The sequence below is a fragment of the Fodinibius sp. GM21 genome (genome assembly GCF_058386955.1).
This window is the reverse complement of record NZ_JBYEIQ010000002.1, coordinates 1-115,343: the sequence shown is the minus strand read 5'-3', so window position 1 is coordinate 115,343 and position 115,343 is coordinate 1. Positions and strand designations below refer to the sequence as shown.

Sequence of the window (115,343 nt, the reverse complement as noted above, 5' to 3'; positions counted from 1 at the left end):
GCTTTGCCAAACGCCACTCACTTAAATAGCACTATGCCTATCAACATTTGAAGTGTTAAGTGATGAATAAAACTGAGGCCTAAATATCATTCCTCCCGCTTTTTTCTCATTACAGCCTCCTTGTCTACCCTAATAGATAAATTTTTTAAACGGTCCCTCACGCAATCACTTTTAAATTTAAAAGTATTCGAGTAAGAAAACGTATCCCTAATTCGTCAAAAGGTTAGATGAGGATTTTTTGGAGATATTAGTAACCCACATCTCAACCTTAGTAAATATTCAGCGGTATGCATAATTATCTGAAAATATGGATCACATCATTAGTTTTGGGTATGATACTGCCGGGAGTAAGCCTTTCTCAGACCTGTAGCTGCGCAGGGGCTCCGCTAATTAGTTCACAAAGCGTAAGCACTACCTCGCAAGGCAACTTGTTATTGGGTATAACCTACGAGCACAATCAAATTTCCGAATTGTATCGAGCAAATAACAAGTTAACTAATCAAACAGTTAAGAGAAGTACCCAGTCAACTCTTATTGAATTAAATTATGGCATTACAGATCGCTTAACGGTCTCAGGAACGGCAACCTATGTACGAAAACGCCGGTTGGGACTACAAAGCAATGACGAACTTATTACAACCGGAATTGGCGACGGACTCGTGTTATTGAAATATGTTCTTCATCAAAATACAATCAAAGAGCAGTATCAGCTGGCCATTGGCGGTGGGGCTAAAATACCTTTTGGAAGAAGTTCACTGACCAATGACGGAATCGCGCTTAACCTTGATATGCAGCCGGGTACCGGAGCATGGGATGGGGTTGCCTGGTCATACTTTTCCAAAACCTTTGCCCCCGCTTCGACTATTAATCTATTTCTTTTCAGCACCTATCGAGCTACAGGCAGTACGGAGCGGTTTTCAACCAATGACAACTACGAATTTGGGAATGAACTGTTGGTTAACATTGGTGTAACTGATAAAATTACTTCGAACCTGTCTTATATCGGCGTCATAAATTACCGATCTACCAGTTCAGATGAACGAAACAATAACAAGCTACCCAATACTGGTGGCAAATGGATTAATTTAGAACCTGCACTGAAGTATCAACTTACCGACGGCTTATCCATTAAAGCTTCCGGGAAGATACCTGTCTATCAATATCTCAATGGTTTGCAACCGACAACCAGTTACACCGCATCACTGTCACTGTTTTATAACTTTGGCCAAAAAGTAATCTTTTAACAATAAGGTACCATCATTATGTATTTCATTAGGATACTGAGCATTACACTTATACTGTCAGGGTTTCTAGGATGCAGTTCGGTGACAAGCAACTCTGAATCTTCTTCATCAGACGATCCGGCTGATCAATCAGAATGGCTTCTTCCTGACGATGAAGTCATCAATGGCGGAGTGTCCAAAGATGGAATCCCCTCGGTGGATGAACCAAAATTTAAACCTACTTCAGAGATCGATTACGTTCAGGATGAGCGACTCATTGTAGGAGTTCGAATCGGTAATACCATAAAAGGATATCCCCACCAAGTGTTGGACTTCCATGAAATAATAAATGATCAAATTGGTAACCAGCCTATTTGTGTAACCTATTGTCCCTTAACGGGCAGCGGAATCGCCTGGGATCGTACTATTGATGGTGAAGCTGTTGAGTTTGGGGTATCGGGACTATTATTCAGAAATAACTTAATCCCTTATGACCGTAAAACCGATACCCACTATTCGCAGATGCTAATGCAGGGAGTCAGGGGAGAAAGATCCGGAACAGCGTTGGAGACATTTCAGGTAATTGAAACTACCTGGTCTACCTGGAAACAGATGTTTCCCAACGCACAGGTGCTCTCCAGAGATACCGGCTTTGGCAACTTAGGATATCAGGGATACCTGTACGGGGAAGATTACCTGGATGAAGATTCTCCACCTTTATTCCCGATTAGTGCGGAGGAAAAAGCTCTTGGCGGAAGGGGGTACAAAGAACGTGTCTTTGGTATCATTGACTCTAATGATGGCATATTGGACACCCAGAATTTCGTTATTGACAATTTTGGAACCGGAATAAACCTTCAACAAACAAGCACCCGGCATGCTGATTATATCGTTGTGGGAAGTGCTTCCCTAAACTTCGCGGTAGCCTTTAAAAGAGCATTATCCGATGGGACAAAGCCAGATTTCCAGCCTGTCCAAAATGCTCTTCCTGTTATTCTTACTGATGACGAAGGTAACCGATGGGATGTTTTTGGATATGCTGTTGAAGGTCCTCGAAAAGGAGAGCAGCTAACTCCAGCTGTTGCATTTACAAGTTACTGGTTTGCTTGGGGAGAGTTTTTTCTTTGGGGTAGGTTCTGATAGGTTATTAGCATAGTAAAAAGAAAGTTGCGGATGGCATTTCCAGCCACCCGCTTTAATAGGGATATCGTACTTTCTGGTATTAATTTATCTCCAAAGCTTCGACTTTTCTATTTAACGCATTTCCTTTAAATGCATATAGCAGCGATACAGCTATAATTAGTACCTGAAATTCCATTCCACGGCCCCCATTATTGCCCATATTAATTGAGTTCCAGCCATATTGGGCATGTACCATCACAATAGCCCCAATCATGATCACTGTAAATATTGATCCAGCAACACGAGTGGTCCATTCGGGACCGAAACCGCCCCAAAGCATTAGTAAAGCACCGCCAATTTCAGCAACCCCAAGTATTAGTACCATTGCAAAAGGCATCCCCATCATTGCGGATACATCTCCAGTCATCGCTACTTTGGGGAACCCGTGATAAATAAAAATTGCTGCCAATGATAAGCGTGGTAACCAGTGAGCTATTCCCGATAGTTTATTTAATTGATCCATAGTTTCTCTATTTTATTTCATAATTAAATGTTCAGTCATTTGATGGAATCAAAACTAATCATCTTACTTTTTTAGTCTGCCTCTATTACGCCAGTACCGGTTGGTCGTAGATCCTTGCCACAATCAATAAACCTCCTGCAACTCGTTCCACATGTAACAGGGTTTTCCGCAGATACACCTGAAGCAAACTATTGGCAAAGGTATAGACTAAAAATGTTGCCTCATCACTCTGCAAGGGCTTTTTTCTATTTTTAAAAGGTAAGAGTTCGACTTTCATAGTCATCAATAGGTATTACCAATCCCAAAAAGAACTTTTGATGTATGAATAAAGTAGCTATCGTTGTTTTGGCCGGTACAGAATCTCAAGAATCGTTAGGACGGGTTGTTAATGCTCTCGAACTTGCTAAAGAACTGCAGGAAAACAATGACGAGGTGAAAATCATCTTTGACGGTGCAGGAACTGAGTGGATTCCTAAGTTAGAAGACAAGGACCACGACGCCCATCCGCTTTATAATGCTGTGAAAGGAAATATTTACGGAGCCTGCCGATTTTGCGCAAAAGCATTTGGCGTACTTAAAGAGGTCAAGGCATCAGATATTGACCTCTTGGATGAATTCGATCAGCATCCCAGCCTGCGAAACTTTATCGTCAAAGGATACCAGGTTATAAATTTTTAGCTGCCGCGGTACTTGCCCCGATATGAAGAGGCCTATTTTATTTTTTTGATACCATTAATCTTCATTTATTGGTTTTCACAAGATTAACATACCTGGGAATAAACAATGATACTTTCTTTACTGCTGTGGACGGCGGTAGCTATTGTCGCAACCGGAATTCTGTGGAAGGGAAGCGGTTGGCTGGAACATGCCAGCGAAGGGTTATCAACTTATTACGAACTACCCGACATTGTACAGGGAGCACTGATCGTCGCTATTGGATCCAGCTTCCCCGAACTGGCTACCGTCGTACTTTCCACTATCCTGCATGGAGAGTTTGACTTAGGGGTTGCAGCTATTGTAGGTTCTGCTATTTTCAACATTCTCATTATCCCCGCCGCTGCCGGATTAGTTTCTAAAGATCCGCTGGAATCAAACCGGGACCTTGTGTATAAAGAGGCTCAGTTTTACATTATATCCGTAGCCGTATTGATCATCACTTTTTCCTTTGCCGCTATTTTTAATCCCATTGGCGCTACAGAAGGGATCATCTTGGGAGAAATGGACCGATCGCTGGCCTTGCTACCGCTACTCCTCTACGGTTTCTACATCTTTATACAGTATCAAGATACGATGGACTACGTTTCGGAGCGCGATTCGAGCAATATCAACCCGATAAAAGAGTGGGGGATGCTCATTGTTAGCTTGGCGGTTATTTTAATCGGGGTAGAACTGTTGGTTCGCTCGGCTATCGAATTCGGGGATCTACTGGGCACACCTTCGTTTCTATGGGGACTATCGGTCGTTGCCGCCGGTACCAGCATCCCCGATGCTTTTGTGAGCATAAAGAAAGCCCAAAAAGGAGACCCTATAACATCAACGGCAAATGTGCTGGGCAGCAATATTTTCGACCTGCTTGTCTGCATTCCCGCAGGTGTTCTTATTGCCGGCGCTACGGTTATTAACTTTTCTGTTGCCGCTCCGCTGATGGGCGCTCTTACGCTGGGGACCCTCCTCTTGTTTAGTTTCTTGCGCACTGATATGACATTAGACAGATGGGAGTCAGCCAGCCTTATTTTCTGCTACCTGTTATTTTTGCTGTGGATGGGACTCGAAAATTTTGGTATGATAGACTCTATCCCTTCACTGCCGTAAATAATCACCAACTTTGCTTGTCACAAAGTATAGTTGATAAACAGTGTTCCTGATGTTGTTCCACTCTCGGTATGGGTGGTATTATTCCGCATATCAACCTCCACCGTTCCCGACTGATCAGTAAGCACTAAATTACCTTCAATTTGAGAATCATTTACAATCTCCCACTCCAACGTTAAGTCCTCTCCGCTGGCGACCTGGTATTTTAATGTCCACACTACCTGCTGGTCGATATTGCTGCGAAAATCTCTGTACAGATTAAGATCATCAATTTCGAAATAAGCGTGCAGGGCGTCCCCAGGTGGGGCCGGCGGCGCATCCTGATCTACTCCACTATCATAACCATCACTGCCCCGGCTTGACTGTCCAAACCTAAGATCAACCGAATCTCCGGTGCTGATGGCAAACATCTGCACCGTATATACCGACCGCAGATCATCGAAGTTAGCCGTGATCTCCGTATCTTCGGTGATCGTAACAGTTACCGGGTTTTCTTGGGTATCGACGTCTCCGGTCCACTCTCGAAAAGTAAATCCCTCATTTGCCATAGCCTCAATTGTTACGTCTGTCTCTTCTTCAAACGTTCCACTGCTGGGATCTACCGAACCGCCATCAGAAGGGGTTTTTAGTACTGTCAAACTATACTCAACGGGTTCCGGGTCATTCCCCCCATTATTATCCCCACCACCATTGTCAGGTCCTGTTCCTCCACCGGAACCACAACTCCACAAAATGAGAGAAACTATTAATAGGAAACATAGTTTCTTAAAAAATTTCATTTTAGGCTCTCTATGTATATTTAACGTCATTTTTAAAGGTAAAAAATCTTACTGCCCAAGCACATCTATCAATCTTAAGGCTTTTTTAAGAAAACATTTTAATTCTTAAATAAAAATTGATTGTATTAAAATACCAAGACAACCTTTTATAACTTGTTTACTTTACTGTAGTTAGGTCTAACTTTTAATTAGAAAAGTTGAATAGTGCATTTGTACTTCAAATTGTTTTAATTGAAAGTACAACTTCATAAAAAAGCAGGGGGCTGACATGAAGAAACTACTCTTATCTTTTGTATTGTGCTTCGTCTTTTTCGCATCTTCATTTGGACAAACAGGGGGGGATCTTTACAAAAAGATTGACTACCTGAAAGTTAACCAAACCCAACTCGATCGGTTTTTGAAGGTAGTTGACAGGGATCTTACATCGGGATTTTCCTCTCTTCTTGAAAACGATGATGTCAAAGGATGGTATCTATACAAGGTAAAGTTTCCGGGAGGAGAAAAAAGCAATTATAATTTTGTGAGTATCACTGTCTCTTCATCCATAAATAATTTGGGTGATTACTTTTCTGACAGCAATGCACCCGGTTTTGTCCCTACGACTACAACCAAAGGGAGTACGAAACAACTTTCCAAACTTGCCACCCTTATTAAGTCCGAAATATGGAGAGTTAGAAATAGTGCTTTTGCCGATACAGGCTCAACGCCAAGCCGATATATATCGATGGACTACATGAAGGTGGCACCGGGCAAAGACCCCGACTATTTAATGCTGGAGGATGAAATAGCCAAGCCCATCCACTTGGAACGTATTGAACAGGATCGCATGGCCGGCTGGGAAGTATATTCCCTCATTTTGCCATCGGGGATGAATTATGGCTACAATTTTGCGACCGGCAATCATTTTAAGGAGCTGGAACATTTCGAGTTTGGCTTGAACGAAGAAATTATCCAACAAACCATGGGTCAAAATAGCAACGTCCCCGAGCTTTTTAAAACGATTTATAACACCCGGGATCTCATTAAGGTTGAACTCTGGGAACTTGTTGACCATCTTCAATAACCATTCAAAAAATAATCTACTGTAAATATCGGCCGCATCCTCTGTAGGTTTCACCGTCTACAGTTACTGTTACGGTTTGCGGGAAATCAAAGCCGCTCATACTATCCGTACAGGGAGTATCTGCTATCACCAGTTTTAGTGATTGCTGCGCATTTTTTACCCGATACACCGTTCGCCTGCCGTGGTCGCCTGTATCCGGGGCCGGGGACTCGACGATTAAAGTGTCCCTGCCATAGTTTCCCACGTACGTAAGCAGACTATCTCTTTTAAGCTCTAAAAACCAGCCAGGTTCCTGTCCCAAGGCCCTAAGGTCTACTCCTCGGAGTTTCGCTGCTGCCCACGAACGCTCTTGGGGTACAGATTGACAAGTTGTAAATGATCCTTTTGGTTTTTGAAAGATGGCCTCATCACCCTTGCTCCAGTATAGATAAGAACCTCCTTCGTAGCGAGCACCCGACCCGGCTTCTACGGGCAATACTTTGAGCGTCGTATCAGACAAAAAAAGCCAGGTACTGTCCTTGGTTACGTGAGCAGTGAACGTAAGAGTATCACCACAGTTATATACAAAAACATCATCCGTATCTACAGACTCAAAACTGGGTATTGTAGAATGTTTTATTGCACTACTTTGATCATGTGATACCTTCTCAGCACGCTGACCGCAACCCAAAACTAACATGAACAGGCTTAAGAATATGGTCAGACAGATATATTTGTATCGACGTAAAAGATCCATTTTTAGAAACGAACATATAAAAGGGAGAGTACCTCAAGATACTCTCCCTCTCTAAAGTTTTTCTTTCGAACTAATTTCTAACTTTTATCCATGGAGTATTTACCGGGTCCAAGCAAGAAAATAACAATAAAAGATAGTAAATATAGTACCGGAAGTTCCATATCGCCAAACCAGTCACCACCGGGCAGATGTACAAAGAATACAGCCACTGCCATATTGATGGTTAATATCAACGAAGCCAGACGAGTCCAGAATCCAGCTATAATTAAAAGCGAACAAATTGCTTCGGCAAAGGCAGCCAGAATCAATGATGCTGTTGGCCCAATCCCTATGGGATCCAAAAATTGAAATTCGCCTCCAAAAACACTCATTAATTTCCCCCAACCGTGACCGTATAACATAAAGAAAGCAACAAAAATACGGAAAATGGCTGCAGATGTTCCAGCATCTACGAATTCACCTAACTTAGAAGAACGTAATCGATCTAACATAATACCCCTTTTTTATTATTAATTGTTCTTTCTTATTAAACGATTTAATATTGAATTATGCTAATAAATTAATCCTAAACCACATATAATTATAAAAAAAGTAATGGCGTTCCCCGACTATTATTTAGGATAACAGTATCTGATCTCAGCTTAGGCAAAGGCCATACTTGTTCTCAACAAATTTTTATTGCTCATACCCATATTCAAATTGCTCGCTCATTCGAAAAATTAAATGCAGCATAAGCCATTAACGTAGCAAAACCTATAGTCGCAATTGCTATGAATATAATTGATTCCATTGCCATTCCTTTATCAATGGCCCAACCCATTAAAAATGGACACAGCGCTGTACTCAAAACCATAAGCGAAGAAAAAAGTGATCGCACGGTACCAATAATATCGGTACCATAAAGCTCAGCCCATAGCGCTGACTTTATATTGCTCCCCATCCCCATCGTTACACCTATAAGTAACATGTAGGCAAAGGCAGACCAGCTTCCGGGATGATAATAGGCAAATACCAATCCGGCCCCAAAGGGAAGCACATAATAGGGGATAAGTGTTTTTGCACTAAAATAATCAATCAACGGACCTATGGAGATGGAGCTTACCACTCGGCTGGCAGCAAAGGCTACAAAAGCCGAAGCGATTAATGTTGCCGACCATCCCAGCTGCTCAGCGATTGATACCTGATACAAAAACAGTCCTGTTGCCCAAAAGGGCGGTAATAGAACTACAGGTGTTACCAGCCAGATACGGTAATCCTGGGCTAACATACGGTATATTTGCCAGCTGTTATCAGTAGCTTGAGAGTCTTCGCCCGTATCATCAACATTTCTATACTTGCGACTACTGAGAATAAAACGAACAAGCGGTATAAAGACCAGGGCAATTACTAACACAATAATTCCCCAGGTCATGCGCCAGCTAAAAATACCCAGCAGTCCTGCAATAGCCAATGGCAAAATGCCTTCCCCAATAGGATATCCCAGACTGGAAATACTTAGGGCTTTCCCCCGCTGATGTACAAAATAGCGTGCCATGGCGGTCTGAGCAGTATGGCTACTAAGCCCTTGCCCCGATAAACGAAGCAGTACCAATCCCACAAATAATAATGCCACATGCCAGGATAAGGCTACCGTAATACTTGCCACCAGCAATCCGGCTGCCACCATCTGGCTGTACATTCGAAGCGGCAGGTCATCTATCCACTTTCCCAGGTAGGGCAATAAACCTGCACTTGTGAGTGTAGCAACGGAATAAAAACTGCCGAAAGTAGCGTTGGAAAGGGAAAAATCCTTCAAAAAGTAGGGGACAAACAGGGAGATCAGAAATGTTTGTCCAAAGCTGGACATAAATGTAAAAGAGAGCCCAAACGACAATATGCGTTTTTCTCTGAGGGCAAAACTAAGATAGTTCACTAAGGTGATACCAATTGGGTGTTGTCTGAAATGAAGCCCCAAAAATACGGTTAATCCATCAGAACATAAACTTATTAGTATTCAAACCAGCATGCTTGAACTTCATCGAATCTCTTATAAATTACGGGGTCATATTCTTAGATTTCGTCATTAACTCAACGGTATCATATGTACGAGAACAAGGAAACCCATAGCTGCAACCCGCCCGGCACGCATCTCGAGCAGGTCACTCATCCCGGTGGCATCGACCGTTCTATCGAAAAAGCCATTATCATGGAGCACCGCTTTGCCTTCTTTTTTTGGATGAAATGGCGAAATTCCCTCAGTAAAAACGAGCATCTTAAACAATCCGCACCAACGCTCATTACCATCGACTGGCATCGTGATCTGGCTCCGGTCCCTGACGATCAGAAAAAAAGATTAACACAGTTGGACCAAAGCAATCACTTTGATGTGGCTAATTACGTCTGGGCACAATTTGACCAAACCAATGACGGCCATATTTTATGTGCTTCCTGGCTCAACATAATTGGAGATATTGTACTGCTTCAAAACACAACGGACTATCAACAGAGCACCGTTAAAGACAGGAATGGAAATGATCACGGCATTTTTGAGTTCCGTGATCTTGATCGGTTCCAGGAATTTCTGCTCGAGCGAAGCGACCAAAATATATTCTTTGATATCGACCTCGACTATTTTATCCACGGCAAGGGTAAACAACATTACTCTGAAGACTTCAATCGCTACTCCGATAAAGAAATCAAACAAGTCGTCGATATATCAAAGCCGGTTTTTCAGCATATTCTACCAAATATTGATGGTGTTACCATTGCCCTTGAACCGGGTTACTGCGGCGGAATTGTAAATTCTTGCCAAATTATGGATCAGTTTCACTCCCAGCTTTTTACCGAAAATAACGAGTGGAAGCATCTATAGGAGGGGTAGATAATAATATTCAATTATTTCCATCCCGGTGACAATACAGTTTACATCCATCGTTTTTAGATTGTCGCATCATGGACCAACGGACCGTCAAACACATCAAGCGAATTTATTACAGCTCCATAAAAGAAATGTTTTTTGACCCATTTTCGAGAAAATACTGACAACTTATATTCCACAGTGTGCCCCCAATAACTCACTAATTGGTATAAACTGCGCTCTGAGTTTCGAACGATTAACGTAAAATGGCGGGATGAACAATATTCCCTGAAAGAATACCTGAAGCATAGGGCTATCGTTACCGAAATTGCCAAAAAGGAAATCAAAAAATAGAGATCGATCCACAGTCATTAAAACCTCACGACCGCTAATACAATAATTCCATCCCAACCGAATACTTTTTGTATGTTTTGGTGGCTTACAAAAAGGGAATAAACACAATTACTTTGGTAGAAAGCAATAACTTTTACGCAAATCTTCCGGTTATTGAAAATTTTTTTGATGCTTCAAATCAAGAAAATTTCCACCCCCTTCCCGATGATTGGTACGTAGCCGTAACCGACATTGTAAACTCCACCGACGCTATTAGCAATGATCGTTATGAGGCTGTAAATATCTTGGGCGCATCACCCATAGTGGGGATCTTGAACGTAGCTGATCGTGAAAGGATCCCATTTACATTTGGCGGAGACGGTGCTTCGTTTTGCCTGCCGCCCAACTTGCTAAGGGATACCCGGCGTGTTTTAGGAGGATGCAAAACCATAGGAAAATTGGAGTACGATCTCGATTTACGGGCGGCAATTATTCCCCTTTCATATATTCGTGACCAAGGATATGACATACAGGTTGCCCGATATCGGGTATCTGAATTCTATAGGCAAGCAATTTTTTCGGGCGGCGGCTTAAATTTCGCAGAAGAACTATTAAAAAAGCCGGATTCTGATACTTTTCGGGTCCCTGCCTTAGAAGATCCCCAAACAGTAGATTTTAGTGGGCTGGAATGCCGCTGGCAAAAGGTGAAGCAACCTCAAAACGAAGTCATCACCATGATGGTAAAATGCAATCCAACTATAGGTCAGCCTCAAGAAATTTACGAGCAAGTATTTCAAAAGATGCGCGCGACCTTTGGTTTTGATGATAAAACCAATCCCATAAACATACCCGGTCTTTCCATGACGTTATCTTTCTCCAAACTTATGGAAGAAGCCCGATTTCGAACACACGATCAGAGCTGGCTAAAACGCATCGGTTACATCCTTAAAGTTCAGCTTCAAACCATTATCGGCAAAGTATTAATGGCGCTAAATTATGAAACGGCGGCCACCGATTGGTCGCTCTATAAATCAGATCTGGCCTTAAATTCTGATCACCGCAAATTTGACGATATGCTGCGGGTAGTAATCAGCGGCAGAAAATCTCAACGTCAGAAGTTCGAAGCGTTTTTGAATGAGCAATTTAATGAGGGGAAGTTGGCTTACGGTATGCACTTAACCGATGCAGCCATGATAACCTGCATGGTTTTTCAATATCATCGCGATCACATCCATTTTGTGGATGGCAGTGGCGGGGGATACGTATCCGCAGCCCAGCAATTAAAAAAACGGCTCCAGAGTCTTCAATGACTTTTTTGCAGTTTATGTTTGCCAAAAAATACTATCTGATACTGGCCCTTTTGTCAAAATTTCAAGCTAAATGGCACTGGCACAGCGTTTGTACCCATAACAATGAGAATGTGATGAATATCCATCACACTCATGAGTAATTAGAACTGCTAAATGAAATACGTTAGGAGGTATTTGCTATGCTGATGAGACAAAACAAATTCCCAACATTATTCAGCGATCGAGGACGAAGTCGCAGTACGAGTCCGCTTCGATTCTCTGATATGCTCGATGAAATGATGGAAGATGCATTCTCGTGGAGCAAAGGAACATTTGTACCCGAACTCAACGTCTATGAAACAGACAAAGAGTTCGAGATAACAGCTGCTCTACCGGGAATGAGCAAAAACGATATAAACATCGGGTTTGAAAACAATACGATAACCATAAGTGGTGAGCGCAAACTAACAGAAGAAGAAGGTACCAAGTATCATCGTATTGAAAGCCGCTTTGGCAAGTTTGAACGCTCGCTGCCACTACCCAATGTTATTGATGAAGAAAACATCAGTGCCACTTATGACAACGGGGTACTGACAATTACGGTACCCAAATTGAAAGAGAAAGCCGGTAAAAAGATTGAAGTGAATTAATAGGAACCGGCTGACTTATTAAATTAAAAGCCGCGGGTCCCCGCGGCTTTTTTATTGATTTTATTTTAGTTTGGAATTAGGAGGTTTCCTTTTTGGATTCATCCTCCCTTCTCTTCTTAACTTGGTCGATTACGATCGGAATAATAAAGAACAGTGATGCAATCGCACTGATAATTATCGTTGTTAAATCTATATTCATTGTTCAAAACTGTTTTAAAAGTAAGATTCTGATATACCGACTCCATTACTTTCTCAAATTTCGGTTATATCAATTTATGATGGCGAAGGCTATCAAAATATTCTGAGTTTGATAGCCTGCTGTACATTAAAACAGCTATAGAAAGGCGTGGAAGGGAAAAATAAATTTTAAAAGGAGAGGAGATCGATCTACAAAATGATAAATCTGCAGATAAACGGTTGTCCAATTTTCTGCAGCTAATGCAATAAATTTATAACCTGCCAACTTTTCTCGCTCCTCTGCCGAGAGCAAGGGAGCAGGAATATTGGATACACTTAATCCACTTTCTAACGGATGGAAAACATTAAACAGGTTCGGCTGTGCAAGGGGATGTGTGGATTGCTCATTTTCTTCTTTCGCGGGTGAAACAGCAGCCCTTTCCTCCATCAGAGGCTGGGCCTGTACCAACGAGTGGCTAAACAATGCAACGGCAAAAACGACCAACCATATGTTATACAACTTCCTCATCAGTGAGGTAATATACGAATAACATACCCCTGTTGCTGTACTAAGATTGTGAGGATTAAAGTTCATTTCCTTTCTCCGTTTTTTTAGAGCTCTTCAATATATTGATACGGCACATAGCTCGTTAACCAGATACTTCCCTCACTTTCGGATTGATAAAAATCATACCCCTTGTGACTCATCTGTCCTGCAAACACCAAAAGGATCTTTGGTTCTCCATGTCGCCCACCTACATTAAGAGCTTCATCAACAGTAGTGGATAGATGAACAAAATTTCGACTTCGGGCTTGAATACCATCCGCAAAAATCGATGCCACATTATCCCGAGCCGTTCCGTGATATAATTTTTCGGGCGGGGCTTTCGGTTTTAACTGCAAATCCACATCAATGGAATGACCATAGCCTGCTCGGATGTATTTACCATCACTGCTCAAAATAAATCGCTGCTTCGAACTGTTTTCAAGGATTTGTTGAATAGCATCCCGGTCTAAATTTCTTCCTTCATCTTGAGACTTTTTAATCAGCTCAGATACCTCGGCCCAGCCATTATCATCCACCTCCAAGCCAATATCCTCGGGATGATGGCGCAATATATAGCTCATAAATTTACTAAGTGCTGTTACATCCATCTGTAAATCTGTATTAAATATTTGGCAAACCCCGTGTTAGTCTTTCATTTTAAGTTATTAATAGATATATAACATTTCTCTTTGTTGGTACTAACACAAATTTGCAGATGATTATGGAGCAAGATGTTAAAGAGTTTTCACTTAGGACAAAATCCAAATGGGGGATGATCTTTTTGTTTTCACTGGTTGGCGGACCCATGCTGTATGCTGCATATCTCAACTATAATGTGGGCGAAACGCTATTTGCTGGCCTGATGGTAACCCTATTTCTGCTTTGGGCTGTGGTTATTGTAGTTGCAATCGGTTTTAAAATAAAATTAACGGATACCTCTCTTCACCGGCAGGGTTTAATTTCACCAAGCATTATTGATTTTACAGATATAAAAGCTATCCACTTCGGATCTACATGGTCTAATTTTTATGTTGAGTCGGAGGATAAAAAGATCTTTTTTGGAAAGGATTTTAATAATTATGAAAATATTTTGAAGGGCATTGTGAACGAGGTACGTGAAGTCAAAGACCTTGAAGAAGTTGATCTGCTGGGTGATCCCGAAAATATTGAAGAATATGTTGGCAATTAGTCCTCACCGTATACCAGCAATATAATCTGATTATTTACAAGTCTATTCTTTTCTAAAGGATTGGCAAATAAAAATCCCCTCCTGCAAAAACAGAAGGGGATTTGAATATTACTGACTGAATCTAACTCAGTTTTCAACAGCCGTTTTTTCGACTTCAATCTCCACATCAGGACGCTCTTGCTGCTGTCCTTTCAAATATTGATTAAACCATCGCATCATGCGCAGGTTATAGTCATAACGCGCCGTCGAATTGCGGTTACCGTGTCCTTCTCCGGGATACAATACCAAACGGACAGGAGTATCGGTACGTGTTTTAATATGACGATACAACTCGTAAGACTGACCCGGGTTAACCCGCGTATCTTCTTTTCCATGCATAATCAACAGGGGCGTATCTGCTTGTCCGGCATAATAAATGGGACTCCGCTCCAGATATTTTTGGTAATTCTCCCAAATACGCTTGCGGGTATGAACCAGATAAAGCTCTTCAGGAATATCGCTGGTTCCCCATTTTGATATGTTATCACTTATACCAACAAACATAACTCCGGCAGCAAAACGATCGGTATACTTCGTGGCCATCCATCCGGTAGCATATCCACCATAAGAACCACCGGTGACCCCCACTTTGTTATCGTCTGCCAATCCTTCTTCTACCAGCTCATCAACGCCTGCAACAATATCGTCAAATTCTGCTCCGGCCAAATCGCCCTGACTGCTCTTGGCAAAAGTTTCTCCACGGCCGGTACTTCCTCTATAGTTCGGATAAAAAACAAAATAGCCCTGTGCGGCACCAACTTGACCGGCATCAGAATAGTTTGTTACCCAGCCATGATTGTAATGCGCTTCAGGTCCGCCGTGCACGGTAGTAATCACAGGATATTGCTTGCCTTCTTCATAATCAACGGGATACACCAAAATACCCTGCAGCTCAGTGCCGTCATCCGCAGTCCAGGTGATCACTTTTTGTTTACCCAGTTTCTTCTTCGCCAGCCAAGCGTTGGTGTTTGTCACTCGTTTAACGTTATTATCCGCTAATTGGTACAATTCTCCGGGATGGCTCGCAGAACTCGCTGCAAAAACAGTAGCTCCATTGGAAGCTCGATCAAAAAAGGAAAGGTTGTTCTCACCTTTACCTATAATCGTATTCATATTCGATCCATCGGCATTGATACTGCCGTATGTTGACCATACACCTTCGCTACTTAGATAGTGCAGCTTATTATTTCCTGTCCATTTAAACTGCTCGAACATTCCCTTGTACTGTGGCTTCAACTGTGTAGGCTCACCACCATCAGCCGAAACAATAAACAATCTTCCCGCTATCGTATCATGGATATCGGCGCCGGCAAGCATTGCCAGTTTACTCCCGTCGGGACTCCAGCCAATCTGTCCGAGTTTTCCATTATGATCAACTTCGGCCAATACCTCTTTGCCCATGTGATCAACCACTTTTACCTGCTGCTTCATGTAATAGTCATCAACCAGTGGAGTAGGAGCAACACCTATAGCAATCTTTTCACCATCAGGACTCCACCGCATTTGATAAATCGATCCTTCTACCTGTACCTGGTGTGGACCGTGGTCGGGCTGTTCGACATTAGCCACATAACCACGTCGCTGCTTAAGGTTTTCTTCATACACTTCGGGATGATAGGGCAATGACGACCGTTCAAAAGTAATGGTATCTTGTGCCATAAAAGCGATATGATTTCCATCAGAAGCCCACTCGTAATCACCGATAGCCGTCTCAAAGGAATAAATTTTCTGGGCTTCTCCTCCATTCATCGATATTTCGTACAGGCTCGTCGTTTCATCGGATGACCGTTTTCCCAAAAACGTAATGGAATTATGATTGGGACGAAAAGCAATATCGCTAACGCTCATCGTGGTTACATAAGGAATGGAATTACCCGTGCCCAGGTCGGCAAGATACAAGTGATAACTTGCCGGCTTATTTTCCTTTTCGGGATCAGCTTGCTTCTGCAGGGTATAAATTGCTTTTTCTCCGGATGGAGCAATCGCAATCTCATTCACCTGTTGCATCTTGGCAACATCTTTTGGGGTTAACCCCTGATCTGATTGTGCTGCCAATGGCTGTACAGCTACAAAACAGATCATAAATACAAACAATAATGGTTTTTGTAGTGATGATGGTATCATACTTATTCTCTGATTTTTGTTGATTGTTTTGAAGATTTCATACACCTGTTTACTCACTTTTTTACAACATAGAAATTGCGCTTCATTGTTTCTTCAATAAACTCCTGTTGGTTTTATTTTATTCTCCCAAGTCTCGTTCCATATCAAAAGCCAATGAAAAACGGCTGCCAAAATCACCTGAATTTACTTCCAGTTTTCCATCCAGCTGAGCAGTCAATGTGTTAATGATCGTCATTCCTAGCGAAGGTTGTTGTTCAATATTAAAATTTTCCGGCAATCCAACACCGTTATCCTCTACACTTAATGTTATTTGCTCCTCATCTTCTCGGATAGAAATAAAAATTTTACCTTCATCGCTGCCTTCAAATGCATGCTTATAACAATTTGTAATCATCTCGTTAAGCAGCAATCCGCAGGGAATGGCCTGACCTACGGTTAACCGAATCGATTCCATGTCCGTATTCACACGGATGTCTTTTTTAAAATCGGTCATCGAATTTTCGATCATGTTGAGCAGGTCATTTATGTATTTATCAATGGCAATTTCTGAAAATGTTTCTGAGCTGTAAAGCTTTTCATGCACCATTGCGATCGACTGTATCCGCGACTGGCTTTCCTTAAGTTTGGCCAGCAGATTTTCATCCTCGGTATTAAATACCTGCATCTGCAGTAAGCCCGAGATAATTGCCAAATTGTTTTTTACCCGGTGATGAACCTCTGCCAGCAACGTTTCTTTCTCCTTCAGAGATTTTTGTATCGCCTGCTCGTATTTTTTATGATCCGTATTGTCACGTACATAGGTAATAAGCCGCTTTTGCCCGCCCATTTCATAAAATGCGGTATGAATTTCGGTTGGGATCTTCGTCCCGTCCTTCTTTTGGTAGATCCGTTCCCAGGCTTCATCACCGGTGGTAGCTATACCGGCAAAGGTCTCGGGCTGTTTGCTGTGAAATTCTTCGGGAGTCAGATCCAGTACATGCATTCCAATCAGCTCTTCCCGGGTATATCCAAAAAGCTCACATGCCCGCTTATTACACCGTAAAATGGTTCCATCAACATGTATTTCGAAAATGGCATCGAAGGCCATTTCGGTAAACGTACGATGTCTTTTTTCACTTTCCGCGAGTTTCTTTTCAGCAATTTTTCGCTGCGTGATATCTCGGTTTATGCCCACCCAAAACTCATAATCCCCATCATCAGTAGGAAAGGGGGCCATATCCAACTCAACCCAGTAAGGAGTGCCATCCTTTTTGTAATTGATAAACTCTTCCCGTAACGATTCCCCTCTCTTAATCTTTTTATTGATTCGGGTCAGTGCCTCTTCCGATGTTTGGGGACCATGTAAGAAAGTAGGCGTTTTATTAATAATCTCCTCCGACCGATAACCGGTAAACTGCTCAAAAGATTTATTTACAAAAACAATACTCGAGTTCAGAGGGTCATCTTTTGGAACCTTGGTAATGATCACCATATCATTCAAATTATCAAGCGCCAGCTGCTGCAGCGTTTCACGCTCCTCCAGATCTAGGTGCTGTACTTCTTGGTCTTTATCTGCTTTAATAAGTACTCCTGCAAATTCCTCCTTTCCTCCTTCATCGGTAACCAATTCCACCTCATCGCGCAACCAAAGATAATGTCCGGATTTATGCTTAAATCGGTATTTAAGAAGGTGAGAATGACCCGGAGTAGCATCTTCTAACATTGAAACTACTGATTGGCGATCTTCCGGATGAATTCGACTGAGCCAGCTAAAATCCTCCCCCTTTATTTCTGATCGGGAATACCCCAATAGGCGACTAATATTTGGGCTTATATCTACATAGGAATAGTTCTCACCGCTCTCCCGATGGTAATATACAATTGAACTTTGTTCCAACAGCTTTTCAGGTCGATGCTTGACCTCACCACTGCCTTTTTCTTCATTTCTCATCAAGCCTGGTGCTCTATTTACATTCATTGGCCAATAATGTTAAAATATGAAAACTATTGTAGAAAAGCGGATGATGTTTGTATCCCTGTAATCGGTTTTTGTTATTGCTTTTGATGATCCCCGAAATATCAATACCATATACTACCTAAACAATACGCTCCGAGTTCATTTGGTATGGCAAATGTCAAAATAAATATGTGGTCCGGGCCGCGAAATATATCCACGGCCATCATGTACTCCTTTGCACAACGCAGCGACACCCAGGTGGTGGATGAACCTTTCTATGCACACTACCTGCTGCAAAGCGGGGCCGAACACCCCGGGCGTGCAAAAGTACTCGAAAGCCAGCCCAAAGATCCTTCTGTAGTGATGCAAAACCTGATGGCAACCGCCACCAATGCGGACGTCCTGTTTATCAAAAACATGGCACATCACATGATTGAAATGGATGACATGCTGGATCGACTTTTCAAAGAGTTTATCCCTGTTTTTTTAATTCGTGAACCCGCAGACATGCTTCTTTCTCTTGATAAGTCATTGCCCGATCCCTCGCTGCTTGATACCGGATATCAGCAGTTACTCGACCTTTTTGAAACAGCTGAAAACCACAACCTTCCTCTCACCGTGCTCGATTCTAAAGAACTCTTAGAGGATCCTGAGTTTGTTTTATTAGCACTCTGCGAGCAGGTTGGCATTCCATTTGAGGAATCCATGCTTTCCTGGCAACCGGGTCCTATCCCTGAGGATGGCATTTGGGCAAAACATTGGTATCACAAGGTCCACCAATCTACGGGATTTAATCTGTACAACCCTAAATCTGAAAACCTGCCTGATCGCCTGAACCCTCTTTATGAGCGCTGTAAGTCGATTTACGACAGATTGTTTGCACATGCAATTAAAAGATAATCGTAACAATAATCCGACAGTATAAAATTATGATCACACATCCTACCATTCCAGATCCACGAAATAAAGATATACAAGTTTGGATTGACGGTGAACTCTACGATCGCGAGGAGGCCAATATTTCGGTGTTTGACAGCTTAGTACAAGGTGGCGATGGTGTTTGGGAAGGACTACGTGTCTACAATGGCAAAATTTTTGCGCTCGACGAACACCTCGAGCGATTGCAAAATTCAGCTCATGCTATGGCTTTCGATAGCGTACCATCGAATAAGGAAATCAAAGAGGCAATATTTGCCACGCTCGAAGCTAACGACATGCGCAATGAAACACATATTCGACTGACTCTTTCGCGCGGAAAAAAAGTAACTTCCTACATGGATCCCCAGGTTAATCAATTCGGACCAACGCTCATTGTCCTGGCCGAGTGGAAGCCGCCGATTCATGACGACAAAGAAGGCCTCCAACTGGTTACTTCCTCAATACGAAGAAATCCCCCGCAGTGTATCGACTCCAAAATCCATCACAACAACCTGATCAACAATATTCTAGCCAAAATAGAGGCAAATGTTGCCGGCGTCGATGGCGCTGTCATGATGGACATCGAAGGCTATGTATCTGAGGTGAATGCGACAAACATCTTCTTTGTCAATAACGGGAGGGTACTCACTCCTTTTGCAGATAGCTGCCTCCCGGGCATTACACGCAGTATTGTCATTGACCTATGTGAAGAGAATGATATTCCTGTTGCCGAAAAACGGATTAGTATGGCCGAAATGTACTCCGCCGACGAGTGCTTTACCACCGGCACTATGGGCGAACTGGTTCCAGCCGTAGAAATAGATCAGCGCGTAATCGGTAATGGCACTAAGGGGCCCGTAACCGACCGGCTACAAAAACTACACCGTCAGCGTGCCCAAACAACCGGAGAACCGCTTCCTTTTTAATAGAAATGTACTAGACAAGTATTGGCAACATCACCCAACATATCATTTACAAATGTAACTTTCGGTTTTGAAAATGAGCGGATTGTTACTGACTTCTCATTTAAGGCAGCATCCGGCCAACATACCTTGCTAAAAGGAGAATCAGGTTCCGGTAAAAGTACGCTCCTAAAACTTCTTTTGGGGTTTTATAAACCGCAAAGTGGCACCATTTTAGTTGATCACAAAAACAATGACGTCCAAAAAGTGCGTACGCAAACAGCCTGGCTACCTCAGGATTTGAATTTAGGGTCCGGAACGGTTTCTGAGGTCATGGCAAAACCGTTCGAATTTGCAGCCAACCAACCCACCGAACTCGAAAACACTGAACAACATCGAGTTCGAACGTTGGAAATGTTGGGATTGACTCAAGACATTCTCGACAAACAGCTTCGTGATCTTTCCACGGGCCAGCGCCAACGTGTGGGGCTAGCACTCTGCCATCTGCTTGACAAACCACTCCTTTTACTGGATGAGCCGACTTCGGCACTGGATGAAGCATCCAAACAAAAAGCCGCAGAATTACTGCTTAACAGCCGGCATACCGTAATTTCGACTTCACACGATCCATTCTGGGTTGCCAAAGCAGATAACATCATAGAACTCTCATAATGGAAATCATTGATCTTACATGGACACAGCTGGGGATTGGCTTTATTATCATGCTGATTCCAGCCTATATTTTGTGGAAATATCGAACCGGCCTGAACAAAAAGCTGTTGACAGCTTCCGTACGAATGGTTCTACAATTACTTTTTGTAGGATATTACTTACAGTATTTGTTTGAATATGATAATCCTTGGATTAATGCTGCCTGGATTTTTGTGATGGTAGCCGTTGCAGACTTTGCCACCATTGACCGCAGTGACCTTAAGCGAAAATGGTCGGTAATTTTGCCCATTTTTGGAGCTACTTTCTTTGGCATCATCGTTATCGACCTCTTTTTTCTGGAGGTGGTAATTCAACTCCCAAAACTATTGGCGGCACAATACACTATTCCCATAACCGGAATGGTATTGGGTAACTGCTTAAGAAGTAACGTCATTGGAATTAATGCTTTTTATTACAGCTTGAATGAGCATCAGGAACGCTACCAATTTTATCTTTCGTGCGGAGCAACACGATCTGAGGCGGTACATTCATTTTTTAGTGATGCACTCCAAAAATCAGCTAATCCCACACTAGCTTCAATGGCTACGATCGGCCTTGTCTCTCTACCCGGCATGATGACTGGTCAAATTTTGAGTGGCAGCTCACCGCTCATTGCCATCAAATATCAAATAATGATTATGGTTGCCATCTTTTCGGGGACTATACTATCGGTGTACTTAGGAATTCTTTTTACCAATAAGTTTGTTTTTAAAGATACCGATATGCTCGATGAGACTATCTTAAAGAATTAATGCGTCTTATCACCGGCTATTATCGTTCTGTCACATGTTTTTTTAAATCAGTGCCGAGTTTTATAGGTTGATTTATGTAATCTCAAAAGACGATAAGATTATGAAGTTTTCAAAACCACTTATCATCCTTCTTACTGCTGTTTTTTTTGCGACGGTATTGGGCTGTTCTACTTCCAGTACAACAAATAAGGATAATACTAAAAACATGAATCCAGAAAATAATTGGACCCTCAAAGATCATCTCCAGCGAAGTTCCAAAGTAAGAATTACAGGTAGCCCGGGTAGTGAGCGCGTTATCATCCGTGGGGTAAGTACTACCAACAGCCCCACAAGCCAGCCATTGTTTGTCATAGACGGACAAAAAGTTGGCCAAAGCTTTGCCAATGTCACTGAAATGCTATATCCCGGTGAAATAAATTATATCGAAGTTCTTCCTCCATCACGAACAGCACGATTTGGCATGGAGGGACATTTTGGGGTTATCCTTATCCACACAGAGTAATGAATAATATCGATAACATATTAATTTTTATTTACTTAATTGCTGACAATTAGCTATACTGATAAGTACCTAATATTCTTAATCAAATCCCACCGTTATGAAACGATTAAACTTAGGTATGTCGATAGGATTATGTGTGCTATTGCTCGGTACCTTAGGATGTGCTACTACCAGCCAACAGTCTAACCAGATACAATCCCAGGAATATACCAACTATTGGACGCTTGAAGATTTTCTGCGTCGTGCCAGCAGCGTACAGCTCAATGGCAGTGGTGACAATATCCATGTCATCATACGTGGTCATAAATCAATTAATAACCCCACGGCACAGCCACTATTCGTCGTGGACGGCCAAAAAGCAGGGCGAAGCTACTCCCGGGTTTCAAGTATGTTTTCTCGCGGTGATATCGTCTCTATCAGAGTTCTTCCTCCGGGTTCCTCTGCTCAATACGGTATGCAGGGACATTATGGAGTAATAGAAATAGAGTCAAAATTTTCGGCTAATCAAAACTCGTAGTGCAAAACGGTAGCACAATGCCAACTTTTTAAAATGCTACCGTACCTATTGTATCAGTTTTGGGTAGTACGTAGAGCTTGTTCTTTAAGTACTCGTCCAACACTTAAAAATGAAATACCTTGTTGCTGCGTGGTACTGATGTTAACCGCTTCTATAACCGGAGGGTAAACGGGTTCTTGTGAGTGCCAGCGTACTAGGAAGTTAGCCCCAACACCGCCACGCAAATCTGCTTCTTCAATAACATACGAGGTTGAAGCCAGCTGGCTTATTTGCTCGGTCGAATCCACATACTGTTGAATTAGGTTACCTTTCGAATCATAATAAGGCTACTTCAGTAATAATGAAGTGACGATAGGGATCTGCATTCCGGATATTTAGTGTGGTCGCCAGGTTAAATGTTTTCTGGCGGTTTTTGTTGATAGATGTGCGAATAAACAGGCACATACACCAGCTGCCCCACACTGCTATTCTCTCGTTTAAAATCGTCGGGTTCCTGCTGTGACAGAACACCATCCCCTTCATTTTGCTCAACAACCAAATTTGATTGCTAATCTTGAGAAGGGGTTCCCTGTTCATAAACACATCCTCCCAGCGCAACCCCAAAAACCAATATTAGTAAAATATACCGCATTATATATCCGGATCTAGGTCAGCCTTATAATGATTCTATCAATAATATAATCATTGCTTTTAAAGTGCTAATCTATAGAAGATATAAATATAATTTATTGACCTTCAGTTTTGCTTCAAATTCATTTGTTATGTTTATGCTGCTATGAAACTACTTATCATCGAAGACAACGAAGACCTGCTGCAAAACATCCAAACGTATCTTAAGCGTGAAGGATACATCTGCGAAACTGCGAAATCGTATTCTGCCGCTTTCGACAAGGTAATGTCTTATACCTACGACGTGGTCCTTATTGACATCATGATTCCCGGCGGATCGGGCCTGCAGGTCTTGCGGGAATTAAAATCTGTAAATCCGGAAACGGGAACTATCATCATATCAGCAAAAAACGCTCTGGATGACAAGGTGGAAGGCCTCGAGCTGGGTGCCGATGATTACATCACCAAACCTTTCCAACTGCCCGAGCTTCATGCACGAATTAAAGCCGTAAATCGCAGGCAACAACGCGACGGCAAGGAAATTATTACTGTAAATGAGATCGCCATTAACACCAAAACCATGGAAGTTACGGTCGATGGAGATCCCGTAAATCTTACGCCTAAGGAATACGAACTGATGCTCTATTTCTCATCGAATAAAAACCACGTGCTCTCCAAACAGACTATTGCCGAGCACTTGTGGGGTGATTATGTCGACCATCTCGAGAATCTTGATTTTGTGTATCAACACATCAAGAACCTGCGCAAAAAACTGGAAAAGGCCGGAGCTGATGATTATATCGAAAGCGTCTACGGAATAGGATACAAATTTAAAGTCCACTAATTCCATGAAGCTGATAACAAAATTTGTTCTTATTTACCTCGTGGTAACTATTATTGTGTTGGGCATCGGGGGATTCGTGTCTTATCATGTTATCAAGGGCGAACTCGACAACGAACTGAAGTGGCGCTTTTTGGACCGCGTTGAACGGGTAACGTACCTGCTGGAACAAGGAGAAAACTTTGAAAGTACGGTGCAAGATGACGATGACACCAATTTGAAAATAGTTGCCCTCCCGAATCGGGTAGAACCAAGTGTAGAAATTCGCGATACCCTGGTATGGCACGACCGACTGCAACAAATGGAAAACAATCTAAAGCTTGTTGCCTATCGCAATGTTGAGGGCAGTACTTACCGCATAACAACATATGGGGCACTGGTAGAATCCGATGACATCACCGAAGCCGTAATACAAATTTTGCTCTGGATTTTGGGCCTCCAAGTCATCGGTGCTGTTGGCGTCGGATTCATTGTTTCCAACAGGCTATTTAAACCATTCCGAAAAACACTTGAGCGCATCAAAAACTTTAGCCTGCAAGATAAAGAGCCTATAAACGCTGAAGAAACATCTGTGGCTGAATTCGATGATTTAAATAAATTCGTGGAGCAGATGACCAGCAAGGCGATATCCGACTATAAAAACCTTAAAGAATTTGCTGAAAATGCTTCTCACGAGCTTCAAACTCCGCTGTCCATCATCAAGGGTAAGCTGGAACTGCTTACCGAGACCGATCTTTCGCCCGAGCAATATCAGTTTGTGGAAGACAGTCAGAGATCCGTAAAAAAATTATCACGGCTCAGCGAATCATTAGCCCTTCTCACGAAAATTGAAAACCATGAGTTTACCGGCACCGAAGAGGTTAATCTATCAGCGTTGATAAGAGAAAGCACTCAATCTTTTGATGAATTTATTGCCCTTAATGGTCTAACCGTTGAAACCGATGTCAAAGATGATGTTTTAGTACAGATGCATCCTGTTCTGGCCGATATATTATGGACTAATCTTTTCCAAAATGCTATAAAACATAATATTGAAGAAGGAAATATTGCCATTTCGTTGAATAGCCAACGCCTACGCATCTCCAATACCGGGGACCCCCTCTCCTCCACACCCGAAGAACTGTTCCGACGTTTCAAAAAAGATAATGTTGATTCCAACTCTATTGGGCTGGGTTTAGCAATAATTAAACGAATTGTTGATCAATACCATTATACCATCTCGTATACATACAAAGACGAGTGGCATACGATCCAAATTGATTTCTAAAACTGAAGAATCTTCAAATTTACTTCAGTATTCGTTTAATGTTTGAATAGAATCACCTGTTATCTTTTGAACACACCAATTGAGCAACAACATTTTAACAACTATCCAATGATGAAAAAGTTACTCTCAACTCTTTCCCTGCTGTTACTTTTTTCGATATCCGCTTTAGCTCAAACTAAAGGTTCTGTAACAGGCACTGTTATAGATCAGGACGATCAACCTTTGTCCAGTGCCTCAGTGGCTATTTATGATTCAACCCAATCCAATATTATTACCGGTGCTTCTACTAATGCCGAGGGATCTTTTTCTATTGATGTTTCTCCCGGCCAATATATGTTGAAGATCACTTTTCTCTCTTTCCAACCCCATACGCAAGAGATTCAAATTTCGGAAGGTCAAACGAATGACCTTGGCACCATTGCCATGACGCCCACCTCCGAAGATCTTGGGGAGCTTTTTGTGCGCGCCGAAAGATCAGAAATGCAAATGAATTTTGATAAACGAACCTTTCAGGTAGGACAGGATATTACCAGTTTGGGAGGATCAGCCGTAGATGTATTGAATAATGTGCCTTCGGTTTCTACCGATATCGATGGCAATATTAGCTTGCGGGGTAACGAGTCGGTACGGGTTCTCATCAACGGCAAACCCTCGAGCATGGCCAACAGCAGCAATGTGGATGCCCTCAACAGTATTCCCGCCAACATGATTAAATCAGTTGAAATTATCACCAATCCCTCGGCCCGTTACGCTGCTGAAGGATCGGGCGGCATCATCAATATTATCCTAAAGAAAGATCAACGCCGAGGACTCAATGGTAACTTTGAGGTGGGTACCGGTTTGCCGGAAGAGTATGAAAGTTCAGTCAACTTGAATTATCGTGTAGGGGATATTAACTGGTTCTTCAATGGCGGCCTTGATTATAGCAGCGAACCCGAAGGCGGAAGCTCCTTCCAACGTTTTGCCGGCCCTGACACCACCTATATGTACCGCGAACAGACCGACTCGCAGGAATCGGAACTTGACGGTGATCTGCAATTTGGGGCTGATTTTTATCTTACAGAAACACAGGTGCTAACCGCAAGTGCCTATTTAAGTGCCGAAAGAGAAGAAAATAATGAAGACATTACTTATACCGACCTGGAATACAGTCCCGGTGCGTTTACCGGCAATGTACTGGAAGAGACATTCCGTGAAAATAGGGAAGAGACTAATGAACGTGATATTGACATAAATCTGGATTATGAAAACAAAATTGACGGTGATGACCACAAGCTTGTTGCCGATGCCAGCTTTGATATCAGCCGAGAAGAAGCCACCAATAATATTGAAGAAACCGTTCGCCAGGGTAATGCCGATCCGCTGATGCAACGAGCCATCGATGAGGAACAAGAAATGGATCTACGATTCAACGCCGAATATGAACGCCCATTATTCGGTGGCGGTAAACTTGAAACAGGTCTGCGCAGTGATACCGAATGGATGGATAATAGTTATCGTGCCGAAACGCTGGTCAACGGTAACTGGATAAGTGAAGAGAATTATACCGATAACTTTCTCTATACTGAAAATGTCAATGCTGCTTTCGCTACCCTAAACTACGAATGGTCTTCATTATCGGCCCAAATTGGGCTTCGTCTTGAAAACACGAATATCCGTACAGAAGTTAAAAGTGATAATACGGTAGTCACTCAAAATTACGTAAACCTTTTTCCAAGCGTATTCTTAAGTTATTCTTTCAACGAGCAGCAATCAGTTCAGGTGAGTTATAGTCGCCGATTGCAACGTCCTTGGTCACGAGCCCTTATTCCATTTAATGATTTTGACGATCAACGAAGCCAATATACCGGTAATCCCAATTTGACGCCCGAATTCAGTAACTCTTATGAGTTTGGATACCTGCATTACTGGAAATCCGGATCACTTCTTACGAGTTTTTATCATCGTTATCGCACTGATGTTATTGAGCGCATTACTGAAGCCCAACAAGGCGTTACCCGTATATTTCCGATCAACCTCGCCACCGAAAAAGCATGGGGGGTTGAATTTTCAGCTGACCAGGAAATTGCCGATCGATTGAATCTGACAGCTAACGCCAACCTCTTTCAGTCAAACTCTGAAGGCACCTACCAAGATCAGGTTTTCAGCAGCGAATCCGAAAACTTCCGCGCACGCATGCGACTGCGCTGGGAAATTGTTGATGGCTTAAACTATCAGGCCTCCATGCGCTATCGGGGTCCCAGCAATACTACACAGGGGCGTCGGGAAGGTATGACGATGATGGACACCGGTCTTTCTAAAGACATCATGGATGGCAAAGCTAAAATCAACTTAAATATTAGAGACCTACTGGACTCCCAGAACTTCAACTATACTGCTAATACCGACGGGAATCCCAATACCGATTTCTTTACACAGCGCGAGTTTAGCTGGTCATCGCGTTCAGCCACCATTAGCTTCCAGTATTTCTTTGGCGAACGGAATAACGAACAGCGGCGTCGCAATCAAGGCGAAAATGGAAACGGGCCCGAAGGTGGCATGGGAGAGATGTAAGTTAGCTAATTTTGATTCAAATTGAGCTCTACAGTGATTATCTTTGCGCAAATAAAATAAAAAGGAAGCTATGAGCTCTGTTATTGAATCATATAAACTTGGCAATATCGCCGTTGAAATAAGCGAAACTGATAACCCCAATAAATTAAAAGTGGATTGTAATGACGGTAATTATCACTCCGAGTTTACCGTCCGCAAGTATGAATACAAAAACTACAAGCGCCACATGAATCAGCGCATCAAAAATGCTTATGATGAGCAGTACAACGAAGAGAAATAAATAATAGCCGTATCCACATAGGAAAACCCTCAGGATATCCAACATCCTGAGGGGTTTTTATTTGAAATATCATCTCAATCAAAAAGATATTCCCCGGTACTCTGCATGTGCATCAGCCGCTCTACCCGGTCTTCAGTGTCGGGGTGTGTTGAAAACAAACTCATAAAGCTGCCGCCGCTAAAGGGATTCACCGGAAACATATGCGAAGTTGAACGCATGGCCGTATCCGAAACATTCATTGGAATCTGCTCAGCTGCTTTTTCGATGCGTTGCAAGGCTGATGCAAGCTTAGCGGGCTGGCCGCATATTTCTGCACCTACCCGATCAGCTTCATATTCTCGCGTTCTGCTAATGGCAGCCTGAAGCATTGTCGCAGCAATAGGGGCTGTGATCAACACAATAAGCGCCACCAGCGGATTTGATCCGCGATCACTTCCGCCAATCGGGATGAAATATGCAAACTGCGCCAACATCGTAAGAGCACTCACAACCGTAGTCACGATAGTTTGTGTGAGTATATCACGATTTTGAATATGGGCCAGCTCATGGGCTATTACCGCTCGAAGTTCATCCACATTAAGCGCCTGCATGATTCCCTCTGTAACTGCGACTGCTGCATTTTCGGGATTACGTCCCGTTGCAAAAGCATTTGGTTGTTTTTGCGGGATGATATACACTGACGGCATTGGCAGGTCGGCCTTGCGAGCCAGTTCCTCTATCATTCCATATAATCGAGGATGAGAACTCCGATCCACAGACTGGGCATCGTACATCCGTAACACCATCTTATCGGATTTCCAGTAACTGAAAAAGTTCATCACCATTGCAAAAACAAATGCAATAACAAGACCTGTAGAGCCACCTAAAACCTGTCCTACCAACATGAACAGCACGGCAGCCAATGTCATCAGAAAAACCGTTCGTAAACTATTTCTATTCATATTTTTGTTAATAATTAGCTGTTATTTTTTCTATCTGTTAAACGTATAATGTGTCACTTTGTTTTAGTTTCATAAACAAATTTTAAACTACAAAGTGTTCAAAAATTATAGTAGGAAGGTTACCCCTCTGTTTGCACCTTGGAATGGTAAGTATCGCTCCCATTGTTGTATAATGCTGTATTTGTGCGAACAAATATAGAACCAAATCTACAGAGGTGATCACTATGCCACTTACGATGCAACGTATATCTGCAACAGACCTTCACGATCGCATGACGAGCGAGAATCGTCCTGTTTTGATTAATGCGTTGTCGGAAGAAGCCTTTGAGGCCAAGCGCATTCCGGGTTCCATCAACATTACGGAACATAACCTCGAATGCGCAACAAATGTAATTCCTGACAAGGATCAGGATATTGTCGTCTACTGCACCAATGCGGATTGTGATGCCTCTCCCAAACTTGCAGAAAAGCTCACGGAAATGGGCTACAATAACGTTTGGGACTTCGAAGAGGGGTTGGCCGGATGGCGTAGCGAAGGCTATCGCCTCACAGGCACCGATGTAAGTTAACATATATCACTTTTTGATTTTGGGAGTCGCGGCCATTCAGTTGGCCGCGGCTTTTATTATTTTAGGATCACTTGATAATTGTAATTGTGTGACGACCATCCCATTCATGGAACAAGAAATCAAAGAACTCGAACGACAGGCTCAAAAGCTCGAAACCAACTCTCAAGACCGGCATTCCCTATTGAGTAAAGCTCAAAATTACGGGGAGGGGTTTTTGTCCACGCTTGACGATCAGCCTGCTTACGTGGATTCAGAATCCATGGGCAAGGGTGTTTATGAGCTACCTTTTGATGAACAACCCAAAGAATTTGACCAGCTCTTGGAAGTTTTAAAATCTGAAGTGGACAGACCGGGACTCAATCCCGCCTCAGGCAAGCATGCCGGTTACATCCCCGGAGGAGGGCTCTATCCCTCGGCCATCGCCGACTACCTGGCAGCCGTTACCAATCGCTACACAGGTGTTTTCTTTTCTTCACCGGGCGCCGTCCGCATCGAAAATATGTGTATCCGCTGGATGAATGATCTCATCGGCTACCCAGAAGGGTCGGCCGGTAATTTAACATCAGGCGGGTCGATTGCGAATTTGATTGGACTAGTCACAGCTCGCGACGATTCGGGTATAAAAGCCAAGAATTTTAACCGCGCCGTAATTTATACTACTCAGCAAGTCCATCACTGTGTCGTCAAGGCTATCAAGTTTGCCGGACTGCAAGAAGCGACGCTCCGAACCATTCCTATGGATGACCGCTACCGCATGAAGGCTGATGCCCTTGAACAACAAATTCAATCAGACAAAGAAGAGGGACTTCTCCCACTAACGATCTTTGCTTCTGCGGGTACTACCGATCTTGGTGCTGTCGATCCGCTCGATAAAATTGGTGATATCGCCGATCATCACGATCTATGGTTCCACGTAGACGCGGCTTACGGAGGCTTCTTCTTGCTTACTGAACACGGAAAAGAAGTAATGAAAGGTATTGAAAAATCAAATTCTGCTACCATTGATCCACATAAGGGATTGTTTTTGCCGTATGGATCAGGAGCACTGCTCGTCAGAGACGGTCAAAAGTTATACAGTTCGCAGCACATGTCTGCTAATTATCTTCAGGACACATACAAAGCCACCGAAGAAGCATCTCCCGCCGATCTTTCACCGGAACTCTCTAAACATTTTCGAGGACTTCGGATGTGGCTTCCGCTCCAGCTTTTCGGCATTCAACCATTCCGCGCAGCACTGGAAGAAAAATTGCTGCTCACCCGCTACTTTTATGAGGAGATTCAGCAAATTAACGGTATCGAAGTGGGCCCGGAACCGGAACTTTCCGTTGCTTTTTTTCGATATGTCCCCGATTCGGGCAATGCCAACACATTCAACAAAAAACTGGTCGAGGAAATCCACCATGATGGGCGTGTTTTCCTATCCTCAACGCACATTAACGGGACCGTATTCCTTCGACTGGCAGTACTTAATTTTCGGACACACCTTAAAGAGGTAAACCTTATTTTAACGGTGTTAAAAGAAAAGATTCAAAATCTGGTTTAATTATAACCGTTTTCAAAATCAGCTATGCCACGATTTATGAGGCTTCAAACCAGACTTTTCTCAGAAACTTTCAGCACGCCCACATTCAAGGGGCTTGTTCAAGATGAGTTGATTTCCGGTTCAGAAACAGACCATTGATGTTCTTCTGGAATATTCAGTTGATCCAACAAATCGTCGTAACGGTCGCCTTGTTTTATCTCATCCCACAAAGGATCCGAAAATATAAAATATAGTTCTCCAACTTTATCTTCGGCTGCTCGCTGCAAGTGAAAGAAAACTTCGTCGTATTTTTCCATCCCCAGATAGGCCATAGCAATATCAAGTGAGGATGCCATGTACGAATCATCAGCATCACCAATCTGCAGTGCATCTATAAAGTGATCGGCCACATCATCCATACCGAGTCGAGCGGTTATATAAACTAAGTGGGGAATATTCTTTTGCTCCCGTGATACCAAGTTTTGCAATACTTCAAATTCGTTGTGCGCTTTTTTTAGCTTTTCCATGGCAACCAGCGTCCATCCCTTACCTTCCAAAGCCGCCAGGAACGAGGAATCCAGCTCCAGCGTATAGTTGTATTGTTCAAGTGCATTCGAAAACTTATTCAAGTTGTAGTAGGCCCTGGCCAGCTCAGCGTTGTAAAGAAGATTTGTCGGCTCTAACTCCAGCGTCCGCTCCATCCAAGGAAGGGCGGTTTCGTTTTCACCCATCATATTTAAAAAGCGAAAATAATTATAGCACACCTCCGGATTATTAGCGTCAATCTCGTACGCTCTGTCTAACAGTCGTTTTGCCTTTTCAGAATCTTGTCGCAAGAGTAGTTCTATTGTAGCCTTTAGTGCTAACGCGGTTGCAAATCGATCATCTAAAGTTAATACGGCATCTATATTTTCTTCGGCTTTTTTATAGGCTCGACGGGGCTGCATCTGCCCATATATACCCAGGAAAATATAGCATTGCGCCAGACCTATTCTCGACTTCAGATCTGTAACATCTTTCTCAATTGCCTGATTAAAACATTTCATTGCCTTGCGAACCGAAGTAAGCGAATGATTTTGTAACTCAAAGTTCCCCTCCAAATAGTGTTCATAAGCCCCTTTTACATTGCGGGATTTGAGGGGGTCAGGATCCTGCACCGGTCTTGCATCCTCTTCTTCAAACCCTTTTTGGACTTTTTGTAATATCTCTTCCGAAATGCCATCCTGTATTGCAAAGATATCCTTCAAATGGCGCTCATACGTTTCTGACCATAAATGGAATCCCCCTCCGGTTTCAATGAACTGGGCTGTAACACGAATTTTATCTTCATTTTTTCTCACACTTCCCTCAAGGATGTGACTAACCATGAGGTCTTCACCAATGGTTCGTATATCAATATTTCGTCCTTTATAGGAAAAGGCCGACGTTCTGGAGGTAACATCAATGCCCTTCATCTTGGTTAAGCCATTAATAATTTCTTCGGTCAGTCCGTCGCCAAAATACTCGAACCCCCGTTCATCACTCATATTAACAAAAGGCAGCACAGCTATTCGGTCTTTAACCCGGCCACTTTTAGCCTTAATGTCTCGAGCTGTTGGTTCATTGATGCCCTCATTAGTAACGGCAAAAATTGAAATGGGATGTTTTACATTTTTCAGCTCAAAGGTGCCAAGCTCCTTTGTTTGTATATCACGGTGATTTCTAATTTCATCCTGAACCTTCTCAGAAATCAAGATACCGCCGGATATTGCAAGTGACTCCAGACGGGAAGCAATATTTACGGCATCACCATAGACATCTTCAGCATTATAAGCGATATCGCCTACATGCAGGCCAATACGAAGAGGCAGATATGGATTGGCTAAATCGTTTTGAATTTTAATGCCACACATGACAGCATTATAAGCACTGTTAAAAACAGTAAGTGCCCCATCGCCGTAGTAGTGAAGTACCTTTCCCTCAAATGCTGTAGCCCTGTTATTCAGCACCTCCCGGTGCCGTTGCTTTTGTTTATTAGCATTATCTTCGTCTTCCTGCATCATAGCTGTATAACCGACGATATCGGTAAACATTACAGCTGCAAGTAAACGAGTGGTATTTGCGCCCATAATAGCCGTATTAAATTGCAATCTGAGGTATCAGGTCGAACCTTTGCCTACAGGGCCTTTCGAAAGGTAAAAATACATAATGCTTTGTATAAATGTCGGTTAGAGTGTATTAATTTTTTAACGGATAACATAGTATATCAGGCCGTCAACCAATTTAGAATAGTATCCAAAATTACTCCCTTTCTTTTCTGTGAAAATCCTTGTTCAGATGCAGCATTCTCTATACCAAAAAGCGACTGATGTATCGGTCCCGCCACAACAGGATAATAACAAAGCGAAAAAATATTCATAAGTAAATCCTGGACGCTCACAGAGGCTATTTCATAATTTGAGGCCGCATCCATTAGCTCCTCTTCAAACTTTGCGACCTGCAGCGCTACCTGATCCTCAAAAATAGGCTGCAGCCAATCCGGTTTTCTGCTGATTTCCGTAATCACAAACGCCAAAACCCGAGGACTTTGATCTGCTTTTTGCAAACTGTTTTCGATTAGCAACTCTATTTTTTTAAACAACGGCACATCTTTCGAAAGTACATCATTCAAATCTTCAAAGATTATATGCACCGATTGTTTGTATACATGCTCGAATAATTCTTGTTTCGTGTTAAAATAATAATGGATCATTGCCTTAGTTACTCCAATATGATCAGCAATATGATGCAAGCGCGCTCCTTCGAATCCATGGGTTAAAAATTCATCTCGGGCCGCACTAATAATTTCCTGGCGGGTATTTTTCGACTGTTTGCTCATAGAACTAAATAGTTAGTTAGCATGTTTTCTCAAAGCTAACTGTTACTTTGGGGAAGAGCAAGCATATTAATTGAGTGGTTAGATCTATTTAATCTCAAAAGTAAAACAGCACTATACCTGTCATATTAATTTGGTCTAACAACGAATTTGTTTGAATCTTGGTTACTTATTTATCAACATAATTATAAATTATCTGCCGATATTGTTTCCCACATCCTTTTTGATAACATTATAGTATGAAACAGCTGATCATTATTACATTTCTTGCTTTTTTCACGGGCGGCACTTCAGTTCAACCCGACACGACTGTAGCCGACTCTGTTCGACAGACATCCTCCCCGCCGGTGGTAACTATGATTTCGGTAGAGGGATCCATTTCCCCAACAACGACCAATTACATCAATCGGGGAATAAAAACAGCCAACGAAGAGGGGGCCGAAGCCCTTATCATCCAGCTGGATACCCCGGGCGGGCTGCTGGAATCCACTAAAAATATCGTCCAGTCGTTTCTCAAATCCGATGATTTGCCCATTATTGTTTATGTTGCTCCCGAAGGAGCTCGTGCTGCCAGCGCCGGAACGTTTATCACCATGGCGGCCCATATTGCAGCGATGGCGCCTACTACTACCATAGGAGCTGCATCACCTGTACAGATGGGCGGGGGGCAATCCGATACCGTAATGCAGAAAAAGATTTTTAATTATTCCGAGAGCTTTATTGAGAGCATCGCTAATCGGCGCGACCGCAATGCGGAATGGGCCAGGTCGGCAGTGCGTGATGGGGAATCAATTACAGCTGAAGAGGCCCTCGAGTTAAACGTGATTGATCTGATAGCCTCTAACACGGACGAGCTCCTGCAAAATATTGATGGACGTACGTTCAATGGCGATACGTTGGCAACCAATAATGCCACCATCAAAGAGGTACCAACAAATTTTGCCGAACAATTCCTCGGCTTTATCATGCGTCCCGAAGTTATGCTTATTCTAACAATGATTGCCATATATGGTATTATCGGTGAGGTAACAAATCCGGGCGCTATTGTACCCGGTGTAGCCGGAGTCATTGCGCTTGTGCTAGTGCTATATGCTTCAGCTGCAATGCCTATCAATATTGCCGGCTTTGCGCTTATAGGACTGGCCATAGTCTTGTTTATCGCTGAAGCCTTTACCCCAACCTTTGGATTACTCATAGCAGGGGGGTCTGTATCTTTCTTCCTGGGAGCACTCATGCTTTTCCAGAATTTACCAGAATCGATGGAGCTTTCGTGGGCCTGGCTTGTCCCAGCAACCATGTTGACAGCGCTATTTTTTATCTGGATTGTAACCGAAGGAATTAGAGCACAATTTACGGATAGTAAAACCGGCAAAAGCTCAATGATAGGCAAGCGAGCCGAAGTCGTTGATAAAATTGACAACAGTCACGGAAAAGTTTTTGTGAACGGAGAATTCTGGGATGCAGTTAGCGATGAACATACCATTGAAAAAGGAGAATTTTGTGAAATTACCGAGATCCAAGGACTTAAAATGAAAGTAAAACCATTATCAAAGTCATCAGATACAAATAACGGATAGCGAATTTTAACAGCTATTACTAATCCCTAAAAAAGAAGCTTATGGAAAGTTCGAATCAACTTTTTGATATGTTAACGTGGATCATCACTATTGCTGTTTTAGCAGCAATACTGTTACCGCAGGTTTTTAAAATCCTGCGAGAGTATGAACGTGCTGTTGTCTTTCGGCTTGGGAAGTTTCATAAGACCAAAGGTCCGGGTCTTATCATGCTTATTCCCTTCATCGATAAAATTGAGCGCGTTGACCTTCGGGTGTTAACAATTAACGTAGACAGACAGGAAGTTATCACAAAAGATAACGTCACGGTACACGTTGATGCTATTACTTTTTTCCGCGTTATCGACGCCGAAGCGGCCACCATACAGGTCGAGAAATATATCCATGCCACATCGATGCTGGCACAAACAACCTTGCGCAGTATTGTAGGACAGGTAGAGCTTGACGAATTGCTGGCCGAGCGCGATAAAGTAAATAAGAACATTCAGGAGATTATTGACCGTCAGACCGATCCATGGGGAGTTAAGGTTGTTTCTGTAGAAGTCCGCGATGTAGTATTGCCCGAAAATATGAAGCGTGCTATGGCACGTCAGGCTGAAACTGAGCGCGATCGTCGTGCAAAAGTGATTAATGCCGAAGGCGAATTCCAGGCGGCCGAGCGATTAGTCGAAGCGGCTACCATGATGAAAGAAGCCCCAATGGCACTGCAACTGCGATTCCTGCAAACAATGAGCGACATCAGCGAAGAGAATGCTACGTTTGCCTTTATGCCGCTGCCAATGGAGATGCTTGAAGTATTCAAAGATATGTCGGGCGTAGATCTTCCTCCACAAATAAGCGATGATTCAAACGAATCGGATGAGGAATCATAATTACAAGTGGTTCTTTTGATTTTTATCAACCGGCGCGGGTCTGGCCCGCGCCGGTTTTTTATGAATGGATAATACCGAATCAGTGTTCTCGTTTTGTTAATACATGCGTTAAGTAACCTATTATCAATTTAATTTTACCCAATGCGAACGCTATCCCTCTTATTTTTGATTGCCTTGCTTCCGCTGGCCAACTGTCAGGGACAACAGCAAAAGGCAGACCATACATCAACTGTTGAGTCATCAGAATCCGTCAAACCCCACAACCCCTATTATTCCCGTACTGATACGGCCAAACTGACCCTTCCCGACTCTGTTTGGAAAAAAGTTCTAAAACCCAAAGTCTACCACATCGCACGCGAAAAGGGAACTGAGCGAGAATATTCCGGCAAGTATTGGGATTATGATGGCAAAGGCACTTATTATTGTGCAGTATGTGGCAACAAGCTTTTTGAATCGGAAGCAAAATATATGAGCCATTGTGGCTGGCCCAGCTTTTTTGAACCGGTGGGCCTAAACAGCGTAAAGTTTAAGCCGGATAACTCCTACGGCATGGAGCGAACCGAAGTGCTTTGCGGACGATGCAATTCCCATCTTGGTCATATCTTTAATGACGGACCACCACCAACTGGTAAGCGTTACTGTATGAACTCTCTTGTATTGGATTTTGTACCGACCGACAGCACAAAAACGAACTGAGTTTTCAGTTTCCCAAAACACGGTTATACAATCGGTCCCACATTTCAGCCCGCATGTCAAAGCTGGGTTCGAATTGTTTAAAGCCCGTCACCCTTGTCGAATCGCTATTAAACATCAGCTTGTAGTTCCAAACATAAGGAGCTTCTGCATCAGACAACCATAAATCTGATCGTCCAAATCGTAGATCATGGACAATCAACTCTTCATCCTTTCTCTCAACAGCATAGTATCCGCGTGAAAACCAAATGAGTCGCTCAACTGGAAGCTGATTATGATACGGCTGTAATAACTTCTTGTTTTGAGGAACCGCTTGAAAACTGATTTCATCTTCTTCATCAAAGATAGAATACAATCCGGCATAAAGCGTATCATTAGCTTCGGCATAGCCTGTCCACAAAAAGATATTTAACGGGGATGGGGTCGTCATATACTGCTCCAGATTAATCTGCTGCTGCGCGAAGTTCTTTTCAAACACATCATTGACCTGATATTTGATTCCAAAACCCAGCAACAGGTATAGAGAACTGATCCCGATACCTAACCCGTTCGCCCACCTCCGATTTTCTGAACTCCGGTTCAAAAAAAGTGCCGTTAAGAGTCCAAAAAGCAACGGCAACGTGTAAAAGGGATCAATAATAAAAATGGAGTTAAAGCTGAGTGAGTAATTGCTAAATGGTTGAAAAACCTGGGTCCCATAGCTCGTACAGACATCAATGAAAATATGGGTTAGAAAAACCCAGAATACGAGCCACGACCAGTCTCTCCATGTCGCATCATTTTTTTGATACCGCTGCAACAACCATCCAAAAAGGGGAGCAGCCACTATACAGAAAAAAATTGAATGCGTAATCCCGCGATGGATAGCCAGTGCCTGTACTTCTGACACAAAAGGAGAAGCAAGCACATCGAGATCGGGCATCACGCCGAATGCCGCACCCCACAATGCCGCCTTGTTTCCTATTTTCTTTCCCAGCAGGGCTTCCCCTACCGCTGCCCCAAGCGTAATTTGTGTAACAGTATCCATTTAGCTTTTAATCGTTCTTGTCGTGATGTAATACAAACTCCTTCATCAAATACTTTGGAACGGATGGCGACATTTAAAAGTTCAACTTTGCTACAGATTTATGTCGTTTATTAACGGTATATAAAGTATAACATCCTATTACATTTTATAATGAACATTTCGGTTAATTTTTCCATTGTATCAATACGATCTTTAAATCTGAATATTATTTGATGTCCATGAAGTTTTCTCTATCCCCATTAAAAGTGATCTATTTATCATTATTGCTGCTTGCTTCGAGCCTGGTTATTTCCTGTTCGAATGATGGCAACGAAAATGGCTCGACTGAAAACAATTCCTCTTCTTCAACCCCATCCGTTGAAGCTGTAAAGTCTCGTTTTGGTACCCTTCCCCTTTCAGAACGATTGAGCGGAACCGTATATGCCAAAAACCAAGTCTCATTATATCCCGAGATTTCCGGGAAAATTGCTGCCGTCCACGTTCAAAATGGCGATTTTGTCGAAAAGGGAGCACCGATCGTTTCCCTCCAGGACAACCAGTATCGCGAACAGGTACAACAAGCTCGTGCTAATTTGCGAATCAATAAAGCCCGGCTAAAGCAAGCCCGCGCCCGTTACAACGAACTCGAAGCACAATACAAACGGACAAAGCAACTAAGCGATCAGCAATTATCAAGCGAGCTTGAAATGGAAACCCTGCAGGCTCAGATGTCATCTGCTGAAGCCGATGTCGATTTAGCTGAAGCCCAGCTAGAACAGGCGCAGTCCAGTCTTCAAGAACAACAGGACTTACTTTCAAAAACAGTTATAAAAGCACCTATATCAGGAACGGTAGGCCAGCGCAATGCTGAAACCGGCATGCAGGTTAACAGCAGCACAGAACTTTTTACAATTGGGGATCTCGACAACTTGCGGGTGGAAGTCGTCTTGACCGACCAGATGCTCGACAATATCGAGGTGGGACAGACGGTGCACATTTATACCACCTCCAATGCCAGCGAAAATGATTTTATAGAAGCGGAACTGTCGCGGATTTCCCCATTTTTAAATAATGTAACCCGCAGCACCGAAGGGGAAATTGATGTGCAAAATACCGATAGCAAATTACGCCCGGGAATGTTCGTGCCGGTCGACATTTTATATGGTCAAAGTGAACGTGCCACCTTAGTACCTACCAGCGCAATTTACACCGATCCCAATTCGGGAGAAGAAGGCGTGTTTGTAGCAACTTCTCTGGGATCAGAGATACAACCTGCTGAGCAGATTAATCCCCAAAATCCTCCACCACTTAGCGAACCCACCGAGATTCAATTTCAACCAGTAGATGTTATTGCTGAAGGACGAATGGAAGTGGGGGTTGAAGGTATTGAACCCGGCAGCTGGGTGGTAACTGTGGGACAGGATTTACTTTCGAACGGACGCCAACAAGCCCGAGTCCGCACCAGTTCCTGGGAACGCATTTTAGCACTACAGGGATTGCAGCGCCAAGACCTGTTGCAGCGGGTACTGGATCGACAGACTGATATCAACGATTCTTCGAGTCAATAATTTCTACACCTCATTATCTAACGCCATGAAGATTACCAAAACTGCCGTCGAACGCCCCATCGCTACCACGATGCTTTTCCTGATCATTATCGTTCTGGGGGTTATGTCATTCCGCTTTTTACCGGTAGATTTGTTGCCGCCGGTTGAATATCCCCAGCTTACCGTGGCTACGGAATATCCCAATGTCGGTCCCGAGGAAATTGAAACCATCATTACCCAGCGCATCGAAAATACCATTGCAGGCGTACCGGGTGTAGAGCGCGTTCGTTCAAGCTCTTCTGAAGGACGAAGCAGGGTAACCCTCGAGTTCGCCCAAGGCACAGATATTGATGTCGCTGCCAATGACATTCGTGCGGCCCTCGACCGGGTGCGCGATGAGCTTCCCCCGGAGGCCGAACCGCCTCGCATCTGGAAGTTCGACCCCAACAATTTTCCGATTGTAATTGTCGGGGCCAACTCGGATATGAACCTGCAGGAACTTACCCAGATACTTGATCGCGAAGTCACCAAACGCTTTGAGCAAATTCCAGGCGTGGGCTCAATCGACATTTGGGGCGGCGTATACCGGGAAGTGCATGTAGAAATTAAGCGTGATCGGCTGATTGCAAGCGGACTTTCATCAGCGGAAGTACAACAGGCTATTGCCAGTGAAAATATTAATCTGCCGGGCGGAAACGTGAATTCCGGTATTCAGCAACTGTACGTTCGCACTCTCGGCGAATACGAGAATATCGATCAAATTGCTAACACTATTATTCGGATGGTAGATGGCAAACCTATCCGTGTTAAGGATGTTGCAGAAGTACGTTGGGGATATCAAGATCTTAACCGGCTTGTTACCATCGATAAAAAACCGATGGTACGCTTTGGAATCCGTAAGCAGACGGGCGCCAACACCGTTTCGGTAGCAGAAGATATCCGGCAGGAAATTGAAAAGGTGAATAACGAACGCAGAGATATGAACCTGTTCGTTACCACCGATCAAAGTGAGTTTATTCAGAATTCAATTAATAATGTTCAAAGTTCGGCCATTTGGGGCGCCTTGCTGGCCATCGTTGTACTCTATCTGTTTTTACGTAATGGTTCCTCAACATTTATCATCTCGTTAGCCATCCCTATATCAATTATTGCTACTTTTGGGCTACTTTACTTCAACGGCTTAACACTTAACCAAATGAGCTTTGGCGGACTTGCCCTGGGGGTGGGCCTTATTGTTGATAATGCCATTGTGGTACTCGAAAATATCATCAGGCTCAGGGAGGAGCGCGGCGAAGATTTGAAAACAAGCTCGCTGGTAGGTACCCGTGAGGTTGGCGGGGCCATCGTTGCCTCTACGATTACAACATCGGTTATATTTTTGCCGGTGGTATTTATGCAAACCATATCGGGCAGCATTTTTCAAGAGCTGGCACTGGTTGTTGTTTTCGCCCTGTTCTGCTCATTGTTTGTGGCCCTGACCCTGGTTCCCATGCTCTGTAGCAAGTTTTTAACGGTCCAGCCTGATAACTCAGAACATGCCGCCAAAAAGAGCTGGTTCCAGCGGACATTCGCCGCCCTAGAACAGCGATACACCCACTTTATTGATTATACCCTACGACACAAACCGGTCGTTTATACCATTACCGGAGTATTAGTACTTGGAGCGGTGCTACTTGTTCCTTTGATCCCTGTGGAGCTGGCTCCCCAATCCGATGCCGACGAAATTGATGTGGACTTTATGATGGCCGAGGGTACCAATATTGCTGTACAAAACGAGTACCTCAAAGAACTCGAGACCGTTGTCCGCGCCAATTTACCTATGGATGATGTTGAACACATTACAACGGATGTTCGTGACGGACGTGCTGAAGTTGAAATCGCTATGGTTGACGCTTCTGAGCGCTCTATGAGCACCTCCAAGATAGCAGACCAGATTCGGAAAAAAGTCACGGGTACTGTACCCGGTGGTGACATCCGCGTAAGTGCACAATCAGGTCTGTGGATTTTACGGCGTATTTTCGGCTCCGGCGGTGGTGAAGCGGTCGAACTACAACTGCGCGGATATGATTTAGAACAAGCCAAAACGCTTTCCGAAGAAATTAAAAAGCGAATGGAAGAAATTCCCGAAGTTACCGGCGTTCGGACAGATCGTCGCGAGGGAAGACCGGAACAGAATCTGATTTTCGACCGTGATAAAATAGCAGATCTCGGTCTCACCGTTAGTGGCGTGGCCCGGGTAATTCAAACGAATGTGGGTGGCAGCCGGGCCGGTACCTTCAGGGAAGGCGGTGACGAGTTTCCTATCCGAGTTCGCCTGCAGCCCAAAGATCGCCTTAGCACTAAAGACCTGGAGAATATTTCAATTCGTACAGCTGATGGACAAGTACTGCCGGTTACAGCCGTTGTTTCACAATCCAAGGGGCGCGGACCTACCGACATTAACCGCGTAAATAGTCAGCGGGTGTCATATATATCGGCTAACCTTGAAAGCGGCGTGGCCCTCAGCGAAGCTGTCGAAAAGATCCAGGCCAAGCTATCCGATATGCAGCTACCGGAAGGGTTCTCTATCGTGTATGGTGGCGAATACGAAGAACAGCAAAAAGCAGCAGCCGACTTTCAGCTTTCCATCATTATGGCGCTTATACTTATTTATATGGTGATGGCGGCCCAATTTGAACGGTTCTTCGATCCGCTGGTTGTTATGTTTTCGGTACCGCTCGCTATTATCGGTGTTGTTCCAACGCTGATGATCACCGGGACAACCATCAACATGCAAAGCATGATGGGCGTGGTAATGCTGATAGGAATCGTGGTAAATAATGCTATTGTACTAGTGGATTACATTAATTTGATGCGTAGAGAACACAATATGGGCGTGCGTGAAGCCGTCATTGAATCCGGACGATTGCGATTGCGTCCCATCTTGATGACCACGCTCACTACCGTTTTAGGGCTTTTGCCGCTTTCCTTCGGCATTGGTTCCGGCGCGGAAATCCAGGCCTCTTTGGCACGTGTGGTTATTGGAGGGTTAACCGCTTCAACACTGATTACCCTGGTATTTATTCCCGTAGTTTATGTTTCCGCCGAACACGTACTTTCAAAAGTTAGATCACAAAGCTGGGTGCCTTCATGGATGGCCGGCGAAAAAGTTGAGCCGGTAAAAGCTTAACTTTTATCTTATAAGATGGATCCTAACCAAGGGTAATACAATCTGGTTTTAAATTTTTTGAAAGATGGGTTAAACTTTAATCTTTTATTGTGTCGGATTATTTATCCACCTTTGATATATTAGGAATAATTAATACTGATCTATGTCTATTTCCCGCAAACAATTTCTAAAACAAGCCGGTGCTATGGCGATCGGCTTTTCGGGACTCCAAATTTTCAGTAGATGCACCCCTGCCGAGCGATCATCCCGCAAATTATCCATAGATCCCTTTGGCCCATTGCAGGCAGACCCGCAAGGACTTTTTGATCTGCCAGAAGGTTTTTCCTACAAGATAATTTCTGCTTTTGGCGATACCATGGACGATGGCTTCCTCGTACCGCATCGGCCTGACGGCATGGCTACTTTTCCAAGTACTGACGGATATACCATCCTCATTCGCAACCACGAGGTAAATCCTGCAAAAGGTGGCGCCGAAAGTGCCTTTGGGGAAGATTTTGGCCTTACCACTAAACTTGATCCCTCTGACTTTTACGATTATGGAATTAATAACAATCCGGGACAGGGCGGTACTACAACCATTGTTTACGATACCGAAAAACAAGAAGTCGTTCGTCAGTTTATGAGCCTGGCCGGTACACTACGTAACTGCGCCGGAGGACCTACACCGTGGAATAGCTGGCTGAGTTGCGAAGAGATTGTTACCAAACCCGACGACGTCTATGCCAAACCACATGGCTACGTATTTGAGGTCCCGGCTCAAACTCAGATAGGTTTGGCTAAACCGATACCCATTAAAGCGATGGGACGCTTTAATCACGAAGCCATTGCGGTAGATCCAAAAAGCGATGTCATTTACTTAACTGAGGATGAGCACGAAGGCCTGCTCTATCGCTTTATTCCAAATAATCCGGGACAATTACATGATGGAGGAAAACTGCAGGCTCTTTCAGTAAAGGGTAATCCCAGTCTGGATACCCGAAATTGGAAAAGTCACGCCATAGAAGAAGGGCAGCCCATGAATGTGGAATGGATAGACTTGGATAACATTGATAACCCCGATGATGACCTGCGATTTCGCGGTTTCGAGGATGGAGCCGCCCGGTTTGCCCGGGGTGAGGGAATGTGGTTCGGCAACGATGCCATCTATTTTGCCTGCACCAATGGGGGACCTGAAAAGTTGGGTCAAATTTGGAAGTACGTGCCAAGTCCCGTAGAAGCTAATGCCAAGGAATCTAAGAACCCCGGCAGCCTTGAGCTTTTCATAGAATCGATGGACAGCACGATTATCGAAAATGCTGATAACTTGACGGTGGCCCCCTGGGGCGATCTAATTGTTTGTGAAGACACCGATGAAAAACAGGATCTTAAAGGCATTACCCCAAAAGGAAAAGTCTACAACCTGGGGCGCAATGCTAAATCAAACTCAGAGCTGGCCGGGGCAACCTTTTCGCCGGATGGATCAACCCTTTTTATGAATATCCAGCACTCAGGGCTGACATTGGCCATTACCGGACCATGGAGCAAAGCCTCTGCTTGAAGCGCTGCTACTTCTCCCATTATCTTATTAACAGCAATTTAGACGATTCTTAATCCGGTACTGATGTTTTTATTATTGAATACACCATGAAAGCTTGAATCAATGGTATAACAACAGTATTGAATTACCCCCCCCATCTCCCAAAATTTCGTTTTTCTTCTTTATGCACATCTGCAAACATAAAAGGGGAAAGCTAATGCAGTAATGCAAGAGATCGAATTCTTGTTTACAGATCACCTCAAATATTGAAAAAAATATATTTAATTTTATGCCTCTATGTTATTCAAACAGGTATTTTGATGATTAATGAAAATATTTTTGAAATAAAACACTCTTTTGGAACAGATCTTGTACCACTATCAAACGAACCACAAAAACAACATAATCTTCACAACCATAAACTAACCAGAGGTTCTATTATGAAGACGTTACAACACATAACCAAGTCGATGAGCTTGGTACTACTTTTAATCTTCGGGGTTGTCGGAATGGCTTCTGCTCAATTCGATCGGGATCTACAATATTATACTAATCCTGATCAAACCGGGCTAAACCAGTTTGAGGCACCCTTTGAAACAGATGTAGAATTTGACGGACTAAACGTTCGCATTGGCGGCGCTAACACGCTACAATTCCAAGGAATTTCTCATGACAATGATGCGGGAACTCTTCCGGAATTAGAAAACAACTTTAACCTGGCTACTTCTAACTTAGATCTTGACGTAGCCCTAGCAACAGGTCTTCGTATGCACTTGCGTACGTATTTGACGTCGCAGCACCACACCGAGGCCTATGTTAAAAGTGGATACATGCAGGTAGATCGCCTTGACTTTATTTCTGAAGGATTACTTTCAGGCCTAATGGACAAGCTCCGTATTAAAGTAGGTCACATGGAACTCAACTACGGTGATGCTCACTTCCGACGTACAGACAATGCTTTCGCGATCCATAACCCATTTGTAGGTAACTACATCATGGATTCCTTCACCACGGAAGTTGCCGGTGAGGTTTACCTCCATAGCAATGGCCTCTTTGGTATGATAGGTTTAAGCAATGGTAAGCTGAACCAAAGCACCCTTGAAGAAAATGCAAGTGTTTCCTTCTACACTAAGCTGGGTATTGATAAGCAGGCAAATGAAAAGCTTCGTTATCGCCTGACTGGTTCGCTATTGACCAGCTCTGAGTCCAACTCGCAATACCTGTATAGTGGAGACCGTGCCGGTTCCCGCTACTACAATGTAATGGATGATGGTTTCAGAAGCGGACGTTTCGATCCTGGATATACTGTATCAGGCCGAGCACCGGGTGGACCAATTGCCGGAGAAATGACTTCTATCATGATAAATCCATTTATCAAATATGGTGGACTTGAGTTCTTCGGACTGTATGAAAATGTATCAGGTCAACTGGCTACTGAATCCAGCGATCGTTCTTATAACCAATATGGTGCTGAAGCACTCTATCGATTCGGAGCCAACGAAGACTTCTATCTTGGCGCACGATATAACTTGGTTGATGCGGCAGACGAAGACTTGCAAATTGATCGCTTTAACATCGGCGGCGGCTGGTTCTTAACTAAAAACGTTATGGCCAAGCTTGAGTATGTAACGCAATCTTATGACGGCGATGATTTTGCTAATACTAAGTATCAAGGTGGAGAATTCGATGGCGTTATGCTCGAAGCCGTAATTAGTTTCTAACAAGTATTTAACCATAGGAGCAAAAGACTTATATCCCTAAGTCTGAGTTCCGATCCCCTGATGCGGTGTCGTCTTTGAAAAGGCGACACCGTTTTTTATTTGTATCCATCTACACAATAACCATTTAACTCACGGGTACCTATAATTAATAACATTACTATAGCTATTTACAACTGCGCTTTATTTTGTTGAACCCTTTCCTTCCAGCGTATTCCTGAACCAGCGTAGACCGCTCCCAAAAGTTTGCCGTAATACTATTGAAACCACTTCGTTCTTTTTACCGGATCTGCCTGTTACAGCAGCTGTTAACATCTAGAAGGTCCTGCATCCTCCCATTTTAGAATTTTACTGCCCTACATTTGCTTTCTAAGGCGCGATCAAAACAAGAATGGTATGTCGGCATGCATAAAAATCACAGCTTATACAACGTACCTGCAATACTTGCTTATAAGACTGTTAATTAGGGACTGTAGTTGGTATTCTCAGTCTTTTATTTAGCATGCAGAAAAGAGCGGGCATTACTAAAATCAAATTGTATATCTTTCAGATTTATCAAAGCAAAGAATTCAATTTGGGAGACCGCTAGTAGAAATAACCAATACGCTCCTGTTAAAAAACATTGTTTTGTTACTGACGGATGGCAGAAAGGTGATAGTTAATCTTGTCGATAAGCTCTTTGAAATCGAGAGGTTTAATCACAAAATCATGCGCTCCATCGATCAGCGCCTTTTGGGTAACCTCAATTTCAACATAAGAGCTCATCACAATGATCTTTACTGAAGGATATCGTGCCTGGAGAAAAGAAAATAATCCATCGCGATCCAGGAGCTGGCTATCAACAATGATTAAATCGATAGGTTTTGTTGTCAGTACTTTTTGTGCTTTTGTTGCGTTACAAGACGTGTAACATCGAAAACCCTCTTCGCTCAGAATAAGCTGCAGAGAGTCACGCACTACTTCCTGTTGATCAACAATAAGAATTGACTGAAGCTTCATGTAAAGCAAAGTGGTTAGCATTATTACCTTTATCGTTAGTAGTAATGCAATTACAAGACCACTTTTACCGTCTAATACAAATTTATTAAAAACAGCCCTTAAACCATTTTAAGGTATATTATAACCCTATTTTCAAAAACGTTTATTATTTCAATTGCAGAGCTGCAATAAGTGTAATATTGCAGTTTGCAATACTGCAAGTTTATGATTTTAAACTACCTACAGGAATTGCTTCACTGCTACTATTTTTTATGAGCAATAGTTCACAGCATACTTCAAACAGCTTTTTCATAATAAATTTTCGTACTTCATATAGTTTGGAACGATGGTTGCATAATTAATAACAGACAAATTACAATAACCCATTAATCACAGTTAAAAGGGATCACTATGAAATCTTTATTTACTACTTTATTAATCTTTTTATTTACAATTTCAGGCAATGTGCTGGCACAGTCTGATTCTTATGAAATTCTTGAGAAGAGCACAATACAAGTTGAGGGAACATCTACCCTCCACGACTGGACATCAGACGTTGAAGAGTTTAGTTCTTACATCAAGTTTAATGCCGCCGCATTAGAAGGCGATTCAATGAGCAGCCCAGTAGAATCACTTTCACTTACTATTCCTGTTAAGAGCATCGAAAGTGGGAAAGGCGGGATGAACCGAAGAACATATGATGCACTTAAATCTGATGATTTTCCCAACATTATGTTCCAAATGAAAAACGCTGAGCTGGTTAACGCCGACTCAACTCTAACATCTATGGAACTTAATGTAGAAGGAAATCTAACCATAGCCGGAACAAGCAAAAATATTTCGCTTCCGGTTACTGGCACAAAGCAAGATGACGGTTCCTATAAGTTTACCGGCGAATATGAAATCAACATGAAAGATTATAATGTTGATCCACCATCAGCCATGCTCGGAACTATTAAAGCCGGGGAAATGGTTACGATACCTTTTGAGATCTATGTAGCTAAATCCTAATAAAATTATATTAATGCGCCCCGCTTCATCTCTAATGTCCTCCTCTATATTGGAACGTGTTAGATGGCAGTCCCTACTGCTGCTAACTCCATTAATAATCCTTGCCAATATAACCCAAAGCGGGGCGCAATCTTATCTGCTAGATAATGTCACTATTGAAAGAGGAGGAAAGGTTTGGATCGAAGGCGAAGCTGGCATGATAAGCTATCAATGCAATGCCGAAAACCTATCAGGAGTTGGAAAAATCAATAATACAACCAATTCTCTGAATAGTATTAACCAGAAAGACAGTGAAATTGAGATTTCGATTTCGTTACCGGTCGAGGCTCTTAGTTGTGGCAAGCGGGCCATGGATAAAGACATGTATGAAGCGCTTAAATCGGATAACCATCCGAACATAAGCTACAAGCTTTTAAGCGCTGAACTGGCCGATGAGAGTAGTGATACCACCACCGGGTGGATGGATATTCATACCCGCGGTATTATGGAAATTGCGGGCGTTCAGGATACTACTTCTTTTTTGGTACAGGGTAAATTACTTAATGATAACAGGTTTCAGGTGAGAGGTTCCAAACACATCCACATGGATACCTATAACATTGAGCGGCCAACAGCCATGTTGGGCCTTATCAAAGCCAGTAAAGACCTGAGCGTTCATTTTGATGTGACTGTTCAGCTTGAAGATTCAACAAGGCAGATTAATAAGTAAGTTAATCTGAGACTCCAAGCCGCTCCATTTTACGATACAGCGTAGAAGGGTCAATGCCCAATAGACGCGCCGCCTCAGATTTATTGCCTTCTGTTCGCTTCAATACACTCTGTATATGATGCTTCTCGAAAACCTGGATCGCCTCATCAAGCTTATCACTGTCCATCTTAAAGCTTTCCCCATCTGAAGATTGCTTAAAGGATGCCGGCAGATCATCAATCGTAAGAAAATCACCATCACTTAACAGTACCGCCCGCTCAATTACATTTTCGAGCTCTCGTACCTGGCCTTTCCATTGATAGGCCATCATCGCACCCATGGCATCGCTGGTAATTCCTTTCAGATTGTGTTTTAGTTCTTTATTGTACTTCTGTAAAAAGTGATGGGCCAGCAATGGGATGTCTTCTCTGCGCTGCTCCAGTGGTGGAAGAGGAATTTCAACTACATTTAGCCGGTAGTACAAATCATCCCTGAAATTGCCCTCTTCAACTTCTTTCTCCAAATCCTTATTGGTTGCTGCAATAATTCGCGTGTCAAAGGGTACCATTTGATTTGAACCCACCGGCTTTACTTCCCGCTCTTGTAATACACGCAACAGGTTTACCTGAAGGTTAAGCGGTATCTCAGCCACCTCGTCTAAAAACACCGTCCCGCCGTGGGCCGCTACGAACACGCCGTCTTTGTCGGCGTTGGCCCCGGTAAAAGATCCTTTTTTGTGGCCAAACAGCTCCGATTCAACCAAGTTCTCGGGAATAGCCCCACAATTGATAGCCAAAAATGGTTTTTTGGATCGGTCGCTGTTGGAGTGAATTGCCCGTGCTACCAATTCTTTACCCGTACCACTCTGTCCGGTAACCAGCACATTACTGGTCGCCTGACTAACTCGCTCCACCATCTTATACACGTTTTTCATGGCCGAGCTTTCTCCAATAATATGATTGAAGTTATACTCCTTATCGATCTGTTCCCGCAAATATTTGTTTTCTTGCGCCAGACTCTTTTGCTCCAGCAGATTCTTTATGCGGATGAGCACTTCATCAAATTCAAGAGGCTTCAGAATATAATCTGCAGCTCCTTTGCGGAGTGCCTGAATGGCCGTTTCAATGGTACCGTGAGCCGTAATAATAATGGTCAGCGTATCCGAAGAATGCTTCAAAGCATATTCAAGCACTTCAATACCGTCGGTGTCAGGCATTTTTAGGTCAGTAACAATAATATCGTAGCTGGCCTTATCAATTGCATCAATAGCCTCACCACCATCTTTTACCGCTGTGCAATTATATCCTTCATCTTCCAGCACTATGGTTAGTGATTCCCTGATGCTGTCTTCGTCATCTGCAATTAAAATCGATCCGTTCATAAATTAACTTTTGGTAGGTAGTTTTATAATAAAAGTTGTTCCGTCCCCATAATCAGACTCCACTTGAATAGAGCCGCCTATTTTGTTGATAATACCGTGACTTACCGAAAGCCCCAAACCGGTTCCGCTTCCAACTTCCTTAGTCGTAAAAAACGGTTCAAATATTCGGGATTTGTGCTCCTCTTTAATTCCTTCTCCGATATCTGAAACCGTAAGTTTCGCCATGCCATCTTGTTCTTTGGTTACAATAGTCACCTTGGGGTTTTCCTCGTCTTTCATCGCATCAACAGAATTAAGCAACAAATTCACCAATACCTGATGAATCTGGTCAGGTACGCAGGAAACAAGCGGTAACTTTGGTGATAGGTTCATCTCAAATTCCACATCACGACAACGGGCATCGTGTTGGAGTAACCCTACGGCCGACTCGATAATTTCATTTATCTGCACCTTTTCTGCCTGCATGCTCGAGGGACGTGAAAAGTCCACCAGGTCACGCACAATTTTGTTGATGCGCTGAATATGATCGCGCACTTTTTTCAGCTGATCCTGTATAAAATCATCTTCGGTCTTTCGCTGACAAACCTGAACAAGTGAAGAAATAGCTGTGAGCGGATTCCCTACCTCGTGGGCCACACCTGCAGCCATATGACCAACTGTAGCCAACCGTTCAGACTGCTGAATTTGCTCTTCCTTCATTTTGATATCCGTAAGATCGCGTAATATCTGGGAGCGTCCCACAATTTCATCGTCATTATTGCGAATGTATGATTCCGTCAGATTGACCAGTTTTTTTTCGCCCGTTTTTGTCAGTCGCTCCGTTTCGTAATTACTGACGTTCCCCTTGTATTTCATCCCGAATTCAATACATTCCAGCTCTTGCATCTCGATAAGTTCGTTCGGCACGATTTCCGTTATCGGCTTTCCAAGGATCTCTTCACGTTGCCAACCGAGCATTTCTTCTGCTCCCCGATTCCAAGATGTAATGTGATTTTCGTTATCTATTGAGATGATCGCATCAGCTGAATGCTCAATGATATCACTGTAACGCATTTTTGTAGCTTCAAGCTGATCCTCATAATACTCGCGGTAATTATAAACCGTCCATGCGGCCCATACCATGAGCATAAGGGAAACAATAACACCGCGGCTGAAGTAGAGCCACTGCATGGTTTCTTGAGATGTATCCTCAAATAAGGTTTGGTCAATAATTTCAAACGCACCAAATACAACTCCCAAAATGATAAGAGAGGTATAAAGCAGATATCCCATCCGGGCTTCGCGCAAAAATCGAGCAATCTCTTTCATACCGTACTCATTTAAGTCTTTCTTTTCTTATGGTCAATAAAACTATCAATTACCAGCTGCCAAGCAAACGTCGAATGAGCACAATTTGACCTATATGATATGCATTGTGATCAACGATAAGCAATGCTTCTCTGAACAGTGTCTGGCCGTCACCATGAGAAAAGGGTTTCTGCAAGTTATTTTGGGGATCTCGAATAAGCTCACGCATCTCTTCAATCCCGGCTTGTACCAACTGCACAGACCTTTCAAACTGTTCTTGGGTTTCGGGCTTGGACTTATCAGGCCAGTAATCATTCGGCCAATCACGCGCTTCATAGTCGGGATTTTTACAAAACTCCAGGATATCGTCCTGCGCAATCCTGATATGCTCAATAAGCTCCCAGATCGTATGGGGTACATCCTCAACACGAATCCCCACCTGCTTATAGGTTAGTCCCTGCACTGCCTGATTAAAATCGACGTGTGCGTTCTTGCCCTCGAGTTGTTCAAGCAATAATGATCGTACCGTTTTTTCTGACCCCATGGTTATGTACTCTGATCTAAATTCTCAAGACTGTTAATGTAATAACCGTAGACCAAAAGTCCTTATACTGAAAATGGGAGACACGCATTCTTGAAGAAGGGAATAGAAAATGGCACTGAGAATGGAGTTAAAATAACAAAAGCCCCGCGTTTGCAGAGCTCTTTTTCAATCAACTATTATCAATATAATGGAATTACCCTATACGGAACAAGTATTTTTGCTATAGTTTAACTAATATGTAACTAATCTATAATTAACAGCAGTTAAACTTTATCTATTATACAATTGTTATTAACTTGCAACGTGAAAACAAGTGCATTTAATACTAAATATTAAACTTTTTTTGTGCTTTATGCCAAAGCAAGTGGGCAATCTTACACTTTATTCCGTCGACGACTTGCACGAGCAACTGGGACTCAGTAAAATGACGATTCGGGCCTATTTGAGAGAAGGAAAAATACGTGCCCGCAAACTGGGTGTGAAGTGGTATGTAACCGAAGAGGCCTTGCGAGAATATTTCAATGAATCCCCCGGGGGGACTAGTTCTCAGAAAAAGAAACCCAAAAATTACCGTTACGTTGTTAAGGGGATTAACGATTTGGTCAGCGAGCAGGAAGAATGCGAAACAATCGACGAAACCATAGAATGTATTGAAGAGCAGGCTATTATTAGCCTGTTTCAAATTGCCATTATTGATGAGGAAACCGATGAGGTGGTGGAACTCATTAAAGCGCGTGATTTCCTCGAGCGTCATACATAATACTCGCTATTACCGAAATCCTCAGACAGGCATTCATTGAAACGAGACTTACTTTAACCATACATCACAAAGATCTTTAAATTCAGAAATTATTATGCTTAAAAAAGACAATACTAAACTCGAAATTTTTGGATTTGGCGACGATGACAGCGACGAAGATACCTTTTATTGCTTAGTGAATACTACCAAAAGCCCGGATGGAATAGATCTGGAAAAACTTTCTAATGCAGATCCCCGAAAGTTTGACGAAGTACTCAATGAAATGGGCTGCATCCTGCTGCTGCGCGGTGATGAAGTAGAAGAGCTTATCAACAGGGGCGATATTACGGATACCAACTTACATAAATCGTTGTACGAGCTGGCTGTTGATGAAGGAATTATTCAATAGACGTATTACCGTTGGGAGCAGTGCTTTTAAACATAGAGAGTCTTATAGTCTGTTTATCCCAAACTGCATACTGCTTATTGTTAATCTCAGACCGAAAAGGGACCCTCTTGCTGCCACCAGTGCCAGGCACGCAAAATAGCAACCGTTGTTTTTCCATCTGATATTTCACCGGTATGCACCATTTCAACAGCGGTTTCGAAAGGCAGTCGCTCTTTTAATAAAAACTCGTCGTCATCAACCTGTTGCTCAAATGATGTAATATCCCACGCGGTATAAAGATGGATAATCTCGTCAGAATACCCGATACCCGGATAATAATGTCCGATATATTGAAATTGCTGACACGTCAACCCAGCTTCTTCCTGCAGTTCACGCCGCGCTGTGAGTCCGGGATCTTCGTTAGGATCAATTTTGCCGGCCGGCACTTCGTAAAAGATCTGGGACATCGGATAACGAAACTGTTTGACTAACATGACATCTCCGTTTTCAAAAATGGGCACAATCGCCGACGCTCCGGGATGCTTGATCCATTCCCGGGTTGAAGTTGTTCCGTCGGGCAGTTCTACTTCATCAAAATAAACATGAAGCAGGCGACCGCTGAAAACCTTTTGAGAAGTCAGTTTACGTTCAACAAGTTTATGCGAATCGTACATAGAAAATTTTTTATGTATCTTTTAGCTGGTTAATTGAGACAGATCAGACGCGAATTATAACAAACAATTTGGTTTCCATTGTCAGAAACATTTAACATAGATCATAAGCAGATAGACGTTAAGCAAGACCTATTTACGTGGTCGAACCTAATTTCGCTGTCGCGTATTTTAATTGTAGTACCTGTAGTTTACCTGCACTATACCAATGGACAACAAATAACCTGGCTCATTACTGCACTTGTAATATATGGTATTGTATCTGATTATCTGGATGGATTTGTTGCCCGATTGACCAACCAAGTTTCGGAATGGGGCAAAATTCTCGATCCCGTTGCTGATAAATTTTGTGCTTTTTTCCTGTTTCTGTATGCCACCTACATCGATATCATTCCGCTCTGGTTTTTCCTGCTCGAAGTCGGTCGCGATGCCGTCATTGTAATTGGATCTGCATTTATTCAACACTTGCGCGGCAAGGTGGCCATGGCCGTTATGTCGGGCAAAATCAGCGTTAATGTATTGGGTCTATACTGGATTGCTGCTTTCTTTTTTCCCCAAGAAATAGAAGTACATTTTATGCTGATGGGCGCTTCGGTAGCCCTTATGTTTTACTCCTTCTTTGATTATCTTCATCGGTTCAACCTTATTCGCAAAGGAGTGGAGTTTAACTGATTATAGTAACTACAAAGATCTTTCTGCTCAATTTAATTTTTAGATCCTGAAACTATTTTGGGATGACATTTTAGTTTTTAAATACGAAGCATACTATGGGTTTTTTAGAAAAAATTGGTCTCAAGAAAAAGGAGAAAGTCGAGAAAGGGGTTGAAAAAAGCCGCTCCGGCATCATGAAAAAAATCGGCAAGGCCATTGCCGGCAAAGATACCGTTGATGCTGCCGTACTCGACGAGCTGGAAGAGATCTTAATAACTTCTGACGTTGGCGTTTCAACCACACTCGAAATTATTGATCGGATTGAGGCTCGTGTTGCTCAAGACAAATACCTCAACAGTGAAGAGCTTCAACGTATTCTGCGAGAAGAAATCATTGGACTTCTCAAAGATCATTCAGCTGACAAACCTGCTGAATTCGATGCCGAATTTCCTCAAAAGCCTCACATTGTGATGGTTGTTGGTGTAAATGGCGTTGGGAAAACGACTTCCATCGGAAAACTAGCCCATCTTTATAAAAAAGCCGGCAAAAAAGTAATGCTGGGTGCTGCAGATACCTTTCGGGCTGCAGCTGTTGATCAACTTAAAATATGGAGTGAACGCGCCGGCGTTCCCATCATTCAACAGGGACAAAATGCCGATCCCGCTGCCGTCGCATACGATACGGTTGAATCTGCCAAGGCGAAAGATGCCGATATTGCTTTGGTGGATACCGCTGGGCGGCTGCACAACAAAAAGTCGCTGATGAATGAGCTGGCAAAAATAAAACGCGTTATGGGTAAAGTGGTTGAAGGAGCTCCCCACGAGGTATTGCTAGTCCTTGATGCATCCACCGGACAAAATGCGATGCAGCAAGCCAAAGCTTTTACCGATTTTGTTGATATTACCGGCCTTGTGCTCACCAAGCTGGATGGTACGGCCAAAGGTGGTATCGTTATTGGCATTTCCAATGAACTGGATGTGCCCGTAAAATATATTGGTGTTGGCGAAGAGATCGAAGACCTCCAGGTATTTGATCGAGAGCTGTTTGTTAATTCTATGTTTAAGGACTAATACCCACCTTTATTAGCTGACCTCACTACTCTTAGTGCCTGCAACACCGGCAATGGTAAGCTTAAAAAGAAGAGGGGGATCGTTGGGCTCTACAGTATCTTCTTATATGCTGAATCCCAATATTTATTGGTCTCTCTTTGGAGAGTAAATGACCGATTTACAGTACTATGCATGCGAACCTTTTTATGTTATCCATAATGGTGGTGTGACTACGTCGTAAGCCCTACAAAAAGCTAAACAAGATCTGATACAGCAAGCCAAGTATACTCACTCAAAATAGTGGACTCCGTTTATTTTTATCGGCCAATAAAAAGCCATGCCTAAATATTGACATGGCTCAATTAACATTGATCATCCAGAACCTATCCATCTCCACCCGTATCATCATCTCCATCCGAGGTGTTATCTGACGGGTCTGGCGTGGCTAATGCAAACTCATTAAGTAAAATCTCTTTTTTGTAATCAAACATAGTGATCTCCTGATTTATTAAAATTAGACAGTACTCTTAATGCAGTACTGAATAAAAATATTCTATAAATTGCCGCAAAACCCAAACTTTTTACCTTTTGCCAGATTCTGTGTATATATTCAGGCGTTTACGGCAAGCTATTAAACTGTTCACATAATTAAAATTGCATGAAGCGGCTGATCATCTCTTTAGGATTCCTGTTGCTTTTGCCCTTATCAGGATGGGGGCAAAGTATACAGCTGGCCGACTCATTATTTAAAATGGGACAGGAATACGATGAAAAAGGCAACATGGCAGAGTCGGAATTCTACTATCGTGAAGCATACAACTTATATCGCGAATTTCAGGATACCGCTTCTTGGCTTAAGGCCGGAAAAGAGTATGCCAGTGCCATGGTCTATCGTTCCAAAAACGAAGAGGCCATGCAGCTCTATAAAATGCTTTTAAATATCGACCACCCAGCCAATGACACCTACAATCGCGGTGACCTTTACACCAGTATGGGATGGTCATCTAATAGAATGGGAAAAACAGATCAAGCCAAAGAATACTACAACAAAGCCCTGCCGCTTGCTCAAAAGTCTGGCGACAGTCTGCTAATAGGCACAATATATAATAATCTCGGTAGTGTCTATATGAGAAAGGGAAATAATTCTACCTCCCTCGACTACTACCAAAGAGCACTAAACTATTATAGTAATAAACGATATCGAGCCGTAACCCTATCAAATATTGGAGGTATATATTCAGAGCTGAACTTATACAATAAGGCCTTGGAATACTTCAACCGAAGTCTGAAAATTCGCCAGGAAATTGGCAGTGTACACTTATTAGCAAATATTTTTAACAGAATTGGTCTGGTGCAAAGTAACCTTGCTAATTATGATCAGGCATTGGTGTCATATAAACAAGCGTTGGATAATAGCCGACAGGCATCAACTCCCAAATTAACGGCAACCATTCTTAATAACGTGGGACTGCTTTACAAGAAGCTAAGTTTATATGATAAAGCCATTGACTATTACGAGCAGAGCCTGGCAATGAAAAAGGAAGTCTCAGGTCCGAGTGATATTGCCACAACGACCAATAATATTGGTCAACTGTATTGGGACAAAGGCGACAAAGAAGAGGCAGCCAACTACTATCACAAAGCACTTAAACTGCGGGAACAAGTTGGCAATCCGTACGATATTGCCTCCTCGCTGAATTCTATGCTCCGACTCACCATTGGTCAAGAAAATTTCGAGCAGGCTACCGCCTACGCTAACCGGTTAAAAGCAATGGGCGATTCTACCGACAGTTATGATATGCTGCAAAAAGCCTCTTCTTTTTTAGGACGGATTGACGAAGCACAAAATAAAGACGAGCAAGCCCTCAAGCACTTCAAAAAAGCCCACAGTTACAGTGAGTATCTGTCGTCTCGCCGCCAGCTTGCGCCCATTAAAGACCTTGCCCGTCAATATCACAAGCTTAACTCCGACAGCGCCATTACCTACGGACAAAAAGCCATTGATATTATAGAGTCACAACGGTCCAATGCTGGGGCACTTTCTGATCTCAAGGCGGGGTATTTTGGCAGGCATTCCGATTTCTATACCGAGGTGGCATCTTGGGTGCTAACCTATACGTCAGACCTTTCCCGGGCGTTCAAGTTGGTAGAACAGGCCAAGGCACGAGCACTAAGTGATGAACTGGCGAAAGCTTCTCAAAATATTGAGCAACACCTACCAGAAAAGGTACGGCTTAAACGCAACCAGAAAAGAAATCGAATTGAAGAACTTTATACACAATTTGAAAGTACAGCAGATGCTCAAAAACGTAAAAAGCTGCAAAAACAAATACGGAATGCCGAACTCGAGTATGCTTCCTACGAAAACAAGTTGCAGGATAAACACACCGAATTAAAATCTCTTCGATCACCCGAGCCCATCAGCCTTCAGCAAGCTCAAAACAGTGTTGACGAGCAAACCGTCATCCTGGAATATGCCTTGGCCGGTAACGAATTATTGATTTTTATGATCAGCAGAAGTAACGTGAGGGTTGAAACAATGTCACTGTCTGGCGACAGCGAGGAACTTGCTACTCAGCTTACTACAATGGTGACTGACTTTAAGGATGCCATTCTTTCAAACGCTTCCCGTACACGGTTGCGATCAGAATCCACTGCATTGTATAATTTTCTTTTGAAGCCTTTTGAAGATGAGCTTGTCAACTATTCAAACCTGACTATTGTCCCTGACGGCGCTCTCGCTTATTTACCATTTGAGGCTATCTCACAAGGTGACCAGTACCTGATAGAAAACTTCCACATAAAATATGCCCCTTCTCTTACCAGCCTTACACTATTAAAAGGCCCTGAAAACTTAAGCCGACAAGATTTACTTGCAGTCGCAGGGTCCAACTTTATCCGCAACAATGAACGCGGTTTAGAACGGAGTAGTCTTAGCAATTTGCCGTCTACCCTTATTGAGGTTGATTCCATTGCAACACATTTTCAAAACGCCTCTGTTCTAAAAGATGAAGAGGTATCGGAAGAAGCACTAAAACATTTACTGCGTCAAAATAACTACCAATACGTGCATTTGGCAACACATGGTATTATTGATGAAAACAAACCCAATCGAAGTGGATTAGCCCTTTCTACTAAAAGTAAACTATCGGCTTCATCCACCGAAGATGGCATGCTTCGGAGCTCCGAAATTTTCGGGATGAATATTAATTCCGATATGGTCGTTCTCAGTGCCTGTAACACGGGGCTGGGTAAAATGGTGGATGGTGAAGGCATGTTGGGCATGCAGCGATCTTTTTTCTATGCCGGAACATCAACGGTTGTGGTAAGCCTGTGGAATGTATACGACCGTTCAACGGCATCATTTATGAACGAATTTTATAAGTCACTTCTTCAACAAGATATAAGCAGAGGATGGATTGATAGTGCCCTGCGCTGGATTGGATGGGAACAATCAATTCCTTTTGGAGCCAGGGCTACTGCAATGCGCGAAGCTAAATTAAAGATGATAAAACATCCCCTTTTTAATCATCCTGTCTACTGGGCGCCTTTTATTGTGGTTGGCCGGTAGATAAAGTTGTTTAGGTGATTAACGATTTTAATCTTGCCGGATTCTTGCCCTTACCTTTTTTCGTCTTTCCTAATTATCGTTCTTCGTAATCTCTATAAACTGTTGATTATCAACAGCAGGAGGATTTTCGGTATTGGCAATCATCACGGTTGTTGCATACATCGTACGTAGAATACTTGCCATTTTTTCGAAGCGGATTTTATGCACTTCATCCGATGGGCGATGATAATCTTCATGAACTCCCGTAAAGAAAAAGGCAAAAGGGACCTGCTTCCGGCCAAAATGCCAGTGATCGCTTCGGCGATAAAACTGCTGGGGATCGTTCAGGTCGTTGTATCTTTTATTAAGCTTTATCTGCCCCGATTCCTCATTGGCAACTTTGATAAGGCTGTCCAGATCCGAAGAAATCAGTTCTGCGCCAATAATATAGGCATACTCTTCAATACCCTCGCTTTTATGCGTAGAATCAATCCGGCCAATCATGTCGGTGTTTAAATTTGCGACCGTTTTTTCCATGGGAAATACCGGGTGATCAGAATAATAGCGCGAGCCAAGCAATCCTTTCTCCTCGGCAGAAACATTTAAAAACAAAATAGATCGCTTGGTTTTTATGCCATGCTTGGCAGCTTCAGTAAATGCTTTGGCAATATTCAAAAGCCCTATCGTTCCGCTACCATCATCGTCAGCACCGTTGTAAATACGATCACCGGTAGAATCCGGCTCTCTGATACCCACATGATCATAATGGGACGTCAGTACTACCACTTCATCTTTTAGTTCAGGATCAGCTCCTTCATATAAGGCTAAAACATTTTGGGAGTGTATTGTTTCCCTGGATGAATAAGGAATTTGCCTCAACTCATAGTCCAACTCTTTGGGCTGGAATTCGGTAATACTATTCATCAACTTTTGACGATAAGCTGAAAGCTCATCTACAGAACTTATCCCTAATAGCTTAGTAGCTAATTCAGGATTTACAACATTGTATCCACCGCTAAACCCACTCGAAGCGCCTTCGTTATTATCTCGATAAGCCAAACTCATGCGACCCAATTGCCCAAAACCGCCCTGCATATTTTGAGCAACGCCTTCAAAATCTTGAGGTTCGTTGGCCGGTATCATTAAAATACCCGTAGCCCCCTGACGCATAATCATCTGAAATCGGGCGCGGGCATCCAACTTCGGATTAATGAGCGTATCCCCATCTACTACATTTGGTGTATTCTGAAATACCATGACCCACTTATTTTTTAGATCCACACCCTCTAAATGAGACAGGTTGTTTTCCCGATCATTTACGCCAAAGCCCGCAAAAACGATCTGCCCTTTAAGCGTATCAGTCCCGCCAAAAAGTCGGGCAAAGTTTGCTGTTTGATTACTGCTGGCTACCGATCGATCTATTCGTTCTTTTGAAGAGCCATGTTTTTGATACAACTCAAAAACAATGCTGTCGCTTTTTGATGCATTGAGCCCAAAGTGCTGAAAGTAACTGCCGTTATCGCCAGCCGGGACTAACCCCAACTGCTCATATTCTTCAGCAAGAAAATCAGCGGCCATTTTTTCGCCAGGGGTGCCCGTTTCTCGTCCCTTCATAGAGTCATGGGCAAATGCCGTTAGATGGGGCTTCAAATAAGCTGTCGATATCTCATTCTGGAAACGCAATAACTGCTCGGTATCGGTAACAGGTTGCGAGGATTGTTTCTGGCTTGACGGCTCAGATCCTGCACAACCAACAGTAAATATTAATAATGCAACAAGAAATGATTGCAAATGCATCTTCATAAGTAACGCTATTAATTTTTTATTTCTGATTCGTTTCGGGAGCGCCGATAATCTCATCCACGGGCTTTAAATCCAGATAAAAAGCCGTTGGGTCATCATCTTCGACATATAAATTGATCTGCCGCTCTTTCAGCATCTCTAAAATTGCTAAAAAGGTGACGACTATCTTTGTCAAGTTTTTAAGTTCATCACACATTGTGTTAAAAGAAGTACGCCCGTTTTGTTGCAGGCGATCCAATACATACTCACTCTGCTCTTCAATGCTATATTCTATCTTTTCAACATGGTGCACACTTTCCTGTTTTTTGATATCAGCCAATACCTTCTTAAAAGCCGCCATCAAATCAAACATTGTAACATCCTTAAGGGCTTCCCCGCTGGCCTGCTTATCCACTTGGTCAGCCTGAGTATATCCGCGAAAGTATGATTTCTGAGCTTCATCGGCAATATTTTCCATCTTCCCGGCCATCTCTTTATAGCGTTTATATTCGAGCAGACGCTGCACCAATTCGTATCGGGGATCCTGCTCATCAAGCTCTTCATCCGATTCTTCTTGGGGTAGCATCATCTTGGCCTTAATCGACATCAGCATGCTGGCCATTAAGATAAATTCACTGGCAACATCTAAATCCAGCTCTTCCATCAAATTGATATACTCCAGGAACTGATTAGTAATGTATGAGATGGGAATATCGTAGATATCAAGCTCATCACGCTTTATAAAAAAAAGAAGGAGATCAAGCGGACCTTCAAAATTTTTAAGTTGAACTCGATACATTAACCACCGTTCGTATTTAGGCTTCTACGTAATTCTAATGGGATAAAAAGGAATTATTTATAGCTTTTCTACTCAAAGTTAATGTAACTGTTGTTTATTGCCTAACTTTTTATAGTTTTTATATCAACATTGGCTTTTTGAATTATAGACTATGGACTACGCGAATTTAGTATCAGCCGTACAAGAGAACAACACTCAAGAGGCAAATAAAATCATCGAGGCGCTCCGCCCAAGGCTAATAGCATTTCTTCGCATTCACATGAATGCAAGCCGGTCTGATGCTGAAGACTGTGCACAGGACTCTCTTCTCACCTCGCTCGAAGTGATTAAAGAGGACCGAGTGAATAATCCAGACCAAGTGGTTTCTTATATATTATCTATATGCAGAAATAACTACCTTAAAATGCAGAAGAAAAAACGGCCTGAGGCTACAGATGAAATCCCCGATGTTCACCAACAGGCCCCAACCCAACTGCAAGCATTGCTGGATGAAGAGCAAGAACGCCTGCTTGAGTGGTGTTTAAATCAGCTTAAAGAGAAATATCAGGAATTTATGCAGTATTTGTTTGATCATCCAGACTCACATGCCAAAAAAGTGGCGCAACATTTTGATATCAGCGTTAACAACGTTTGGACAAGAAAACACCGGCTAATTCAAAAACTTAACGACTGTTATCAGGAAAAAAGTAAATTATAATGTAAGGATTGGGTTTCTCAAAGGTCTTACCTACAGACCTTGATATATCAAGATGGTTTAACACTATTTAAAGCATATAATTAAACATTAGAGAATGAACAAAATGTCAAGAGACATAGAACTGGAACAGAAAATTGATGCCTATGTTAAGGGCAAGCTGACCGAGGAGGAAGCCCAAGAGCTATGGGAAAAGCTTCTCCGGCGCCCCGACTATATCGAGCTTTTAAAGACCGAGTTGGGTGTTAAATCTATTCTCGAAAAACGTTCTTCTAACAAGAATTCTACCTCTGCTGAAGAAAGCAGCATTATTTATTCAATTCAGCATTCCTGGAAATGGATGGCGGCCGCTGCTGCAGTTGCACTATTGGTAGTTTCAATCAACTTTTTTCAGCTCGATACGAATAAATCATTACAGAGTGAAATACCCGGTGAATTTAACTTAGCTGAAAACCTTTCTTCTGCGGAGGTTTTGCGTAGCCAGAAAACAGAAACGCTACCAGCAGATTCACTGCTCAACCAGGGATTTGAAGCTGCACTTTCCGGCAATATTTCAAAAGCTATTGCTGCCTATAATAAGATAATTAGTAAATACGGCGATGAATCCGCTGCTACAAAAGCCTATTTAAATAAAGGTATCATACAGTACAATAACGGTGGTTTCGGAGAATCAATCGAATCGTTTAAGGCGGTTATTAACAGAGACACTAACAGAGATGTCTTAGAAGAAAAAGCCTATTGGTATATGGGGAATGCCTACATCAATATTGAACAGCTGCAAAAAGCACGGGAAGCTATTCATAAAGTTTATTCGATGGATGGTATTTACCGTAAACCATCTTTCAGGCTATTGAAAAAACTAGACTACAAATTGGGAAATGTTGATTTTGACAACTTTGAAGAGCAGATAAAGGGTGGCGAATAAGCCTTCGAAACTTTGCAAATAATGAGTTAATTTACTTGCCGTAAAAGTTGGTTAATTCATTTCACATTTATTTTGCAAAACCCACTGCTAGACGCTTCTGATAATGACCAAGAGTTCGAACGCACGCTGCGACCCACTCGCATAAGCGAGTTTATCGGACAAAAAAAGGTTATTCAAAACCTCTCGGTTTTTATTAAAGCGGCACAAAAACGTGATGAGGCTTTAGATCACGTCATCCTTTCGGGACCTCCCGGCCTGGGAAAAACGACCTTAGCCCATATCATTGCAAATGAAATGGGGGTTCAAATTAAGCCTACTACGGGGCCTGTTCTTGAAAAGCCCGGTGACCTTGCCGGCATGCTTACCAATCTCGAAGAAGGTGATGTCCTTTTCATTGATGAAATTCATCGCCTTAATCCCGTTGTAGAGGAGTACCTGTATTCGGCCATGGAAGATTACCAGTTGGATATCGTAATCGATTCGGGCCCAAATGCACGCAGCATTCAAATTGAACTCAACCGCTTTACACTGGTGGGGGCAACTACGCGAAAAGGATTACTTACGGCACCGCTGCGTGCTCGCTTTGGTATCGATATGAGGCTTGATTATTACGATGTGGAGCTTCTACAGCGCATTGCATTACGGACAGCCAGCATTTTGGACATGGGCATTACTGAAACCGGAGCACACGAAATTGCGCGACGTAGCCGGGGAACTCCTCGAATTGTCAACAAACTATTGCGGCGCACCCGTGATTTTGCCCAAGTAAAAGATATGGATACCATTAACGATGAAATTGCCGACACGGCTCTAAATGCTCTGGATGTTGACGAGAATGGGCTTGATGAAATGGATATTCGCATCTTAAAAGCTATTATCGAAAATTACGAGGGAGGACCTGTGGGCTTGGGCACTCTTGGGGTCGCCGTAGGTGAAGATAAAGGTACTATTGAAGAGGTTTACGAACCCTACCTAATCAAGGAAGGATTTCTACAACGAACGCCAAAGGGGCGAATCGCAACCCGCCAGGCGTTTGAGTATTTAGGTGTAAATCCCGACAAAAAAGATGGGGATTTATTTAATTAGGCACACCCAAAAAACCATTTATAACATTACTGATTTTCTCTTCGTTCATTTAATATTTTAAATCATAAAATTTTAAATATTTAATATTTTTGGGAATTATTTTCTTCTGATATGTGATTATCAACTAACACAACTTTTAACTAATCACATATTACGATGGAAACAACAACTCACAATCCCTACATAAAACTTAGGACATTTTTGTTCAATAGTTTTATTGCCGCCCTGTTGGTTTTTACGCTGCAGGCATGTGGCGACGATGATGATGGGCCTACCACACCAGGTAGTGACCAAACCATTTCAGAAATCGCTCAATCTAATGATAATTTCAGCGATCTGGTATCCGCTCTTGAAAGTGCTGGACTCGTTTCGACCCTTCAAGGCGATGGACCATTTACGGTCTTTGCCCCTACTAACGACGCTTTTGCTAATTTGGGGGTAGATGTAAGCAGTCTGACGACCGAGCAGCTGTCTGAAATACTCAGCTATCACGTTCTTGGTCAAAGAGCTACCACAGCCGATATTAACGGGCAATTTTCCGTTACTGCGTTAGCAGGCGGAGATCTATTTATTTCAACAGCCAGTGGTGATGTTGTCGTTAATGGCAATGCTACTGTTACTGATGCTGATATTATAGCCTCTAACGGTGTAATCCACGCCATTGACAATGTCTTACTTCCGGACTCATATCTCAACGTTGTAGGTCTGGTTTCTAAGCGCTACAACTTACAATCACTAGAAGATGCTTTAGTTGGTGCCGGATTGGCTAGCATTCTACAGGATGAGGAAGCAAGCTATACTGTGTTTGCTCCTTCAAATGCTGCATTCAGCAACGTCGATCTATCAGGATTGTCAGAGCAAGAAATTCAGGATATTTTAACATACCACGTTCTTCCAAATGAAGTTCTTTCCGGAGATCTTCAGCCAGCACAGGTTGTAGAAACGGTTAATGGTACAGAGCTAACCATCGAGGCAGCTGATGGTACGGTAACACTTACCGATAATTCCGGCCAGACCTATGAAGTTACACAGGCCGATATTCAAGGTACTAATGGCGTTGTTCATATTATTGATGGCGTTCTGAATCCAAATCCGAATATTGTTGATGTTGCCTCTGATGCCGGCAACTTTACTACATTGGTTGGTGCACTTGGACAAACTGGACTAGATGAAGCCCTTCAGGGACCTGGTCCATTTACCGTATTTGCGCCTAATGACAACGCATTCTCAAATGTAAACATTGGTAACTTTACAAACGAAGAAATTGCTGAAATTCTACAGTATCACGTTGTATCAGGTAATATTCAGTCTACCGATCTGATGGCCGAGCAATCTGTCGAAGCACTGGCAGGCGGAAACCTCTTTATTGAATCCGACGGTGGAGTCTCCGTCAATGGAAGTGCCTCTGTAGTAACAGCAGACATCGGCGCATCAAATGGTACTATCCACGAGGTTGATCAAGTTCTATTACCAGACAGCTACCTAAGCGTTGTAGGTATCGTATCCAAGCGATATAACCTGCAGTCACTGGAGGATGCTGTAGTAAGTGAAGGATTAGCTTCCACATTAGAAGGAAACGGACCATTCACGGTATTTGCCCCGACTAATGAGGCATTTGCCAACAAAGATTTATCCGGACTTAACATTGCTGATGTTCTCCAATATCATGTGATTTCCGGTGAAGTTCTTTCAGGAGATTTACAACCGTCACAAACGGTAACAACCCTTCAAGGGGAAGAACTCTTGATTGAAGTTTCCGACGGAACGGTTACCATTACAGATAACACCGGACAAATGTACCAGGTTACTCAAGCAGACTTGCAAGGTACCAACGGGGTTGTTCATGTTATTGATGGGGTGCTCGATCCAAGTCCAAACATTGTTGACGTAGCCGTTGCAGACGGTAACTTTACAACATTGGTAGATGCTCTTGGGCAAACCGGATTAGACGAGGCCCTGCAAGGAGCCGGTCCGTTCACCGTATTTGCTCCCACAGACAATGCCTTCTCTGGTGTTGATCTGAGTGGCCTTACCAATGAGCAGCTTGCTGAGATCTTACAATATCATGTGCTTTCCGGAGACATTCTGTCTACCGATTTAATGGCTGAACAAGCCGTAGGAGCATTGGCCGGCGGTGAGCTCTTTATTGAAGCTAACGGAGGAGTAACAGTGAATGATAATGCAAGCGTTGTAGCCGCTGACGTGGATGCCTCAAACGGAACTATCCACGCAATCGACCAGGTATTACTACCTGATACTTATCTAGACGTGGTAGGTGTGGTATCCAAACGATACAACCTGCAAGCACTTGAAGACGCTGTCGGTGCCGCAGGATTGGCCGGCACCTTACAAGATGATCAGGCAAGCTACACGGTATTTGCACCTACAAACGCTGCCTTCGATGCTGTTGATACGAGCGGGCTAACACAGCAGGAATTGGCAGATATCTTAACATACCATGTGCTTCCCTCAGAAGTGCTTTCCGGTGATATTTCTTCCGGAACAGTTACTACCGTTAACGGTGCTGATTTAGAAATCACGGTCAACAATGACGGTAGCGTTTCGCTTACCGACGGAGCAGGGAATACCTACAATGTTACGACCGTAGATCTGCAGGGAACAAATGGAGTCGTACATATTATTGACGGCGTATTGCTCCCAAGCTAAAACATAGCAGTTTTTTTACCCGCACAATCCCTGATAAAGCCGTACTCTGTAAAAGGAGTGCGGCTTTTTCTTTTGATAGATCATTCTGCATAATTATACAGATTTTTGTAGCTTCAAGGCTTCTTAAATAATCACTATTTACACGAACTTTTTTACTCAAATGAAAAACCTTTTCACTTCCGAATCTGTATCAGAAGGTCACCCCGATAAAGTCGCTGATCAAATCTCTGACTCTATCCTCGATGCCATGCTCGAACAGGATCCCGATTCACGGGTTGCCGTCGAGACATTGGTAACAACGGGACTTGCCGTTATCTCGGGCGAAGTTACAACCGACGCCTATGTTGATGTACAAGAGATAACGCGTGATGTCATCAGAAATATCGGCTACACCAAAAATTCGTATCGCTTTGATTCGGAATCGTGTGGCGTTTTGACAACGATCCACCAACAGAGTCCGGATATTGCGCAAGGCGTTGATGAAGGAAAGGATAAAAAAATGGGGGCCGGCGACCAGGGCATGATGTTTGGCTATGCCACGGATGAAACCGATACCTACATGCCCATGACGCTGCAATACTCCCATGATTTGCTGCGCGAGTTGGCGCACATTCGTAAAGAAACAGCCCTGCTACCCTATCTTGCTCCCGACAGCAAGAGTCAGGTTACGGTAGAATATGATGAGGAAGGAAATCCCAAAAGAGTGGATACTATTGTTATTTCTACCCAGCACGATGAGGGCATTGATCAAGTAAAAATAAAAGAGGATCTAAAAAAGCACCTTATCCCGGAAGTGATCTCCGAAAAGCTGATGGATGCAGAAACCATTCTGCACGTAAATCCCACCGGAAAGTTTGTAATTGGTGGCCCTCACGGAGACACCGGTCTTACGGGCCGGAAAATTATTGTTGATACTTACGGCGGACGTGGTGCTCACGGTGGCGGTGCTTTTTCAGGAAAAGATCCATCCAAAGTAGATCGGAGTGCGGCCTATGCTTCACGACATATTGCTAAGAATGTTGTTGCCGCTGATCTTGCTGAAGAATGTCTAATCCAGCTTGCTTATGCTATCGGTATCCCCGAGCCTGTTTCCGTTAATGTAAATACCTATGGAACCGGGAAAGTAAAAGACGCTGAATTGGCACAAGCAATTAAACAGACTTTTGATCTGACACCGGCGGGTATTATTAGTCGTTTCGATCTAAAACGACCTATTTATTCAAAGACTGCCGCATATGGCCACTTTGGACGCAGCGAATTTCCCTGGGAAAAGTTGGACTATACCGACAAGCTAACAAACGCCCTGTAAGTATCCATCTCCCTATAAGGTATTCATAAAAAAAGAGACATCTCTAAATGGGATGTCTCTTTTTTCTTTTGGGTAAGAATAATGGATGCCTGCTAGCCGTCAAGCATATCCTTCAGAGCATTTTTAGCTTTATCCATTAAACCTTGGGTAGCTGCTTCTTGCAACGCCTTTTCCAAAATTGGCTTAAGTATCTGTTGTATAGTCTCCTCCATGGCATTACTACCGCTACGTCCAATCCCTTCAAGCTCAATTTTCGAAAATTCCGCCATCACCGATTTCTTACTTCCAATATCAGCGGTTAAGGTAACCTGCCCATTTTCTACCAGCAGGTAATCAACTATTAGATTTGTATCCGAAGAAGATGCCCCCCCCATGCTACCGGTAAGCGCATCAAAGTTATTACCCGTTGCTTTTTGCTCATAATAAAGCTCCGGTTTTTGAATTCGAACTTCATCAACAATAACGGTATCCGATAGGAGGGATGACACCTTCATCTTAATTGAAATTTCCTTCAACTTGACAGCATGCTTATCACTAAAGCCTTCCGGATTTTGAATTGTAAATCCCGTTATGGTTCCGGCTCCATTCAAAAGAGATATTGAAACATCTTCAACATCAACCGAGGTATTAAGTGCCTCAGCTGTAGTACTTTCCAGGCTCGATTGTACCATGCTGTCTATGCTCAATGAGAGGACTAGTCCCGTTATGGCACCAATTACAATAATGGCAAAAAGGACCTGAAAAACAGGTTTTAAATCTAATTTTGACTTAAACATACTCATACATTCCGACTCATATTTTGATTATTGGAATATAACAGGGTTCAATCAAAATATTTGAGAAAATAAAAAGGCATGGAAATCAGATTATTTCCATGCCTAAAGATGATAATGCGCTTTGGCTTTGGTTAATTGCCCGATCGCCCATCAATAGTATGACCAAAAAAGATGGCGTTCATGAACAGCTTGTTCGTACCAAACCAAAAACCCCTAAAATTGGGATTATCAGTCATCGAGATAACACGACCACTACCAACATCACTTACCACAACAGCCGCAGTTCCCGACAATTTTTCCAGATTTTCATCCGAAACATAGCCACTGGCCAACGGATCATCGGTATAATAAAGCGGTGTGGCGTAGGGGTTTTCGGCTTTCTTTACAAAGAGCGTGCTATTGCGAAAAACCGTTACATCTTCATCATTATAGCCATATCCCAAAGGATGGGTTAGATCAAGCTTGGTATCAAAGATTGTACCCCCAATATATTGAGCGCCGCGCGCTTTACTCATATCAGCATACGGCTTGGGAGTTACTTGCTGCTCTTCTTCAGACTCCTCCTCATCGATATACTCAATATTTGCCAAACCGTTTTGCTCAGCCCAGTTATTGGCATATTTTGTTGTAATGAGCGTTCCTCCTTCTTGAGTCCAACGCTTAATTTTTTCAGTGGCCCGATCAGTCAGATCATCATAGTTGCCATTTACCATTACCATTACATTATATCGATCCAGATCAGCTCGCTCGGTACGATCCATTGGTAAAAGGGTTGGAGGCATATCAAATCGCTGATCCAAGAGGTGCCATACCTCACCAACTTCATACGGGTTGGCCCCATCGCCGGAAAGTAAGGCAACACTTGGCTGTTCCAAACCTTCAAATGATCCACTGCCCAAATCTATTCCGCCGGGCGTTAATCCCGTTCCTACCGAATAAACCGTCAGGCCATCTTTTTTAGCAACCTCTTGAACAAGGTTATGAATTTTATCTCGCTCTACCGACTGCGGACCTAATGGCACCAAAATAGTCCCGTAATCAAATTTGTGGGTGCCATCTGCTGTAACACCCGTGAATGGTTTTGATGCTACCTTTGCAAGCACTCCAGCATCAAGCAAACGATTCAATGCTCGTGGCGAGTAGTATTCATCCCACTCAAATACATAAGCATAGTCACTTTCACCACCCAACACTTCACCTGTTGGAAATTCCGGCAATCCATCAACCTTATTGCCCAAGAGATTTTCATCGTAGTCGCGTCCCTCCAGTTCAGCGAAAGGCAGATTAAAAGCGTACGGCATGGTCCAGGTCGAGACATCGTAGAATAAACTATCTGAAAATGTAGTGCGGCGCTCAAATAACGCTTTTACAAAACGATATTGGTTTTGATCGGATGGAATTATATATGACGACCCACTTTTAAAAGTCTTCCCATCAACGGTGAGATCCCTGTTAAGATCATATAGATCTACTTTGTGGCGGCGCAGTAACTCAGCTAAATGATAGGTTCGGGCGTGGTCATCATCAGTGCCAAACACATAGCCCTCAATGTCAGCATCTTCGCCGGCACGTTTAGCTTCCATATAAAAATTACGCTGATAATTCAGGATCTCCTGTCGTAAATTCTGCGAAGCTTCCCAGGTAGAAAGTGAAGTTAAAAACTGATTCTTTATCGTAAACGGAAACTTTAGCACACCGTGTTCGCTTTCTTGTGCATGTCCGCGCGAGCTGGCTTGTTCAAACAGAATACCAATGCTTCCATTTACATCGGGATAGGTTGACCCTTTGCCATAATAGAAGTCATCAAAACTTTCCTGCGAATAATACAGTCGCTTGCTTTTATCCAAAATCTCAGCATGGTAATCAGCAATAGCTTTGGTCAGACTTTGGTTCTTCTCAGGCGTAATGGGATGAGTACGCGACTGTATTCCCGGCTGGAAAAAGAAGGTCGCGTTTGTACCCATCTCGTGATGATCGGTTAAAATATTGGGCTTCCACTTATGGAAATTGTTAATGCGTCCCTGACTTTCGGGATGCTGCACCAGCATCCAGTCGCGGTTTAAATCAAACCAGTAATGATTGGTACGGGCACTCGGCCAACGCTGGTTAAGCTCCATACTGTTGGGATCATCCACCAGGTTTTTGCTTTTGTGTGTGTTTGCCCAGCTTGCAAACCGATTTAATCCATCGGGGTTTAGGCTCGGATCCAATAAAATTACACTATTTTGTAGCTTTTCTTCGATTTCTTGCCCCTGAGCCGCGGCCAGATAATACGCTACCAGCATTGAGGCATTCGAACCACTTGATTCATCGCCATGAATGCTATATCCCATATATAGCACTATAGGCATTTCGGCTGTATTTAATTCATCAGACTTGGCCGGATTTGTAAGCGCAACATGCTCTTTTCGAATCTGATCAATATTATTATGATTGGAAGGGGAAGTAATGGTCAAATAAACCAGGTTCCTATCTTCGTAGGTTTCCCCAAATTTGTGCAGCGTTACCCGCTGGGATGCTCCGGCTACTGCCCGCATATATTGCAGCAGTTGGTCATGGCGGACGTGCCATTCTCCGGGGACCATACCCAGTATTTCTTGAGGCGTGGGGATCGACTCATCATATTCAACATCCTGTGGCAAATAATACTCCATAGAAGCTTCGGCATCAGCCGGATTTTGGGCCTGTACTCCGGTACCTACAAGTAAGACCAATAGCGAAACAACAAGTGTGCGTAATTTCATAATCTAATAGTTTTAATTAGCAAAAGCGGTTCGTGCCTAAGTGTAAAGGTTACAAATGAAAAATGTTTTAAAAAATAAAAGGCATCGACCGTAAAGCCGATGCCTTTTTAGATTGGTTACTTACAATGACCGGAAAACATCCGATCCTCACAAGGCGTTATGCATATCGAAAGATCGCTGCTATAGAAGATCCGTTGGGCATATCTTCTTTTTCGAGAGCATACACATTACCGCTTTGGATCAGCGTTTTGATAGCAGCCATATTTATTAAATCGTGCTCCCCGTTCTTGGGTTCTGCACTGTGATGTACCGTATCGCGTTCCATATCGAACCATCCCCAGCTATGCTCTCCAATCGGAACAAACAGCGACTCAACCTTTCCGTAGTAAGCTGCTTCCACAATTTGAGATAAATTATCGGATTGTTTCTCCGATCCCGACAGGTCACCGAATCGTTCGATATCTTCGTACATCCCTTTCAGGAAGTACGCTTTTATGACTTTCCAGCCCTCATCTTTTATTTCTTCGTTGCTTTTGGGATCAGCATTTCCAGAAACGGTCTGAACCAGCAGCCGGCTGTAATTATTAACCTTTTTATATTCAGCAATCGCCTCATTTACGCCTGCTAAAACCAGAGGATCATTTCGTTTACGAAGAATCGAAGTCACCTCATTTTCAACAGCTTTCAAGTAATTAATGACTTCCTCGGTATTGGTATCACGCGACCCGCCCTGGCCGTGAAAAATTGCCTGGGCATTTGCTCCCTGGCCGGCATGATGCTGAAGATTTGTCTCATTCACATCATACTTCAAAAACTCTTCCAGGCTTTCGGGTGCTTCTTCGAGCTCAATTTCCTCAACACTGGCCCGTGTACATTTTAGTAGTCGCATTTTCTTTTGACTTAGTGCCAAAATACAGAACGTCCCTTCCAACGTAATCATAGGCACCAGCGGAGTGATTAAGAAGTGATCGTCTACCATCACCCGCTCATTAAAAGCATGGGGAATTCGATAATATTCAAAATCATTATCACTGATAAATAATGCTAAGCCCTTATCATTATGTCGCCAAAATTTTGGGTTGTCCAGTAATTTTCTTGCATCATCCAGCAGCTCATCAATTTCCTTTTCTCTTACCTCTCTGTCTTTGAGTTGCTCAACAGCCTGTGTAAGCAAATTCTTTAAGCGGATAGGATCTTGCTGCACCTCTTCGCCCGTTTTGTGCGTGGGTAAATAAATAGATACACAATGCTTACTTTCTTCTTTAGCAAGGTCGAGGATGTTTTCACGCGTAATCATAAATACCTCCTAATAATGTTTTATTAACTACCAGCTTGTTTCTCTACAAACAGTTATTTGTAATTCAAGATTCAAATCAGCAAATCGTTTTAAGGCGATCCTGTTATTATTGTATAAGGAAGTATAACAAATAAAGCTATAGTTATTACAATGGTTTCTCAATTAAACGAAGAAAACTCCGTCTTTGGACAACCGGATGAAAATACGCTTGAGCAATATTATGATGTACTTATGCGGGCCAATCGTGGTGCCCTTATGGCAGATGCCCACGTGGGATATATTATGCCTATTGGTGGAGTGATGGCCTACCAAAATAAAGTTTCTCCCGTTGGTGTAGGTTTCGATATCGGCTGCGGCAACATGGCTGTAAAGCTGGATGAAACCACCGCTGACTTTGATACATCTGCTGCTTTGGACATCATAGAAGATCGTATTCAATTTGGATTGGGGAAACAAAATCCAGACGCTCCGGCCGATCATCCCATTTTTAATGCCCCTGAATGGGATGCATTCCCCAGCAAAAAGATAGCGTCCTCCCTTAAACAAACTGCCAGGGAGCAGCTCGGTACTGTTGGATCAGGCAATCACTATGTGGATCTGTTTCACGATGAAAATAATCATATCTGGATTGGTGTTCACTTTGGCAGTCGTGGCTTTGGCTACAAAACAGCCCAGGGATTTATGAATTTATCACAGGGTAAAGAGTGGAATGCCAATTTTGAACAGAAAGAGGTACTCCTTGATCTCGACACACCGTTGGGGCAAGACTACTTTGCCGCCATGAATCTTGCCGGTCGCTATGCCTATGCCGGACGCGAATGGGTCAGCTATACCCTGGCCGACGCTTTTAATGCTACTATTTTGGATGAAGTTCATAATAACCACAATTTTGCCTGGAGAGAAGTGCATGACGGAGAAGAACTGATTGTCGTCCGCAAAGGTGCTACACCGGCATTCCCCGGACAGCGCGGATTCGTTGGTGGTAGTATGGGTGACATATCGGTTATTCTTGAAGGAAGAGACTCAGAACAAAGTAAAAAAGCTCTCTATTCCACCATTCACGGGGCGGGACGATTGATGTCCCGTACACAAGCAAAAGGAAATTATCGAGGCCGAGATTTATCCCAGTCTGCCATAAAACCCGACATGATTTATGACCGTCTACAGAAACAAGGTGTGGAGCTGCGCGGGGGCGGGCTCGATGAGGCACCCCAGGTATACCGTCAGCTCAAAGATGTGCTGCATTATCATCAGAATACCATAACCATTCAGCATTACCTTAACCCTATTGGAGTAGTTATGGACGGGCCCGAGCAATTTAAACCAAATTCCTAATCGTTCTTTTTAGTTTCATTCCCAATTTTGTTATTGTTCTTTTTCAAAATTGTCAATTTTCTCAATCACAGGTTCCTGTTATGGCTGAAAAGTCACAATCTGCCGTACGTGATGCGGAAACGAATAAAACTCGGGATGAAGATCCCTGGCAGGGAATAAAGCAGAGTTTGGGACCCGGGCTGCTGATGGCAGCAGCAGCTATTGGGGTATCGCATCTTGTGCAATCCACTCGCGCCGGCGCCACTTATGGTTTCGCCTTGATATGGGCGGTGATTCTGGCAAATTTCTTTAAATATCCCTTCTTGGAATATGGTCCACGCTATGCTATTGCCACCGGCGAAAGCATGATCGAAGGATACAACCGTCTTGGCAAATGGGCCATCGGCATTTTTGTGATCTTTACCCTTGGCACTATGTTCGCCGTACAAGCAGCGGTGACTATCGTAAGTGCCAGCCTGGCTGCCGAGCTGACCGGTATTGCCCTTTCTCCATTGACCTGGAGCGCCATACTGCTGGCCATCTGTATAGCCTTGCTTATTTCGGGACAATATTCTGCTCTCGACAGTGCCATAAAATTGATCATGATTGTACTTGCCATATCTACAATAGTTGCCCTGGGAGCTGCTCTTTATCAGGGTGGGCAACACCAAGTTACAAGCTTTTATCCGAGTATATGGGATGTAGCAGGGGTCTCGTTTTTAATTGCCTTAATGGGGTGGATGCCGATCCCTATTGATGCGGCAGCCTGGCATTCGCTGTGGACGCTGGAGCGGGAGAAGCAAACCCAGTACCGCCCCAAGCTTAAAGAGTCACTGCTCGATTTCAATATTGGCTATATCGGTGCGGCACTGTTGGCATTGGGATTTCTTTTGCTCGGCGCACTTGTCATGTACGGCAGTGGTGAAGAGTATGCCAGCAGTGGAGCTATCTTTGCCAATCAACTATTGGGACTCTACACCGAAAGCCTCGGCGACTGGCTCTACCCGGTGATCATCATCTGTGCCTTTACCACCATGTTTAGCACTACGCTCACTGTCACCGACGCCTATCCGCGCGTCAGCCGTCGCATGCTCGAAGTCCTCATGCCCCATACCATGCAAGAGAAAGACAACCTCCGCGTTTATCGCATTCTCATTGTTATAATTTCACTGCTTTCGCTCGGCGTACTGTACTTTCTGGGCGACTCGTTTACCCTCATGGTTGATCTGGCTACGACCTTGTCTTTTTTGACAGCGCCGGTTTTAGCGTATCTCAACTACAAGCTGGTAACCGCCGAACACATGCCCGATGACTGTAAACCACAACCCTGGCTTAAGTGGCTCAGCTGGAGTGGATTAGTCTTCCTGACTGGTTTTGCTCTCGTTTACCTTTACTGGATTTTAATCATGTAATATCAGCTAACCAACGGGATCGTCTCACCATTTTTTTCGGATGATTCCATAATGGCCCGAACAATACGAATATCTCGCAATCCCTCTATACCCATGACAATCGGATCACGTCCTTCTTTGATAGCCAAGGCTTCGTTATCCATTTGTCGGGCCTGCTGATGATGCGGGTCGGGCGGTAGCTTAGTTCCGTCACTCGTAACTCCCTTAACACCACTGTAGGTTTGAAATGGTTCCAACTTATACCATCCATCCGTACAATCCACATTCAGATAGTTTGTTGACTTCCCAAAGCTGGTTTCGCCGAAAGCTTTAACCCCATCAGGGAATTCGAGTTCAAACTCGGTAAACTCGTCCACTTCGTTATAGATGGCTCGCTCCGACCATTGCTTGCCGCTGACAGCAACAGGCTCCATATTTGTAGAGTAACGAGATGCATTAACAGGATACACTCCCATATCATATAGCGCGCCACCGCCCATTTCAGGATCTCGGCGCCAGCTGTCCGCAGAATGATAACCATCATAACCGGCGCCGCTTTTCACTTCCCGGACTGCACCATAGGTTTCCTGTTTTCCGTAACGGATAATCGTTCGGTTATTAGGTTCATGCTGCAACCGATACCCAATTGACAGTGAAACATCATTTTTATCAGCCGCATCAATAATTGACTGGCATTCTTCAACGTTCATTGCCATGGGCTTTTCGCACCACACGTGTTTCCCGGCCTCAGCTCCAACAATAGAATATTTAGCATGAAGTCCGGGCGGCGTTACTACATAAATGATATCAATATCACTGTTATTTGCCACCTCATGCATGTTTTCATAGTTATACACATTGCCATCGGGTATATCGTATCGCTTTTGCCAACGCGGGATTTTGTGAGGTGATCCCGTTACAATACCACGCAACTCGCAATGTTCTGTTTTTTGCAAGCCGGGTGCCAGACGACCGGTACTGTAACTACCCAGTCCCACCAGCGCTACCCCTAACTTTTGTTTCTGTTTTGACAATAAGATATTGGGAAATCCCAGCGATGCTGCTGCCAATCCCAGTCCGGTAGTCTTAAGAAAGTCTTTCCTCGAAAAATGTTCAGCCATAATCTAACTCTTTATGTATTCCCTTATTGTATTGCCAAAACGGAAATTATTGAACGATCATTTATCAAAACAGGTCATTCTCATTTCCGGGAAGTTTAGTTGGTTTTAGGTCTGTACCAAGAGCATCATTTAGCTTGTTGATAACACAGGGCGATGGGTGAAACTTTATTAATAGAAGTTGTTTTCTAAAAATTATAGCCGAACGACAAGTAAGGGTAATACGGAATAAAATTTCCGTTTCCGAAGAGAGGAGAAGCACCTGCCCTAAACATAAACCCCCCATCTGTTGGCTGGTAACGATATCCGAAAACCATGGTGCCAAAAAAACCGGAATCATCTACAAATAAAACATCGTCATTATCCGCGTCAAAACTGATAAAAGTAGCACCCAGTCCCATCTCAAAATATCTGCCATCTTTCCCCAGCAGATAATTAAGCATGACTGGCAGTGTAAATACGCTATTATTATCAATTGAAATAAAACTTACTCCAACACGACCGCCCAACCCGTTCAAGGTAGACTGAAAGCGAGTGTCATAATTAAAAGAGTATAGGGCACCGGCTCCCAAAACCTCAAAATAAATAGACTGGGATCGATACCCCTTTTCATTAAAATTTTTGCTTCTATCCGGCATATGATCTTGTGCTGTAGCAGCTGTTGCTAACAATGTGAAAATGACTACATATAAAAAAAATCGGAAATTCATCGAAGAGAGATATTTTATTTTGAGTTTTTTACGACAGACAGGATCAATATTCTGGATGAAATATTTTTTTATCAACACAATAATAAGCAAAAAATTTACTTTAGAAACATTTATTTGCTTTTAGAGTAATTGTGAAGAAACGCAACACAAAATACCATTTGCTATATAGCCCTTATCAAAACAGATTACCCTGATCACCTTCTTGTGGCCCCCGCACATTCCACCCCAACTCATTATTTAGTTTCTTAATAAAATAGGCTGCCAGCGCCGGAGATTTTCGCTCCTTATTCTGGTGGACAAAAAAGTGGATGTTATCTAGTCCCTGGTTGTTCCATTGCTGCAGTCGATATACCCATTCATCAAGCCGATTATAATCGGTCTCGTGGTTAGCACCTACGTATCGAACAAAAGCTTCGTTGTTTGTCAGGCGCATATGCAGCAGATCGCGGCGACCGGCCGTATCTGTGATAAGATTGGCCACATTATGTTCTTCTAAAAGCTGATACAGGTCATCAGCCACTCCCGAATCATCAAACCAATCGGGATGACGAAACTCTATGGCCAGTGGCACCCCCTTTGGCCAATGCTCAACAAAGCTTGCTACGCGGTCGAAATACTTGGGCTTAAAGTTCCCGCGAAGCTGCAGAAAAGTGGTGCCTAACTTTTCTTTAAAATGGACAATGCTGTCATAAAAATCGTCGGTCGCTTCTTCAATTCCATTTAGCCATTTCAGATGACTGATATATCGATTTACTTTTGGAAAGAACTTGAAATTATCGGACACCTTGTTGCGCCAGGTTGCAATCTGTTCTTTATCAAAGGTATTGTAAAATGTTGCGTTAAGCTCAACCGAGTTGAAATTCTTGCCATAATATTCGAGCTCATCGCCCACTCCTTTCGGATAGAAATTCTTAAGATCTTTCTTATTCCATTTTGCACACCCCACAAATACATTCGGAGAATCCGAATTCCCATAAGCCGAAAGCACCTCTTTTGTTTCGGGATGATCTTCGGGTAGTGAAAGGTTTTGATCGCCGGGGTTATCAACGCTGCCAAACTTCATAAATAATACTTTTCTCAGTTTTAATTATTACTCATTGTAGAGCAAGTCGATAAATCTAAATACAGGATTTCACCTACAATACATTGCTCCAAAATAGTTATAGCTGGTACTTTACGAAAGCTATATTATATAATGCCGTGCTATGTAATTGGGACACCAATCCAAAAAAGAGGGGAGAGGACCATTATGACTATCAAAGAACAGTTTTTACACGATCTGAACAAAGCCTTCGCCAATAACGATGTTGAATATCTTACAGCGTGTGTTACTGACGATATTCAGTGGAATATTATAGGCGAAGATACCATCTGGGGCAAAATGAACTTTACAAAAGCACTTACTGAAATGGGAGGCGACAAAAATCTCTTTGATTTGCAGATTGATGATATCATTATACATCAAGATAAGGCCGTAGTTGAAGGATCAATGATCTCACGCAGGGATAAAACATATGCATTTTGTGATATTTATACCTTTGCAAACGACGAAAAACCACTCATTAAAGAAATGAGCTCTTACGTTATTACCCTGAGAAAAAAACCGCTAAAAGTTTAAGTGGTTAGCTTCATGAAAAAGGAATTTACTAAAGAAAAGCTAGTAATAACCAGAAATTTAAATGCTCCCCGAGAGCTTGTGTGGGAAGCCTGGACCAATCCTGAGACCGTAAAACAATGGTGGGGGCCCAAGGATTTCAGCTGTCCATATGCCGAAATTGATTTACGTAAAGGGGGTTCTTATTTGGTCTGTATGCGTTCCCCTGAGGGCAAAGATTACTGGTCAACAGGAATATATAAAGAGGTCTTTCCACCCCAAAAGGTGATTTGCAGTGATAGTTTTGCCGATCCCGATGGAAATATCATGCCCGCTTCCTATTATGGATTTGAGGAGGCATTTCCATTAGTGATGGAATTTGAGCTCATGCTTGATGAAATTAATACCAAAACAAGAATGACCCTCATCCATACCGGAATTCCTGGAGGAGTAAGGAGTGAGCAAACAAAAACAGGATGGAATCAATCGTTTGATAAGCTTGATGCATATTTTCGCACTTCTTCAAAATAGAAAAAGGGAATCAGCAGACTTTGCTGATTCCCTTTGAACCTCTAATCCTACTGCTTATCATTTCTGATCCGTCGGCATCATAAAAGGCTCAACGTACATACCTTGCCTATGCGGCTTAAAGGCATCAAATTTAGTACGTAATTGGACTTCTTTCATTTGTATGTGCTGATCTTTTGCTGAGCGTTTAGCCTGCTGCCCGACTATCAAATCAATCGCTCGTGAAAAAAGTGGTTCATCAGTACTGCCAAGTTTCGGTTTATTTAAAAGATTATCCAATGTTATCTCGGTAACGCAATTATCACTGGCATCATCGGCACACCCCTGCGGAGTATATCCATCCGGTGCAAAGCCATTCGGATACGCCTGTCCATCAGCGTTAACAATTTTTAGGACGATAGGCTGTATCGCTTTCTTATGATCGGGATTAGCCTCATCACTATTCAGATAGGGCGCCGGCGCGTCATACAGCGTCAGAGATCCCTCATCCTTGCCAACGGTTCTTAAGCCTATATACGTAACCTCTATATGAGGCCGTAAACTATTAATGACTGTCTCGCTGGCTGAGGCGGTGCCCGAACTTGTCAACACATATACGTTGCTTAATGACAAGCTGTTCATCGATTCCGAATTAACAAAGTTCCCTTCGTTATTTCGTTCAATATCTCCCTCTTCATTTTCCAACGGGACTTCATCTAAAAAGAATACCTCCCGGTTATTGCTTGCTGCTCGTTTCTCGTTGTATTCAAACTCTCCAAACTTCGTTGAACTTCCGAGTCCGGAAATCATGCTTGATAGCAATTGACTGGTTATTACAGATCCACCGCCGTTATAGCGTAAATCGAGCACCAGCTCATCGACCCCCTGATTTTCAAAATCAGCAAACACATCATTAAGGGCTTGATGTGAATTAGTTTGAAAGGAATTATACATCAAATATCCAATTTTTACGCCGCTGGTATCAATGACCTCAGTGGTAAATATGGGATCTTCAATAACCTGCTGAGACTCCACCGTCTTCGTCTCTTCTTCTACATACTGGAGAGTCCCGCCCGAGGTGTCAATGCGGACCAGTGTTAAATCGTGGGCCGAATCGTTTGTTAGAAGGTCAAGGTAATTATTGACCGTAATGGTTGTGCCGTCTACTTTTGTAAACAAATCTAACCGTTCCAGGCCGGCATTATCGGCAGGAGATCCCGGAATAATATAGCGCACGTATCCTACTAATTCTGTTTGCTGCGAATCTTTATAGTAAAATCCGTAATTAAAACCGAGCGCCGCATACACACCATCCTGCTCATTTTGATATTCTTCATAATCATCGATAAAAAAGGAAAAGTCATCATCGGGATGTCGCAGGGATTCGAAAACTGCTTCGGCATCTGAAAAATCTTTCAGATAGTTATTGAAGTCAGTATCATTATCAAAATAATCGTCCCCAAGTTCCGTAACATCCCCCTGCCAGTAATACCAGTAATTCATCGCATTCCAAACAAACTGTTTTTCGTCCGATGCTTCTTGACTATTTCCGTTTCCGGGATCCGGATCAGTAGGGCTTGAATCGCTGCATCCAATCATGACCGCGACTAATAAAACCCAAATAAAACGCAATTTTTTCATAACTTTTGTACTAAAATTAAGTAAGAGCTGTTATACAGCTATAAAACTAACTGCAGTCCAATTTATTACAATGAAGGCTACTACTTTATTATTAACATCTCTGTTCCTGTTTTCATTTGGTTGTTCATCTACAGAAAATACAGCAAGTAATGGAAATATTCAGATTTTAAATGCTACCTACGATAACTGGTCGCGCTCACCCATGGCCAGCTCTGACGTACCGGAAGTAGGAACTGATCTCAAAATCACTGTTGAGAATTGGTCTAACCAATATACGCCTGAATATATTATCTATAATAACAGAAAATCACTTTCTGCAACCATTTCTGATTCCGCGAATGGAAATAAAATCATTTCCGGAAAAATAATTCGCAGTTCATCTAAACTTCCCAAAACTTCTGAAACGGTTTCACAATCAGATCGGTTGATATATAGTACCCAGGACGGTGAGCAATTGTTTATTGAAATCACCAATTGGGAATCCTCCAGAAAATAACCTCATCGCTATTCTTTTAGAATCGGCGATTTTGTATCTTTGGCTAGATTAAAATCCCATGAAAAAACTACTGCAATACATCAGGGAGCCTATTAACACCCTAACGCACGGAGCAGGTGCTGTTCTTGCCGTCATTGGATTAGCTGTTCTTATCTACGAAGCCTTACAGCGCGGATCCGTTAGTCATCTTATTGCTTTTTCAATTTTTGGGCTGAGCATGATTCTTCTTTACACCGCAAGTTCGCTTTACCACGCCCTGCCGGTAAAAAAGAAAACCTTAGAACTCCTTCAAAAGCTGGACCACAGCATGATTTACGTACTCATAGCCGGGACGTATACGCCCATCTGCCTGCTGGTGCTCGAAGGCGGATGGAAGTGGGGGCTTTTTGCTACGATTTGGAGCCTCGCAATTATTGGCATCATAAAAAAGTTTCTGTGGATGAACGCCCCCCGCTGGCTGTCCACCCTGTTTTATTTGGGGATGGGCTGGCTGGCCGTCATCACATTTCCTACCCTCATGGAAAAACTACCAATGGCCTTTTTAATATGGATCGGCATCGGGGGACTGGCTTACACATTCGGCGCTGTTATCTATGGCATTAAAAAACCGAATCCCATTCCCAACTGGTTTGGTCACCACGAAATTTGGCACCTGTTTGTAATGGCCGGCACCTTTTCACACTTTTGGGCCATTTACTATTATCTCTCTGGGTATATGGGATAATTTACTGTACGATAATCGCTTACCCTAGCTTTCAAGAAGAGTTTAAAAGGAGATCATAATCCTTGTATTCATGATTGCCTAAAATTATTATTAGATTTACTTGTACTTAATAATATCTACAGGGAAGCATGATACGTATATTACTATCCACTCTTTTTTTGGTATTTCTAGTTTATGCTTCCTCTTTTGGCCAGTTCTATCCCACAAAACATCGTCCCCCGGATCAAAACTGGCAACAACTGAAAACGCCTCATTTCGAATTCATTTTTGCCCAAGAAAATAAGTCGCAAGCCCGAGAGCTCGCGAAAATTTTGGAATCACAGTATGCAAGTGTACAAGATATTGTGGGCGGAGAGCTCGATAACTTTCCCATCATCCTAAATAATTACAACGACCGCTCCAACGGTTTTGTCACACCTTTTAACTTTCGGTCGGAGATTGAACTCCCTCCCATCAAAGGCAAATCGTTGAATCCTCAAACCGGTGATTGGCTCACCAATGTAGGACCGCATGAGCTAATCCATGCCCTGCAGTTCAGCAACCTTGGGGATTATAATATTCCCCGTTTTGTCAGCCTTTTTTCGCCCGACCTGGCGCGTATGTTTCATTCAGCTATTCCAATGGGAATGCACGAGGGTATCGCTGTTTATCATGAAACTGAACAGGTTACTGCTCGCGGCGGCAGAGGTCAATATCCTTTTTTTACCAACCAGTTTGATGCGACTTTTAGCAGTGAGCAACGTTGGTCGATGGGTCAACTGATGCAGACAAGCAGCTACACGCGACCGTTTGGCCGTCATTATATTGGCGGGTATGAATTTACCAATTGGCTGCACTCAGAATACGGGGATAATATTACGCGTCAGGCACTCGACTTCTATATGGATTTTCCCTTTCTGGGTTACGGTATTGCCCTGCGTCATGCAACAGGATTGTGGCCCGGACAGCTTTATACCGATTTCGAGGAATACCATGAAGATCGTCTTAATAAAGAGGTGAACGATCCTCGTTTTAAAGAGCTTGACGTGCCATACAAAGGACCGGAAATTCGGCGGCCCAAATGGCTATCTGATTCCAAACTTATCTTCTTCGGATCGTTCTACAATGCCCGCTCTGGCTTCTACACTTATAATCTGGACAACAACAAAATACACCGACTGATCACCACAAACTCGGTGGGTGACTTTCAGTATGATCTGTCCGCTGGCCGCTCAAAAATAATATTCAGCTATTATGAAACCGATGCCATTTATGACAATACAGCCAAAACCGAACTGGTGCAGTACGATTTTAAGACCCATCAGAAAAAACAGCTGACGAAGAATGGCAGGGTGTATGCACCTGCTTTTTATGGAGAGGAGCTGCTTGCCCTTAAATCTCATCCGGTGCAATCGAAGCTTGTTTCCCTAAATCCATCCAGCTATAGGGAGGAGGAAGCGGTTTTTGGAGCTCCGGATCACCATATTAAAGCTGTGGCTGGCAACCCTGACCGCGGGCAACTGGCTATCGTATCCAACAAAAACGGGCAGCAAGGACTGTGGATTACTGAACGTAAATCCATTGCTAAACAGTTAAAAGGTGAGCCGGTTGTAGCATTCGAAGAGGGGTCTGTTTTTGACCCGGAATGGCATCCCTCAGAGAATAAGCTGCTATTCAGTTCCGACTTTTCAGATACGATGCAGCTTTATGAATATAATCTGTCAGAGCAGAAAATTTTACAGGTTACCAATTCAAAATTTAACGCTTTTGAAGGCAGCTACAGCCCGGATGGTAATCGGATTGCTTTTGTACACCAAGATGAAAACCAACGAATTCCGGCCGTATTAGAGCGCAAGGACTTTTTAAACAAACCGGTAAAAAAAGAACTTTGGCAAAAAGGGCGACCAAAAGCTGCCAACGGTTTTTTTGATATCATTTCTGATTCCATTGCCCAGGCTTCTGCAGATTGGCAATCGAATGCCTATTCCTCGGGGCTGAGTTGGTTGAAGCCGCGAACGGTTGTTCCCTTTGCGGATGAAGTATCTAACTCAAGTGATTATCAGGCCGGAGTATCACTGCACAGCGCCAATACTTTGTCGACGCAGTCTTACTCGGCCGATATCTCCTATTTCAAAGAGAGGGGATGGTATGATATTACATATCAAAACAAAGCATTTTGGCCGGGAATAAAACTGCGAGCTTTTAATGAGCCGGCATACCGATCTGCTTCTGGCATTGGAGTGCTGGGCAGACAGGAGCGAAGCTTGGCACTGAGTGTACCTTTTCGAGTGAAGCTGAACCAAAATATCTACAGCACTTCGTTTTTTGTAGATCCGGAGATTCGTCGATCTCAGCTTCGCTTCTTTGATGCTAACTTCGAAGATTCGATCTCTGACTTTGCCAACATAACGGTTGGCAATGTCTATGCACAATTCAATTATCGGCTGCAGCAAAATATTCGGGACCTTCAACCAAATTCGGGATTCATTTTGTTTTCAGAAGTTGAGCATTATTTGACGGGGGATGAACTTTCATTCGCATCCACAAACAATGAAATAAACTTTTCATCACCGGATGCAACGGCACTCCGAGGCGGCACCTATGGTTTTGTAGCTCCACTAAAACGGTTCAATCAATCGTTGCGGCTTGGGCTGCATGGCCTTACCCAGTCAGATCCGATTTTTAATAACCAATCCATCGTTTCAGATGGATTTTCCAACCTTGTTTTTCCCAATTCACGCAATCTTTTAAGCTTTGATTCACGTTACACCATTCCACTTTTCTATGTTGATGACGGGGGATTGCTACTCCCATTATATCTGAGCAACATCTATTTGGTTGCTTTTTCCAATACCGTTACCGATCCATCATTCACTGATTGGTATAATGATTCCCGTACTGTTTTTGGCTTAGGGGTACGGACAAGCTTTCAGCTTTCAAACCTAAGATTTAATATTGGTTTTGGCTTCGGATATGAACCCACTCGGAAACAGACCCAATTTTTTATAGGAGATTTTTAGCCATATACTTATCTCATAATTTTAGTCTTATTCTGCACCATGAATTTTCGTTTGTCTACTTTATCTAAAGCACTTCCAAGTATTTTGATCGGTATGTTACTCCTCACCGGATGTGGAGAGCCGGAACCCAAGGAACCGCATCCTGATCGAAGGAAAAGTCCCATTGCCATTGCTCAAACAACACATGAACCGAGCAATACATATGTAAAAATTGTGTATGGCCAACCCTATAAAAATGATCGTCAAATTTTTGGGGAGCTGGTCTCCTACGGTGAAGTCTGGAGAACAGGTGCCAATGAAGCAACTGAATTGACGACTACGCAAAACATTTCCTTTGCCGGGGATACACTCGGCGCCGGAACCTATGCGCTTTTTACCATTCCGCGTGAGGGCAATGAATGGACAATCATCCTGAATAATGAATTAGGCCAGTGGGGAGCTTTTGAATATGACTCCGCACACGATATTTTGCGTACTGATGTACCTTCTCAATCCACGAAAAAAGTAACCGAAGCGTTTACCATTCGTTTCTCCGATATACAAGGTGATTCCACAAATATTATTATGGAATGGGATCAGATAAAAGTTAGCATACCTGTGCAATTTATTGCAAAAGACCAATAAAAAAGTATTAAGCAGTTTCTTTCACTTTTTCCAACAGCTCATCGGGTACATTCATCTCCATTCGCAGTAATATCGAGGCATGGGTTTTACCTTGGGCATCCAGTTTCAGAGAAACCGTTCCTCCGCCCCCTAAACTTTCATGCAATACAAAGTTAAGTGCACCTATATTGGGCAATTCATAGCGCTCAACTTCTCCTTTACAGATATGTTTCATATGCTCTTTAACAACATCGGCAGTAAGGTTTTCCTTTAAAAAGGGATACACGTCCGGGTGACGTGCAATTACGCCCACATTGCTGCCGTCGCCCTTATCGCCGCTGCGTGCGTGTGCTATTTCGATGAGCTTTACTTTAGTCATAACATTACCTCTGCATTTCGTTTTCTATTGTGGATAAAGATAGATTGATGTGTGACTCCCTGCAACCCAAAAAGATTTATTTTTCGTAAACGATTTGTTGTTCATCTCCGTTATATCAACTCACAAATACTTTAATATCAAACTATATAACATTTATGAGTTATTTTGACAAAATTTCTGACATTTATGATCACATTGCACAGGGAACAGCAATGGATGCATTTGAGAAATATTACGCTGAAGATGTTACCATGATCCTGGAAGACGGTACAGCTGTAGAAGGTAAAGATGCCAATCGCGATCGCGAAAATGAATTCTTCAGCAGCGTTGATGAATTTCACGGTATCGATGTTAAAGGCATTACATCCAATGAAGACGAAGGTATTACCGCTGTTGAATCAACGATGACGGTTACCTTTAAAGGTGCCGATGGCCCCATGGATCTTGAACAGGTTGCTGTACAGCACTGGGACGGCGACGAAATTGATACCGAGCGTTTTTACGGTACACAAGACGGCTAATTTGTTTAGCCTTGAAACCAAAAAGCCCTCCGATTATTGGAGGGCTTTTTTTATTGATTATAGATCAATTTCGCCACTTGAACTTTCTTTCTGGATATCAAATTGGTTGATGGAGAAAGAATCCGTAATTTCCACGCGCTTCACCTCATCAACTTTTTTACCACAGTCATTTACTTCAAATAAATTCTTTTTTCTCACAATGAGTAAACCAAAGCGCGTTGTTGTCACCGGATTGGGAGCATTATCACCACTCGGAAATTCTGTCGATGAATTCTGGTCCAATCTTACTGATGGCGTAAGTGGCGCCGATCGCATCACCCATTTTGATCCATCTCAATTTCGAACACATTTTGCGTGCGAACTTAAAGACTATGACCCTTCTGATCACCTTGAACACAACATGATTCGTCGGTCAGATCCTTACAGCCAATATGCGCTCGTTTCCACCGATCAGGCCATAAAAGACTCAGGACTCGAATTTGACGACATGGATCCTTTCGATACGGGTGTAATCTGGGGCAGCGGTCAGGGAGGGATGAAAACCTTCGAAGATGAAGTAAAAAATTATACGCAGCGAGATTTCAATCCGCGCTTTAACCCATTTTTTGTCCCCAAGCTGATCATCAACATGGCGCCCGGGCTTATCTCTATGAAATACGGACTCATGGGTATCAACTATGCTACCGTTTCGGCCTGTGCCACATCCAATACCGCCATTATGGATGCACTCAATTACATCCGGTGGGGTAAAGCCAAGGTTATGATCACCGGCGGCTCTGAAGCAGGGATTACCGAATCTTCTTTTGGCGGATTTTCAGCTATGCGCGCCATGTCGCAGCGTAATGACGACCCCAAGAGTGCTTCGCGTCCGTTCGATAAAGACCGCGATGGTTTTGTGATGGGCGAAGGAGCTGCCACTCTTATTCTTGAAGAATATGAGCATGCAAAAGCACGTGGCGCCAACATTTATGCAGAAGTTACCGGTGCCGCCATGACGGCCGACGCCTATCATATGACCGCTACGCATCCCGAAGGAAAGGGAGCTACTGCAGCTATGAAACAAGCGCTGAACGACAGTGAGCTCAATGCCGAGGATATTGATTATCTGAATACGCACGCAACCTCCACTCCGGTGGGCGACATTAGCGAGATAAAAGCGGCTGTAAATGTGTTCGGCGAATCGCCTGATCACTTAACGATTGGAGCAACGAAATCAATGACGGGACATCTGCTGGGTGCAGCGGGAGCTATTGAAGCCATTGCCAGCATCAAAGCTATTAATGATGACCTGATACCTCCAACCATCAATACCGAAAATATTGATGCGGAAATTCCATCATCACTGGATATCATTCGAGGTGAAGCCAGAGATAAACAGGTGGATATAGTAATGAGTAATACCTTCGGTTTTGGCGGTCACAATGGTATTGTGATATTCAAGGGTGTGTAGAACGACACTAAAATAATTTTTATTAGAGCCCGCTTAATTTGTCGTATTGACCCATAGCTAAATCTGGCCAATTTTGCGTTTCATTAGACATAGTAAGTTACTTTAACAATCATTACGGTCTAATATTTGTTCCTTGAAACGCATTTTCTGCCCTTTTCCCCGTGAAACGAACGACCAATATTCATCGTTATTAGAGATTTAATAACCCTATATAATTGGTCCACAAGACTATGCTTACCTCTTTAGACAGATCGGAAATCGAAAAGATGGATAAAGTCCCCCGACTCAACCTCATTAACAGTTTGTCGGGCTTTAAAAGTGCCAACCTTATGGGCACGATAAACGCAAAAGGTGTCGAGAACCTGGCAATTTTCAGCTCCGTTATACATCTGGGGTCTAATCCTCCGTTGCTGGGATGCATATTGCGTCCCCACAGCGTGCCGCGACACACTTATGAAAACATTAAAGAAACCGGTTGGTACACCGTCAACCACGTAAACAATGCTATTTACAGGCAGGCACATCAGACTTCCGGCAAATACCGGAAAGAGTTGTCAGAATTTGAGGTTAGTGGTTTGGATCCCTGGTATTCCGAGACTTGCCGTGCCCCCTATGTTGAAGCGGCTCGCATTAGAATAGGCTTAAAACCCGTCGAAGAACACCTTGTGCGAGCAAACAACACAATTATGTTGGTAGGTGCTATCCAAGAAATCTGGATTCCCGAAAACTGTAAGGAAGAAGACGGATTCCTGGATATTGAAAAAGCCGGTACCGTCACCATTAGTGGATTAGATACTTATCATACCACCAATCGTCTCGATAAGATGGAGTATGTCCGAGTAGAAGATAGCCTAAAACGCAAAGAAAGCAGCTAACTCCTTCAGTTAAGTTCTGTTTATAGAATCTTTAGCCGCGGCTGTAAAAAACTACGTCAATTGAGCGAAAATGTGATTGGCAAGGCAAATTTGAAATTAACCGGCTTTCCATTTTTTGTTGCCGGTTCGAATGACGCTTTTTGTACAGCTTCAATAGCAGCCCTGTCGCAACCATATCCCAACCCTTTTTCGACTTGTAAATCTTGGGCTTTCCCTTTTTTATTAACAACAAAACTAACAACCACACGGCCCTGTATTCTGTTCTTTTGGGCTTCCGGAGGGTACTCCAATTTACGCTGAACGCGCTTTAATCCTCCCTTTAGCTTGGGGAATTCGACACCGGGTTCTAATATGAGCTGTTGCCCATATATTTTGTTATCGATTGCAACTTTTGAGTCTGTTTCTGCTGTTTTTTCTGCCGGCTTGCAGCTAACTAGTAATAGTATTGCCGCCGCAAGTAAAACGCTCCATTTTGATGTCATAGTCAATTTATTGGGTAGTCATATTATTTCCGAGGATATTACGAAAATTATTCCACGGATAACAAGTACTAATTTCAGGGCGGTATCTTACTCACTCCACGGAGGAACAACGCCATTCATCCGAGCATAAGCAATCGATTGCCCGACATGCTCACTTTTATGAGTGACAAGCTGCATTAACACGGCTTGTCCATTTACCGTATTGCCGTACATCTCTGTATTTTCTTGCAGTTTGGAAACGGGCATTTCTTTAATTGCTGCATTCACATGCTTGATGGACCGCTCCAGTATCGCTACCACATTTTCTTTACCTGTAATAGATTCCAAATTTTCTAGATCCACATCCTTGGGCGCCGAAATTCCGAGCGAACTTTCTAGGTAGTAAAAGTTATAGCGTGCGATATGAGTATACACTTCTTCTACAGACATTACGCCTTCTTCCGGGCGCCAGGAATACTTATCCGCGGGCATTGCTTTGGCCAGCGAAAGTACACGCGAAGCATAATCAAAATGTCTGCTAAATTGATCCTTGAAATTGTTGGATTCCTGAGCCTGTAGAGGCTGGAACCCATAAACCATAATTAGTACCGATAGTATAACTCCTGTGAATTTTTTCATAACACGTCATTTTTGTTGGGATGTAAAACTTCGACCCTATATCAAAATCACCTTCCGCTCCCATTCTTCTTTTGAGCAGGGTTATCAAGATTGGACTTTTCAATGTTGGTAAAAAATTGCTTCAACGAATGTCCCATTAAATCCTTATCAACTTCATTAATAGGATGTCCGGTTTTTGGCAACACCAGCAGTTCTGATTGATTCGTTTTTCTATAGACGGCTACAGTCTGATCCAGCCCGGCCGTCGTATCAGAATCCCCGATATGAAATCGAATGGGGCAATCAATTTTCTTCCATTCATCCACCTCAATGCTTGGATTTACCCCCAAATACTCCAGCATATCGCGAGTACTGTTTACCACTCTCTCCCAGCCGGATAAGTGGCGTTCCCTAAGCTTTCCAATAAAGTGCGGCACTTTTTCTTTCATTTTTTCCGGATGCAGGTATTTACACTCACGTTCTGCAACCTCTTCATTCCATTGTAATATGGTACCAAGCGTTGCCACCCCTTTTACTCTTTCGGGATGATCTTTTGCCAAAGTCAGTGCCACATAGCCGCCCATACTGTATCCAAAAATATTGGCCTGACCTATACCATGCTCATCCATATATCCCAATACATTTTCAACAAAATAGGATATCCGAAAAGGGCTGTCGGTTGGACCTGCTTCACCGTGTCCTTCAAAATTTAGCCGGTGGACATCAAAATAATCGTTAAGCTGCGGTAAGATAAAATCAAATTGTTTTGATGTGCCCAGAGCTCCGTGTAATAATATTAGAGATTCCATATCATGTTTTTCAAAAATGATCTTGTCTTATGAATAGATACGATATCAATGTAATATTCCAAAATTTATGAAAAAGCTTTGAATATTAAACTCATTTTCAGTCAAAATAACTAGCTGCTTAATCCTGGATAGCGCATCCTAAAATAAGCCCACTTCCCGGTTTTGTCGGTACATCTGCCCGCAAATGTATTCTCTCCGTTCCCAGCCATTTTGCATGTTAGTAACACCTGCTCTTCGGGCTCCTCAAACGAAAAATGGAGAGTATCATTTTGTATCCGTGGATTCCGGGTTCTCATCACCGTACTATCAGGACCCATAATATGAATTGTTAGTTCATCATTATTATACGAAACATTGTAGGTGAGAGGATTCTCCATTTTCTGATGATTCATGGGAGTCAGCGATCCAACCCAGCGACCTTGTTCCAGTTTATTATTTGATTGGCAGCCAATCAAAAGGAAAGCAGTTATCCCCAAATACTACCAGTGATACATTTTTCATTACCTCTCGACAAATACGTTAAAAGATTTTTTATATAGCGATTATACCGCTATTCGATAGGAAATATTACACAAAATTCCATTTGAGAACAACAGATAAGAATTATCCCGCTCTTTTTTAAAAAACAGAAGAAGACGTTCTGCATACCAATTCTTCTATGTATATACTATCACCAGTGCAGATACTAAAACCCCGCTGATATATAGCCACGTATATCTCCGAAATCGCCCGGTATTTTTAGGCTTTGGTACTGCCCCGTTAAGCGATATCGTTCTCTTTGTCGTTACCTGTATAAATAGAAGCATTATAAAAAATGCCGCACACGAAACCCGTTATAAAATCAATCATGACAATAAACTATTTATTCCAATGATATCGTGATAGATACGTTCTCCTTTGTATTCCATTCAACCGAGATACGTAATCTATTATCAATTTTATCCCAGCTGGCAGAAACGATGTTCTCATTTATCCTTACTTGGCGGGGACGATTTTTCACGTTATGAATTACCAGCTCAATACTTTTCTCTGATATTGAATAGTTCTTTCCCATTTTAGCCTGCAACCCAATGTGCAAGCTATCGTTATTTTGATTCGCCGTAAACGTAAGCAGTTCATACGTGCCCTTTTCAATAGCTTCTCTTGTAAGACCATCATCATTATACATCTTTGAGGTGGAATGCTTGACCGCTGCATCGGCATAATAGTGGAGCGTAAGGTTTCTGCCACTGTATGCTTTGGCATGTTGTCTCGTTTCTGTCATAGCAATAAACGCGCCGCCGCGGACAAAGGTAGGAATGGTCGTGTCGTTTACAGCTACGGTCATAGTTTGTCCGCCATTATATTTTCGATCGGTATAGAAATCATACCAATTGGATTCTTTGGGAAAATAGACTTCCTTCTCTTGTTTTTCCGACTTTACAATCGGAGCAATCAAAAAATCATTCCCCCACAGGTAGGCATCATCATAATTAAATAGTTTCTCGTTATTGGGTTCTTCAAAGAACAGTGGACGCATTAAGGGCGCGCCGGTTTTATGATTCTGATACACCAAGTGATAATTGTACGGCAATAACCGGTATCGCAATTCAATCGCTTTCTTTGATAAGGCCTTGGCGATGTCGCTCCGAAAGACTGGCTCGCTGGGTACTGCTTCCTGGGCATGGGGACGATAGATCGGTTGAAAGACCCCGTACTGCATCCACCGTACATAAAGCTCATCATCCAGATTATCTCCCGCGAAACCGCCCAGATCGCTGTGCATATAGCCGATGCCCTGCATTCCCATCTGCAGCGAAATCTCGGGCTGACTTTGCAAGCCGCCCCAGCTGCGAGCCACATCACCCGTCCACGGAATAATGCCAAATCGTTGCGATCCTGAATACCCGGCCCGCATCAGAATAAAGGGTCGCATATCCGGATCGTACTCATAAAACGCTTCATCTACCAACTTAGCCCATTGATGTCCGTAAATGTTGTGGACTTCATCAGCAGTACCCGTGGCGTGAACCGCTTCAGATGGATGAACTTCAGGCTCACCCAGATCGCCCCACATTCCCGTGACCCCCATACTCAACAAATCTTTATAAATATTCTTAAACCAGTTATAGCCCTTCTCATCAAAAACATCGATAATTCCGGTATTCCCGAAAAAGAAATCGAAGGTTAGGGTATTGCCCAACGAATCTGTAGCCAGCACCTCATTTTTTACGGCTTCATCCCATCTATTAGATGTAGTCTGCACATAGGGTTCGGTAATCAAAATAGTCTCGACGTGATCTTCGCGAAGATTCTCAATCATCTGTTCGGGTCTTGGAAAAGAATCAGCATGAAAAGCTAAATTTCCCATATTGCCTTTCATCTCTTTGCCAAACCAAAACAGATCCAGGATGATCGCGTCCATCGGAATTTGCTCGTCCCTAAAAAGCTGAGCCGTCTCCAACACTTCTTCCTGAGCATGATATCCAAATCGGCTGGAAAAATTACCCATCGCCCAGCGTGGAATCATAGGCTGTTTACCCGTAAGATCAGTAAAACTATCTATAATATTTAACCACGAACGATGACTAACTATCTGGTAAGTTACTTGTCCGCTGATGGTCTCATAGGCTAAAGTGTTATTATTCTTACTGTCTAAATCCAAAAAGCCAATGGGAGCATTATCAAAATGCAGTAAGTATTGTTTGGATGATAATATCACGGGCATGGTATAATTGAGCAGCTCACTTCGCTCTCCATAACCATAGTGTGCCTTATTATACAGTTCCAAGCGGTGACCTCTTCTGCTCATATGTAATGCCCGGGCACCCCCGCCATAAAGGGCCTCCGCTTCGGTAATCTCGAACTGTATCGTTTCAAGGGAATCTCGGCTATAGCCATTCTCCTTAATCATCAACTCACTTCCACGGTAATAAGCAATTTGAAAAGGCGCTTTTTGGATCCGCACTGTTATTCCCTTTGATCGGAAAACCAAAGAAGAATCAGTTTGGGAAACATCAACGGCTACCTGTTGCGGTTCTAACACTACCGCATGAGATGCCTCCTGAAATGTTTCGCCTACAGGAATAAATGAAGTCTCTATAATATTTGGCGAATAAAACTGAAGACGATAGGTACCGTCACTTACGTGTATTTCGAAATGGCTTTCTTTTTTCTCCATTTCCTCAAACACGCGATCAACAGGCTGGGAGAGTGTGGGCTGAACAGTGAATACAAAAAGGAGTAGAACGAGTACTATTCTCATCGATACATACCTACGGTGTGATCATTTATTCATAACTGAGTTTGAAGGTAGGATTATTTATTCCTCAGTACCAACACTTTTTGCCGATCCAAATCAGTAATATTGTTATGCCTTACCAATTTCGGCCCGTGAAGCAAAGAGATAAAATAGTTACTGAGATATTAATTCAATCTTGTCAATTAACAGCTCGAAATCCTGTGGTTTCTTGTTGGCAATCAAAAATCCAAGCTGTTGAATGGCATGATGATTAAAATTGGGTTGATCCAGGTTTTTGCCCCGAAATGTGGGATATAAATCGCTAAGTAAAATACTGATTTCCTCCCATTCCCCTGTGGTTTCAAAGTAGGTAATGTACGACGCATACGCCTGCTGATCGTGTTTGACCCGGAACTGGTATCGTTTGCCGTCGCCCTTCAAACGTATTGTGATTTGGTCCCGAGGCTCCACCTTTAGATCGGACGGGTTATAACGCACTGAGGAAAACCCTCCGTTGTTCTCCAATGAAACCTGCCCGCTAAATCGACCGTAGCCTTCAGCACTCAGGCTGATGTTCCCTTGTGAGCGGCCGCCCATCACCACATCATCCAGCGTTTCCCAGTTTTGCAGGCTGGCATTCTCCTTAAAATCAAAGATAATCTGTCGGCTCATAATTAGTAGTCACCTCCTCATAACCCGATACCTGCTGCTCATAGGCCGGATTATTTTTTAATAACTGTTACTGTATTTAAAGGTATGAGTATTTACTGCTCCATCCCAATACAGGGTGCTCCATATTATTAAGCAAATCACTTCACTTTTAGAAGAGAGGATTGTCACAAAATACGGATTCTGAATCCTGCGATCACTGTTTCTTTGAAGGTCATTTACTGCTATTGCTGCTAGGTTTTAAAACTATTAGTTAGAATGACTTAGGTATTTTCATCATCCTAAACCTCAAAAATGCGTTACTTCTTTGTTATTAACTATTAAATACAGGGGATTTATGAAATATTTATCATTAGTAGGCGGGACAATTGTATCTATTTTGATGGTGGCAGCCTGCCAGCCGCAGGAGAGTAGTCAATCAGTAGAAACACCCTCAAATGGGATGATAATGTCGGGAGAATATGAAGGCGATGAGTTTACCATTGCTACGGGCAATGAAGATGAAGTCTTTATGGACATGGCCGAAGCATTTAACCGGATGGATGCCGAAGCACTATGGCAAAATTCTGCGGATACCGTCATTATGCGTAACATAGATGGAGTGGAAGTTGCGCTGACACAGGCTGATATGGCCGGATTCTTTTCCTCAGCAGATTCGCTTAGCTGGGATATTGATGCCATTATACCGGTAAAGACTACCGGTAGCGATGTTGTTCGCATTTTAGTTGATAGCCGGGAAGTCGTCTACATGAAAGACGGCAACGTGATGAAAAAACATCTCTTTGAAGAATTTACATTCAAGGATGGAAAAATGGTTAAGGTCCGTCAATGGGACGCAGCAATGGCCAATGGTGGAGCCGGAAGCATGTAACAATTCCTTGCTTGAGACACTTTTTATTTGACAAACAAAAGGAGGCTCCGAACTATCGGGGCTTTTTTATGACTCCAATCGAGCTTCTTTTACCTTGCCGTCTTCATCAATACCAATAATACATTTGTACATGGATAAGTTGTAGGCGCTATCAACAACAATGCTTTTGCCGGAAGGAGATTTCTTGGTATGATATCGGAGGAAGTTTCCCGTATTAAGCTGCTTTATTACGCTTTGCTCCGTAACCCCTTTCTCAAAGTTTCTACACAGGAATACGATCTCCTTTCCGGCTTCATTCCAGTAAAAACCTGCAACAAAGGCAACAATAACCGTAACTACCATAATTATTATTAATCTCGATCTCATGAAAATCAGTTAGCCGTATTTATTAAAAAAGGGATGGTATTTTACTTGACCTTCGGGGACCTCCTTGTTGAAAGACTGCACAAGAAAATACTCCTTTGGGACCCCTTCATAAACAAGTTTGTTTTGCTGTTTGAATCCAAATCTCTTGTAATACGTAGGTTTGCCCACTAACACACAGCCCTTAGCCCCAATTTTTCTTAACTCTGTCAAACCGTGCTCAATTAGCTCGGATCCAATGCCCCGGTTCTGGAATTTAGGATCAACTGATACCGGAGCAAGTCCATACCAGGAATCAAATGCTCCATCTATAGTAATTTTTGAAAATGCAATATGACCAACAATATTTTCATCAACTTCAGCAACAAGAGATATTGAAAGGGCATTATCATCCCTCAATTCTGAGACCAATATCTGTTCTTTTTCATCACCGTAGGGATGATCTTTAAAAGCAGCTTCTACAAGCTGAGTAATGCGGTCGATTTCTGCTGGTTTTTCGGGACGAATGGTAAATCTATCAGTCATAAATTCTGAAAAGTGCCTTATCCTAAATTTTAGATTTATGAGCAAGTGCTGAAGGCGCCTGGCAACCAACGATGGCCGGAGCTTGCTGAATAAGATCGTCATTTTCCAACGCTTCAACCATAAAAAGTCCAAAATCTATTCGGCGTGTTAGGTTACTCTCAAGAATAGGGTCTCCGACATGTTCACTCCATACCGGCAGGCCTTGGCTTTCGCCTTCTTCAAGGTCACTGCCTCGTACTACCGTCCACTTTCTATCACTGCCAAATATCCTTTCGCATGCCTCCACCTGATCGTTCAAATCTGCGTATCCCAGTTTACTCGCTACCCACCCGCCAATATTGACGATAAACTTAAGCTTCCATGAATATTGATCTTTGCCATCACGACTGATATGCCAGCCACATGAAAAAATAAGACGGGCATCCGGTTCGGCGTAATCAAGGACCGCCTGGGCCGTTCCCGATGAATAATCGTCCGTTCCCCAAGGGACTAACACCGTTAGCACACCATCACACCCCTTTACCGCTTTTTTGATGACATCCCGATCATTCGTCCTCCCCGTAACAATCGTTATTTGATCTTTAAGCTGATCAAGCTTACCAACACTTTGTTCTCGGCAGACACCCACAACCTCATAATTGTGATCCAGTGCATGCTGTATCATATACTTCCCAAGCTTTCCAGAAGCACCGACTATGCAAACTCTCTTCATATCACCTCGATGGTTTATAATGTTAAGGAACCCATCAACTACTTGAAAGATCTTACATACGTATGGACTGTAAGTGTCTTCACCATATCCATCATAATACACAATTAATTTTTGAAAAAGTTGTCCGTAAAATAAATCTTATCATTATGCATTGAGAACATAATCGCAGTGTTTACTTATCGGGGGGCAATAAATTGAATAAAAGAGAGGAAAAAATATCAGGAGCCTTCATTTGCTGTAGGCCGCAAATAATCACATACCCAATGCTATCCCAACCATCTCACAAACGTATATATGATCCCTAACACATACAGACTACCAAATATTTCTTTGTTATAACGAGCTACCCACACCGGCAGATAAATATCAAAATTATCCCGGCGATTTTCGGTATATCGGCCGGCGATAGGAGTGAGGGGACACTTCCAGCTATTGGCAACCAGGATGAGCACTTCCAGAAAGACCACGGCACAAAGTATGCCGGCGATCTTAAGATTATCCATCCACGCATACACAGGAATAGCCAAAATACATCCGGCAAAAAAAAGCCCAGGCCACCGTATGAATGAGCTTGATAGCTCGTAATGTCGTCTTTGGATTCATCAGTTTACCATTTATAATACAACGCAAAATGCCCTGAATTTACTTCAAATAATTATGGGTGTCTACCATCTTATACTTTGGACCTCTGCTCATAAAATCCCTGAAAAAGGCCGTGTGGCTCGCTCCCATTAATATGAATACCCTGTCATCTTCATCCAAATCAATTCGATTTAAATTTGAATACGTCCTCAGATTTCTTTGATAATATTTGGCAGCCTCATCTGCTCCCTCATATCCAGCCGAGTAATACGTCGTAATATTTCCATCACTAGCATTGAGATCTAAAGCTCTTACTTTTTCAAGGGTAGATTGGGCAGAACCATCACATGATAGGCTGATTACCAACACTAAAATATGAGCCAATCGCATAATTCACTCCCTTCGGACAATTATCGGTTTCAGAAATATAACTACCCATCGCATAAACTGTCTCTATAAGTCACCAAAGGGTCGGAAGATCAACCACTGACCATACAACTACATTAGCGTTAATTCAGAATAAAACGGAAAGTATTACTGAGCTTAAATATCTAACCTACTAGACATATCAAAAACGAACCCGCTGCATTTCTCGCAGTTCATCCACAGGATAGAACGTTCCCCTCCAATTAATTCCACCTCTTTGTAAGCAAGCGAATGTTGATCGGAGGAGGGCAAACATCGGCAAAAGGGCACCAAGCACGGAAAAAAGAAATGGAAAAAGAGGCCGCTCTAAACTGAATGCAGCCAAGATATTAAACGGGATGCTGCCCGTTATCACTCCTGCAGACAGCACTTGCACTGCGGTAAATGAAGAGAACAAACCGAAAAGAGGCCCCATAAAAAATAAAAGCCATATTACGGGTATTAGAAATCCCTTCAAATAATTGTATTGAGCAATAACGCCAATGCTGTTTTTCTCGAGCCCTTTAACCATCTTTCTCATCGATCCATACCATTCCAGTTCAAGCTGGTCGAATGCATAATACACCCCCTGTTTGGCACCGTGATCTCTCAACATCTGGGCAATGCCCATATCGTCGGTTATTTCCATGCGAAGCCATTCAAACCCATTCGTTTGATCAAAAACAGTTCTTCGAAACATGTTGAAGGCACCAAAGCCGAAATAATCTTCCGACTCGGGGTCAGGCACCCCTGCAAGATTTCGTTGACTAAATAGCAGGCTTGCAAAACCATCAAAAGCCGCTTCGTGCCAAAAGCCGTTATTCTTCATATTTGGGATGCAGGAAATATGGTCGCGCTCATGGTACAAGGCCACGGCCACGATTTTCCTGAGTGCCGATCTTTTATAGTGGACATCCGCATCCGTAGCCAGAACCCAGTCGCCCTCTGATATTTCGTACCCTTTCTTTAGCGCATGCGTTTTTCCCAACCACCCGTCGGGCAGGTTTTCGATGTGTATAGCGCGCAGATTTTCATATTGCACAGCCAATTGATCTATAATTTCACCGGTTTTATCCGTGGAGCGGTCATTGATGGCAAGGACTTCCATATTGGGGTAGTCCTGCTCAAGTATGGATTGCAGTGCGGGCCTTATAGTATCGGCCTCATTACAGGCGGGGACCAATACCGAAAGGGAAGGAAAGGAGGAGGGCTCAGGCGCATTCACCCGACTTATTTTTGGAGGTGCGTAAATCTGCTTAAGCACATACCCGTAGGCAATAAACCATATTAATCCGGCGACCACCAAATACCCTAAAATAAGGTAAATGAAAAAATCCATGGGATAATTTTCCCCAATTATTTAATCAAACTGTTACTTTTAAAGTGCCATTATTGATACAGCTTTTGAAGATGGAAAGTTCAGTGCGATTCTAAAACCTATAATCAGAATCTTAGGTAGAGCTATCCAATGAAAATTGCTCTTTAACCAGTACTTATCGAGCTATTGAGACAACCGAATTGAGATAGGTATTATCAGTTATTTGATTAATCATAAACTCTGCCACATCGGTCCTCGAGATACGTACCGTCCCGATACAGCTCCCAATATCGTGACCGTGACGGTAATCACCATGCTTCGGGTTATTAGTCAGTACGCCCGGACGGACAATCGTCCATTTGGTATTACTTTCGGCAATCAGCTTTTCTTGAAGCGCTTTGTCCCAAAAATAAAAAGGCAAAATTACCGGGATGGTAAAGAAGGTGTAATAAAGTCCAAGTCGCCCGGCACTGCCTCCAATACCTAAAGAAGTCTCACAAACGAAGCGTGACACATCAAATTTATTCATCGCCCGAAGCAGGTTTTGGGTACCTTTTGAAAGGATGCGCGTAGGATAGAAAAATCTCTTGTGACCCAGAGCCGAAATCACGGCATCATGTCCGCGTACAGCTGATTCTAGTGAATCATAGTCCAGCACGTTACCTTGAGCAATCATCAATTTGGGGTGTTCAACTTTTAATTTCTCTGGGGTTCTAACAAAAGCCGTAACTTCATACCCTCTTTCCAGCAATTGTTGAACTAGCTCTTGTCCTGTACCCCCTGTAGCCCCAATCACCAAAATATGTTTTGGCTCCTTATTGTCATTATCGCTTTCTATCTCCTTGACAACCTTCTCCCGTGAATGAAGCCCCCTTCGCCTTAACCCAAAAGAAAGCATCAGTGCATATAACACGTAAAGTAAGATAAACTTCATAAGAGCCCCTACCTGTTCAGAAATGGTCGAATCTATAATGGCCTTGCGTATATTCTTTAAACCACTGTGCAACTTGTTATATAACAAACGACAGCCTTAAAAGCTATGGGGTATGCTTTTCACCCAGATTCATAGCGCGGGCAAGATACGTTTCAGTTTATCCAAAACTAAGCTTAGGGCAAGTTATTAGACGGGCTCGTACTCCGCTGGTAATTATTGTTAGTTTCACTTCTTGGAGAAGTAAGAGCACAATTTAACCAACTTTAATTGCTTCTGTCACTGATACAATTTCACTAAAGGTCGATGTTGTTCTCTGGATATAGGAATCTTCTTTGATTTCAATTATCTCTACTGTAAATCTTGCATCTTCCGGGATCCAGATATCATTGGGATTCTCTAAAACCTGACTCAGTGTAAGAGTGAATTTACAGTTCTCAACCCAATTTACCTGTAATTCAATTTTTATTTTTGACCGTTTATTATATTCAATCTGCTTATCTCCCTTTCTTTCGATGATAGTACTGCCATGCTTTTCATCTGGTATTTTAAACTTCCCATTCCTGTATTCTTGACAATCCATATTTTGAGCAAAAAGAGAAGTTGCAAGAAACGTAAAAAATATGACCAGAAATATTCTCATGGTAAGGGCTCCATATTCGGTGCTAATTGGTATTGAAACTAAATGAATGAGGGAATCATTCAAAAATTCAAAAAGCCACAAATTTTAAAAATAAGTTAAACTAGCTTACATCAAAAAATACCTGAGGGCTTCCCGTATATTTTGGCAGGCGCCGGGACGTAGGTTTTAAAAAAGAGTAACTAAGATATGAAATGCCGGCAAGGAGATAGCAAGCCCTGTCCATCTTAATGCGCTGAGTAGATTTCTTTTCCTTAGCTGCTTCAAGTATGATAATTGGGAATAGAGAGCAATCACAATTTCTTACGAAACCATGTCGCCGTGTCGGAATTGGTGACTTCTTGGGATGTTTCAGCCATGAATTGCATGTCTATTGCCACTTCAAACTGGCCCATATCAGGACTAACTTTAGCATCAATCTGATAGTGGGTTGTGCTATCTGGAAAGGTGATCTTTTGGGGCGTAGAATCAGCACTCGATTGGCATCCAAACATAAAAAGTGCTCCAAATATGATGACTGATATCACAACATGAAATAATAAAACCCGACGATCTATGTTTTACAAAAACATCGACCATTAAATTTTTTTGATTGAAATGAAACCCATAGCCATTAGTGTACTAATAACTTTTACGCATGTTACACTTCCACTCATGCTAAGTTAGTAAAAAATAACAGCCCGGCGTTTAAGAGGCTCGGGCATTGCTGTTGATTTTGCAACTAATGAAATTAGTGATTCAAACCCCAAGAAGGTAAAGACCAGTCGAGGTGCGTTTGCGTTAATACGCTGCCTAGCTACGTTCAGACTCATTACCATTCTTAAAATTAATACGAAACCCTCTCTAATTACCTCTATATAAGTATATATAAGTAATTTTAAGTGCCTGTTTTTATTTAACTTATAATAAATAAAAAGGGTCTATTTCAAGTCAAAATTAACTATCTTACAGTTTATATAAACAAATAATAGAGGAGCGTTATGAAAAATTTAGATCTGGCAAAAAGCGGATATAAAAAATTTGCTGAAGGAGATATCAAGGGTGTTTTATCTCTGTTTGATTCCAATATGGAATGGCATGAGTGCAAGGGGTTTCCTTTTATCGAGGGTGATGGCGTGTTTAAAGGACCGGAAGCCGTAGCCAAGGGTGTTTTTAACATGATTCCTGAGCATTATGATGGGTTCAATATAGAAATTGAAAACCTTATGGAATGTGATGACAAAGTAATTATGGAGGGTTATTACACCGGAACGTGGAAGGCCACCGGCAAAAAGTTCAAAGCCAATGCAGTGCATATATGGACCGTCAAAAATGAAAAGCTTACTCGTTTCTTCCAGGCTGTAGACACTGCGACAATAGTTAATCCCGTAAAAGTTAAGGCAATGTAGCTGAAAACTTTACGAATAAGGTGCGAATATAAAATTGTTGAGTCAATAAATAATGAACGAAGAGCTAAAAAGCAGAGTATGCGCCGTGCCCTCCGAAGGTCAACGTAGGAGGGAGGTGCATCCCTCTAAATGCGAGGATTAGCTGTCTATTGTAAGACTTGAATCGCTTTTTGCAAATATTCGCCTTTCTCTTTACGAACTCCTTGCAGTGTTTTTTCAACAGTAATTTTTGGCTTAACACCTATTAGATGATGTTGAGAACCATCATGTTTTACTACTTTCATTCCTGTCCATCCAAACCGGAACCTGCCCGGAAGTTTCAGTCGATTTGCATTCCCATTTACTCCTCCCGTTGGTTGACCGACTATTTCAGCAAGGTCATAATGTGCAATAAAACTTATAACCGATTCTGCGTAGCTGACGGCCCTTGCATCCGTAATAAATACAGCCTTTGCGCGAATGTGTGGCTTAGCGGGTTCAAGTTGCCATCCCTGTTTCTGATAACCCACAATATTCTTCTGGTTCGGGTAAATTATTTTTGGTATTTGCATCCACTGATCCGAGGTATCCGGACTGGTAAGAAGGTGTCGAATAATCTCATGATTTCTATTGGGATATCCTCGCAGATCAAAAATAACGCCATGGCTTGAAGCTATTTGATCTATTTTGTCATTTATACTATCCATTGACGCACGCGTCAGATCTACGTAATATATTCCGTTTTCAATTTCACCTATAGCATCTAAATTACTACTGCCAATCTTAATGACCGATCTGCGACTTAACCGCTTAACCGTATATGTCTGAAGTTCCTGTTCATTCTTAATCTCAACAGTTGCTTCTGTTCCAATGCTCCCAGTTCCCAGTTTCCGTAAAGAACGATGCAATGATAGCTGAGAAGAACCTGAAATAAGCTTTCGCTCTTCTTGTACTATTTTCGGTGCTGATTTTTCATCCACCGTCTTAATAATATTACCCGGTTCTATTTTCTCATGCATGGAATGCGTAACAACAACCTTATTGTCGATCCAGTCTACCAAAAAGGGCAACCCTCCCCTATCTGAAAGGGTTGGATGATAAAGTCCGGTATGACCGTCATGAGTATAAGCAAGCATGCTACGGAATGTAGTAAAAAAAGTCTTTCGGCGTATCGTCTCCCAAGGTTTTCTTGAGAGCTGTATTCAGCTGTTTTTGCCAGCCTACATCAATAACTTCAAAGTGGGGATAGAAATGCTGGAGCTCATTCCAGGCAATAATGATATCGGCCAACCAGACATTCTTATTGTCGATACTCGCACTGTCTAACTCAACAGCTTCCAGCCCCTTCTTTAGTCTATTGAGATCAGACACCGGGCTTTTGGGCAGTGTCTGTGACTCATCGCTATATAGAGCGAGGGGTACTTGGCTCCATAAATTGGTTGTTAATTGACGAATAGCTGTTTCTCCGACATGGGGATGCTGCTTATATAACGGATTAGGGGATGCAGTATCTTGGTCTATTCTGTTGATACGATTGCTCGCATAACCTTGACTTTGGTTCTCCATATCTACACCCAGATGTTGCCATGCCACTGTCTTAAAATTGGATGTATCTTCATCTATACGGTTCAAATATTGGTTGAGAAATAAGCCACTGTCAGGCTCAGCATCTGTAATGGTTATAGTTCGGGCAATCGGCAAGAACAACTGTTGCAATATCTTTTTTAGCTCTTGATCGTTTTCCGCCTTTTTGACCTTCTTTGCTCCCACTATTGCCAGCTTATTCCAGTTTATTTCCCGGGCTTCATCACTTGGATGAAAATACTTGACATAGCCATACAGTTTTGAGAAGGCCATGAGGTTTTTTACCTCTTGGCTAATCGCTTCATCAGAAGATTGACTGGTACAAGAAACGACCGTCAACACAGTCAATAATAACAGAACTGAGCTCTTAAATGAATTCATAAACTCTAAATTTATTTAAGACAGCTAGCGACATCCTATGTTTAAAACACTTGCCATTGACTGGTATTTTTTATTCGCAAATATTCCTTTAAACGGAAGCTTGGTGGCAGGGAGGGAACCAGTCAGACGACACTGCGAATAAGCTTTGCACGAATAAATGTTGAGTTGATAGATTGATAAATAATGAACGGAAAGCTAAAAAAACAAACCCCAGCAACCGGTCCGCACTCCGAAGACTTGGCGAAGGGTGGCGAAGTGCATCCCCTTAATCGCGGGTTATAGGGCACTTTATGCAAGAGGATTAGAAGTTATTTAACAGACAAACATAAGTGTAATGAGTTTCTCAAAGCAATTTATTGTCAACTTACCACAAAGATTAAAAGTAGTAACGCTGCTCATTATAACAGCCCGGCATTGCATTCATACAATACTTGCTAAATTAAACATTAACGCCAAAAAGGTAACCAACCAATGCTGACAAACCCATTGCAATAGTTCCCCAGATTACAATTCGTATCACCGCTTTACTAATGCTTGAACCACCAGTCTTTGCTGATACAGCACCAAGAATAATGAGAGATAGAATAGTAAACCCGTAAAGGAAAAACTCTATTTGTGAAACAGGTGCAAAAAGGGTAACGATTAAAGGTAAAAGCCCACCAGCTGTAAATGCAGCACCTGATGCTAAGGCTGCTTGAATTGGTTTCGCTTGACTTATTTCATTGATGCCTAATTCGTCACGAATGTGCGTCCCCAGTGCATCTGATTCGGTTAACTCTTTTGCTACTTGTAATGAAGTCTCTTTTTTAAGGCCCCTTCTTTCATAAATCTGTGCCAAAATTTTCATTTCATCTTCGGGCATTTCTTCAAGTTCTTGTTTTTCCCGTTCAATATCAGCTTTCTCAATGTCCGTTTGTGAACTAACAGATACATATTCTCCGGCGGCCATAGATAATGCTCCCGCAACGAGACCTGCCATGGTTGCTAATAAAATTGGATCTCTTGTTGCACTGGCTGTTGCTACACCGATAGCAAGGCTTGAAATAGAGATTATACCGTCATTTGCGCCAAGAACGGCTGCTCTTAACCAATTACTTCGGTGTATATAATGGCTATCTAAATAGTTGTCAATGGTTTTCATTTATTGTTATTAGTCTAACGGTTGACATTACACAAGCACAAGCAAATCATCGATGAAATTGAGTACGTCCTCACATCATTACATAATCATTAATATTATCTTCAACAGATATAGTATGAAGAAATTGGAGTTCATATCAAAGATACAACATCACCCAATACTCAAGATGTTTAAGATATTTTGATATTGCGTTAGCCCTATAACGACGTTGCGCATAAGCTGCACAAGAACCAGTGTTGAGTTAATAAATAATGAACGGAAAGCTAAAAAGTAGTAATGGCCTGTTGCAGGAGAGGGGTGCGTCCTAGTTAATGCGCGGGATCTTTCCAAAAAGGAAGTCCTCACTTAGATTAGAGATTATCAACCCTAACTAATCCAAGGAGGACCCCATGACCTATATAGGAATAGATCTTCACGCTAATAATATGGTAATTGTAGCGATTAACAGCAACGGAGAAGTGATCCGGGAGGCCAAGTTGCCGACCTCCACCCGAGCACTGGAGGATTTCTTTAATACATTTGATGGGCCTGTCCGGGCTGTGGTTGAATGTACCAGCAACTGGTATTGGTTGTCGGACTGGTGTCGAGCCAACGATGTAGACTTGACGCTGGCCCACGCAAAGATGGTGAAGGCCATCAGCTATGCGAAGGTTAAAACAGATAAAGTGGATGCGAAAACGTTGGCCGAGCTGCTCCGGGCCGACCTTATTCCGGAAGCGTATCAAATACAGCACGACCGACGAGAACTTCGGGAACTCACGCGCGGACGCCTACGGCTGATCCAGTGGCGGGGCAAGTTGCAGTCCACGCTCTGGAACCAGGCCATCAAGTACAACGTGCAAATCAGCGGAAGTCAGTGGCGAGAGTTGGACAAATTGGGTGACTGGCTTCACCCACAGTTGCCACCGGCAGCAAACCTGCAGGTCCAGCTAATGCTTAAGCAGATTAGTCAGCTACAGCAGCATATCCACCGGCTGGAGGAGGAGGTTGACAGGCAGATCCCCTTCGAAGCCTCGGCCGAACGGCTCATGGCCGTACCAGGATTAGGCAAAGTAGGTGCCTGGACTATTCTGGCTGAGATTGGAGATATTAACCGATTCCCCTCTGCCAAGCAGTTTGTCAGCTAATGTCGGCTGGTACCGGGGGCCAAGGACAGCGGGGGATCCCATCGCCATAAGTCAGGAAACAAAGATGGGAACAGGTACCTGCGAGCGGCTTTCGGACAGGCCGCGGTCTCCGCCTATACCCATTACAAAGTAGTAAAGAAATTTTATCGTAAGATTAAACGCCGAAGTGGTAAACCTGTAGCACGAGCCGTCGTCGCCAAGGAACTGGCCAAGGGAGTTTGGCATATGCTGACCAAGAACCAAGAGTATAAAGGATTTAAGGGGCAGCCAGTACGGGCGGCCTCACAAACCTGCTGGCCCCAGCCTATAAACCCGTACGTATAACCGGGATTCTTAAGCCCGTGCGTGGGATTGGGGAATAGGCTGGCTGGCCGGTTAAAGATCTGGGATAGTCCCGATTATTCGGGGCAGCTTCCGCCCATTGGCAGAAGATAAGCCCGAAAAGGGGTTTGGATGCCGGCAGGTAATCCGAACGTGATCAATGAAGCTGGTCGCCAGCGATAGGTTTGAAGCAAGGATTTATAGAAAGATAAAACGAACAGCTGGGTGAGGACTATATGCTTGACATTTTCCTTTTTAAAGGAGTTATACCGCTTGAGTTTTTAATGAATTAAATCGTTTCAAATTGATTTTTCATTTTTGCTATTTCAGCACCTTAACTTGTCTTTTTCTTATTAAGATTTTGGGGGCGGCAAAATATATTGCCCGAATATTCTTAATAGAGTTTTAATAATATTTGCTACAATAGCATATTATTCAGAAATATGCGTAATTATAAGTATTAGTTATTTTTTATTGCTAAAATGGCCACCGAAGATGAAACACTTTAAAATCTTTACCTTATGGGGATTATTTTTCCTAATCATATCGGTTATTCATTGTGAGAAAAATCCTTCGGGTCTTGAACTATCATCAGATACGGGACTTGATTTTCCCGGTTCTGCTGCAGTATCGCAAACCATGCGTTTTGTATTTTCAAATCCGCAGAATAATGATCTACCCGCTTGGGGTCCGGGGGGCAGAGGAGTGACCTATATCTGGAAAGTATATCCGAGAAAACAGTATGGCTATTATACTACTTTTTTCTGGGGAAATTTGGGTACCTTCTTGTATAGTGATGATATTACTTATTATGGTTTTCATCCTTATCCCACTGGTAGTGGGAATACCCATAAATGGGAAATTGCAGGTGGTAAAGGGGCAGATATTGTGACTGACGATGGTGATGTTGTGTATGATACCTGGTATACTCAGGTTGCTAGGGTATGGTCGGATAGCAATGGTAAGCATCATGAGTATTACTGGGATTGGCCGGATACCTCAAAAGTAGTAGCTTTTACAGCAAGTACAAGTTATGGAAATAATAATCCTCCTGTTCCTGCACTAACATGGGGAGATGCCCCCTGGCCTAATAGTTCTGGATGCAACTTTGGTGAATGCGGAGAAGGGGCAGAAGTTTTTGATGGAATCCTGAGAGGTATACAGATTTATAATAACAAGCTTTCTTTCTCTAATATTCACAGTGAGATTGAAAGTCCACTTTCAACATCTGCTGGGGCTTCAAATATCTGGTATCTTAATATTAATCCGACACCTTCTGATATCTCTGACAAATCAGGGAGAAATCATAACCCTTCCTGGGTTGGAAGTGAAAGGCCTACTTTGTATACCAGTGCTAAAATGTAAAATACTATATCTCAAGTCTCTCATTATTGGGGTATTATATTTTTTAATTAATGTTCTTATTCATCTAAGCCGTATAACGACATCCTATGTTTAAGCACTTCGTATTGACAGGTATTGTTGATTCGCGGATATTCGGTTAAACGGAAGGTTGGTGGCAGGCAGGGAACCAGTAAGACGACATTGAGCCATAGAGCTCGAGCGCAATGATTGCCCTGCCGGTTGCCACCGCCGGGTAACCACCGGCAGCCACAGTAGGCTTCGAGCCAGTATGCAGGATGGATTTGGACACGAAAACCTTCTTCACCTTCACATATTTAAAATATACGAAGCTATGAACACTATTGGTATGGGTTGACTGCCTTTGCGCAGCCCGCAGGCTTGCTGGTCAATTTCCTAATTCCCCAACCGGATGGAAACAGTTAAGCGAATGGATTGAAGGTGATCCCGGAAGCCTCCGGCCCTTATTATCTGGGATTGGCCAGTTATTTATATGAGCAGGACATAAAAATTAGTGTCCTGAATCCACTGGTGATCCGGCGCTACGGACAGATGAAGCTAACCTGAACCAAAACAGACGCCAAAGATGCCGCCTTACTTGCCCAATATGGCATTGATCAACAACCGGACCGGTGGCGGCCGCCCTCTAAGGCCCGACAAGCCTTGAAAAAGCTCATGAGCATGCGGGAAGGGCTACTGCGGCAGAAAGCCATTCTCACCGGACAGGCCGAAGCATTTACCCAAAATAAAGAAATTAAACCCATGGTGAATGAGCTAATCAGGAAGATGCAAACGGAATTAGAAGATAATATTACCCGTATTGACAAACGTATGGCAGCATTAGCTGAGGAGCATTACGAGGAGGTTATGGAAGCGCTTTTAACGATACCTGGCATTGGCCAGAAAACAGCTATTGAACTGGTAACAATTACCGATGGATTCCGTCGCTTTGATGGCGCCCGAAAACTGGCCAGCTACGTGGGCATTTGCCCCCGGATCTGGGAGTCTGGTTCATCGGTGAAAGGACGCGGAAGTATTAGCAAGTTGGGCTGCCCGCAACTACGGAAGCTGCTATATATGTGCAGCTGGTCAGCAAAGCGCAGCAATCCAGCCTGCAAGAAAATGTGTGGCCGACTAAAGAAAAGAGGAAAACCAGAAAAAGTAATTAAGGTAGCCATTGCCCACAAACTGTTGCGACAAGCTTTTGCCGTCGGCAAGAGGTGCGAAGCGTTCAACGAAAAAAAGGCATTGGTTGCTTGACTTTAAACACAGTTCATTGCGCATAACCGGCCTTTAGATTACCTCTCAAATAAATAACTGATTATGTTGGTTGTATCAACCGCAACTGGACCTGCCGGGGTGACCTAGATAACCGGCTAGCTATAGAACTAGCGTGCGTATGAGTCCCGGGCAGATTTCCAGACCAGAAGGCACTAGTTAGAATGTAAGCTCCAAGGGAGCCAGTAAAGGTAATAGTGGCTGGTCTCATCCAGTGTGCGGATCGTTATCCACTCATAAATATAGCAGAAAATATTATGGAAGCCAGCTATTATGTCGGTATTGACATCTCTAAACACCGATTGGATTGGCAAATAAATGATGCCAGGAACACGGATCTTGCAACCGGCCAAGCCGCAAACACCCCAAAAGGATTCACAAAATGATTGGCTCATGGAAACGAGGAAAGATCCGCCTGGATGAGCTCATCGTTTGTTTTGAGCATACCGGCCCCTACGGGCTTTTGCTAGCTACTATCTTAGAAGAAGCCACAATTTGTTATGTGATGGTTTCGGCCGCCCAGGTTCAGCGCTCCCTTGGTATCCGCCGAGGAAAGTCGGACCCCATTGATGCCCGGCGGCTGGCCGAATACGTCTGGCGCTTTCGGGATCGATTGGCTCCTAGTCGGCTGCCATCCAAAGCGCTACTGGAGCTGCGCAGTTGGCTAATATGGTGGGAGAAGCTGGTGAAAATGCGAACGGCCCTAACCAATGGCATCAAGGCCAATACCCTTACCAGCCAAGTGGCAGATCTTGGCGAAATAAACGATCAGATGCAGGCCTGCCATGATCAATTGACCGAGCAACTGAAGTTGGTCGATCGGACCATCAGGGGCCTGCTCCGCAGGTACAACACCACCGAAGGCCAATACGAGCTACTCATTAGCATTCCAGGTATTGGCCCCGTAATTGCCGGATGGTTGTTGGTGTATACGGAAGGGTTTACCCGATTTGCCAACGCTAGGCAACTGGCTTGTTTTGCCGGTAGTGCGCCATTTCCCCACCAAACGGGCAATAGCAAGAACCCTGACCGGGTCAGCGAGTGGCGTTGCGTACGACTAAAGACACTACTGCTCAATGGGGTGCATTCAGCCATCCAGTATGACCCGGAGCTGCGAGCCTACTACCAACGTAAATGTGAGGAGGGAAAACATCCGAAGAGCGTAAAGAATGCCGTGGTTTGTAAGCTGTTGTACCGGGTCTTTGCGGTCATTAATCGTGGGACGCCTTATGTGAAATTATATGAGCACAAGACTACAACAGTAGCTTGACTTAGTCTTAGAATACGCACGAATTGATGTTGAAGTAGCAACTAACGAAAGAAGAGGCTTAAAACCAAGAGGGGCAGAGATTTGGCGAGGTGCGTCCGCGTTAATGCGCGGGTTATGCACCCGATTCACCCAAACACCTCATTTATAGGACAATTCTTTCAGATGTTTATGAAGAGATTCAGCAAAATCGGCTATTGTATGATAATTTGGAAGTTTAATTTTATACTCTACATTTGTAGAGATGTTTATAGATTTCAAGAGAAAACAATACAAATACCACAGTTAACCTAGCTGTTCACTCACAAATAAAGAGACTGCACATGATATTTCGAGACTATTCTCCGTTCCGACCAGGTTTAAAAACCGCACTGCTCTTGCCCATCCTAGCCTTATTTATGCTTACGTTCTGCAGCAAAGAGGCTGAATACAAAGCTGATTATCCGCAGACAACCTACAGTAATGTTGAACTTCATTTGGATGGCAAGCGCGATAAGGAACTTGGAAAACCACTAGGTACCCATTACACTTCTTCCGGAAAACCTTTTACGGGAACGCGAAAGATCTATTACTCCGATACAGACAGTCTGCATATGAAGCAGACTTTTGAAAAGGGGATACAAACGGGAGCCGTTATTTATTATGATAACGGAGATACCGTTCGACAAAAGCATGGGACATATTTAGATCAACCTCACCTTGAGCAAATGTACAGAAATGGCAGTTTGGTCTATGAAAATGTCCCACCTACAGAAAGCAAAGACGGAATGGGTCATGTTCGCTTGTGGCATAAGAATGGGCAGCTTTCAGTTGAACATTCTTACACTGGAGACCAGGTAAAGCAGGGACTTTTGACGGAATATGATGAAGAGGGCAATATTACCATGAAAGAGCGATATGAAGATGGGGAATTGGTGGAAACGATAAAGTAACGAAGGGTGAGGGGTACCCCATTTAAATCGAAGACTGCCACAAAGAACATTAATGGCCACGAAAGTTTGTTGTAACAGGGTGTATAACGACATTGCGCATAAGCTGCGCACGCAAATTATTGAGTTGATAAATAACGAACGAAAAGTTAAAAAGCCAAGAGCGGCAAAGAATTGGCGAGGTGCGTCCGCGTTAATGCGCGGGTTAGCTGGCTTTTAGTCATCTAAATTTTAAGTTCCATATCAATATTTTTTTCAATCCAAGCAATCCCTTTTTCCGTCAAATAAACATTTTCTGAGTTTATATGAATAAGTGCCTCATTTGAAAGTTTGTTAAGCACATAACTTTTAAACATTCCTTTGCTTGAATAATTTACTATTTCAAAAAGTTCATCTTTACTGATTGGTTCCGAATATCTATGATATAAAGCTATGAGGGCTTTTTCATCAGCGTTTAAGTTTGATGATAAAATAACAATATCCCCATTTATTTCTTCAACTATGGGGAACTTTTTAGCACTCAAAGAATCAATCAATTCTTGTATTTTGTTCTTTGATAAATTTGACTCCTCTCTTATTATCTCAGCCAATGACCAATAAACTAGCCTCATAACTACCCTTGAATCCATCTCATTTACATCAATTACATCTCCTAAATGAGCAACATCCCTTTTGTTCCTAATATCAAATAAGATATCTAAACATTTTAAAAGCTGGAATCTTAACCCTTCTGCAAGTGATGTATCTTGAGATACGGCGTGGTCAATTTGACTTCTATTAAGTTGATTTCCAATGGCAGTATACGTTCCTGCTTGTTTCCATTCTAAATAACGATAAGCTGCCTCTGCAAATTTTGCCCCGTTGAGTTCAGCCGGTTTCCAATCACCTCTTGAGAAACGTGATTCAATTTCAATGAACTCTCGTACTATCTTTTCGACAATTTCTTCTGGTACAGAACTTAAGCTCCTTTTTAACTTTTCACTCATAAAATCTAATTATTTTCAAATATTTTAAGAGCATCTTTTGTAGGCTCATAGAGATACTTTTTCCCATCTTTGGTACGGCTAAGATAAGTTGGCATAAGTTCTTTTAGCTTACTAGAAGTGTTGCTACCACTTTGAGGCGTAACACCGAGCTCATCTTTTATAACTTTTGGGACAGAATGCCTATTTGCTTCTTCTCCTCTAGAATAAAGCTTTACTACAGCCCAAATAGTTTGTTGATTCCTGTTGCCATTAGCCGCCTTAGTTGCAGGAGGTAAGTTTTCTATTATATTTTTTTCCCACTCATTCAGATTATCGTCTAAATTCGATGGGGCACTATTTTTTGAACTTGAATTTGATCTATTTCTCTTATTTAAAAGATGATTTAGTATTGATTTATAGGTTATCTCTCTGAAATCGTCTTTAACAAAATCAGATGAAGAAATTTCTGTTGCTTCCTTGATTGAGTTCTCAATATAATTACTCATTATTTCCTCCACTTGGATTTAATTCTTCTAATCCTGTTATAATTTGGTGAGATGCGATATAATACTTCGAAGAATCATTTTGAGATATTAAACGATCTTCTTTTAACTCCTTTAGCTTTGGATTTACGGTTCCTTTTGGTAAGCCTGTAGCTTCAGGAATATCTTTAGCTGCAATTTCTTCCGATTCCCGTAAGTCTAAAAGTAAGGATACTTTACACCCTAAAATATATGCTAAGACTTTATTCCTCGTAGTTAAATTTTGAAAGCCGGGTTTCAATACTACTCTACCACTTTCAGAATCAATACCTAGAATATCTTTTAATCCCTCAGCTAACCGAGATCGGTCTACCTCGTCTGCATCTAGTAATAAATCTTTTAACGGATCATTATTTTTGTTCATAATCTATTTGTCTAATTAGGTTTTGTTGCACTTTTTATGTAACAACAATAATGCCAAGGGTTTATAGGTATCATTATGACAGTATAGATATTAAAAAACAAAAAGTTATGAAGTTACGACATTACATATTTTATAAATAGATGATACAATGTCAATTTGACTTCAAATGAACAGGAGAATTGTATCAAAGTTTTGATAGCTATGAATAATAGAATGGGGGAAGCCAGCTAACGGACGGCGCATAACCTGCGCCGAGATTATTGACGGGTTATAAATGACAAAATTTGAACCGTAAAAGCAAAAGTTGGAAACGATGGGCGAGCGGCGTCCGCGTTAATGCGCGGGTTAGTTTGGGGCGAAAGGAGTGGAGCCAGCAAAGTTGTGATAAAAACGACGGAAGAAACACAGCGGAGGCGGAATTGAATTAGCCCCGACCGGCCAGGACAAAATGTGAAATAGGATTTTCGGAAAAGCTGATACATTCTAAACCTGACAAAAGTTGTTGTAAAAGCGACCGAGAAACGGCTTAATAACGGATGTTTTTAAGCCGTAACGTTTTGTTGACAAACCTTGAAGGCCGGCGGGCAAACTAACGACATTGCGCATAACCGGCAGGCGCCAACGTGTCGAATTAATTATAAAACGAAAGATTAACTAATAAATGAAAGGGAGACAAGGAGATGGCGAGGCCTGTCCGAGTTAATGCGTATTCTAAGACTAAGTCAACTCATTTTATTGCCTCATGTTGATGTATCTTTACATATGGGGTGCCTCGATCAATAACCGCAAAGACCCGATAAAGTAGTTTACAGATGACCGCATTTCGTACGCTTTGCGGATGTTTCCCTTCGGCGCATTTTCGCTTGTAATAGGCCCGCAGCTCCGGATCATATTGGATGGCCGAGTGTACGCCATTCCCTAACAATGACTTTAGCCGTTGACATCGCCACCGGCTGACTCGGTCAGGGCTCTTGTGTTGACCCGATTGCTTGGGAAATGGAGCACTGCCGGCAAAACAGGCCAGTTGCCGCCCATTGCCAAA

109 protein-coding genes and 5 pseudogenes are annotated in these 115,343 nt (G+C 42.8%); 59 read left to right on the top strand and 55 right to left on the bottom strand.

Going from position 1 to position 115,343, the window contains the following annotated elements; genetic code table 11:
* Nucleotides 1–287: 287 nt before the first annotated feature.
* Nucleotides 288–1,244, top strand: a complete 957-nt coding sequence (locus ACT3IB_RS04245) for a transporter (RefSeq protein ID WP_491537787.1) — start codon at nucleotides 288–290, stop codon at nucleotides 1,242–1,244.
* Nucleotides 1,245–1,325: 81 nt separating this feature from the next.
* On the top strand, nucleotides 1,326–2,363 hold the full coding sequence (locus ACT3IB_RS04240; protein WP_491537786.1) for a DUF3179 domain-containing protein: 1,038 nt from the start codon (nucleotides 1,326–1,328) through the stop codon (nucleotides 2,361–2,363).
* Between the two features lie 82 nt (nucleotides 2,364–2,445).
* Here ACT3IB_RS04240 and ACT3IB_RS04235 read toward each other — a convergent pair whose 3' ends face one another.
* The gene (locus tag ACT3IB_RS04235) at nucleotides 2,446–2,868 is read right to left on the bottom strand and encodes a DoxX family protein (RefSeq protein WP_491537785.1); all 423 of its coding nucleotides are present in this window, start codon (nucleotides 2,866–2,868) and stop codon (nucleotides 2,446–2,448) included.
* An 85-nt stretch (nucleotides 2,869–2,953) separates the two neighbouring features.
* The gene (locus ACT3IB_RS04230; RefSeq protein ID WP_491537784.1) at nucleotides 2,954–3,145 is read right to left on the bottom strand and encodes a hypothetical protein; all 192 of its coding nucleotides are present in this window, start codon (nucleotides 3,143–3,145) and stop codon (nucleotides 2,954–2,956) included.
* A 44-nt stretch (nucleotides 3,146–3,189) separates the two neighbouring features.
* On the opposite strand from ACT3IB_RS04230, the gene ACT3IB_RS04225 reads away from it, so the two are divergent.
* Nucleotides 3,190–3,546 (top strand): DsrE family protein, encoded by a 357-nt coding sequence (locus ACT3IB_RS04225; RefSeq protein ID WP_491537783.1) that lies wholly within the window; start codon nucleotides 3,190–3,192, stop codon nucleotides 3,544–3,546.
* 105 nt (nucleotides 3,547–3,651) lie between these two features.
* Nucleotides 3,652–4,680 (top strand): sodium:calcium antiporter, encoded by a 1,029-nt coding sequence (locus ACT3IB_RS04220; RefSeq protein ID WP_491537782.1) that lies wholly within the window; start codon nucleotides 3,652–3,654, stop codon nucleotides 4,678–4,680.
* A 20-nt stretch (nucleotides 4,681–4,700) separates the two neighbouring features.
* Here the strand turns inward: ACT3IB_RS04220 and ACT3IB_RS04215 are convergent, their stop codons facing one another.
* The gene (locus ACT3IB_RS04215) at nucleotides 4,701–5,459 is read right to left on the bottom strand and encodes an InlB B-repeat-containing protein (protein WP_491537781.1); all 759 of its coding nucleotides are present in this window, start codon (nucleotides 5,457–5,459) and stop codon (nucleotides 4,701–4,703) included.
* Nucleotides 5,460–5,727: 268 nt separating this feature from the next.
* Between ACT3IB_RS04215 and ACT3IB_RS04210 the strand changes: the two genes are divergently transcribed.
* Complete coding sequence (locus ACT3IB_RS04210) at nucleotides 5,728–6,522, top strand: hypothetical protein (protein ID WP_491537780.1); 795 nt, start codon at nucleotides 5,728–5,730, stop codon at nucleotides 6,520–6,522.
* 16 nt (nucleotides 6,523–6,538) lie between these two features.
* Here ACT3IB_RS04210 and ACT3IB_RS04205 read toward each other — a convergent pair whose 3' ends face one another.
* The 3 genes from ACT3IB_RS04205 to ACT3IB_RS04195 all read right to left on the bottom strand — a co-directional run bounded on the left by ACT3IB_RS04205 (nucleotide 6,539) and on the right by ACT3IB_RS04195 (nucleotide 9,170).
* Entirely contained in the window at nucleotides 6,539–7,258 is a 720-nt protein-coding gene (locus ACT3IB_RS04205; protein WP_491537779.1) for an MliC family protein, read from the bottom strand.
* A 77-nt stretch (nucleotides 7,259–7,335) separates the two neighbouring features.
* Nucleotides 7,336–7,749: a DoxX family protein gene (locus ACT3IB_RS04200; protein ID WP_491537778.1), complete on the bottom strand. Its 414-nt coding sequence runs from the start codon at nucleotides 7,747–7,749 to the stop codon at nucleotides 7,336–7,338.
* A 203-nt stretch (nucleotides 7,750–7,952) separates the two neighbouring features.
* Complete coding sequence (locus ACT3IB_RS04195; protein ID WP_491537777.1) at nucleotides 7,953–9,170, bottom strand: MFS transporter; 1,218 nt, start codon at nucleotides 9,168–9,170, stop codon at nucleotides 7,953–7,955.
* Between the two features lie 168 nt (nucleotides 9,171–9,338).
* Here ACT3IB_RS04195 and ACT3IB_RS04190 point away from each other — a divergent pair, with 168 nt between their 5' ends.
* The 3 genes from ACT3IB_RS04190 (at nucleotide 9,339) to ACT3IB_RS04180 (ending at nucleotide 12,366) form a co-directional block, all read left to right on the top strand.
* A complete protein-coding gene (locus ACT3IB_RS04190; protein WP_491537776.1) occupies nucleotides 9,339–10,109 on the top strand; it encodes a hypothetical protein in 771 nt (256 codons plus the stop codon).
* Nucleotides 10,110–10,528: 419 nt separating this feature from the next.
* Nucleotides 10,529–11,737 carry a DUF3095 domain-containing protein gene (locus ACT3IB_RS04185; protein WP_491537775.1) on the top strand — a complete coding sequence of 403 codons (1,209 nt, stop codon included), beginning with the start codon at nucleotides 10,529–10,531 and terminating at the stop codon, nucleotides 11,735–11,737.
* A 185-nt stretch (nucleotides 11,738–11,922) separates the two neighbouring features.
* Nucleotides 11,923–12,366 carry an Hsp20/alpha crystallin family protein gene (locus tag ACT3IB_RS04180; RefSeq protein ID WP_491537774.1) on the top strand — a complete coding sequence of 148 codons (444 nt, stop codon included), beginning with the start codon at nucleotides 11,923–11,925 and terminating at the stop codon, nucleotides 12,364–12,366.
* A 76-nt stretch (nucleotides 12,367–12,442) separates the two neighbouring features.
* Here ACT3IB_RS04180 and ACT3IB_RS04175 read toward each other — a convergent pair whose 3' ends face one another.
* The 3 genes from ACT3IB_RS04175 to ACT3IB_RS04165 all read right to left on the bottom strand — a co-directional run bounded on the left by ACT3IB_RS04175 (nucleotide 12,443) and on the right by ACT3IB_RS04165 (nucleotide 13,698).
* Complete coding sequence (locus ACT3IB_RS04175) at nucleotides 12,443–12,565, bottom strand: hypothetical protein (RefSeq protein ID WP_491537773.1); 123 nt, start codon at nucleotides 12,563–12,565, stop codon at nucleotides 12,443–12,445.
* 135 nt (nucleotides 12,566–12,700) lie between these two features.
* Nucleotides 12,701–13,138: a hypothetical protein gene (locus tag ACT3IB_RS04170; RefSeq protein ID WP_491537772.1), complete on the bottom strand. Its 438-nt coding sequence runs from the start codon at nucleotides 13,136–13,138 to the stop codon at nucleotides 12,701–12,703.
* 17 nt (nucleotides 13,139–13,155) lie between these two features.
* Nucleotides 13,156–13,698, bottom strand: a complete 543-nt coding sequence (locus tag ACT3IB_RS04165) for an RNA 2'-phosphotransferase (RefSeq protein ID WP_491537771.1) — start codon at nucleotides 13,696–13,698, stop codon at nucleotides 13,156–13,158.
* Between the two features lie 113 nt (nucleotides 13,699–13,811).
* Here ACT3IB_RS04165 and ACT3IB_RS04160 point away from each other — a divergent pair, with 113 nt between their 5' ends.
* Nucleotides 13,812–14,279: a hypothetical protein gene (locus ACT3IB_RS04160; protein WP_491537770.1), complete on the top strand. Its 468-nt coding sequence runs from the start codon at nucleotides 13,812–13,814 to the stop codon at nucleotides 14,277–14,279.
* A 126-nt stretch (nucleotides 14,280–14,405) separates the two neighbouring features.
* Here the strand turns inward: ACT3IB_RS04160 and ACT3IB_RS04155 are convergent, their stop codons facing one another.
* On the bottom strand, nucleotides 14,406–16,442 hold the full coding sequence (locus ACT3IB_RS04155) for a S9 family peptidase (RefSeq protein WP_491537769.1): 2,037 nt from the start codon (nucleotides 16,440–16,442) through the stop codon (nucleotides 14,406–14,408).
* Nucleotides 16,443–16,560: 118 nt separating this feature from the next.
* A complete protein-coding gene (locus ACT3IB_RS04150; protein ID WP_491537768.1) occupies nucleotides 16,561–18,372 on the bottom strand; it encodes a PAS domain S-box protein in 1,812 nt (603 codons plus the stop codon).
* Nucleotides 18,373–18,546: 174 nt separating this feature from the next.
* Between ACT3IB_RS04150 and ACT3IB_RS04145 the strand changes: the two genes are divergently transcribed.
* From ACT3IB_RS04145 to ACT3IB_RS04120, 6 genes are all read left to right on the top strand, one after another.
* Entirely contained in the window at nucleotides 18,547–19,278 is a 732-nt protein-coding gene (locus ACT3IB_RS04145) for a sulfotransferase-like domain-containing protein (protein ID WP_491537767.1), read from the top strand.
* A 29-nt stretch (nucleotides 19,279–19,307) separates the two neighbouring features.
* Complete coding sequence (locus ACT3IB_RS04140; RefSeq protein WP_491537766.1) at nucleotides 19,308–20,222, top strand: aminotransferase class IV; 915 nt, start codon at nucleotides 19,308–19,310, stop codon at nucleotides 20,220–20,222.
* A gap of 21 nt (nucleotides 20,223–20,243) precedes the next feature.
* Nucleotides 20,244–20,870, top strand: a complete 627-nt coding sequence (locus ACT3IB_RS04135; protein WP_491537765.1) for an ABC transporter ATP-binding protein — start codon at nucleotides 20,244–20,246, stop codon at nucleotides 20,868–20,870.
* Nucleotides 20,870–21,661, top strand: a complete 792-nt coding sequence (locus ACT3IB_RS04130) for an ABC transporter permease (RefSeq protein WP_491537764.1) — start codon at nucleotides 20,870–20,872, stop codon at nucleotides 21,659–21,661. The genes ACT3IB_RS04135 and ACT3IB_RS04130 overlap by 1 nt, the downstream gene beginning before the upstream one ends.
* A gap of 100 nt (nucleotides 21,662–21,761) precedes the next feature.
* Nucleotides 21,762–22,163, top strand: a complete 402-nt coding sequence (locus tag ACT3IB_RS04125) for a TonB-dependent receptor plug domain-containing protein (RefSeq protein WP_491537763.1) — start codon at nucleotides 21,762–21,764, stop codon at nucleotides 22,161–22,163.
* A 97-nt stretch (nucleotides 22,164–22,260) separates the two neighbouring features.
* Complete coding sequence (locus tag ACT3IB_RS04120; RefSeq protein ID WP_491537762.1) at nucleotides 22,261–22,680, top strand: TonB-dependent receptor plug domain-containing protein; 420 nt, start codon at nucleotides 22,261–22,263, stop codon at nucleotides 22,678–22,680.
* Nucleotides 22,681–22,733: 53 nt separating this feature from the next.
* On the opposite strand, the pseudogene ACT3IB_RS04115 reads toward ACT3IB_RS04120, so the two are convergent.
* Both ACT3IB_RS04115 and ACT3IB_RS04110 read right to left on the bottom strand, forming a co-directional pair.
* A pseudogene (locus tag ACT3IB_RS04115) lies at nucleotides 22,734–22,991 on the bottom strand (DUF3124 domain-containing protein); the annotation flags it as partial.
* An 80-nt stretch (nucleotides 22,992–23,071) separates the two neighbouring features.
* Nucleotides 23,072–23,218: a hypothetical protein gene (locus ACT3IB_RS04110; RefSeq protein ID WP_491537761.1), complete on the bottom strand. Its 147-nt coding sequence runs from the start codon at nucleotides 23,216–23,218 to the stop codon at nucleotides 23,072–23,074.
* Nucleotides 23,219–23,455: 237 nt separating this feature from the next.
* Here ACT3IB_RS04110 and ACT3IB_RS04105 point away from each other — a divergent pair, with 237 nt between their 5' ends.
* From ACT3IB_RS04105 to ACT3IB_RS04090, 4 genes are all read left to right on the top strand, one after another.
* Complete coding sequence (locus ACT3IB_RS04105; protein WP_491537760.1) at nucleotides 23,456–24,133, top strand: response regulator transcription factor; 678 nt, start codon at nucleotides 23,456–23,458, stop codon at nucleotides 24,131–24,133.
* A gap of 4 nt (nucleotides 24,134–24,137) precedes the next feature.
* A complete protein-coding gene (gene porY, locus ACT3IB_RS04100; protein WP_491537759.1) occupies nucleotides 24,138–25,397 on the top strand; it encodes a PorY family sensor histidine kinase in 1,260 nt (419 codons plus the stop codon).
* 108 nt (nucleotides 25,398–25,505) lie between these two features.
* The gene (locus ACT3IB_RS04095) at nucleotides 25,506–27,950 is read left to right on the top strand and encodes a TonB-dependent receptor domain-containing protein (protein WP_491537758.1); all 2,445 of its coding nucleotides are present in this window, start codon (nucleotides 25,506–25,508) and stop codon (nucleotides 27,948–27,950) included.
* 70 nt (nucleotides 27,951–28,020) lie between these two features.
* A complete protein-coding gene (locus ACT3IB_RS04090; RefSeq protein WP_491537757.1) occupies nucleotides 28,021–28,230 on the top strand; it encodes a hypothetical protein in 210 nt (69 codons plus the stop codon).
* Between the two features lie 74 nt (nucleotides 28,231–28,304).
* Here the strand turns inward: ACT3IB_RS04090 and htpX are convergent, their stop codons facing one another.
* The gene (gene htpX, locus ACT3IB_RS04085) at nucleotides 28,305–29,171 is read right to left on the bottom strand and encodes a zinc metalloprotease HtpX (protein WP_491537756.1); all 867 of its coding nucleotides are present in this window, start codon (nucleotides 29,169–29,171) and stop codon (nucleotides 28,305–28,307) included.
* Between the two features lie 236 nt (nucleotides 29,172–29,407).
* Between htpX and ACT3IB_RS04080 the strand changes: the two genes are divergently transcribed.
* Together ACT3IB_RS04080 and ACT3IB_RS04075 are read left to right on the top strand one after the other, a co-directional pair.
* The gene (locus tag ACT3IB_RS04080) at nucleotides 29,408–29,740 is read left to right on the top strand and encodes a rhodanese-like domain-containing protein (protein ID WP_491537755.1); all 333 of its coding nucleotides are present in this window, start codon (nucleotides 29,408–29,410) and stop codon (nucleotides 29,738–29,740) included.
* Between the two features lie 13 nt (nucleotides 29,741–29,753).
* Entirely contained in the window at nucleotides 29,754–31,283 is a 1,530-nt protein-coding gene (locus ACT3IB_RS04075; protein WP_491537754.1) for a pyridoxal phosphate-dependent decarboxylase family protein, read from the top strand.
* Between the two features lie 98 nt (nucleotides 31,284–31,381).
* On the opposite strand, the gene ACT3IB_RS04070 is transcribed toward ACT3IB_RS04075, so the two are convergent.
* Nucleotides 31,382–33,370 carry an adenylate/guanylate cyclase domain-containing protein gene (locus ACT3IB_RS04070; RefSeq protein WP_491537753.1) on the bottom strand — a complete coding sequence of 663 codons (1,989 nt, stop codon included), beginning with the start codon at nucleotides 33,368–33,370 and terminating at the stop codon, nucleotides 31,382–31,384.
* Nucleotides 33,371–33,507: 137 nt separating this feature from the next.
* Nucleotides 33,508–34,119, bottom strand: coding sequence for a TetR/AcrR family transcriptional regulator (locus ACT3IB_RS04065; protein ID WP_491537752.1), 612 nt, complete (start codon nucleotides 34,117–34,119; stop codon nucleotides 33,508–33,510).
* 236 nt (nucleotides 34,120–34,355) lie between these two features.
* Here ACT3IB_RS04065 and ACT3IB_RS04060 point away from each other — a divergent pair, with 236 nt between their 5' ends.
* The 3 genes from ACT3IB_RS04060 to msrB all read left to right on the top strand — a co-directional run bounded on the left by ACT3IB_RS04060 (nucleotide 34,356) and on the right by msrB (nucleotide 37,258).
* Entirely contained in the window at nucleotides 34,356–35,693 is a 1,338-nt protein-coding gene (locus tag ACT3IB_RS04060) for an NfeD family protein (protein WP_491537751.1), read from the top strand.
* Nucleotides 35,694–35,734: 41 nt separating this feature from the next.
* Complete coding sequence (locus ACT3IB_RS04055) at nucleotides 35,735–36,562, top strand: slipin family protein (protein WP_491537750.1); 828 nt, start codon at nucleotides 35,735–35,737, stop codon at nucleotides 36,560–36,562.
* Nucleotides 36,563–36,703: 141 nt separating this feature from the next.
* Nucleotides 36,704–37,258: a peptide-methionine (R)-S-oxide reductase MsrB gene (msrB, locus tag ACT3IB_RS04050; protein ID WP_491537749.1), complete on the top strand. Its 555-nt coding sequence runs from the start codon at nucleotides 36,704–36,706 to the stop codon at nucleotides 37,256–37,258.
* Between the two features lie 4 nt (nucleotides 37,259–37,262).
* Here the strand turns inward: msrB and ACT3IB_RS04045 are convergent, their stop codons facing one another.
* Complete coding sequence (locus ACT3IB_RS04045) at nucleotides 37,263–38,282, bottom strand: metal-dependent hydrolase (protein ID WP_491537748.1); 1,020 nt, start codon at nucleotides 38,280–38,282, stop codon at nucleotides 37,263–37,265.
* A gap of 218 nt (nucleotides 38,283–38,500) precedes the next feature.
* Here ACT3IB_RS04045 and ACT3IB_RS04040 point away from each other — a divergent pair, with 218 nt between their 5' ends.
* From ACT3IB_RS04040 to ACT3IB_RS04025, 4 genes are all read left to right on the top strand, one after another.
* Nucleotides 38,501–39,829 (top strand): efflux RND transporter periplasmic adaptor subunit, encoded by a 1,329-nt coding sequence (locus ACT3IB_RS04040; protein WP_491537747.1) that lies wholly within the window; start codon nucleotides 38,501–38,503, stop codon nucleotides 39,827–39,829.
* Nucleotides 39,830–39,854: 25 nt separating this feature from the next.
* On the top strand, nucleotides 39,855–42,977 hold the full coding sequence (locus ACT3IB_RS04035) for an efflux RND transporter permease subunit (protein ID WP_491537746.1): 3,123 nt from the start codon (nucleotides 39,855–39,857) through the stop codon (nucleotides 42,975–42,977).
* Between the two features lie 142 nt (nucleotides 42,978–43,119).
* The gene (locus ACT3IB_RS04030) at nucleotides 43,120–44,514 is read left to right on the top strand and encodes an alkaline phosphatase PhoX (protein WP_491537745.1); all 1,395 of its coding nucleotides are present in this window, start codon (nucleotides 43,120–43,122) and stop codon (nucleotides 44,512–44,514) included.
* Between the two features lie 419 nt (nucleotides 44,515–44,933).
* Nucleotides 44,934–46,214, top strand: a complete 1,281-nt coding sequence (locus ACT3IB_RS04025) for a hypothetical protein (RefSeq protein WP_491537744.1) — start codon at nucleotides 44,934–44,936, stop codon at nucleotides 46,212–46,214.
* Between the two features lie 627 nt (nucleotides 46,215–46,841).
* On the opposite strand, the gene ACT3IB_RS04020 is transcribed toward ACT3IB_RS04025, so the two are convergent.
* Entirely contained in the window at nucleotides 46,842–47,210 is a 369-nt protein-coding gene (locus tag ACT3IB_RS04020; RefSeq protein WP_491537743.1) for a response regulator, read from the bottom strand.
* Between the two features lie 390 nt (nucleotides 47,211–47,600).
* Here ACT3IB_RS04020 and ACT3IB_RS04015 point away from each other — a divergent pair, with 390 nt between their 5' ends.
* Together ACT3IB_RS04015 and ACT3IB_RS04010 are read left to right on the top strand one after the other, a co-directional pair.
* On the top strand, nucleotides 47,601–48,200 hold the full coding sequence (locus tag ACT3IB_RS04015) for a YceI family protein (protein ID WP_491537742.1): 600 nt from the start codon (nucleotides 47,601–47,603) through the stop codon (nucleotides 48,198–48,200).
* Nucleotides 48,201–48,249: 49 nt separating this feature from the next.
* Nucleotides 48,250–48,909, top strand: coding sequence for a YceI family protein (locus tag ACT3IB_RS04010; RefSeq protein ID WP_491537741.1), 660 nt, complete (start codon nucleotides 48,250–48,252; stop codon nucleotides 48,907–48,909).
* A gap of 1 nt (nucleotide 48,910) precedes the next feature.
* Here ACT3IB_RS04010 and ACT3IB_RS04005 read toward each other — a convergent pair whose 3' ends face one another.
* From ACT3IB_RS04005 to ACT3IB_RS03995, 3 genes are read right to left on the bottom strand one after another with little or no spacing between them, the layout of a single operon-like run.
* Nucleotides 48,911–50,269, bottom strand: a complete 1,359-nt coding sequence (locus ACT3IB_RS04005) for a sigma-54-dependent transcriptional regulator (RefSeq protein WP_491537740.1) — start codon at nucleotides 50,267–50,269, stop codon at nucleotides 48,911–48,913.
* Nucleotides 50,270–50,272: 3 nt separating this feature from the next.
* The gene (locus ACT3IB_RS04000) at nucleotides 50,273–51,577 is read right to left on the bottom strand and encodes a two-component system sensor histidine kinase NtrB (RefSeq protein ID WP_491537739.1); all 1,305 of its coding nucleotides are present in this window, start codon (nucleotides 51,575–51,577) and stop codon (nucleotides 50,273–50,275) included.
* Between the two features lie 49 nt (nucleotides 51,578–51,626).
* Nucleotides 51,627–52,100 carry a DinB family protein gene (locus ACT3IB_RS03995; protein ID WP_491537738.1) on the bottom strand — a complete coding sequence of 158 codons (474 nt, stop codon included), beginning with the start codon at nucleotides 52,098–52,100 and terminating at the stop codon, nucleotides 51,627–51,629.
* A 352-nt stretch (nucleotides 52,101–52,452) separates the two neighbouring features.
* On the opposite strand from ACT3IB_RS03995, the gene ACT3IB_RS03990 reads away from it, so the two are divergent.
* Together ACT3IB_RS03990 and ACT3IB_RS03985 are read left to right on the top strand one after the other, a co-directional pair.
* Nucleotides 52,453–52,860, top strand: a complete 408-nt coding sequence (locus ACT3IB_RS03990; RefSeq protein WP_491537737.1) for a helix-turn-helix domain-containing protein — start codon at nucleotides 52,453–52,455, stop codon at nucleotides 52,858–52,860.
* Between the two features lie 94 nt (nucleotides 52,861–52,954).
* On the top strand, nucleotides 52,955–53,248 hold the full coding sequence (locus ACT3IB_RS03985) for a hypothetical protein (RefSeq protein ID WP_491537736.1): 294 nt from the start codon (nucleotides 52,955–52,957) through the stop codon (nucleotides 53,246–53,248).
* A gap of 86 nt (nucleotides 53,249–53,334) precedes the next feature.
* Here ACT3IB_RS03985 and ACT3IB_RS03980 read toward each other — a convergent pair whose 3' ends face one another.
* Entirely contained in the window at nucleotides 53,335–53,901 is a 567-nt protein-coding gene (locus ACT3IB_RS03980; RefSeq protein WP_491537735.1) for an NUDIX domain-containing protein, read from the bottom strand.
* 78 nt (nucleotides 53,902–53,979) lie between these two features.
* On the opposite strand from ACT3IB_RS03980, the gene ACT3IB_RS03975 reads away from it, so the two are divergent.
* The 4 genes and pseudogenes from ACT3IB_RS03975 (at nucleotide 53,980) to ACT3IB_RS03960 (ending at nucleotide 59,169) form a co-directional block, all read left to right on the top strand.
* Complete coding sequence (locus tag ACT3IB_RS03975) at nucleotides 53,980–54,570, top strand: CDP-alcohol phosphatidyltransferase family protein (protein WP_491537734.1); 591 nt, start codon at nucleotides 53,980–53,982, stop codon at nucleotides 54,568–54,570.
* Between the two features lie 95 nt (nucleotides 54,571–54,665).
* Nucleotides 54,666–55,619, top strand: a complete 954-nt coding sequence (gene ftsY, locus ACT3IB_RS03970) for a signal recognition particle-docking protein FtsY (RefSeq protein ID WP_491537733.1) — start codon at nucleotides 54,666–54,668, stop codon at nucleotides 55,617–55,619.
* Between the two features lie 27 nt (nucleotides 55,620–55,646).
* Nucleotides 55,647–55,817: pseudogene (locus tag ACT3IB_RS03965) on the top strand (CHAT domain-containing protein); the annotation flags it as partial.
* Between the two features lie 439 nt (nucleotides 55,818–56,256).
* Complete coding sequence (locus ACT3IB_RS03960; RefSeq protein ID WP_491537732.1) at nucleotides 56,257–59,169, top strand: CHAT domain-containing protein; 2,913 nt, start codon at nucleotides 56,257–56,259, stop codon at nucleotides 59,167–59,169.
* A gap of 69 nt (nucleotides 59,170–59,238) precedes the next feature.
* On the opposite strand, the gene ACT3IB_RS03955 is transcribed toward ACT3IB_RS03960, so the two are convergent.
* Nucleotides 59,239–60,951, bottom strand: a complete 1,713-nt coding sequence (locus ACT3IB_RS03955) for a M28 family peptidase (RefSeq protein ID WP_491537731.1) — start codon at nucleotides 60,949–60,951, stop codon at nucleotides 59,239–59,241.
* Nucleotides 60,952–60,970: 19 nt separating this feature from the next.
* The gene (locus tag ACT3IB_RS03950) at nucleotides 60,971–61,729 is read right to left on the bottom strand and encodes a segregation and condensation protein A (RefSeq protein WP_491537730.1); all 759 of its coding nucleotides are present in this window, start codon (nucleotides 61,727–61,729) and stop codon (nucleotides 60,971–60,973) included.
* 151 nt (nucleotides 61,730–61,880) lie between these two features.
* Between ACT3IB_RS03950 and ACT3IB_RS03945 the strand changes: the two genes are divergently transcribed.
* The 5 genes from ACT3IB_RS03945 to metK all read left to right on the top strand — a co-directional run bounded on the left by ACT3IB_RS03945 (nucleotide 61,881) and on the right by metK (nucleotide 68,410).
* Complete coding sequence (locus ACT3IB_RS03945; RefSeq protein WP_491537729.1) at nucleotides 61,881–62,426, top strand: RNA polymerase sigma factor; 546 nt, start codon at nucleotides 61,881–61,883, stop codon at nucleotides 62,424–62,426.
* Nucleotides 62,427–62,529: 103 nt separating this feature from the next.
* Nucleotides 62,530–63,348 carry a tetratricopeptide repeat protein gene (locus ACT3IB_RS03940; RefSeq protein ID WP_491537728.1) on the top strand — a complete coding sequence of 273 codons (819 nt, stop codon included), beginning with the start codon at nucleotides 62,530–62,532 and terminating at the stop codon, nucleotides 63,346–63,348.
* A gap of 72 nt (nucleotides 63,349–63,420) precedes the next feature.
* On the top strand, nucleotides 63,421–64,434 hold the full coding sequence (gene ruvB / locus ACT3IB_RS03935; protein WP_491537727.1) for a Holliday junction branch migration DNA helicase RuvB: 1,014 nt from the start codon (nucleotides 63,421–63,423) through the stop codon (nucleotides 64,432–64,434).
* Nucleotides 64,435–64,590: 156 nt separating this feature from the next.
* The gene (locus tag ACT3IB_RS03930; protein WP_491537726.1) at nucleotides 64,591–67,101 is read left to right on the top strand and encodes a fasciclin domain-containing protein; all 2,511 of its coding nucleotides are present in this window, start codon (nucleotides 64,591–64,593) and stop codon (nucleotides 67,099–67,101) included.
* Between the two features lie 160 nt (nucleotides 67,102–67,261).
* Nucleotides 67,262–68,410, top strand: a complete 1,149-nt coding sequence (gene metK / locus ACT3IB_RS03925; RefSeq protein WP_491537725.1) for a methionine adenosyltransferase — start codon at nucleotides 67,262–67,264, stop codon at nucleotides 68,408–68,410.
* A gap of 92 nt (nucleotides 68,411–68,502) precedes the next feature.
* Here metK and ACT3IB_RS03920 read toward each other — a convergent pair whose 3' ends face one another.
* The 3 genes from ACT3IB_RS03920 to ACT3IB_RS03910 all read right to left on the bottom strand — a co-directional run bounded on the left by ACT3IB_RS03920 (nucleotide 68,503) and on the right by ACT3IB_RS03910 (nucleotide 73,227).
* A complete protein-coding gene (locus ACT3IB_RS03920; protein ID WP_491537724.1) occupies nucleotides 68,503–69,186 on the bottom strand; it encodes a DUF748 domain-containing protein in 684 nt (227 codons plus the stop codon).
* A gap of 131 nt (nucleotides 69,187–69,317) precedes the next feature.
* Nucleotides 69,318–71,930 (bottom strand): M14 family zinc carboxypeptidase, encoded by a 2,613-nt coding sequence (locus ACT3IB_RS03915; RefSeq protein ID WP_491537723.1) that lies wholly within the window; start codon nucleotides 71,928–71,930, stop codon nucleotides 69,318–69,320.
* Nucleotides 71,931–72,087: 157 nt separating this feature from the next.
* Complete coding sequence (locus tag ACT3IB_RS03910) at nucleotides 72,088–73,227, bottom strand: baeRF7 domain-containing protein (RefSeq protein WP_491537722.1); 1,140 nt, start codon at nucleotides 73,225–73,227, stop codon at nucleotides 72,088–72,090.
* 150 nt (nucleotides 73,228–73,377) lie between these two features.
* Between ACT3IB_RS03910 and ACT3IB_RS03905 the strand changes: the two genes are divergently transcribed.
* Both ACT3IB_RS03905 and ACT3IB_RS03900 read left to right on the top strand, forming a co-directional pair.
* Nucleotides 73,378–74,562, top strand: coding sequence for an RtcB family protein (locus tag ACT3IB_RS03905; RefSeq protein WP_491537721.1), 1,185 nt, complete (start codon nucleotides 73,378–73,380; stop codon nucleotides 74,560–74,562).
* Nucleotides 74,563–74,642: 80 nt separating this feature from the next.
* A complete protein-coding gene (locus ACT3IB_RS03900; RefSeq protein ID WP_491537720.1) occupies nucleotides 74,643–75,953 on the top strand; it encodes an Nramp family divalent metal transporter in 1,311 nt (436 codons plus the stop codon).
* Nucleotides 75,954–75,955: 2 nt separating this feature from the next.
* Here the strand turns inward: ACT3IB_RS03900 and ACT3IB_RS03895 are convergent, their stop codons facing one another.
* The 3 genes from ACT3IB_RS03895 to ACT3IB_RS03885 all read right to left on the bottom strand — a co-directional run bounded on the left by ACT3IB_RS03895 (nucleotide 75,956) and on the right by ACT3IB_RS03885 (nucleotide 78,823).
* Entirely contained in the window at nucleotides 75,956–77,053 is a 1,098-nt protein-coding gene (locus tag ACT3IB_RS03895) for a Gfo/Idh/MocA family protein (RefSeq protein ID WP_491537719.1), read from the bottom strand.
* A 185-nt stretch (nucleotides 77,054–77,238) separates the two neighbouring features.
* Nucleotides 77,239–77,760, bottom strand: coding sequence for a hypothetical protein (locus ACT3IB_RS03890; RefSeq protein WP_491537718.1), 522 nt, complete (start codon nucleotides 77,758–77,760; stop codon nucleotides 77,239–77,241).
* Between the two features lie 175 nt (nucleotides 77,761–77,935).
* Complete coding sequence (locus ACT3IB_RS03885) at nucleotides 77,936–78,823, bottom strand: DUF72 domain-containing protein (protein ID WP_491537717.1); 888 nt, start codon at nucleotides 78,821–78,823, stop codon at nucleotides 77,936–77,938.
* A 186-nt stretch (nucleotides 78,824–79,009) separates the two neighbouring features.
* Between ACT3IB_RS03885 and ACT3IB_RS03880 the strand changes: the two genes are divergently transcribed.
* On the top strand, nucleotides 79,010–79,378 hold the full coding sequence (locus ACT3IB_RS03880; protein WP_491537716.1) for a nuclear transport factor 2 family protein: 369 nt from the start codon (nucleotides 79,010–79,012) through the stop codon (nucleotides 79,376–79,378).
* 12 nt (nucleotides 79,379–79,390) lie between these two features.
* Complete coding sequence (locus tag ACT3IB_RS03875; RefSeq protein ID WP_491537715.1) at nucleotides 79,391–79,885, top strand: SRPBCC family protein; 495 nt, start codon at nucleotides 79,391–79,393, stop codon at nucleotides 79,883–79,885.
* Between the two features lie 57 nt (nucleotides 79,886–79,942).
* Here ACT3IB_RS03875 and ACT3IB_RS03870 read toward each other — a convergent pair whose 3' ends face one another.
* Nucleotides 79,943–81,502, bottom strand: coding sequence for a S41 family peptidase (locus ACT3IB_RS03870; RefSeq protein ID WP_491537714.1), 1,560 nt, complete (start codon nucleotides 81,500–81,502; stop codon nucleotides 79,943–79,945).
* Between the two features lie 70 nt (nucleotides 81,503–81,572).
* Between ACT3IB_RS03870 and ACT3IB_RS03865 the strand changes: the two genes are divergently transcribed.
* From ACT3IB_RS03865 to ACT3IB_RS03850, 4 genes are all read left to right on the top strand, one after another.
* Complete coding sequence (locus ACT3IB_RS03865) at nucleotides 81,573–81,998, top strand: hypothetical protein (protein WP_491537713.1); 426 nt, start codon at nucleotides 81,573–81,575, stop codon at nucleotides 81,996–81,998.
* 58 nt (nucleotides 81,999–82,056) lie between these two features.
* On the top strand, nucleotides 82,057–82,722 hold the full coding sequence (trhA, locus tag ACT3IB_RS03860) for a PAQR family membrane homeostasis protein TrhA (RefSeq protein ID WP_491537712.1): 666 nt from the start codon (nucleotides 82,057–82,059) through the stop codon (nucleotides 82,720–82,722).
* 128 nt (nucleotides 82,723–82,850) lie between these two features.
* A complete protein-coding gene (locus tag ACT3IB_RS03855; protein WP_491537711.1) occupies nucleotides 82,851–85,721 on the top strand; it encodes a TolB family protein in 2,871 nt (956 codons plus the stop codon).
* Between the two features lie 93 nt (nucleotides 85,722–85,814).
* On the top strand, nucleotides 85,815–86,345 hold the full coding sequence (locus ACT3IB_RS03850; RefSeq protein ID WP_491537710.1) for a DUF2911 domain-containing protein: 531 nt from the start codon (nucleotides 85,815–85,817) through the stop codon (nucleotides 86,343–86,345).
* 7 nt (nucleotides 86,346–86,352) lie between these two features.
* Here the strand turns inward: ACT3IB_RS03850 and ACT3IB_RS03845 are convergent, their stop codons facing one another.
* A complete protein-coding gene (locus tag ACT3IB_RS03845; protein WP_491537709.1) occupies nucleotides 86,353–86,703 on the bottom strand; it encodes an AtuA-related protein in 351 nt (116 codons plus the stop codon).
* A gap of 155 nt (nucleotides 86,704–86,858) precedes the next feature.
* Here ACT3IB_RS03845 and ACT3IB_RS03840 point away from each other — a divergent pair, with 155 nt between their 5' ends.
* Nucleotides 86,859–87,224 carry a nuclear transport factor 2 family protein gene (locus tag ACT3IB_RS03840; protein WP_491537708.1) on the top strand — a complete coding sequence of 122 codons (366 nt, stop codon included), beginning with the start codon at nucleotides 86,859–86,861 and terminating at the stop codon, nucleotides 87,222–87,224.
* Between the two features lie 57 nt (nucleotides 87,225–87,281).
* Here the strand turns inward: ACT3IB_RS03840 and ACT3IB_RS03835 are convergent, their stop codons facing one another.
* On the bottom strand, nucleotides 87,282–87,422 hold the full coding sequence (locus tag ACT3IB_RS03835; RefSeq protein WP_491537707.1) for a hypothetical protein: 141 nt from the start codon (nucleotides 87,420–87,422) through the stop codon (nucleotides 87,282–87,284).
* Nucleotide 87,423: 1 nt separating this feature from the next.
* Between ACT3IB_RS03835 and fabF the strand changes: the two genes are divergently transcribed.
* On the top strand, nucleotides 87,424–88,674 hold the full coding sequence (fabF, locus tag ACT3IB_RS03830; protein WP_491537706.1) for a beta-ketoacyl-ACP synthase II: 1,251 nt from the start codon (nucleotides 87,424–87,426) through the stop codon (nucleotides 88,672–88,674).
* 266 nt (nucleotides 88,675–88,940) lie between these two features.
* Nucleotides 88,941–89,549 (top strand): flavin reductase family protein, encoded by a 609-nt coding sequence (locus tag ACT3IB_RS03825; protein ID WP_491537705.1) that lies wholly within the window; start codon nucleotides 88,941–88,943, stop codon nucleotides 89,547–89,549.
* A 56-nt stretch (nucleotides 89,550–89,605) separates the two neighbouring features.
* Here the strand turns inward: ACT3IB_RS03825 and ACT3IB_RS03820 are convergent, their stop codons facing one another.
* The 6 genes from ACT3IB_RS03820 to ACT3IB_RS03795 form a co-directional block, all read right to left on the bottom strand.
* On the bottom strand, nucleotides 89,606–90,031 hold the full coding sequence (locus tag ACT3IB_RS03820; RefSeq protein ID WP_491537704.1) for an energy transducer TonB: 426 nt from the start codon (nucleotides 90,029–90,031) through the stop codon (nucleotides 89,606–89,608).
* An 87-nt stretch (nucleotides 90,032–90,118) separates the two neighbouring features.
* On the bottom strand, nucleotides 90,119–90,649 hold the full coding sequence (locus tag ACT3IB_RS03815) for a DinB family protein (RefSeq protein ID WP_491537703.1): 531 nt from the start codon (nucleotides 90,647–90,649) through the stop codon (nucleotides 90,119–90,121).
* A gap of 47 nt (nucleotides 90,650–90,696) precedes the next feature.
* A complete protein-coding gene (locus ACT3IB_RS03810) occupies nucleotides 90,697–91,437 on the bottom strand; it encodes an alpha/beta fold hydrolase (RefSeq protein ID WP_491537702.1) in 741 nt (246 codons plus the stop codon).
* A gap of 110 nt (nucleotides 91,438–91,547) precedes the next feature.
* Nucleotides 91,548–91,814, bottom strand: coding sequence for a hypothetical protein (locus ACT3IB_RS03805; protein ID WP_491537701.1), 267 nt, complete (start codon nucleotides 91,812–91,814; stop codon nucleotides 91,548–91,550).
* 485 nt (nucleotides 91,815–92,299) lie between these two features.
* Nucleotides 92,300–94,681, bottom strand: a complete 2,382-nt coding sequence (locus ACT3IB_RS03800) for a glycoside hydrolase family 31 protein (protein ID WP_491537700.1) — start codon at nucleotides 94,679–94,681, stop codon at nucleotides 92,300–92,302.
* Between the two features lie 150 nt (nucleotides 94,682–94,831).
* Entirely contained in the window at nucleotides 94,832–95,329 is a 498-nt protein-coding gene (locus ACT3IB_RS03795; protein WP_491537699.1) for a CIA30 family protein, read from the bottom strand.
* 334 nt (nucleotides 95,330–95,663) lie between these two features.
* Here ACT3IB_RS03795 and ACT3IB_RS03790 point away from each other — a divergent pair, with 334 nt between their 5' ends.
* Nucleotides 95,664–96,197 (top strand): hypothetical protein, encoded by a 534-nt coding sequence (locus ACT3IB_RS03790; RefSeq protein WP_491537698.1) that lies wholly within the window; start codon nucleotides 95,664–95,666, stop codon nucleotides 96,195–96,197.
* A gap of 66 nt (nucleotides 96,198–96,263) precedes the next feature.
* On the opposite strand, the gene ACT3IB_RS03785 is transcribed toward ACT3IB_RS03790, so the two are convergent.
* The 9 genes from ACT3IB_RS03785 to ACT3IB_RS03745 all read right to left on the bottom strand — a co-directional run bounded on the left by ACT3IB_RS03785 (nucleotide 96,264) and on the right by ACT3IB_RS03745 (nucleotide 102,200).
* On the bottom strand, nucleotides 96,264–96,563 hold the full coding sequence (locus ACT3IB_RS03785; protein WP_491537697.1) for a hypothetical protein: 300 nt from the start codon (nucleotides 96,561–96,563) through the stop codon (nucleotides 96,264–96,266).
* Nucleotides 96,564–96,572: 9 nt separating this feature from the next.
* Nucleotides 96,573–97,085, bottom strand: coding sequence for a GNAT family N-acetyltransferase (locus ACT3IB_RS03780; protein WP_491537696.1), 513 nt, complete (start codon nucleotides 97,083–97,085; stop codon nucleotides 96,573–96,575).
* A 22-nt stretch (nucleotides 97,086–97,107) separates the two neighbouring features.
* On the bottom strand, nucleotides 97,108–97,797 hold the full coding sequence (locus ACT3IB_RS03775; RefSeq protein ID WP_491537695.1) for an NAD(P)-dependent oxidoreductase: 690 nt from the start codon (nucleotides 97,795–97,797) through the stop codon (nucleotides 97,108–97,110).
* A 266-nt stretch (nucleotides 97,798–98,063) separates the two neighbouring features.
* The gene (locus tag ACT3IB_RS03770) at nucleotides 98,064–98,300 is read right to left on the bottom strand and encodes a hypothetical protein (protein WP_491537694.1); all 237 of its coding nucleotides are present in this window, start codon (nucleotides 98,298–98,300) and stop codon (nucleotides 98,064–98,066) included.
* A 139-nt stretch (nucleotides 98,301–98,439) separates the two neighbouring features.
* Nucleotides 98,440–98,769 (bottom strand): DUF5694 domain-containing protein, encoded by a 330-nt coding sequence (locus ACT3IB_RS03765; protein ID WP_491537693.1) that lies wholly within the window; start codon nucleotides 98,767–98,769, stop codon nucleotides 98,440–98,442.
* 178 nt (nucleotides 98,770–98,947) lie between these two features.
* A complete protein-coding gene (locus ACT3IB_RS03760; protein WP_491537692.1) occupies nucleotides 98,948–100,123 on the bottom strand; it encodes a glycosyltransferase family 2 protein in 1,176 nt (391 codons plus the stop codon).
* A gap of 154 nt (nucleotides 100,124–100,277) precedes the next feature.
* Nucleotides 100,278–101,036: an NAD(P)-dependent oxidoreductase gene (locus ACT3IB_RS03755; RefSeq protein WP_491537691.1), complete on the bottom strand. Its 759-nt coding sequence runs from the start codon at nucleotides 101,034–101,036 to the stop codon at nucleotides 100,278–100,280.
* A gap of 253 nt (nucleotides 101,037–101,289) precedes the next feature.
* Entirely contained in the window at nucleotides 101,290–101,676 is a 387-nt protein-coding gene (locus ACT3IB_RS03750; protein ID WP_491537690.1) for a hypothetical protein, read from the bottom strand.
* Nucleotides 101,677–101,966: 290 nt separating this feature from the next.
* Nucleotides 101,967–102,200 (bottom strand): hypothetical protein, encoded by a 234-nt coding sequence (locus ACT3IB_RS03745; RefSeq protein ID WP_491537689.1) that lies wholly within the window; start codon nucleotides 102,198–102,200, stop codon nucleotides 101,967–101,969.
* 453 nt (nucleotides 102,201–102,653) lie between these two features.
* Between ACT3IB_RS03745 and ACT3IB_RS03740 the strand changes: the two genes are divergently transcribed.
* Nucleotides 102,654–103,061, top strand: a complete 408-nt coding sequence (locus tag ACT3IB_RS03740) for a nuclear transport factor 2 family protein (RefSeq protein WP_491537688.1) — start codon at nucleotides 102,654–102,656, stop codon at nucleotides 103,059–103,061.
* 146 nt (nucleotides 103,062–103,207) lie between these two features.
* Here ACT3IB_RS03740 and ACT3IB_RS03735 read toward each other — a convergent pair whose 3' ends face one another.
* The 3 genes from ACT3IB_RS03735 to ACT3IB_RS03725 all read right to left on the bottom strand — a co-directional run bounded on the left by ACT3IB_RS03735 (nucleotide 103,208) and on the right by ACT3IB_RS03725 (nucleotide 106,146).
* Nucleotides 103,208–104,176, bottom strand: coding sequence for a S41 family peptidase (locus tag ACT3IB_RS03735; RefSeq protein ID WP_491537687.1), 969 nt, complete (start codon nucleotides 104,174–104,176; stop codon nucleotides 103,208–103,210).
* 1 nt (nucleotide 104,177) lies between these two features.
* Nucleotides 104,178–105,005 carry a hypothetical protein gene (locus tag ACT3IB_RS03730; protein ID WP_491537686.1) on the bottom strand — a complete coding sequence of 276 codons (828 nt, stop codon included), beginning with the start codon at nucleotides 105,003–105,005 and terminating at the stop codon, nucleotides 104,178–104,180.
* Between the two features lie 439 nt (nucleotides 105,006–105,444).
* Nucleotides 105,445–106,146: a VIT1/CCC1 transporter family protein gene (locus ACT3IB_RS03725; protein WP_491537685.1), complete on the bottom strand. Its 702-nt coding sequence runs from the start codon at nucleotides 106,144–106,146 to the stop codon at nucleotides 105,445–105,447.
* 389 nt (nucleotides 106,147–106,535) lie between these two features.
* Here ACT3IB_RS03725 and ACT3IB_RS03720 point away from each other — a divergent pair.
* From ACT3IB_RS03720 to ACT3IB_RS03700, 5 genes and pseudogenes are all read left to right on the top strand, one after another.
* A pseudogene (locus ACT3IB_RS03720) lies at nucleotides 106,536–107,597 on the top strand (IS110 family RNA-guided transposase).
* Nucleotides 107,598–108,089: 492 nt separating this feature from the next.
* Nucleotides 108,090–108,959: a hypothetical protein gene (locus ACT3IB_RS03715; RefSeq protein WP_491537684.1), complete on the top strand. Its 870-nt coding sequence runs from the start codon at nucleotides 108,090–108,092 to the stop codon at nucleotides 108,957–108,959.
* Nucleotides 108,960–109,535: 576 nt separating this feature from the next.
* Nucleotides 109,536–110,216: pseudogene (locus tag ACT3IB_RS03710) on the top strand (IS110 family transposase); the annotation flags it as partial.
* Between the two features lie 385 nt (nucleotides 110,217–110,601).
* Nucleotides 110,602–111,504 (top strand): annotated as a pseudogene (locus tag ACT3IB_RS03705) (IS110 family RNA-guided transposase); the annotation flags it as partial.
* Between the two features lie 320 nt (nucleotides 111,505–111,824).
* On the top strand, nucleotides 111,825–112,433 hold the full coding sequence (locus tag ACT3IB_RS03700; RefSeq protein WP_491537683.1) for a toxin-antitoxin system YwqK family antitoxin: 609 nt from the start codon (nucleotides 111,825–111,827) through the stop codon (nucleotides 112,431–112,433).
* A 221-nt stretch (nucleotides 112,434–112,654) separates the two neighbouring features.
* Here the strand turns inward: ACT3IB_RS03700 and ACT3IB_RS03695 are convergent, their stop codons facing one another.
* The 4 genes from ACT3IB_RS03695 to ACT3IB_RS03680 all read right to left on the bottom strand — a co-directional run.
* Entirely contained in the window at nucleotides 112,655–113,416 is a 762-nt protein-coding gene (locus ACT3IB_RS03695; protein ID WP_491537682.1) for a hypothetical protein, read from the bottom strand.
* Nucleotides 113,417–113,421: 5 nt separating this feature from the next.
* Nucleotides 113,422–113,901, bottom strand: a complete 480-nt coding sequence (locus ACT3IB_RS03690; protein ID WP_491537681.1) for a hypothetical protein — start codon at nucleotides 113,899–113,901, stop codon at nucleotides 113,422–113,424.
* A complete protein-coding gene (locus ACT3IB_RS03685) occupies nucleotides 113,894–114,301 on the bottom strand; it encodes a hypothetical protein (protein WP_491537680.1) in 408 nt (135 codons plus the stop codon). The genes ACT3IB_RS03690 and ACT3IB_RS03685 overlap by 8 nt, the downstream gene beginning before the upstream one ends.
* Nucleotides 114,302–115,028: 727 nt before the next feature.
* The coding region (locus ACT3IB_RS03680) for a transposase (protein ID WP_491537679.1) at nucleotides 115,029–115,343 on the bottom strand (315 nt) is incomplete at its 5' end.

Bases quoted from the DNA above. Each gene is read 5' to 3' on its own strand.
- ACT3IB_RS04245 (WP_491537787.1), top strand. From the start codon at position 288: ATGCATAATTATCTGAAAATATGGATCACATCATTAGTTTTGGGTATG.
- ACT3IB_RS04235 (WP_491537785.1), bottom strand. From the start codon at position 2,868: ATGGATCAATTAAATAAACTATCGGGAATAGCTCACTGGTTACCACGC.
- ACT3IB_RS04230 (WP_491537784.1), bottom strand. From the start codon at position 3,145: ATGAAAGTCGAACTCTTACCTTTTAAAAATAGAAAAAAGCCCTTGCAG.
- ACT3IB_RS04225 (WP_491537783.1), top strand. From the start codon at position 3,190: ATGAATAAAGTAGCTATCGTTGTTTTGGCCGGTACAGAATCTCAAGAA.
- ACT3IB_RS04220 (WP_491537782.1), top strand. From the start codon at position 3,652: ATGATACTTTCTTTACTGCTGTGGACGGCGGTAGCTATTGTCGCAACC.
- ACT3IB_RS04215 (WP_491537781.1), bottom strand. From the start codon at position 5,459: ATGAAATTTTTTAAGAAACTATGTTTCCTATTAATAGTTTCTCTCATT.
- ACT3IB_RS04210 (WP_491537780.1), top strand. From the start codon at position 5,728: ATGAAGAAACTACTCTTATCTTTTGTATTGTGCTTCGTCTTTTTCGCA.
- ACT3IB_RS04205 (WP_491537779.1), bottom strand. From the start codon at position 7,258: ATGGATCTTTTACGTCGATACAAATATATCTGTCTGACCATATTCTTA.
- ACT3IB_RS04200 (WP_491537778.1), bottom strand. From the start codon at position 7,749: ATGTTAGATCGATTACGTTCTTCTAAGTTAGGTGAATTCGTAGATGCT.
- ACT3IB_RS04190 (WP_491537776.1), top strand. From the start codon at position 9,339: ATGTACGAGAACAAGGAAACCCATAGCTGCAACCCGCCCGGCACGCAT.
- ACT3IB_RS04180 (WP_491537774.1), top strand. From the start codon at position 11,923: ATGAGACAAAACAAATTCCCAACATTATTCAGCGATCGAGGACGAAGT.
- ACT3IB_RS04175 (WP_491537773.1), bottom strand. From the start codon at position 12,565: ATGAATATAGATTTAACAACGATAATTATCAGTGCGATTGCATCACTG.
- ACT3IB_RS04170 (WP_491537772.1), bottom strand. From the start codon at position 13,138: ATGAACTTTAATCCTCACAATCTTAGTACAGCAACAGGGGTATGTTAT.
- ACT3IB_RS04165 (WP_491537771.1), bottom strand. From the start codon at position 13,698: ATGGATGTAACAGCACTTAGTAAATTTATGAGCTATATATTGCGCCAT.
- ACT3IB_RS04160 (WP_491537770.1), top strand. From the start codon at position 13,812: ATGGAGCAAGATGTTAAAGAGTTTTCACTTAGGACAAAATCCAAATGG.
- ACT3IB_RS04155 (WP_491537769.1), bottom strand. From the start codon at position 16,442: ATGATACCATCATCACTACAAAAACCATTATTGTTTGTATTTATGATC.
- ACT3IB_RS04150 (WP_491537768.1), bottom strand. From the start codon at position 18,372: ATGAGAAATGAAGAAAAAGGCAGTGGTGAGGTCAAGCATCGACCTGAA.
- ACT3IB_RS04145 (WP_491537767.1), top strand. From the start codon at position 18,547: ATGGCAAATGTCAAAATAAATATGTGGTCCGGGCCGCGAAATATATCC.
- ACT3IB_RS04140 (WP_491537766.1), top strand. From the start codon at position 19,308: ATGATCACACATCCTACCATTCCAGATCCACGAAATAAAGATATACAA.
- ACT3IB_RS04130 (WP_491537764.1), top strand. From the start codon at position 20,870: ATGGAAATCATTGATCTTACATGGACACAGCTGGGGATTGGCTTTATT.
- ACT3IB_RS04125 (WP_491537763.1), top strand. From the start codon at position 21,762: ATGAAGTTTTCAAAACCACTTATCATCCTTCTTACTGCTGTTTTTTTT.
- ACT3IB_RS04120 (WP_491537762.1), top strand. From the start codon at position 22,261: ATGAAACGATTAAACTTAGGTATGTCGATAGGATTATGTGTGCTATTG.
- ACT3IB_RS04105 (WP_491537760.1), top strand. From the start codon at position 23,456: ATGAAACTACTTATCATCGAAGACAACGAAGACCTGCTGCAAAACATC.
- porY (WP_491537759.1), top strand. From the start codon at position 24,138: ATGAAGCTGATAACAAAATTTGTTCTTATTTACCTCGTGGTAACTATT.
- ACT3IB_RS04095 (WP_491537758.1), top strand. From the start codon at position 25,506: ATGATGAAAAAGTTACTCTCAACTCTTTCCCTGCTGTTACTTTTTTCG.
- ACT3IB_RS04090 (WP_491537757.1), top strand. From the start codon at position 28,021: ATGAGCTCTGTTATTGAATCATATAAACTTGGCAATATCGCCGTTGAA.
- htpX (WP_491537756.1), bottom strand. From the start codon at position 29,171: ATGAATAGAAATAGTTTACGAACGGTTTTTCTGATGACATTGGCTGCC.
- ACT3IB_RS04080 (WP_491537755.1), top strand. From the start codon at position 29,408: ATGCAACGTATATCTGCAACAGACCTTCACGATCGCATGACGAGCGAG.
- ACT3IB_RS04070 (WP_491537753.1), bottom strand. From the start codon at position 33,370: ATGGGCGCAAATACCACTCGTTTACTTGCAGCTGTAATGTTTACCGAT.
- ACT3IB_RS04065 (WP_491537752.1), bottom strand. From the start codon at position 34,119: ATGAGCAAACAGTCGAAAAATACCCGCCAGGAAATTATTAGTGCGGCC.
- ACT3IB_RS04060 (WP_491537751.1), top strand. From the start codon at position 34,356: ATGAAACAGCTGATCATTATTACATTTCTTGCTTTTTTCACGGGCGGC.
- ACT3IB_RS04055 (WP_491537750.1), top strand. From the start codon at position 35,735: ATGGAAAGTTCGAATCAACTTTTTGATATGTTAACGTGGATCATCACT.
- msrB (WP_491537749.1), top strand. From the start codon at position 36,704: ATGCGAACGCTATCCCTCTTATTTTTGATTGCCTTGCTTCCGCTGGCC.
- ACT3IB_RS04045 (WP_491537748.1), bottom strand. From the start codon at position 38,282: ATGGATACTGTTACACAAATTACGCTTGGGGCAGCGGTAGGGGAAGCC.
- ACT3IB_RS04040 (WP_491537747.1), top strand. From the start codon at position 38,501: ATGAAGTTTTCTCTATCCCCATTAAAAGTGATCTATTTATCATTATTG.
- ACT3IB_RS04035 (WP_491537746.1), top strand. From the start codon at position 39,855: ATGAAGATTACCAAAACTGCCGTCGAACGCCCCATCGCTACCACGATG.
- ACT3IB_RS04030 (WP_491537745.1), top strand. From the start codon at position 43,120: ATGTCTATTTCCCGCAAACAATTTCTAAAACAAGCCGGTGCTATGGCG.
- ACT3IB_RS04025 (WP_491537744.1), top strand. From the start codon at position 44,934: ATGAAGACGTTACAACACATAACCAAGTCGATGAGCTTGGTACTACTT.
- ACT3IB_RS04020 (WP_491537743.1), bottom strand. From the start codon at position 47,210: ATGAAGCTTCAGTCAATTCTTATTGTTGATCAACAGGAAGTAGTGCGT.
- ACT3IB_RS04015 (WP_491537742.1), top strand. From the start codon at position 47,601: ATGAAATCTTTATTTACTACTTTATTAATCTTTTTATTTACAATTTCA.
- ACT3IB_RS04005 (WP_491537740.1), bottom strand. From the start codon at position 50,269: ATGAACGGATCGATTTTAATTGCAGATGACGAAGACAGCATCAGGGAA.
- ACT3IB_RS04000 (WP_491537739.1), bottom strand. From the start codon at position 51,577: ATGAAAGAGATTGCTCGATTTTTGCGCGAAGCCCGGATGGGATATCTG.
- ACT3IB_RS03995 (WP_491537738.1), bottom strand. From the start codon at position 52,100: ATGGGGTCAGAAAAAACGGTACGATCATTATTGCTTGAACAACTCGAG.
- ACT3IB_RS03990 (WP_491537737.1), top strand. From the start codon at position 52,453: ATGCCAAAGCAAGTGGGCAATCTTACACTTTATTCCGTCGACGACTTG.
- ACT3IB_RS03985 (WP_491537736.1), top strand. From the start codon at position 52,955: ATGCTTAAAAAAGACAATACTAAACTCGAAATTTTTGGATTTGGCGAC.
- ACT3IB_RS03980 (WP_491537735.1), bottom strand. From the start codon at position 53,901: ATGTACGATTCGCATAAACTTGTTGAACGTAAACTGACTTCTCAAAAG.
- ftsY (WP_491537733.1), top strand. From the start codon at position 54,666: ATGGGTTTTTTAGAAAAAATTGGTCTCAAGAAAAAGGAGAAAGTCGAG.
- ACT3IB_RS03960 (WP_491537732.1), top strand. From the start codon at position 56,257: ATGAAGCGGCTGATCATCTCTTTAGGATTCCTGTTGCTTTTGCCCTTA.
- ACT3IB_RS03955 (WP_491537731.1), bottom strand. From the start codon at position 60,951: ATGAAGATGCATTTGCAATCATTTCTTGTTGCATTATTAATATTTACT.
- ACT3IB_RS03950 (WP_491537730.1), bottom strand. From the start codon at position 61,729: ATGTATCGAGTTCAACTTAAAAATTTTGAAGGTCCGCTTGATCTCCTT.
- ACT3IB_RS03945 (WP_491537729.1), top strand. From the start codon at position 61,881: ATGGACTACGCGAATTTAGTATCAGCCGTACAAGAGAACAACACTCAA.
- ACT3IB_RS03940 (WP_491537728.1), top strand. From the start codon at position 62,530: ATGTCAAGAGACATAGAACTGGAACAGAAAATTGATGCCTATGTTAAG.
- ACT3IB_RS03930 (WP_491537726.1), top strand. From the start codon at position 64,591: ATGGAAACAACAACTCACAATCCCTACATAAAACTTAGGACATTTTTG.
- metK (WP_491537725.1), top strand. From the start codon at position 67,262: ATGAAAAACCTTTTCACTTCCGAATCTGTATCAGAAGGTCACCCCGAT.
- ACT3IB_RS03920 (WP_491537724.1), bottom strand. From the start codon at position 69,186: ATGTTTAAGTCAAAATTAGATTTAAAACCTGTTTTTCAGGTCCTTTTT.
- ACT3IB_RS03915 (WP_491537723.1), bottom strand. From the start codon at position 71,930: ATGAAATTACGCACACTTGTTGTTTCGCTATTGGTCTTACTTGTAGGT.
- ACT3IB_RS03910 (WP_491537722.1), bottom strand. From the start codon at position 73,227: ATGATTACGCGTGAAAACATCCTCGACCTTGCTAAAGAAGAAAGTAAG.
- ACT3IB_RS03905 (WP_491537721.1), top strand. From the start codon at position 73,378: ATGGTTTCTCAATTAAACGAAGAAAACTCCGTCTTTGGACAACCGGAT.
- ACT3IB_RS03900 (WP_491537720.1), top strand. From the start codon at position 74,643: ATGGCTGAAAAGTCACAATCTGCCGTACGTGATGCGGAAACGAATAAA.
- ACT3IB_RS03895 (WP_491537719.1), bottom strand. From the start codon at position 77,053: ATGGCTGAACATTTTTCGAGGAAAGACTTTCTTAAGACTACCGGACTG.
- ACT3IB_RS03890 (WP_491537718.1), bottom strand. From the start codon at position 77,760: ATGAATTTCCGATTTTTTTTATATGTAGTCATTTTCACATTGTTAGCA.
- ACT3IB_RS03885 (WP_491537717.1), bottom strand. From the start codon at position 78,823: ATGAAGTTTGGCAGCGTTGATAACCCCGGCGATCAAAACCTTTCACTA.
- ACT3IB_RS03880 (WP_491537716.1), top strand. From the start codon at position 79,010: ATGACTATCAAAGAACAGTTTTTACACGATCTGAACAAAGCCTTCGCC.
- ACT3IB_RS03875 (WP_491537715.1), top strand. From the start codon at position 79,391: ATGAAAAAGGAATTTACTAAAGAAAAGCTAGTAATAACCAGAAATTTA.
- ACT3IB_RS03870 (WP_491537714.1), bottom strand. From the start codon at position 81,502: ATGAAAAAATTGCGTTTTATTTGGGTTTTATTAGTCGCGGTCATGATT.
- ACT3IB_RS03865 (WP_491537713.1), top strand. From the start codon at position 81,573: ATGAAGGCTACTACTTTATTATTAACATCTCTGTTCCTGTTTTCATTT.
- trhA (WP_491537712.1), top strand. From the start codon at position 82,057: ATGAAAAAACTACTGCAATACATCAGGGAGCCTATTAACACCCTAACG.
- ACT3IB_RS03855 (WP_491537711.1), top strand. From the start codon at position 82,851: ATGATACGTATATTACTATCCACTCTTTTTTTGGTATTTCTAGTTTAT.
- ACT3IB_RS03850 (WP_491537710.1), top strand. From the start codon at position 85,815: ATGTTACTCCTCACCGGATGTGGAGAGCCGGAACCCAAGGAACCGCAT.
- ACT3IB_RS03845 (WP_491537709.1), bottom strand. From the start codon at position 86,703: ATGACTAAAGTAAAGCTCATCGAAATAGCACACGCACGCAGCGGCGAT.
- ACT3IB_RS03840 (WP_491537708.1), top strand. From the start codon at position 86,859: ATGAGTTATTTTGACAAAATTTCTGACATTTATGATCACATTGCACAG.
- fabF (WP_491537706.1), top strand. From the start codon at position 87,424: ATGAGTAAACCAAAGCGCGTTGTTGTCACCGGATTGGGAGCATTATCA.
- ACT3IB_RS03825 (WP_491537705.1), top strand. From the start codon at position 88,941: ATGGATAAAGTCCCCCGACTCAACCTCATTAACAGTTTGTCGGGCTTT.
- ACT3IB_RS03820 (WP_491537704.1), bottom strand. From the start codon at position 90,031: ATGACATCAAAATGGAGCGTTTTACTTGCGGCGGCAATACTATTACTA.
- ACT3IB_RS03815 (WP_491537703.1), bottom strand. From the start codon at position 90,649: ATGAAAAAATTCACAGGAGTTATACTATCGGTACTAATTATGGTTTAT.
- ACT3IB_RS03810 (WP_491537702.1), bottom strand. From the start codon at position 91,437: ATGGAATCTCTAATATTATTACACGGAGCTCTGGGCACATCAAAACAA.
- ACT3IB_RS03805 (WP_491537701.1), bottom strand. From the start codon at position 91,814: ATGGAGAATCCTCTCACCTACAATGTTTCGTATAATAATGATGAACTA.
- ACT3IB_RS03800 (WP_491537700.1), bottom strand. From the start codon at position 94,681: ATGAGAATAGTACTCGTTCTACTCCTTTTTGTATTCACTGTTCAGCCC.
- ACT3IB_RS03795 (WP_491537699.1), bottom strand. From the start codon at position 95,329: ATGAGCCGACAGATTATCTTTGATTTTAAGGAGAATGCCAGCCTGCAA.
- ACT3IB_RS03790 (WP_491537698.1), top strand. From the start codon at position 95,664: ATGAAATATTTATCATTAGTAGGCGGGACAATTGTATCTATTTTGATG.
- ACT3IB_RS03785 (WP_491537697.1), bottom strand. From the start codon at position 96,563: ATGAGATCGAGATTAATAATAATTATGGTAGTTACGGTTATTGTTGCC.
- ACT3IB_RS03780 (WP_491537696.1), bottom strand. From the start codon at position 97,085: ATGACTGATAGATTTACCATTCGTCCCGAAAAACCAGCAGAAATCGAC.
- ACT3IB_RS03775 (WP_491537695.1), bottom strand. From the start codon at position 97,797: ATGAAGAGAGTTTGCATAGTCGGTGCTTCTGGAAAGCTTGGGAAGTAT.
- ACT3IB_RS03770 (WP_491537694.1), bottom strand. From the start codon at position 98,300: ATGGATAATCTTAAGATCGCCGGCATACTTTGTGCCGTGGTCTTTCTG.
- ACT3IB_RS03765 (WP_491537693.1), bottom strand. From the start codon at position 98,769: ATGCGATTGGCTCATATTTTAGTGTTGGTAATCAGCCTATCATGTGAT.
- ACT3IB_RS03760 (WP_491537692.1), bottom strand. From the start codon at position 100,123: ATGGATTTTTTCATTTACCTTATTTTAGGGTATTTGGTGGTCGCCGGA.
- ACT3IB_RS03755 (WP_491537691.1), bottom strand. From the start codon at position 101,036: ATGAAGTTTATCTTACTTTACGTGTTATATGCACTGATGCTTTCTTTT.
- ACT3IB_RS03750 (WP_491537690.1), bottom strand. From the start codon at position 101,676: ATGAGAATATTTCTGGTCATATTTTTTACGTTTCTTGCAACTTCTCTT.
- ACT3IB_RS03740 (WP_491537688.1), top strand. From the start codon at position 102,654: ATGAAAAATTTAGATCTGGCAAAAAGCGGATATAAAAAATTTGCTGAA.
- ACT3IB_RS03735 (WP_491537687.1), bottom strand. From the start codon at position 104,176: ATGCTTGCTTATACTCATGACGGTCATACCGGACTTTATCATCCAACC.
- ACT3IB_RS03730 (WP_491537686.1), bottom strand. From the start codon at position 105,005: ATGAATTCATTTAAGAGCTCAGTTCTGTTATTATTGACTGTGTTGACG.
- ACT3IB_RS03725 (WP_491537685.1), bottom strand. From the start codon at position 106,146: ATGAAAACCATTGACAACTATTTAGATAGCCATTATATACACCGAAGT.
- ACT3IB_RS03715 (WP_491537684.1), top strand. From the start codon at position 108,090: ATGAAACACTTTAAAATCTTTACCTTATGGGGATTATTTTTCCTAATC.
- ACT3IB_RS03700 (WP_491537683.1), top strand. From the start codon at position 111,825: ATGATATTTCGAGACTATTCTCCGTTCCGACCAGGTTTAAAAACCGCA.
- ACT3IB_RS03695 (WP_491537682.1), bottom strand. From the start codon at position 113,416: ATGAGTGAAAAGTTAAAAAGGAGCTTAAGTTCTGTACCAGAAGAAATT.
- ACT3IB_RS03690 (WP_491537681.1), bottom strand. From the start codon at position 113,901: ATGAGTAATTATATTGAGAACTCAATCAAGGAAGCAACAGAAATTTCT.
- ACT3IB_RS03685 (WP_491537680.1), bottom strand. From the start codon at position 114,301: ATGAACAAAAATAATGATCCGTTAAAAGATTTATTACTAGATGCAGAC.